At 45.7% G+C, this 115343-nt stretch carries 96 protein-coding genes and 1 riboswitch (2 of these 97 cut by a window edge); of the genes, 50 read left to right on the forward strand and 46 right to left on the reverse strand.

Going from position 1 to position 115343, the window contains the following annotated elements; genetic code table 11:
* Positions 1 to 518: the 5' portion of a hypothetical protein gene (locus KOD92_RS17470; protein ID WP_215234885.1), read on the reverse strand. It extends 55 nt beyond the left edge of the window; the window shows 518 of its 573 coding nt (coding positions 1-518); it begins with the start codon at positions 516 to 518; its stop codon lies beyond the left edge, outside the window.
* A 169-nt stretch (positions 519 to 687) separates the two neighbouring features.
* Between KOD92_RS17470 and KOD92_RS17475 the strand changes: the two genes are divergently transcribed.
* The 5 genes from KOD92_RS17475 to KOD92_RS17495 all read left to right on the forward strand — a co-directional run bounded on the left by KOD92_RS17475 (position 688) and on the right by KOD92_RS17495 (position 4553).
* Positions 688 to 1299: a Crp/Fnr family transcriptional regulator gene (locus tag KOD92_RS17475; protein WP_215234886.1), complete on the forward strand. Its 612-nt coding sequence runs from the start codon at positions 688 to 690 to the stop codon at positions 1297 to 1299.
* Positions 1300 to 1367: 68 nt separating this feature from the next.
* A complete protein-coding gene (locus tag KOD92_RS17480) occupies positions 1368 to 1616 on the forward strand; it encodes an AbrB/MazE/SpoVT family DNA-binding domain-containing protein (RefSeq protein WP_215234887.1) in 249 nt (82 codons plus the stop codon).
* Positions 1610 to 1933 carry a type II toxin-antitoxin system PemK/MazF family toxin gene (locus KOD92_RS17485; RefSeq protein ID WP_215234888.1) on the forward strand — a complete coding sequence of 108 codons (324 nt, stop codon included), beginning with the start codon at positions 1610 to 1612 and terminating at the stop codon, positions 1931 to 1933. Before KOD92_RS17480 ends, KOD92_RS17485 begins: the two co-directional genes overlap by 7 nt.
* Before the next feature lie 315 nt (positions 1934 to 2248).
* Positions 2249 to 3493 carry a hypothetical protein gene (locus KOD92_RS17490; protein WP_215234889.1) on the forward strand — a complete coding sequence of 415 codons (1245 nt, stop codon included), beginning with the start codon at positions 2249 to 2251 and terminating at the stop codon, positions 3491 to 3493.
* Positions 3494 to 3665: 172 nt separating this feature from the next.
* Positions 3666 to 4553: a dienelactone hydrolase family protein gene (locus KOD92_RS17495; RefSeq protein ID WP_215234890.1), complete on the forward strand. Its 888-nt coding sequence runs from the start codon at positions 3666 to 3668 to the stop codon at positions 4551 to 4553.
* Positions 4554 to 4556: 3 nt separating this feature from the next.
* Here the strand turns inward: KOD92_RS17495 and KOD92_RS17500 are convergent, their stop codons facing one another.
* From KOD92_RS17500 to KOD92_RS17510, 3 genes are all read right to left on the reverse strand, one after another.
* Positions 4557 to 6671: an ArnT family glycosyltransferase gene (locus KOD92_RS17500; protein ID WP_229254726.1), complete on the reverse strand. Its 2115-nt coding sequence runs from the start codon at positions 6669 to 6671 to the stop codon at positions 4557 to 4559.
* Between the two features lie 354 nt (positions 6672 to 7025).
* The gene (locus KOD92_RS17505) at positions 7026 to 8735 is read right to left on the reverse strand and encodes a PQQ-dependent sugar dehydrogenase (protein ID WP_215234892.1); all 1710 of its coding nucleotides are present in this window, start codon (positions 8733 to 8735) and stop codon (positions 7026 to 7028) included.
* Positions 8736 to 8886: 151 nt separating this feature from the next.
* On the reverse strand, positions 8887 to 10053 hold the full coding sequence (locus KOD92_RS17510; RefSeq protein WP_215234893.1) for an AIR synthase related protein: 1167 nt from the start codon (positions 10051 to 10053) through the stop codon (positions 8887 to 8889).
* A 254-nt stretch (positions 10054 to 10307) separates the two neighbouring features.
* On the opposite strand from KOD92_RS17510, the gene KOD92_RS17515 reads away from it, so the two are divergent.
* Positions 10308 to 10811, forward strand: coding sequence for a C40 family peptidase (locus KOD92_RS17515; RefSeq protein ID WP_215234894.1), 504 nt, complete (start codon positions 10308 to 10310; stop codon positions 10809 to 10811).
* Between the two features lie 389 nt (positions 10812 to 11200).
* On the opposite strand, the gene tnpA is transcribed toward KOD92_RS17515, so the two are convergent.
* Positions 11201 to 11665, reverse strand: coding sequence for an IS200/IS605 family transposase (gene tnpA / locus KOD92_RS17520; protein WP_229254727.1), 465 nt, complete (start codon positions 11663 to 11665; stop codon positions 11201 to 11203).
* A 181-nt stretch (positions 11666 to 11846) separates the two neighbouring features.
* Here tnpA and argH point away from each other — a divergent pair, with 181 nt between their 5' ends.
* Entirely contained in the window at positions 11847 to 13181 is a 1335-nt protein-coding gene (argH, locus tag KOD92_RS17525; RefSeq protein ID WP_215234895.1) for an argininosuccinate lyase, read from the forward strand.
* Positions 13182 to 13188: 7 nt separating this feature from the next.
* Entirely contained in the window at positions 13189 to 14760 is a 1572-nt protein-coding gene (locus KOD92_RS17530; RefSeq protein ID WP_215234896.1) for an FG-GAP repeat domain-containing protein, read from the forward strand.
* Between the two features lie 85 nt (positions 14761 to 14845).
* On the opposite strand, the gene KOD92_RS17535 is transcribed toward KOD92_RS17530, so the two are convergent.
* From KOD92_RS17535 to argB, 3 genes are all read right to left on the reverse strand, one after another.
* A complete protein-coding gene (locus KOD92_RS17535) occupies positions 14846 to 16450 on the reverse strand; it encodes a SusD/RagB family nutrient-binding outer membrane lipoprotein (RefSeq protein ID WP_310589446.1) in 1605 nt (534 codons plus the stop codon).
* 20 nt (positions 16451 to 16470) lie between these two features.
* Positions 16471 to 19797, reverse strand: a complete 3327-nt coding sequence (locus tag KOD92_RS17540; protein ID WP_215234898.1) for a SusC/RagA family TonB-linked outer membrane protein — start codon at positions 19795 to 19797, stop codon at positions 16471 to 16473.
* 222 nt (positions 19798 to 20019) lie between these two features.
* Positions 20020 to 20805, reverse strand: coding sequence for an acetylglutamate kinase (gene argB / locus KOD92_RS17545; RefSeq protein WP_215234899.1), 786 nt, complete (start codon positions 20803 to 20805; stop codon positions 20020 to 20022).
* 147 nt (positions 20806 to 20952) lie between these two features.
* On the opposite strand from argB, the gene KOD92_RS17550 reads away from it, so the two are divergent.
* Positions 20953 to 23031, forward strand: a complete 2079-nt coding sequence (locus KOD92_RS17550; protein WP_215234900.1) for a protein-disulfide reductase DsbD family protein — start codon at positions 20953 to 20955, stop codon at positions 23029 to 23031.
* A 143-nt stretch (positions 23032 to 23174) separates the two neighbouring features.
* Here KOD92_RS17550 and KOD92_RS17555 read toward each other — a convergent pair whose 3' ends face one another.
* The 7 genes from KOD92_RS17555 to KOD92_RS17585 all read right to left on the reverse strand — a co-directional run bounded on the left by KOD92_RS17555 (position 23175) and on the right by KOD92_RS17585 (position 33132).
* A complete protein-coding gene (locus KOD92_RS17555) occupies positions 23175 to 23918 on the reverse strand; it encodes a hypothetical protein (protein ID WP_215234901.1) in 744 nt (247 codons plus the stop codon).
* Between the two features lie 270 nt (positions 23919 to 24188).
* The gene (locus tag KOD92_RS17560; protein WP_215234902.1) at positions 24189 to 24980 is read right to left on the reverse strand and encodes a hypothetical protein; all 792 of its coding nucleotides are present in this window, start codon (positions 24978 to 24980) and stop codon (positions 24189 to 24191) included.
* Positions 24981 to 25291: 311 nt separating this feature from the next.
* Positions 25292 to 28417 carry an efflux RND transporter permease subunit gene (locus tag KOD92_RS17565; RefSeq protein WP_215234903.1) on the reverse strand — a complete coding sequence of 1042 codons (3126 nt, stop codon included), beginning with the start codon at positions 28415 to 28417 and terminating at the stop codon, positions 25292 to 25294.
* A 25-nt stretch (positions 28418 to 28442) separates the two neighbouring features.
* The gene (locus KOD92_RS17570) at positions 28443 to 29495 is read right to left on the reverse strand and encodes an efflux RND transporter periplasmic adaptor subunit (RefSeq protein WP_215234904.1); all 1053 of its coding nucleotides are present in this window, start codon (positions 29493 to 29495) and stop codon (positions 28443 to 28445) included.
* 134 nt (positions 29496 to 29629) lie between these two features.
* Complete coding sequence (locus KOD92_RS17575; RefSeq protein ID WP_310589447.1) at positions 29630 to 30970, reverse strand: TolC family protein; 1341 nt, start codon at positions 30968 to 30970, stop codon at positions 29630 to 29632.
* Between the two features lie 71 nt (positions 30971 to 31041).
* Entirely contained in the window at positions 31042 to 31509 is a 468-nt protein-coding gene (locus KOD92_RS17580) for a MarR family winged helix-turn-helix transcriptional regulator (RefSeq protein WP_215234905.1), read from the reverse strand.
* A 159-nt stretch (positions 31510 to 31668) separates the two neighbouring features.
* Positions 31669 to 33132 carry a M48 family metalloprotease gene (locus KOD92_RS17585; protein WP_229254728.1) on the reverse strand — a complete coding sequence of 488 codons (1464 nt, stop codon included), beginning with the start codon at positions 33130 to 33132 and terminating at the stop codon, positions 31669 to 31671.
* A gap of 229 nt (positions 33133 to 33361) precedes the next feature.
* Here KOD92_RS17585 and KOD92_RS17590 point away from each other — a divergent pair, with 229 nt between their 5' ends.
* Both KOD92_RS17590 and KOD92_RS17595 read left to right on the forward strand, forming a co-directional pair.
* On the forward strand, positions 33362 to 34177 hold the full coding sequence (locus KOD92_RS17590; RefSeq protein WP_215234907.1) for a lysophospholipid acyltransferase family protein: 816 nt from the start codon (positions 33362 to 33364) through the stop codon (positions 34175 to 34177).
* Between the two features lie 29 nt (positions 34178 to 34206).
* Complete coding sequence (locus KOD92_RS17595; protein ID WP_215234908.1) at positions 34207 to 35115, forward strand: TIGR01777 family oxidoreductase; 909 nt, start codon at positions 34207 to 34209, stop codon at positions 35113 to 35115.
* 10 nt (positions 35116 to 35125) lie between these two features.
* Here KOD92_RS17595 and KOD92_RS17600 read toward each other — a convergent pair whose 3' ends face one another.
* A complete protein-coding gene (locus KOD92_RS17600) occupies positions 35126 to 36607 on the reverse strand; it encodes a M61 family metallopeptidase (RefSeq protein WP_215234909.1) in 1482 nt (493 codons plus the stop codon).
* 108 nt (positions 36608 to 36715) lie between these two features.
* Here KOD92_RS17600 and KOD92_RS17605 point away from each other — a divergent pair, with 108 nt between their 5' ends.
* The 9 genes from KOD92_RS17605 to accC all read left to right on the forward strand — a co-directional run bounded on the left by KOD92_RS17605 (position 36716) and on the right by accC (position 43959).
* Positions 36716 to 37378: a hypothetical protein gene (locus tag KOD92_RS17605; protein WP_215234910.1), complete on the forward strand. Its 663-nt coding sequence runs from the start codon at positions 36716 to 36718 to the stop codon at positions 37376 to 37378.
* A 101-nt stretch (positions 37379 to 37479) separates the two neighbouring features.
* Positions 37480 to 38112, forward strand: coding sequence for a NeuD/PglB/VioB family sugar acetyltransferase (locus KOD92_RS17610; RefSeq protein ID WP_215234911.1), 633 nt, complete (start codon positions 37480 to 37482; stop codon positions 38110 to 38112).
* A 70-nt stretch (positions 38113 to 38182) separates the two neighbouring features.
* Positions 38183 to 38737, forward strand: a complete 555-nt coding sequence (locus tag KOD92_RS17615) for a YceD family protein (protein ID WP_229254729.1) — start codon at positions 38183 to 38185, stop codon at positions 38735 to 38737.
* A gap of 410 nt (positions 38738 to 39147) precedes the next feature.
* Complete coding sequence (rpmF, locus tag KOD92_RS17620; RefSeq protein ID WP_215234912.1) at positions 39148 to 39342, forward strand: 50S ribosomal protein L32; 195 nt, start codon at positions 39148 to 39150, stop codon at positions 39340 to 39342.
* Positions 39343 to 39474: 132 nt separating this feature from the next.
* The gene (plsX, locus tag KOD92_RS17625; protein ID WP_215234913.1) at positions 39475 to 40413 is read left to right on the forward strand and encodes a phosphate acyltransferase PlsX; all 939 of its coding nucleotides are present in this window, start codon (positions 39475 to 39477) and stop codon (positions 40411 to 40413) included.
* 77 nt (positions 40414 to 40490) lie between these two features.
* On the forward strand, positions 40491 to 41489 hold the full coding sequence (locus KOD92_RS17630; RefSeq protein ID WP_215234914.1) for a beta-ketoacyl-ACP synthase III: 999 nt from the start codon (positions 40491 to 40493) through the stop codon (positions 41487 to 41489).
* Positions 41490 to 41527: 38 nt separating this feature from the next.
* Positions 41528 to 42094, forward strand: coding sequence for an elongation factor P (efp, locus tag KOD92_RS17635; protein ID WP_215234915.1), 567 nt, complete (start codon positions 41528 to 41530; stop codon positions 42092 to 42094).
* A 4-nt stretch (positions 42095 to 42098) separates the two neighbouring features.
* Positions 42099 to 42581, forward strand: a complete 483-nt coding sequence (gene accB / locus KOD92_RS17640; protein ID WP_215234916.1) for an acetyl-CoA carboxylase biotin carboxyl carrier protein — start codon at positions 42099 to 42101, stop codon at positions 42579 to 42581.
* 34 nt (positions 42582 to 42615) lie between these two features.
* Positions 42616 to 43959 (forward strand): acetyl-CoA carboxylase biotin carboxylase subunit, encoded by a 1344-nt coding sequence (accC, locus tag KOD92_RS17645; protein ID WP_215234917.1) that lies wholly within the window; start codon positions 42616 to 42618, stop codon positions 43957 to 43959.
* Between the two features lie 76 nt (positions 43960 to 44035).
* On the opposite strand, the gene KOD92_RS17650 is transcribed toward accC, so the two are convergent.
* The 3 genes from KOD92_RS17650 to KOD92_RS17660 form a co-directional block, all read right to left on the reverse strand.
* Complete coding sequence (locus KOD92_RS17650) at positions 44036 to 44482, reverse strand: DUF5618 family protein (protein ID WP_229254730.1); 447 nt, start codon at positions 44480 to 44482, stop codon at positions 44036 to 44038.
* Between the two features lie 40 nt (positions 44483 to 44522).
* Positions 44523 to 45845 carry an Nramp family divalent metal transporter gene (locus KOD92_RS17655; RefSeq protein WP_215234918.1) on the reverse strand — a complete coding sequence of 441 codons (1323 nt, stop codon included), beginning with the start codon at positions 45843 to 45845 and terminating at the stop codon, positions 44523 to 44525.
* 71 nt (positions 45846 to 45916) lie between these two features.
* Positions 45917 to 47377, reverse strand: coding sequence for a TonB-dependent receptor (locus KOD92_RS17660; protein ID WP_215234919.1), 1461 nt, complete (start codon positions 47375 to 47377; stop codon positions 45917 to 45919).
* 158 nt (positions 47378 to 47535) lie between these two features.
* Here KOD92_RS17660 and KOD92_RS17665 point away from each other — a divergent pair, with 158 nt between their 5' ends.
* Entirely contained in the window at positions 47536 to 47919 is a 384-nt protein-coding gene (locus KOD92_RS17665) for a gamma-glutamylcyclotransferase family protein (protein WP_215234920.1), read from the forward strand.
* Here the strand turns inward: KOD92_RS17665 and KOD92_RS17670 are convergent.
* Entirely contained in the window at positions 47916 to 48683 is a 768-nt protein-coding gene (locus tag KOD92_RS17670; RefSeq protein ID WP_215234921.1) for a type III pantothenate kinase, read from the reverse strand. The genes KOD92_RS17665 and KOD92_RS17670 overlap by 4 nt on opposite strands.
* 173 nt (positions 48684 to 48856) lie before the next feature.
* Between KOD92_RS17670 and KOD92_RS17675 the strand changes: the two genes are divergently transcribed.
* On the forward strand, positions 48857 to 52222 hold the full coding sequence (locus tag KOD92_RS17675) for a glycoside hydrolase family 2 TIM barrel-domain containing protein (RefSeq protein ID WP_215234922.1): 3366 nt from the start codon (positions 48857 to 48859) through the stop codon (positions 52220 to 52222).
* On the opposite strand, the gene KOD92_RS17680 is transcribed toward KOD92_RS17675, so the two are convergent.
* The 5 genes from KOD92_RS17680 to KOD92_RS17700 are packed head-to-tail and all read right to left on the reverse strand — an operon-like array spanning position 52223 to position 56247.
* Positions 52223 to 52789: a YceI family protein gene (locus tag KOD92_RS17680; RefSeq protein WP_229254731.1), complete on the reverse strand. Its 567-nt coding sequence runs from the start codon at positions 52787 to 52789 to the stop codon at positions 52223 to 52225.
* Between the two features lie 6 nt (positions 52790 to 52795).
* Positions 52796 to 53689 carry a DUF5777 family beta-barrel protein gene (locus KOD92_RS17685; protein ID WP_215234923.1) on the reverse strand — a complete coding sequence of 298 codons (894 nt, stop codon included), beginning with the start codon at positions 53687 to 53689 and terminating at the stop codon, positions 52796 to 52798.
* Positions 53690 to 53702: 13 nt separating this feature from the next.
* Positions 53703 to 54200, reverse strand: a complete 498-nt coding sequence (locus tag KOD92_RS17690; RefSeq protein WP_215234924.1) for a QcrA and Rieske domain-containing protein — start codon at positions 54198 to 54200, stop codon at positions 53703 to 53705.
* 54 nt (positions 54201 to 54254) lie between these two features.
* Positions 54255 to 55697 carry a hypothetical protein gene (locus tag KOD92_RS17695; RefSeq protein ID WP_215234925.1) on the reverse strand — a complete coding sequence of 481 codons (1443 nt, stop codon included), beginning with the start codon at positions 55695 to 55697 and terminating at the stop codon, positions 54255 to 54257.
* Complete coding sequence (locus KOD92_RS17700) at positions 55678 to 56247, reverse strand: RNA polymerase sigma factor (protein WP_215234926.1); 570 nt, start codon at positions 56245 to 56247, stop codon at positions 55678 to 55680. Before KOD92_RS17700 ends, KOD92_RS17695 begins: the two co-directional genes overlap by 20 nt.
* Positions 56248 to 56420: 173 nt before the next feature.
* Here KOD92_RS17700 and KOD92_RS17705 point away from each other — a divergent pair, with 173 nt between their 5' ends.
* From KOD92_RS17705 to KOD92_RS17740, 8 genes are all read left to right on the forward strand, one after another.
* Entirely contained in the window at positions 56421 to 57506 is a 1086-nt protein-coding gene (locus tag KOD92_RS17705; RefSeq protein WP_215234927.1) for an acyltransferase family protein, read from the forward strand.
* Positions 57507 to 57623: 117 nt separating this feature from the next.
* A complete protein-coding gene (locus KOD92_RS17710) occupies positions 57624 to 59435 on the forward strand; it encodes an ABC transporter ATP-binding protein (RefSeq protein ID WP_215234928.1) in 1812 nt (603 codons plus the stop codon).
* Between the two features lie 14 nt (positions 59436 to 59449).
* Positions 59450 to 61267 (forward strand): MutS-related protein, encoded by a 1818-nt coding sequence (locus KOD92_RS17715; RefSeq protein ID WP_229254732.1) that lies wholly within the window; start codon positions 59450 to 59452, stop codon positions 61265 to 61267.
* A 128-nt stretch (positions 61268 to 61395) separates the two neighbouring features.
* A complete protein-coding gene (gene rseP, locus KOD92_RS17720) occupies positions 61396 to 62712 on the forward strand; it encodes an RIP metalloprotease RseP (protein ID WP_215234929.1) in 1317 nt (438 codons plus the stop codon).
* Between the two features lie 130 nt (positions 62713 to 62842).
* Entirely contained in the window at positions 62843 to 63244 is a 402-nt protein-coding gene (locus tag KOD92_RS17725) for a DUF6702 family protein (protein WP_310589448.1), read from the forward strand.
* A 164-nt stretch (positions 63245 to 63408) separates the two neighbouring features.
* A complete protein-coding gene (gene lon / locus KOD92_RS17730; RefSeq protein WP_215234931.1) occupies positions 63409 to 65886 on the forward strand; it encodes an endopeptidase La in 2478 nt (825 codons plus the stop codon).
* Between the two features lie 106 nt (positions 65887 to 65992).
* Positions 65993 to 67489 carry a tagaturonate reductase gene (locus KOD92_RS17735; RefSeq protein WP_215234932.1) on the forward strand — a complete coding sequence of 499 codons (1497 nt, stop codon included), beginning with the start codon at positions 65993 to 65995 and terminating at the stop codon, positions 67487 to 67489.
* A gap of 60 nt (positions 67490 to 67549) precedes the next feature.
* A complete protein-coding gene (locus KOD92_RS17740) occupies positions 67550 to 68131 on the forward strand; it encodes a Uma2 family endonuclease (RefSeq protein WP_215234933.1) in 582 nt (193 codons plus the stop codon).
* A 7-nt stretch (positions 68132 to 68138) separates the two neighbouring features.
* On the opposite strand, the gene KOD92_RS17745 is transcribed toward KOD92_RS17740, so the two are convergent.
* The 5 genes from KOD92_RS17745 to KOD92_RS17765 form a co-directional block, all read right to left on the reverse strand.
* The gene (locus tag KOD92_RS17745) at positions 68139 to 68804 is read right to left on the reverse strand and encodes a bifunctional 4-hydroxy-2-oxoglutarate aldolase/2-dehydro-3-deoxy-phosphogluconate aldolase (RefSeq protein WP_215234934.1); all 666 of its coding nucleotides are present in this window, start codon (positions 68802 to 68804) and stop codon (positions 68139 to 68141) included.
* Positions 68805 to 68839: 35 nt separating this feature from the next.
* The gene (locus KOD92_RS17750) at positions 68840 to 69835 is read right to left on the reverse strand and encodes a sugar kinase (protein ID WP_215234935.1); all 996 of its coding nucleotides are present in this window, start codon (positions 69833 to 69835) and stop codon (positions 68840 to 68842) included.
* 143 nt (positions 69836 to 69978) lie between these two features.
* Positions 69979 to 71403 carry a glucuronate isomerase gene (uxaC, locus tag KOD92_RS17755; RefSeq protein WP_215234936.1) on the reverse strand — a complete coding sequence of 475 codons (1425 nt, stop codon included), beginning with the start codon at positions 71401 to 71403 and terminating at the stop codon, positions 69979 to 69981.
* A complete protein-coding gene (gene uxuA / locus KOD92_RS17760) occupies positions 71400 to 72611 on the reverse strand; it encodes a mannonate dehydratase (RefSeq protein WP_215234937.1) in 1212 nt (403 codons plus the stop codon). The genes uxaC and uxuA overlap by 4 nt, the downstream gene beginning before the upstream one ends.
* A 166-nt stretch (positions 72612 to 72777) precedes the next feature.
* A complete protein-coding gene (locus tag KOD92_RS17765) occupies positions 72778 to 73389 on the reverse strand; it encodes an RNA polymerase sigma-70 factor (RefSeq protein WP_215234938.1) in 612 nt (203 codons plus the stop codon).
* 290 nt (positions 73390 to 73679) lie between these two features.
* Between KOD92_RS17765 and KOD92_RS17770 the strand changes: the two genes are divergently transcribed.
* Positions 73680 to 74699: a LacI family DNA-binding transcriptional regulator gene (locus tag KOD92_RS17770; RefSeq protein ID WP_215234939.1), complete on the forward strand. Its 1020-nt coding sequence runs from the start codon at positions 73680 to 73682 to the stop codon at positions 74697 to 74699.
* An 18-nt stretch (positions 74700 to 74717) separates the two neighbouring features.
* Here KOD92_RS17770 and KOD92_RS17775 read toward each other — a convergent pair whose 3' ends face one another.
* Positions 74718 to 75998, reverse strand: a complete 1281-nt coding sequence (locus KOD92_RS17775; RefSeq protein ID WP_215234940.1) for a DUF349 domain-containing protein — start codon at positions 75996 to 75998, stop codon at positions 74718 to 74720.
* A 71-nt stretch (positions 75999 to 76069) separates the two neighbouring features.
* Here KOD92_RS17775 and ettA point away from each other — a divergent pair, with 71 nt between their 5' ends.
* The 5 genes from ettA to KOD92_RS17800 all read left to right on the forward strand — a co-directional run bounded on the left by ettA (position 76070) and on the right by KOD92_RS17800 (position 82759).
* On the forward strand, positions 76070 to 77737 hold the full coding sequence (gene ettA / locus KOD92_RS17780; RefSeq protein ID WP_215234941.1) for an energy-dependent translational throttle protein EttA: 1668 nt from the start codon (positions 76070 to 76072) through the stop codon (positions 77735 to 77737).
* A gap of 138 nt (positions 77738 to 77875) precedes the next feature.
* The gene (locus KOD92_RS17785; RefSeq protein WP_215234942.1) at positions 77876 to 79264 is read left to right on the forward strand and encodes a UDP-N-acetylmuramate--L-alanine ligase; all 1389 of its coding nucleotides are present in this window, start codon (positions 77876 to 77878) and stop codon (positions 79262 to 79264) included.
* Positions 79265 to 79288: 24 nt separating this feature from the next.
* Entirely contained in the window at positions 79289 to 79885 is a 597-nt protein-coding gene (locus KOD92_RS17790) for an LOG family protein (RefSeq protein WP_215234943.1), read from the forward strand.
* 17 nt (positions 79886 to 79902) lie between these two features.
* On the forward strand, positions 79903 to 81477 hold the full coding sequence (locus tag KOD92_RS17795) for an OmpA family protein (protein WP_215235208.1): 1575 nt from the start codon (positions 79903 to 79905) through the stop codon (positions 81475 to 81477).
* 67 nt (positions 81478 to 81544) lie between these two features.
* Positions 81545 to 82759 carry a TCR/Tet family MFS transporter gene (locus tag KOD92_RS17800; RefSeq protein ID WP_215234944.1) on the forward strand — a complete coding sequence of 405 codons (1215 nt, stop codon included), beginning with the start codon at positions 81545 to 81547 and terminating at the stop codon, positions 82757 to 82759.
* Here KOD92_RS17800 and KOD92_RS17805 read toward each other — a convergent pair.
* The 3 genes from KOD92_RS17805 to KOD92_RS17815 form a co-directional block, all read right to left on the reverse strand.
* Positions 82756 to 83367, reverse strand: coding sequence for a cytochrome c oxidase subunit 3 (locus KOD92_RS17805; protein WP_215234945.1), 612 nt, complete (start codon positions 83365 to 83367; stop codon positions 82756 to 82758). The genes KOD92_RS17800 and KOD92_RS17805 overlap by 4 nt on opposite strands.
* Before the next feature lie 78 nt (positions 83368 to 83445).
* Complete coding sequence (gene ispE, locus KOD92_RS17810; protein ID WP_215234946.1) at positions 83446 to 84255, reverse strand: 4-(cytidine 5'-diphospho)-2-C-methyl-D-erythritol kinase; 810 nt, start codon at positions 84253 to 84255, stop codon at positions 83446 to 83448.
* 10 nt (positions 84256 to 84265) lie between these two features.
* Entirely contained in the window at positions 84266 to 85729 is a 1464-nt protein-coding gene (locus KOD92_RS17815) for a M28 family peptidase (RefSeq protein WP_215234947.1), read from the reverse strand.
* A 317-nt stretch (positions 85730 to 86046) separates the two neighbouring features.
* Between KOD92_RS17815 and KOD92_RS17820 the strand changes: the two genes are divergently transcribed.
* On the forward strand, positions 86047 to 87531 hold the full coding sequence (locus KOD92_RS17820) for a xylulokinase (protein ID WP_215234948.1): 1485 nt from the start codon (positions 86047 to 86049) through the stop codon (positions 87529 to 87531).
* A 75-nt stretch (positions 87532 to 87606) separates the two neighbouring features.
* Here the strand turns inward: KOD92_RS17820 and KOD92_RS17825 are convergent, their stop codons facing one another.
* Entirely contained in the window at positions 87607 to 87942 is a 336-nt protein-coding gene (locus KOD92_RS17825) for a single-stranded DNA-binding protein (protein ID WP_215234949.1), read from the reverse strand.
* 236 nt (positions 87943 to 88178) lie between these two features.
* Between KOD92_RS17825 and KOD92_RS17830 the strand changes: the two genes are divergently transcribed.
* Together KOD92_RS17830 and KOD92_RS17835 are read left to right on the forward strand one after the other, a co-directional pair.
* On the forward strand, positions 88179 to 88535 hold the full coding sequence (locus KOD92_RS17830) for a hypothetical protein (RefSeq protein ID WP_215234950.1): 357 nt from the start codon (positions 88179 to 88181) through the stop codon (positions 88533 to 88535).
* Positions 88536 to 88567: 32 nt separating this feature from the next.
* Positions 88568 to 89443, forward strand: coding sequence for an aldo/keto reductase (locus tag KOD92_RS17835; RefSeq protein ID WP_215234951.1), 876 nt, complete (start codon positions 88568 to 88570; stop codon positions 89441 to 89443).
* A gap of 10 nt (positions 89444 to 89453) precedes the next feature.
* On the opposite strand, the gene KOD92_RS17840 is transcribed toward KOD92_RS17835, so the two are convergent.
* Both KOD92_RS17840 and KOD92_RS17845 read right to left on the reverse strand, forming a co-directional pair.
* The gene (locus KOD92_RS17840; RefSeq protein ID WP_215234952.1) at positions 89454 to 90368 is read right to left on the reverse strand and encodes an SAM hydrolase/SAM-dependent halogenase family protein; all 915 of its coding nucleotides are present in this window, start codon (positions 90366 to 90368) and stop codon (positions 89454 to 89456) included.
* A 25-nt stretch (positions 90369 to 90393) separates the two neighbouring features.
* Positions 90394 to 90975, reverse strand: a complete 582-nt coding sequence (locus tag KOD92_RS17845) for a hypothetical protein (protein ID WP_215234953.1) — start codon at positions 90973 to 90975, stop codon at positions 90394 to 90396.
* Positions 90976 to 91105: 130 nt separating this feature from the next.
* On the opposite strand from KOD92_RS17845, the gene prfA reads away from it, so the two are divergent.
* A complete protein-coding gene (gene prfA, locus KOD92_RS17850; protein WP_215234954.1) occupies positions 91106 to 92179 on the forward strand; it encodes a peptide chain release factor 1 in 1074 nt (357 codons plus the stop codon).
* A 6-nt stretch (positions 92180 to 92185) separates the two neighbouring features.
* On the opposite strand, the gene KOD92_RS17855 is transcribed toward prfA, so the two are convergent.
* The 4 genes from KOD92_RS17855 to KOD92_RS17870 all read right to left on the reverse strand — a co-directional run bounded on the left by KOD92_RS17855 (position 92186) and on the right by KOD92_RS17870 (position 94446).
* Entirely contained in the window at positions 92186 to 92578 is a 393-nt protein-coding gene (locus KOD92_RS17855; protein WP_215234955.1) for a hypothetical protein, read from the reverse strand.
* Positions 92575 to 92772, reverse strand: coding sequence for a type II toxin-antitoxin system HicA family toxin (locus tag KOD92_RS17860; RefSeq protein WP_215234956.1), 198 nt, complete (start codon positions 92770 to 92772; stop codon positions 92575 to 92577). The genes KOD92_RS17855 and KOD92_RS17860 overlap by 4 nt, the downstream gene beginning before the upstream one ends.
* Positions 92773 to 92865: 93 nt before the next feature.
* Positions 92866 to 93426 (reverse strand): thioredoxin family protein, encoded by a 561-nt coding sequence (locus KOD92_RS17865; RefSeq protein WP_215234957.1) that lies wholly within the window; start codon positions 93424 to 93426, stop codon positions 92866 to 92868.
* An 84-nt stretch (positions 93427 to 93510) separates the two neighbouring features.
* Entirely contained in the window at positions 93511 to 94446 is a 936-nt protein-coding gene (locus KOD92_RS17870; RefSeq protein ID WP_229254733.1) for a DMT family transporter, read from the reverse strand.
* Positions 94447 to 94508: 62 nt separating this feature from the next.
* Positions 94509 to 94709, forward strand: a riboswitch (cobalamin riboswitch).
* A gap of 76 nt (positions 94710 to 94785) precedes the next feature.
* Between KOD92_RS17870 and KOD92_RS17875 the strand changes: the two genes are divergently transcribed.
* Entirely contained in the window at positions 94786 to 96711 is a 1926-nt protein-coding gene (locus KOD92_RS17875; RefSeq protein ID WP_229254734.1) for a TonB-dependent receptor plug domain-containing protein, read from the forward strand.
* A 44-nt stretch (positions 96712 to 96755) separates the two neighbouring features.
* The gene (locus KOD92_RS17880) at positions 96756 to 97835 is read left to right on the forward strand and encodes a DUF5074 domain-containing protein (protein ID WP_229254735.1); all 1080 of its coding nucleotides are present in this window, start codon (positions 96756 to 96758) and stop codon (positions 97833 to 97835) included.
* Positions 97836 to 97928: 93 nt separating this feature from the next.
* Here the strand turns inward: KOD92_RS17880 and KOD92_RS17885 are convergent, their stop codons facing one another.
* From KOD92_RS17885 to KOD92_RS17905, 5 genes are all read right to left on the reverse strand, one after another.
* Positions 97929 to 98669 carry a tetratricopeptide repeat protein gene (locus tag KOD92_RS17885; protein WP_215234958.1) on the reverse strand — a complete coding sequence of 247 codons (741 nt, stop codon included), beginning with the start codon at positions 98667 to 98669 and terminating at the stop codon, positions 97929 to 97931.
* A gap of 69 nt (positions 98670 to 98738) precedes the next feature.
* A complete protein-coding gene (locus KOD92_RS17890; RefSeq protein WP_215234959.1) occupies positions 98739 to 100076 on the reverse strand; it encodes a DEAD/DEAH box helicase in 1338 nt (445 codons plus the stop codon).
* A 37-nt stretch (positions 100077 to 100113) separates the two neighbouring features.
* Complete coding sequence (gene fbp / locus KOD92_RS17895; RefSeq protein WP_215234960.1) at positions 100114 to 101109, reverse strand: class 1 fructose-bisphosphatase; 996 nt, start codon at positions 101107 to 101109, stop codon at positions 100114 to 100116.
* Positions 101110 to 101368: 259 nt separating this feature from the next.
* Positions 101369 to 104011, reverse strand: a complete 2643-nt coding sequence (locus tag KOD92_RS17900) for a valine--tRNA ligase (RefSeq protein ID WP_215234961.1) — start codon at positions 104009 to 104011, stop codon at positions 101369 to 101371.
* Between the two features lie 77 nt (positions 104012 to 104088).
* Entirely contained in the window at positions 104089 to 105888 is a 1800-nt protein-coding gene (locus tag KOD92_RS17905; protein ID WP_215234962.1) for a sensor histidine kinase, read from the reverse strand.
* A 171-nt stretch (positions 105889 to 106059) separates the two neighbouring features.
* Here KOD92_RS17905 and KOD92_RS17910 point away from each other — a divergent pair, with 171 nt between their 5' ends.
* The 8 genes from KOD92_RS17910 to KOD92_RS17945 form a co-directional block, all read left to right on the forward strand.
* On the forward strand, positions 106060 to 106869 hold the full coding sequence (locus KOD92_RS17910; RefSeq protein WP_215234963.1) for a T9SS type A sorting domain-containing protein: 810 nt from the start codon (positions 106060 to 106062) through the stop codon (positions 106867 to 106869).
* Positions 106870 to 107020: 151 nt separating this feature from the next.
* Positions 107021 to 107593 (forward strand): adenylate kinase, encoded by a 573-nt coding sequence (locus KOD92_RS17915; RefSeq protein WP_215234964.1) that lies wholly within the window; start codon positions 107021 to 107023, stop codon positions 107591 to 107593.
* Between the two features lie 22 nt (positions 107594 to 107615).
* Positions 107616 to 108623: a GTPase ObgE gene (gene obgE, locus KOD92_RS17920; RefSeq protein ID WP_215234965.1), complete on the forward strand. Its 1008-nt coding sequence runs from the start codon at positions 107616 to 107618 to the stop codon at positions 108621 to 108623.
* A 76-nt stretch (positions 108624 to 108699) separates the two neighbouring features.
* A complete protein-coding gene (locus KOD92_RS17925) occupies positions 108700 to 111879 on the forward strand; it encodes a T9SS type A sorting domain-containing protein (protein WP_215234966.1) in 3180 nt (1059 codons plus the stop codon).
* A 160-nt stretch (positions 111880 to 112039) separates the two neighbouring features.
* Positions 112040 to 114175, forward strand: a complete 2136-nt coding sequence (locus tag KOD92_RS17930) for a T9SS type A sorting domain-containing protein (protein ID WP_215234967.1) — start codon at positions 112040 to 112042, stop codon at positions 114173 to 114175.
* 196 nt (positions 114176 to 114371) lie between these two features.
* Positions 114372 to 114746, forward strand: coding sequence for an NADH-quinone oxidoreductase subunit A (locus tag KOD92_RS17935; protein WP_215234968.1), 375 nt, complete (start codon positions 114372 to 114374; stop codon positions 114744 to 114746).
* A gap of 26 nt (positions 114747 to 114772) precedes the next feature.
* Positions 114773 to 115315 (forward strand): NADH-quinone oxidoreductase subunit B, encoded by a 543-nt coding sequence (locus KOD92_RS17940; protein ID WP_215234969.1) that lies wholly within the window; start codon positions 114773 to 114775, stop codon positions 115313 to 115315.
* A gap of 5 nt (positions 115316 to 115320) precedes the next feature.
* Positions 115321 to 115343, forward strand: the beginning of a protein-coding gene (locus KOD92_RS17945) for an NADH-quinone oxidoreductase subunit C (RefSeq protein WP_215234970.1). It continues 478 nt past the right edge of the window; only the first 23 of its 501 coding nucleotides appear in the window; the start codon lies at positions 115321 to 115323; its stop codon lies beyond the right edge, outside the window.

The following is a 115343-nucleotide window of genomic DNA, read 5'->3' on the forward strand; positions in this document are numbered from 1 at the left end:
TCCGTAAAGACACCCACTTTTTTCCCAAACCTGACCCCAACCGGAGTTAGCTGTGCAGTCATTCCCTGCGTGACTGTGGATGTATTCTGAGCGTCGAAAGAAGCTTTCATTACATAAAATCCAACTCCTGCCATCGCATAAACCTTGATTCCGGGTTTCCTGACGTAGAACCACGTGACTTCCCCGGCTGTGGTAATCGTCTTCACATCCATTTGCGTATAATCTGTATAGCGGAAGTTGCTTTCGTTTGCAAAAGCATTATAGCCAGTCGCGCCGCCGATAGCAATGCGTTCCGAGATATAGTATTTATAGCTTATAAAAGGCGCTCCTTTTCGAAACGAAAAGCTTCGGGCACCATTGTCGCCGATTCGCGCCATTTGCATCCACAAATTCCCAAGCATATTTTCGGAAGGCAGCATGGCATAACTTGCGGTTATTTCACTGCTTCCCCTATCCTGAGCAAATCCAGGGAGCGTAAACAGCAGCATTGCGATCAGTTGAGATACAGATTTTTTCATATCAGATCCATTGTGTTAGGGTTTGCAAATTCATTTTATCCAATTCAAAGTAACTTGGATGATATTAATTTATAACTTGTCGTAGGACATAGATTCACCTTGTTCTCCGACAAGATGGGCGATTTAAAGAAGAATAAATTGACAAAACGTAACCCTAATCCTGCATTTTATGAAGGTCGCAGATGATATTAAGCCGCTGCAACAGCTATTGGAAGCTTCTAACTTTATTCTTTCTGAACCGGTAAAAGCTCGTTTCCAGGAAAGTCTGAAACGGTTTATGATCCCGAAAGGCCGCGTGCTGGTAGATATAGGGCAGGTTAGTCAGTGTTTGTATTTTATTGAAAAAGGCGCAATGAGAACTTACTATTTGCGTGGCTCTGAGGATATTACTTCACTGCTCGTTTCAGACGGGGATATTGTTTGTATTGCAGAAAGCTTTCTTTTGCAAAAAGCGTCGAGCGACGTACTGGAAACTTTGGAGGATACTTCCGGGTATTCTATCTCCTATGCTACTTATCGAAAACTTGTTGAAGAGGATGTTTATATGGCCGGACTAGCGGTAAAGTTGCTTGAACAACATCTTATCAATTTCACTGACCGGGTGAAAGTCTTCAAATACCTATCGGTCGAGCAGCGGATCGCGCATTATATCAAGCAGCCATCGTCTCTTTTCCGCCGCATCCCCGACCATTACATTGCCACGTACCTGGGTACCACAGCCGCTACATTCAGCAGATGCCTGAAAACGGTCAATATGGAAAAAGGCATTAGTGCCAATTAATAGTTGTACAATTTGTTATAACGTTTTTTATTAAATTTGAGTTGTTAATGTTGAAATGTTATAACATCATGAAAACGAATATTATCAATATAGGCAATAGTCAAGGCGTTATCATCCCCGCCTCCCTCCTGCGGAAACTGAATTTATCAAATAAGTCGAGCATTGATGTGGATGTGGAAAATGGCAGTATTGTGATTAAACCTGCGCCTCGCCAGGGCTGGGAGGAAGCTGCGGTTCAAATGCATGCCGCCGGTGACGATATGCCTTTGCTGGCAGATACGCAGACGGACTTCGATAAGGAAGAATGGACATGGTAATTAAACAGTACGAAGTCTACTGGATTTCGCTGGATCCGACCCAGGGCAGCGAGATCGCAAAGACCAGACCTTGTGTTGTAGTCAGCCCGGACGAACTGAATCGCGCGCTGCGAACGGTCGTTATTATACCCATCACATCGATTGTAAAAACCTATCCTTGGCGCGTAGATTGTGTTGTTCAGTCCAAAAATGGCTCCATTGCCTGTGACCAGATTCGGGTTGTGGACAAAATCAGGTTAAACTCAAAGATTTCGGACTTGTCTTCCAATGAAGTAAAACAATTGAAATCCGTATTGCAAGAAATGTTTATTGACTAAACCAGTCGCTGCCAGCATTTTTTTATTTTTTCCCGCACTGTATGAAATTTCTAAAACTTTCATTTACTTTGAAACACAAAGTACTTTTTATAGTTGCTAGAAAAGCTATCTTGCAAGCATAATCTCTCTGAGCCCGCATAAACAATAGCAATGAAAATCCATATAATAAACTCGGCTGCTATTTTAACTTTGAAATACAAAGTACTTTATATTTTCATACTACACTCACAACCTGAAAAACTATGAAGGCAAAAAAATTGAGAAAATACCCAGGAAACTAAAAGACAAAAACAGACCATGTTAACAACCGACAAAATGAAAGACGAGATTATCAACAACATTCAGAATCCCAGACAATTAGAAGAATTGTACCGGGACAACAAGGCCACTTTCAGGGGCGCATTTAATGCCGTTTATTCGGATATCAGGGAGCATGTTACCGCTCAGATATGGCACGAAAGGCTGAATTTTGAGACCAACGAAATTTCCTGGGGCACCGGCAAAGAGCTGCTATTTGTGATCATTGCTTCGTTTCTGGCGGGATTAGTCGCAAAAATCCCGGATTTCACCGGCATCAATCCTGAATACTTTTATCCCAGAAACATCTCCTTCGTCGTTTTTCCGCTGCTAACCGCTTATTTTCTCTGGAAACAGCAGGTTAATATCCGAAAGGCGCTCATCGCGGCGGTAGCTATCCTGGTTTCCGCCGTTTACATTAACCTCCTTCCCGACAATCCCAAAAGTGACACACTGATGCTGGCTTGTATGCACCTGCCGCTTTTCCTGTGGGCGATCCTGGGGTACGCGTTTGCCGGCGACAGTTTGCATACTTACAAAAGGCGACTCGATTTCCTGAGATATAATGGCGATCTGGTGGTGATGACAACGATTATCCTGATCGCCGGGGGCATATTGTCAGCCGTCACAGTCGGATTATTTTCCCTGATCGGCCTTCGAATAGAGGAAATATACTTTCCGTACGTTGCAATCTGGGGGCTAGCTGCGGCTCCTATTGTGGGCACTTACCTCGTACAAACGAATCCTCAGCTTGTAAGCAAAGTTTCTCCGGTGATCGCAAAAGTGTTTACGCCGCTGGTATTGGTGATGCTTACGATTTATTTGTCAGCCGTGGTGTACACTGGCAAAGACCCGTACAACGACCGTGAATTCCTGTTGATATTTAATGCACTACTGATTGGAGTGATGGCGCTTATCCTCTTTTCGATTGTTGAAACCTCTAAAAATACGGGTAATAAAATTGCGCTATTCATGCTACTCGGACTAGCGGTTCTGACCATTACTGTGAATGGAATCGCGCTGTCGGCGATCATTTTCAGAATTTCCGAGTGGGGCGTTACCCCAAACAGGCTGGCTGTATTGGGCGGTAATGTGTTGATCCTGATAAACCTGTTACTCGTAACTTACCGGCTATTCCATACGATCAAAAATGGAGACGCTATTGCCGGCGTAGAAAATAGCATCGCTTTATTTCTGCCCATTTACGGAATATGGACTTTGGTGGTAACCTTCGTTTTTCCGGTACTTTTTGGGTTTAAATAAATAAAAATCCCGTATCAGTTTTACTTAAATGCGGCGTGGTGCCAGTTCACCGCGTCGCATTTTTGCATTCAATACCGGCTTGCCCGAATAATAGCCGGAAGCGTGTGCGCGAACCTAGTATGACTGTGGAGAAAAGGGCTTTTATCAGAAATAACATTCAACCAAAACAAATATGGACCAGATCAGGAAGGAAGATATCAAACAAGAGGTATTTGATCTTTACGACGACTATGCGCACGACCGGATCGACAGGCGTAATTTTGTCCAGAGCCTGTCGGCTTATGCAGTTGGCGGTATTACAGTTGCTTCATTAATGGGTTTTTTAATGCCTGATTATCAAGGAGGTATTCAGGTAAAAGCGAATGATCCCCGGCTAAAATCCGATTATATTCATTACGATTCTCCCAAAGGCGGGAAGAAAATAAAAGCGTTGCTGTCCAAGCCGGAGAGTGCGACTGGCAAGCTGGGAGGTATCATTGTTGTGCACGAAAACCGAGGCCTGAACCCGCATATTGAAGATGTAGCCAGAAGGGCCGCGCTCGCAGGTTTCGTCTCGCTTGCGCCCGACGCGCTTACACCGCTGGGCGGCTACCCCGGAAACGATGATCAGGGGAGGGAAATGCAGAGCAAACGCGATAGAAATGAAATGTCCGAGGATTTTATTGCTGCTTACGATTACCTCAAAAATCACAAAGATTGTAACGGGAAGGTTGGAGTGGTCGGTTTTTGTTTTGGTGGCGGCATTGCCAATATGATGGCTGTGCGCATTCCCGAACTGTCGGCTTCGGTACCTTTTTATGGCGGCCAGCCCGCGCCTGAGGATGTACCAAAGATCAAGGCGCCGCTGCTACTGCATTACGCCTCGCTGGATACGCGGGTGAATGAAGGCTGGCCGGCTTACGAGGCGGCATTAAAAGAAAATAAAAAGGAATACAAAGCCTATATGTACCCCGATGCAAATCACGGGTTTCACAATGATACTACGCCGCGTTACGACAAAGCAGCTGCCGAACTGGCCTGGAAACGCACGATTGATTTCTTCAAAGAGAAGCTGGCGTAGCGACTAGAAAAGGCTCCGGTCGCAGCTTGTTTTTTTCAGCTTGACCAATTGCAGCAACTGACTGGTGTAAATTGTATCGATGTTTGCTTTTGGTACAAATTGCACCAGCAGTTCCGGGTCATCGGAAAGGATATAATCATAACAAAAATCCTTTTGGGCATTTTTCAAAACCATCAGCTCCTGGTTGTAGCGGATATATTCCATTTTGCCCGGCTTGTCCAGTTTGCTCGCAATAGCAGACCAGTAATGGTAAAATCCGTTATGGCGCCTAAAAAACACACCTACATTTTTATGATCCCCTTGAATGTGTTCCAGTAAGGGTTTAAAGTTGGTATAGTTGTTAGGGTGACTGAGAAAATAGGCTTTGTCGCGTTCCATTCCTATGATATTGGAAGCGCGGTCGAGGTCGTAGTAACCCACTTTCTCAAGCAGCCCAAATACCTTTCTGCGTTCGCCGTAGCCGGGCCACGATTTCAGGGGGTGACAATTATTTGCGCCGGGAAACTCATAGTATGCTCCAAGATACTTTTCATATAAAACCGCCTGCTCACCGCCGGTTTCGCAGATCGCCACGGGAATGTGCCCGATCGCTTTGCGGGTAAGAAAATTAATTGAAACGAGTTCCTTGTTCGGATTCCCGTAGACAAATGGAAGCGAAGAGAGCAAGAGGGGAATTGTTAGAAACGCCTGTTTCCAGCGGAAGTTTGTAAAAATGAATGCAACCAGCAACGCGCCCATTGCGAAAAAAGGCATTTGCGTGCGGGTGCTCCACAGCTGAAATTTCATTAACGTACAAAAAACAACAAAACCTAGCGCAGCGCAAATCCAAAACCATTTGAAATCCCACTTACCCGCAACAAACAACAGCATGACGCTCATCACCAGGATAATCCAGAAATGCAGGGTATTGGGTACCATATCTTCATGCACTGAATATTTGACCGAAAATTCGTCCACGTTCAGATCCTGATCATTGATATCCACGCCCATTTTTTGATGAAGATCCCTGATGCGTGAATCCAGAAAATTATTGAAGCGTGTGTCGGGCAGACCGAGGTTCAAACCTGTATTTTTGACCATTCCCGAGAGGGTATAAACGATCGAATGCTTTTGCGCCGGCAGTACTTCAGAAGCAAATACCGTTGAACGGAGCGGGCTCATTACGTGACCGAACAGGGCATAGTTACGGTAGAAAAATGGGCCGAATACTATTCCAAGACACATGATCGCCAGCAGCAATACCCGAACTGCATATAAGAACCGGTATTGAACCAGAATTTTAATCGCGAAGAAAACAGTGAAAGGCAGGGCGAAAATGAAAATGGTGTATTTTGAAAATCCGCCGAATGCAAGCGACAAAAGAAACGCAGCCAGCGTTAATGCAGATTTTTTTGCCAATAACTGATACCCGAAATAAACGTAGCAAATGAAAAAGAAACACGCGCAGTAATCGACCTGTGTGCTGGTACTTTCAAAAATGCCGATGGGTAATGTTAACAAGAATACGGTAGCCAGCAACTGCCCGCCCTGGCCCATTTTGAATTGCTTCGCAAGTAAACCTATGCCCGCCAGCGACCCCAGAAATGCACCGAACTGGATAATCCCCGCGAACTGATCCGAACCCGATAGCAGAACGGTGTCGAGTACGAGGTATTCTGCAAATACATTCAGGTAGAGCTGCTGCAAATGCATGGTCGGGAAATGGTCCAGATTACCATTATTGATCCAGAAAAGTATCCGGTTCAAATGATACATATGCGAATCGTAATTGTTCGGTGGCGCATATACTGACAGGAAAAACAGCGGCAGAATGTAAAATACGAGTGCAGATAAAATGATCCATTTATAAGCCGGCTTTACGCCTTTCAGCTGAAATACGCCATTTAACAGAGCCAGATCAGAGAGGCGAATGCGACGTGAACGCTGCAAATAAGCAACAGCACCAATTAAAATGGCCACCTCAGCACCCCAGAATAGCTTGGCTGTGAATGCATTGATTGCGTCGAAAACAGAGAATAGCTCATTGTACACAAAAATCACAATCGCATTCGCAAGCAGCGCGTAAATGAACGAAATACGGATATTGGAATAGCTGCTTGTGGCCAGGCGAGTAAGCAAAAAGAGTATGAAGAATAAGGCGACAGAAAGAAGAAGCAAGCAAAAAGCCATTAGTTCTTAAAAAGTCAGTTGGGCGTAAAACAGAGCCAATGCTGATAAATTCGATCTGCATTGAACAGGTCAAAAATAGCCAACTACTGACAACCTGAAAAGCCTTTTAATCATTCTTATTTCCAATGGTTACAAATCGCCGCTAACCGGCAGAGATAAATTATCTAATGGATCATTTCCAATTAAATGGATTATTTCCATATATTTGCAGCTCTCAATCTGACTAAAAATTAAATTGGGTTTAATAGGGTTGTATAATAAAAACACCTTGCTCGCTATGCGGACAAGGTGTTTCCGCTGTGATCAGTCCGTAATCAGTACTTTTTGCTGTACTACTCCGTCCTGATCTGCCAGGCGAACAATGTAGAGGCCGGAAGCAGCTTCATGCAGCGGAATGCTGATCTCGCCACTTTTTCCGGATATTTCCTCCCGCAACACTACCATGCCGCCCGCATTGACCAGCTCTATCGATTGAAATGTCCGGTTGAGATTCAGACTGAGTTTGTTGTCATTGATCACAGTCGGCCGGACGTAAATGCCGGCCGTTTCTTCATCCCCAATTTTGACCAGAATAATTTTCGAATACTCGAAAGTATTATCGAGATCTACCATTTTGAGGCGATAGTAAAGGTTTCCAGTGTTTTTTGTCAAATGAGAAAAACGATATGTCGAACCTGTGACTGCATTTGCTGCAACCACTTTCCCTACATTTTCAAAGCCGCGCGCGTTGCTGCTGAACTCCACTTCAAAGCTGGCGAAAGCTTCTTCCATCGTCGTGTTCCAAGTAAGAGAAATTCCCTCATTTCCTTTTTCTCCCCGGAAATCGGCTAGCCTGACAGGCAGCGGCTCCTCTGCAAAAATCTGGTACACTGCGTCGCCTTTTACAGCGTAAATCTCACCAGCCTCGTCTTCTCCAATATCCACCGTGCCCGCAAGATCGCCCTTCTCATAACTGATGTAAGACTGGCTTCGCAGTATTTTGTGAATATCCCCTGAAAAATAATCGGTACCAATATAGAATCCGTTCATCAACGGGTACGCCGACCCACGGTAAACGACCCCGCCGATTACAGACTTTCCGCGGGCGTCGCTATTGACATAAGTGTAAAGTGGCCCAACATAATTTTCCGCTGGCAGGCACCCGGTGCGGTCAATGTCCGGCGTGGGTATATCGCCTTCAAAACAGCGCCAGCCGAAGTTAGAATTGCTGATCAACGCGGCGGGACGGAAGTCTATTTCCTCCCTCTGTCCTTGTCCAACGTCGCCGATCCACATATCTCCGGTCAGCTTGTCGAAACTCCACCGAAATGGGTTTCTGAGTCCCAATGCATAAACCGGGCTACCAGAAATCGGGTTAGTAGGCGGAATCTGGTAAGGTAATGTTGCCCCTTCCTGTACATTTACATCAATACGCAGAATTTTACCCAGCCAGCTTGAAGGATTCTGTCCATTATTTGCTCCATCATTCACGCCGCCGCCGTCGCCTGTCGACAAATACAGAAAACCGTCCGGCCCGAAATGCATTTCTCCACCATTATGGTTGGTTGCATTGGGATGAGGAATCGTGATAATTTCCTGATAAGTGCCGGAGCTGGCTGCGTTGCCGGAAGCTGTGTATCTGGCTACAATCAGGTTACCGGCGAGGTTTGTGTAATAAACATACATGAAACCATTGGTCTCGAATTGAGGATGAAAAGCAATGCTTAACAGTCCGTCCTCACCATCCGCAGACCTCACGATCGGGGTCGGCAAGTTCATATTCAGGAACGTAATTGCTGTGGAGGGTGCTGCTGGCAAGAAAACTTTGATAGTACCTGCTCTCTCGGCTATGAAAATACGATTAGTACCGTCGCCTGCGTGCTTCAATTGCATCGCATCGGTGAGTCCTTCCATGACCGGATTATCAAGGTCAATCTCTACATTCGGATTTTGCGCCGAAGTTCTGATGAGAGTTGCCAGCACAAGACTTGCGGCCAGGATCAGTGCTTTTTTGGTTTGGTTAAATTTTCTCATAATCAACTGGTTTGATTGAAAAACTCCTTAACACTACTTCTACTTATACCAGAGCTTGTTCTACAATTTCTATGCCTTTGAGATTTATATCGAGCACAAAAAAAGACCTCCTGAACGAGTGTCAGAAGGTCTTACATGCTGATTATTGATTTCAGTAAATGAATGTACCGAATTCGCTCTTGATCGTAAGCTTCTTTTCCGGTGCCTCTTCCACCCTTCCTACCACCTGCGCCGCAATTCCAAACGACTCGGCGGTAGCAATAGCTTGTGCTGCAAACTCCTCAGGAAGGTAAATTTCAAGCCTGTGCCCCATATTGAAAACCTTGTACATTTCCTCCCAGCTGGTGCCGCTTTCTTCCCGTATCATTTTGAAAAGTGGGGGAATGGGGAGCAGATTATCTTTGATAATGTGAAGGTTATCAACGAAATGTAGAATTTTCGTTTGTGCGCCGCCGCTGCAATGTACCATGCCATGAATGTGTGGCCTGATATCATCAAGCAAAGCCTTCGCCAGCGGAGCGTAAGTTCTGGTTGGGGACAATATAAGCTGGCCGACATTCAGAGGAGTACCTTCCACAGCGTCTGTCAGATTTTTGCTGCCACTGTAAATCAGATCTTCGTTTACTTCAGGGTCGAAGCTTTCGGTATATTTTTTGAGGTATTTACCTAAAATATCATGTCTGGCGGACGTAAGTCCATTGCTGCCCATTCCACCATTATACTGCGTTTCATACGTCGCCTGTCCGTAAGAAGCAAACCCAACGATCACATCTCCCGGCTGAATATTCGCATTATCCACCACTTCCGAGCGCTTCATCCGGGCGATTACAGTGCTATTCACAGTGACCGTTCTTACCAGATCGCCTACATCGGCAGTTTCGCCGCCTGTACTGTAAATTTCCACACCGTAACTGCGCAGCATTTCGAGCACCTCTTCGGCACCATTTATGATCTCTGCGATCACCTCCCCTGGAATACGATTTTTGTTCCGGTCGATCGTCGAAGAATACAGCATTGGACCGGTCGCTCCTACGCAAAGCAGGTCGTCGGTGTTCATTACGATAGCATCCTGCGCAATACCTTTCCAAACCGAAATATCGCCGGTTTCCTTCCAGTACAGATAAGCGAGGGAAGTTTTGGTACCGGCGCCGTCAGCGTGCATGATGGTGCAATAGTCGGGATCGCCAGCGAGGGTATCGGGGACAATCTTGCAAAAAGCCTTTGGAAAAATGCCTTTGTCTATCTTTTCAATGGCCTTGTGCACATCTTCTTTCGAAGCCGAGACGCCGCGCTGGAGATATCGGTCGGTAGTATTCATCTGGGTATTCATTAAAATCGGACAGTTCCTAAACAGCCACAAAAGTAGGCAAAAAGGCTTTTAAAGCTTTACTTTAATGAGGCAGCGCTTACTGCATTGGAATCAACATGTTACAGAATATATCTAAAATTTAGTATAAAATAGAATTAGGATACTTAAAAAGTTCGTTTTAGTTTTACGTTATACCGTTTTCAATTTGAAAAACCGTAGAATCTATTGTTTGAGAGTTCAAGAGTGCCAATCTCCTACCCTTCATGACATTTGCCAAGCGTTTTGTTTTTGTAATTGGCGGTTTATTTTTCCTAAATGCAGCCAGTCAGCCAGCCTATTCCAGAGAACTGACTTCCAAAGAAGCAGCTACTGATTCTACCGGTAATATTGAATCTTTGGTAAATTTTGCTGTTAAGCATTTACATATCCCCTACCGCTCCGGCGGCACTTCCAAGAAAGGCTTCGACTGTTCCGGATTTGTCAGATATTGCTTTGATAAGCTGGACATTGCATTGCCGCATTCCAGCGCCGCGCAGGCCAAACACGGTGAAACCATCGAATTGGATAATGCACGTCCGGGCGACCTTATATTCTTTAAAGGAGAAAGCACGAAAAGCAAAAATATCGGGCACGTCGGGATCATCACCGAGGTAGCGCCAGGCTACGTAAAATTTATCCATTCCGCATTCAAAGGCGGCATCCGGTATGACCTGCTGAATGCATCCTACTACGAAAAACGCTTCGTCGCGATTAAAAGGCTATTTTAAATTCATTTTATTATTTTCCTTTTTTTCCTTTTTCCGTTCACTGAAGTGAACGGCTATTGATTTTTGGGGCTGATCGTGATTGATGCCAATCAATGCCTGTCGACCTCAGCCGACGGATCCTTATATTCTTCGGATTTATCTTTCTTGAATAATTTGCAACAGCCGGCTATTCCAATCTTTCCGTTCACTGGAGTGAACGGCTATTGATTCGGGGCTTTCATGACTAATGCCAATCAATACCCGCCGACTTCAGTCGACGGATCGTCATATTTTTCGGATTTATTTAATTTATTTTTTCTTGATTATTCCGCAACAGCCGGCTATTCCAATCTTTTTCCGTTCACTGAAGTGAACGGCTATTGATTTTTGGGCTCTCATGACTAGCGCAATCAATGCGCGTCGACTTCAGTTGATGGATCCTTCCAATTTACTTGCGGCCAATTATTTTTCTTTGCGAAAGCGTTTATCTCTTCCTTGAACGTCTTTGTCGCGTGGTGGGCTTCCTGGTTGATAATATAATGACGGACGCGCTCTACGTGCCGCTCGCTTACGCTTGCAGCCCAGTAATCGTCCTGCCAAACGAACTTGTTCTTTGTCAGCTTATTCTGGTTGATCCAGCACGAAGACTCTCCTTTAATCTGCTGCACAATCTTACTTAATGATTGCTCGCGGCCTAAAGATATCAGACAATGTGCATGGTCTTTATAGCCATTCACGAAGTCCACTTGAATACCTTTTGAAATCGCATTTTGTTTCATGTGGAAGAAAACCTTCAATCGAATAGCGTCATTGAGAAAAGGGTAGCGGTGTTTGGTCGCGAAAACGACGTGAACCCAAATATTTGTCCAGCTCATATAATAAAGGTTAAATCGTTTAGACGATAAACCTTTCCATAAGTAACAGCCAACAGTATTCAAAAGACACTGAAATAAATTTCCGTCAACTTCAGTTGACGGAATAAGGGTTATAAACGTGATTGCGCGTAAATTTGACACTTTGAATGCTTCTTCATTAAATCACTAACAGCCGCACATTTTGAAACTCTGGCAAAAAGAAAATACTGTTACTTCCGAGAAAATCGAACGTTTCACGGTTGGGAAGGACCGCGAAATGGACTTGCACCTGGCCGAATTTGATGTACTGGGTAATATAGCCCACGCTACCATGCTCGCGACAATCGGTCTGCTTACTTCCGATGACCTGAAAGCATTGACAGAAGAACTGAAAAGCATTTATGCACAGGTTCAAAAAGGGGAGTTTGTGATTGAGGATGGCGTGGAAGATGTGCATTCGCAGGTAGAGCTGCTTTTGACCCGAAAACTCGGAGATACCGGCAAAAAGATCCATAGCGGCCGCTCGCGAAACGACCAGGTTCTGGTGGATATGAAGCTCTACACGCGCGCCCGCCTGTTTGATGTGGCGACTGCGACCGAAAAGCTTTTTAATGTATTGGCGTCCAAATCCGAGGAGCATAAAAACGATCTGCTGCCTGGTTATACGCATTTGCAAATTGCAATGCCCTCTTCGTTCGGACTTTGGTTTGGGGCTTATGCAGAGGCTTTAATTGACGACATCATACAGATAAATGCGGCTTACCGGCTCGCAAACCGCAATCCCCTGGGCTCCGGGGCGGGCTACGGATCGTCTTTCCCACTTAACAGGCAATTGACAACTGATTTACTCGCTTTTGAAGGAATGCACCATAATGTAGTATATGCGCAAATGAGCCGCGGACGTACCGAACAGGCGGCTTTGACCGCCATTTCGTCGCTCGCGGCGACGGTATCCCGACTTGCGATGGACGTTTGTCTTTACAACAGCCAGAATTTTAGCTTCATAATTTTACCCGACGACCTTACGACCGGCAGCAGCATTATGCCGCACAAGAAAAACCCGGACGTAGCAGAGTTGCTTCGCGCGAAAACAAACCGCATGAAGGCGCTGCCCATGGAGATAACAATGGTTTTAAGCAACCTGCCTTCCGGTTACCATCGGGACATGCAGTTATTGAAAGAGATTTTAATGCCTGCTTTTGATGAAATACTGGACTGTCTGGATATCGCTGCTTTTATGCTGGAAAACATGAAAGTGAAGCAGGATTTGCTTGAAGACCCTAAATATGATCTGCTGTTTAGTGTGGAGCGCGTGAATGAGCTGGTGATCAACGGGGTGCCTTTCCGCGACGCTTATCGTCAGGCCGGGGCGGAGATCGCGGACGGAACTTATGTTGCACCACGTGATTTAAAACACACCCACGAGGGTAGTATTGGCAATTTGCAAACTGCGGAAATCAGCGCGAGAATGCAGCAAGAACTGGCTGCATTTGGTTACGAAAAAGTACAGCGCGCCCTTGACAAACTGATAAGCTGACAATCAAATGCTCACTCCAAAGAAGGGATTGCTTGTTTCGTTCTTTATCTGGAGTGGCTGTTTGTGGGTAAATATAGCCGGGAACATGCCGGTTGCAGAGCCTGTGCTTTTCACTCAGAAATTGCAAGCCGACTCGGTTGCCGAGGGAAAGTTACTGGCAAAAGACTATTGCCAGCGCTGCCACCTTTTCCCCGAACCTGCATTACTGGACAAGAATACCTGGGTTACGAGCGTGCTGCCCAATATGGGCGAGCGGCTAGGACTGCGTTTTCCTGGGCGGGACCCGCTTGCGGATCTGATCCCCGAGGAAGAAAAAGTGATCCGGCAACTTAATATATACCCGGAAACGGCGCTGATCTCAGAAGCTGACTGGCAAAAGATCGTCGCCTATTACCGCCACGAGGCGCCGGATGTGCCCGTTCCACAAACGGGTACAAGTCCTGTTTCTGACTCACTTCCGCTTTTTTCAGGACAACATTTCAGTGTGGCCGATATTGCTGCACCGAAAACTACACTGCTCAAATTCGACCCGGGCACTTCGCAACTATATGTCGGAGATGATCAGAATGCATTGTTTGTACTTGACAGTGCATTTCAACTGAAAGAAAACTTCTGGATCGACTCCGCGCCTACTGATATTGATTTTCCTAAAAATGCACCGCCGCGGCTTTTGACGATCGGCGTTTTTAAGCCTTCTGATCAGCGAATAGGCAGGTTAATGTCCGTTTCGAAGACAGCCGCCAGCGGGCAGAATATGGTTAACATTCAGAATCTGCCAAGGCCTGTACAGTTTACTGCCGGAGATTTGAATATGGACGGAAAAGCCGACGCGCTGATCTCCGGTTTTGGGAACCATAGTGGCAAACTGTTCTGGCTGGACGATTTTCAATCAGATAAAGAACACATTCTGAAAGAACTGCCCGGCGCCCGCAAAACGGAAATATTTGATTTTAACAAAGATAAAAAACCCGACGTGATTGCCTTGATGGCGCAGGCGAGAGAAGAAATCTCTATTTTCTATAACCTTGGAAACGGGAAGTTTAAAGAAAAGGTATTGCTCCAATTTCCACCCTCTTATGGAATGGCGTATTTCGAACTCGTAGATTTTAACAAAGACGGATTTCAGGATATTTTGTTGACAAACGGGGATAACTGGGACCTTTCGCCGGTTGAGAAAAACTACCACGGCGTCAGGCTTTATCTCAATGACGGAAAGGACAACTTCAAGCTAGCCTGGTTTTATCCGCTTCACGGCGCGAGTAAGGCGATAGCAAGGGATTTTGACCAGGACGGCGATCTGGATATTGCGGCAACTTCATTTTACAGTGACCTGAATAATCCTGCACACGGATTCATATATCTCTCCAACGAGGGTAAAATGACCCTTAAAGCACATTCATCTCCACTGGCAGGCGCGGGTAAGTGGTTGACCATGGAAGCAGCCGATTTTGACAAGGACGGGGATATTGATATTGTACTCGGCTCCTATTTTCATACGATCGGTGAAATGACCGCATTGATGGCCCGCGGCACGATGTCGTTTCCGCAGCTACTGGTTTTAACCAACCGAAAGAAATAATTCGCCCATCAAAAAAAGAGGCAAACCAAACGGTCTGCCTCTTTTTGCATTCTAACTAAATCTATTCTTTTTAATTCAGGTACTACTATTTAACGTCCCAGAAAATCCGCTGAGTCAATTTATCACTGTCTCTCACAGAAGCGTAGTTTTCAGGATTGTAAGTAACCTCATTACCAGGGTAGTTCCATCTTACAGGAGGCGTAGTCTGGTTATTTGCATTGTCAGTCTGGAATTGCAGGGTCGGCATATCCAACCTGCGTACTTCCGCCCAGTTTTCGTAAGCCTGAACCAGGTTGAAATGCAACCATTTCTGAGTTGCGATCAGGCTTAATTTTGCAGCCGGAGTACCCGCAGCTGTCCAGTTTACGCCATTTCCTGCGATGTAAGCAGTGATAGAAGCGTCGGTTGCGGGAGTAGGAATAGTCGCGTTGGTAATACCTTGCGCATTGGTGATAGCCAGGATCGAATTGTAGAACTTCACGGATTGCGAAATTGCTGTTTCATAAGCAGTTTTTGCCATCGCGTCGTTTCCTGCATTCAGATAGTATTCTGCTTTGATCAGATTTACCTGTGCTGCATTGATGATCACACCAGGGAAAAACTGGTTGTGGCTCAATGTGAAACGGTTGTAGATCGCTACAAGTCCAGCTTGATATTGAGCAGTCTGCACCGCATTGGTTGCCTGCGGGTCCATACCTGCATACACACCTTTTGCATTCTGACCTGGCTCAAAAACAATTTTCAAACGTGGATCTGCATTTGCGTTCATGTGGTCGATTATTTTCTTACCAGCTGTGTTACCAAACCAGTCACCACCGCCGGAAGCAATACCATCCTGAAATCCTTTTGAGTTGATATCAGTATTGACATCAAAAACATTGATCTGGATATTCTGATCATTAGTTTCCACGATCGGGAAAGTGGCAGTGTTACCCAGGATCTCTCCCATTTCGGTAGTAGCTCTTGCCTTGAAATCAGGAGCAGCAGAAACACGGCTCAGCATGCGCAGACGAAGTGAGTTGCAATAACGCTTCCACATCGTCAGGTTTCCTTTGTTTACAAAATCAGAAGTCTGGAAAGATTTCTGATATCCTGCATTCAGAGTAACTCCATTCAATTCCGTAGCAAGTGCCTTCAATTCATCCAGCATCAAAGTGTAGATCGACTCAGCTGAATCAAACTTGGCATTTGAAGACGCATAATCTCCATCCTTGGCACTCAGCATACCTGCTTCGGTGAAAGGAATCGCTCCAAAAAGGTCAACAACGCGTTGCGTGTAGTCGTACAGGTAGATCTTTGCGGTCATCATAAAGATCTTTTTGTTAGCCTGCTCTTCTTCCGATTTGCTTGCGTACACTTTTTCAAGTTCGCGGTACTGGGCAAGGGTATTATAGTAATTAAACCAAAGGTCCTGTACACCCGCCGAGCCCGGCACATAGTTTCCTGACTCAAAAGGCCAGCCAACCGCCTGCGTGTAGCGGTTAAGGCTTGTGCGCAACGTTACAAAGTAGTTTCCGTAGCCTGGCAGCACATATTCCCGGCTGGTATACATGATACCGGTATATTGCTTTTCGATGGTTGTTTCGGAAATTTTCGCAGGATCCGGATACCTTTCAGTAAACTCAGATTCGCTGCAGGACGCTGCTACCAGCATAAGTCCCGCCAATATGAATGATGATATTTTGTTCATTGTCATGATCTTTTTAAAAATTAGAAGCTGGCTCTCAGCATGACACCCATTGTACGGAACGAAGGATTGCTACCTGCGTTGCTGATGTTTTCATACCATCTTGTACTGATGTTGGTTTGTTCCGCATCCAGGTCTTTTACAGTTCTGTAAAGGAAGAAAAGGTTACGTCCGAAAACCGACAGCGAGATGTTCTGTGCACCCAGCTTTCTTCCGATATTCGCAGGAAGACGGTAAGCAAGAGAAAGCTCACGCATTTTGAAATAGGTATTTTCCTGGATAAACAACTCGTAACGCGCATTTCCGTACTGAGGACCACCCCAGTTGTAAGTTGCATTGTAGTAAGTTGCCTGTGAAACTACGTTTGTGTTTACTTCGCCGGCAGCAGTTACACCTTCCATCAACATACCATCATTGTAAACAGGCTGACCATTTGGACCGGCAGCTTCCGAAGTCTGAACACCTTTTCCGTTTGCATCCACATAGTATGACAAACCACCGTGTTCTTTATCCATATTGTTAAGACTTTCTTCTGTCAAACCTCTTGAAGTCATCCAGTTGATACCGGTTGGCATAATGTGACCGCCCACTCTGAAATCGACTACCGCATCAAGTGTGAAGTTTTTGAAGCTGAAAGCATTTATAAAACCACCGGTAAGTTTAGGCATTGCATTACCTACTTTGATCCAGTTGTTTCCGTCAAGCTGGTAAAGACCATTCGGACCAACAACACCTCTTCCGTTTGCATCTCTAAGGATACCATGCGAGTAAATATCTCCCATTGGCTGACCAACGATTGATCTTACCTGAGCCGCGTTTCCGTCGTAATCAGCGTGCAGCAATTCAGTAGAGTTGTTAGCAAGCTTTTCCACTTTGTTCACGTTTCTTGCCAGGTTCAAAGTCAGATCCCAGTTGAAATCATTGAAATTAGTCGCTTTAATCGGGCTTACATTGAATGCAACTTCCACACCCTGATTTCTCAAAGTACCGATGTTGGCAAGAATTGTACGTGCACCGGTTGTTGCAGCGATGTTCAAAGGAAGGATCTGATCAACGATCTGTGCATTGTAGTAAGCGATATCAAGACCAATGCGGTTCTGGAACAATTTCGTTTCCAAACCAAATTCGAATTCGCGCTTCTGCTCAGGACGGATTCTGTCGTTACCGCGCTCAGCGCTCATGTTGGTATATAATACCGAAGCACCGCCTCTTTCCTGAATGCTCAGGTTACCTTGTCCGAAGGCTACGTTTGCACGGTAGATTTCAGGATAGTTACCCACAACCCCGAACGAACCTCTCAATTTACCATAGCTAAAGAAAGCTGGCAGAGAAAACGCATCTGTGAACACAAAGCTGGCATTAACAGAAGGATACACGAATGCATTGTTTCCTTTTGCCAAAGTAGAAGTGCGGTCTCTACGGATAGTACCTTCCACAAAAACGAAGTTTTTGTAATCGAAGTTAACAGTACCCATATAAGCATCTCTCAGGTATCTGCTGCGCGTTTGGTTACCATTCGCAACATTCACAGTTGCAGAAACGTCAAAGAAATTTTCAGTGCTCAATCCGCCGTTGGTTGATCTCGACACGAATGTGTTCAGCGTTCTGTTGGCTGTATAACCTCCCAATGCTGAAACAGTCATATCTTCACCGATTTTTTTAGTGTAGGTCAAAAGAATGTCACCGTATACATTATTGTACAGGTTGTTGTTCATTCCAAAATCACCTGAGTAACCGAATGCAAGCGGAACGGCGCTGTAACCGCGGCTTTCCAATCTTTCGTTGGTATAGTCAGTAGCAATACGACCTCTCAGTTTCAGGCTTTCCAGGATATCCCAGTGTTGCGTAATACTTGCGATCACACGGTCGCTGTATTCGTAAGACTTGTTTTTTCTTGTATTCCAAACGTAATCAGCAATATCTCCCTTGAAACCGTTGTAACGAATATTTTCGTCCGGAGTCAAGCTTTGTGTTCCTGCGCCATTTACGAATTTGTAACCCAGGCTAGTCTGATATTTTTCGTTGTACCAGTCAGCAGATTCGAAACGGTCCATCATACCGGTAAAGTTGTTGATCATACGATCCACTTTGAATGGCCTGTTGTACGTGTATTGATTCACGTAGTTAACCATCAGGTCCGTTCTCAGCTTTTTATTCAGGTTGAAGCTCGCGTTCAGGTTGGCGATATTCTTGCTGTTCTTCGCATCGTAGCTGATCATTCCATTGTCCTGGCGGGTGAATGAAAAGCGGATCGTTGCATTGTCAGTCGCTTTTGAGATCGAAAGGTTAATATTAGAGCTGCTCGCATTTTCGAACAAATCGGCATAGCTGTTGTTCGAAGCAGAATAAGGTCTGATTTTTCCATCCCATGACATCACAGGCTGGCCATCGAATTTAGGACCAAAGTTCACAGTTGCTCCAAGCAAGCCTCTTGTTTCTTTCGTACCATCACCGTCGGTATCATAATAGATAAATCCGGCTGCATCCTGGCCACCATTGTTGTAGTTCAAAGGATAACCCGGGCCGCGTACATTCTGATAGCGCGGCAGGTAAGCGATCTTGTCTACATTATAGCTTGCATTGAAATCAACACCAAGTCCTTTTTTGCCTTTACCAGTTTTGGTAGTAACAAGCAAAACGCCGTTTACCGCTTCCGAACCGTACAATGCAGCAGCAGAAGCACCTTTCAATACCGAAATATTCTCAATATCAGCAGGGTTCAAATCCAGAAGACCGTTACCGCGCAAACGTTGGTCACCCCAGTAGTCGCCGTTTCTTGACTCGCCGTTACGAATAGGAATACCATCCAATACAAGCAGAGGCTGCGTGTTACCAGTAATCGAGCTGAAACCGCGGATGTTGATACTTACACCGGAAGTAGCTCCACCCGGCGTTGCGTTGATCGTCACACCCGGTGCTTTTCCGTAAAGTGCCGTTGCAAAGTTGGGAGAAGCTGTTTTGATCAGCGCTTCGTTGTTGACGGTCGAAGTTGCATAACCCAATGCACGTTGTTCTTTTGAAATACCCAATGCAGTCACCACTACTTCACCAAGCTGATTGGCATCTTCCAGTAAAGTAATGTCAAGTACCGTCTGACTTCCAACCGGCGCTTCAATCGTTTTGTAGCCGATGTAAGAAAAAACCAATGTGTTACCAGAAGTCGCTCCAATGGAAAAATTTCCGGAAGCATCCGAAGTAGTACCGTTAGTTGTGCCTTTTACCAAGACCGAAACACCCGGCAAGGTGGAACCGTCTGTTCCTGACTTGATCGTCCCAGTGATAGTCTGGGCGAAAACAGGACTGCTTAACATCACAAGCATGACGAAAAGCCCTAGTAGATTTCTTCGCATAATTAATTAGCGTATTAGTTGAGGACTATAAATTTAACACAATTTTAACATTAAATTTTTTAAGACCTTCTCTCTTTTTAAAAAAAATTATTAACTAAGGTCAAAAAGTGCATTAATTAGAGAAAATGCGCGCTATTTATCGCCATATAACATATTTACATTGGCGAAAATTGTAGATAAGAAAGAAAAATTTGACAATTGGTAAAATTGCCAAAGAAGCTATCAGAGTGTGATCGTAGTGCCCGCGGCTGACTTAGCAGACAAGAGCAGATCGTCTGCATGACAAATGCTTACCCGCTTTACACCATCGTGCAATGCAGCAAAGGCACCGTCGAGTTTGGGGATCATTCCTTTGTATATCACGCCGGTAGATTTATAAGATTCATACGATTCGGGCGTGAGGCTGGAAATTACGGAATCGTCATTCTCAGGGTCAGAAAGTACCCCTTTTTTCTCAAAACAGTAAACGAGTGTGACATCATATTCACGTCCCATCGCCACCGCCGTTGCAGAAGCGATTGTATCTGCATTGGTATTCAAAAGTAACCCTTCATCACTATACGTAAGCGGCGCAATCACGGGAATAAGGTTGCTGCCAAGCAACGCAGCTATTTGTTTTTCATTAACCTCCTCAATATCACCTACAAAACCATAATCGACTGTTTTGACAGGTCGTTTCACAGAACGTATAATCCCGCCGTCGGCGCCGGTCAGTCCGATCGCGTTGCACTTCAAAGCTTGCAACTGCGCAACCAGATTTTTGTTAACCAATCCACCATAAACCATCGTCACCACATCCAGCATCGGTTTGTCCGTGATCCTGCGCCCTTCCACCATCTCTGTTTCGATCTGCAACCTGGCCGCAATCTGTGTCGCTACTTTCCCGCCGCCGTGAACAAGTATCTTCAAACCGTCCAGGCTGGCGAAATCGCTTAAAAAACGGGCACACGCGTCAGGATTGTCGATTACGTTACCTCCTATTTTGACGATATATAAAGACTTTGACATAAGATCAGATTTTACTGTGCAGAATTGGCGGGCACAAAGGTAACAGAAACCGAAGGCGGAGGAAACCGGAATTGTGATTGGTGAATTTTTTTGGCAAAATTACGTTCCATATTAGACCATAAGTCTACCGAATCAATAGATATTAACATGAAACGTATTCCCATCTTTTTGCTCTTCATCTGCTCAATTATTTCAATTTCGGCATTTGCGCAGCTTACATCTCCGAAGGCGAAGTGGACCTATTCTTTTTCCAAGCCTGAAGTAAAAAAGGGTGAGACCGTCGATCTGGTATTTACGGCGGCGATCGAGAAAGATTGGTACATGTATTCCTCCGACTTTGATCCCGACCTCGGACCGATGCTCACAACCGTCTCTTTTGAAAAGAACAATGGATTTGAAGTTGTGGGAAAACTCAAACCGCAGAATCCCAAGACTAAATTTGAGGAGGTTTGGAATGGGAATGTAAAGTATTTTGAGGGAAAAGCGGTTTTCAAGCAAACGATCAAGGTGCTTACTGACAATCCTGTTATAAAAGGCACTTCTGAATATCAGACTTGCAGCAATGTAACTGGTCTTTGTGTTGCGGGCGGTGAGGATTTTGAGTTTAAAGGTTTAAAAGTCACTGCCGGCACCGCTACTGCCGCTGCCGAACAGCCCGTAAATGCTGAAAAAATAAATCCTGATTCTTCCGCTAAAATTGAATCCGCAGCAACTGTACCCGCACCCGCGAACACCGACAGTACATTTTCCAAGCTTTCTGAAAATACTTCCGCTTCTGATATTACGACGGAAGAAAGTGCGGCTGACGGTTCATTGTGGGGATTTGCACTCGCGGCATTCCTTTCCGGACTGGTCGCCTTACTTACCCCCTGCGTGTTCCCGATCATCCCGATGACGGTGAGCTATTTCACCAACCAGCAGGGCGGAAAAGTGAAAGCGTTCGTTTACGGCGCTTCGATCATATTGATCTATACATTAATAGGTACTGTTGTTTCGAGGTTAAATGGACCTGCTTTTGCGAACTTTCTGAGCACGCACTGGCTGCCTAACCTGCTGTTCTTCGCCATTTTCATCGTTTTTGGACTTTCTTTTCTAGGACTGTTTGAGATCGTATTGCCCAGTGGTTTTGTGAATAAAATGGATCAGAAAGCAGACAAAGGCGGTTATGCGGGCGTTTTCTTTATGGCGTTTACATTGGTACTGGTTTCATTTTCCTGCACCGGGCCAATCGTTGGAAGTTTGCTGGTAGCCTCTGCGGGTGGTGAAGTCGTAAAACCTATTATAGGTATGGCGGCGTTTTCGGCCGCATTTGCGATTCCGTTTACCTCATTTGCATTGTTTCCGCAGTGGCTGAAATCGCTCCCAAAATCGGGCGGCTGGCTGAATACGGTGAAGGTTGTGCTAGGTTTTCTTGAATTGGCGCTGGCTTTGAAATTTTTCAGTATTGCCGATCAGGTTTATCACTGGGGCTTGCTGGACAGGGAAATTTACCTTGCATTCTGGATCGTGATCTTTGCTTTGCTTGGTTTCTATCTTTTGGGTAAAATCAGGACCCCGCACGATTCTGTTCTGGAAAAAGTAAGCGTTCCGCGGCTGCTGCTCAGTATTATCACATTTACATTCGTGATCTACATGCTCCCGGGCATGTGGGGAGCACCTTTGAAGGCGCTGGCGGGCTACCTTCCTCCGCAGTCTACGCTGGATTTTGATCTGAATAAAAGAAGTGCGGGCGCCACTGCTGGCGCAAACAGCGCTGAAATTGCCGGAAAGTATTCAGATCTATTCCATTTGCCGCACGAGCTTACTGGTTTTTTCGATTACAAAGAAGGTTTGGAATATGCTAAAAAGGTTAATAAGCCGGTTTTCATCGATTTCACTGGCCACGGTTGTGTGAACTGCCGGGAAATGGAAGCGCGTGTTTGGGTGGATCCCGCGGTAATCCAACGTTTGCGAAACGATTACGTGATCATCGCTTTATATGTAGATGACAAGACGGAACTGCCGGAAAAGGATTGGTACACTTCCGATTACGATAAGAAAGTAAAGAAAACGATCGGCGCACAAAATGCCGATTTGCAGATCGTGAAATATAATAACAACGCACAGCCGCATTACTGCCTGGTAGACCACGACGGGAAATTGCTTGTGAAGCCTAAGAATTACGACTTGAATCCGGCGAATTTCGCAGCGTTTTTGGATAGCGGGAAAGCGGCTTTTAGTAAGTAAATGTTTTTTTTCCGTTGGCTGAAGCCGACGGGTATTGATTGTTGGGTTATGGGAAGATGATTCGAGGATATATATAGCAAAACTGCCGGTTCCAGGTTTCTGGGCCGGCAATTTTGCATTTACTTTATTTTAAAATGAAGTTTTTAATTTACTTCTTTTAATGAGTTATGGTCAATAAATAAATGTGCGTACGCAAAGTCTTGTTCATCGGACGCAAAAGCTGAGAATGTTAGCGTTGCTTCATTCACAATTGCTTTGAACGTAACAGTCTGTTTCACCCATTCAGCCTGTTTGCCTTCCAATTCAACATATGTTACAAAAGAACCTCCGGTGTAGTTAGACGTACTCACGAATGCTCGCTTTGCATAAGCAGGGACAAGTGGTCCTTGCGCGATGTTGCGAACAGTACTTGCTACGTAAAAAGTATAACTGTATTGTTTGCCTGGCTTCAAATTTTTAATAGTCGTCGTCACCCCGGACCATTCTTTGCCCGAATATGCGAAAATTGATCTTGACGTGCTGACAGTAATAATCGACGACATGTTTTGAATCCCAGGGATCGGCGGCAATGGCTTGGCCCATGGCAAAAGATTGCTACCCCACAAATGAGTCAAACTAGATGTTCCAGAAGGAAACGCTTGCAAGTCCGTAGAAAAGCTGGTGGTGCGCCTCTCCCAACCTGTTGGATACACATTAAATCCTGGTGTACCAGTGGTAGACTGAAGGATCGGGACTACGCCTAATGGGCCATTGGTTTTGAGACCTGAATTCTCATTTACCCCACCCACTTGCGCCTCCGGCGAAACAACATTTTCCTTCGAGCAGCTACCTAGCATCATCATGCAAGCCAGCCCTAATCCAAGCGGTAATTTTTTCATTACATCCATTTTTCTAAAATGTTTAAGTTGAACAATTGTTTTTCACTGGCTACAAATGAAATAGAGATGCATTGAATAAGTCGCTGAAAATGAGTGACCGAGCAGTTGGAGCTATTCTGCGGCGTAGGGGCGGTTTTTTATTTAAGAATTGTAATCAATGCATAGCAACTATTGCGTAATGCATTTCGCGATATAACTCGCATTTAAGGTAGTTTCCAAAAACAAGAAAAGCCGCCTCAGAAAATCTGAGACGGCTGATCAGTTCAATAAGTTACGATTTTATAGTACTACCATTTGTGGGGTAACGTGCATTTCTTTAAGTGAATTCCTATCCACGAAAAGATGGATGTAAGAATACCTGTTTCCTAGCTGTGTCAAACCTGAGAAGACAAATTTAGCGGAATTAGCTTTGGCCTTGAATGTAATTGTCTTTTTCAACCACGTAGCTTCTTTTCCGTAAAAGTAGACAGCGTTCGTTGAGCTTCCATTGTCAACATTGAACATCTTGATCTCTGCATATTTTGCGCATATCGATGTTGCTTGGTTACTTCCCAGCCCGGTAACAGTAGTGCTCGCCACATAAAATGTTACCGTATATGTTGTTCCCGGCTTTAAGTTATTTAGCGTTGTGAATACGCCCGATCTTTCTTTCGTCTGCTCAGGGTTTTGAGCATAGCTCGTGACCGTCACCATAGAATTTGCAGTTGGGTTGCCGGGAACCGGTGGAAGAGGCTTTACCCATTTTGGATTTATCAATGCGCTCCAGTTCTCAAGTCCCCAAACTGATGTGCGGGAGGACAAGCCCACAGGTATGGAAGGGTCGGTAAGTGGTCCGTCGAGTTTGGCCCAATCTATTGGCAACTTTTCATAACCTAGATTACCCGAGATTGTATTAGCAAAAGCAGGCAGCGCAGCCAGCTCACCCGCATTCGTCTTCGCGCCAGAATGTTCATTTACACTTCCTGCTTCTGGCTGCGGTGTCATTACATCTTCTTTCGAGCAGCTGCTGAATAGCAAGGCACCAGCCAGGCCGAGTGCCAGTGGGAATCGTTTTGTTACTTTCATTTTCATACAATTTGTAGTTGAACAATTATTTGTCAGCCACAAAAGAAGGTTCAAACAAAAGATATGACCGCGAAAAGTAAGTGCAAGGAGCGGTTCATTTATTCTGCGGAAAGACGCGTTTGGCTATGTGGACTTATGTAGGCGAGCAATTTGCAGGTATTACGAAATCAATACCTAGTTAATTCGCATTCCTAAATGAGAATTGGTTATCATGTGTTTTTATTTCAATTTCTAAGAATTAACGTAGGCTTGAAACGACAAAATCCCCTTTCGGGGATTTGTCTGTAAGAGGAGGATTATAATAATGAATGAGCTTATTACGCTTCCAGAACAAGCTCCCTGCGCTGTTGCTTTTTCTTTTTACGGTTTGCAAAACGCTCTTTTACCTTATCAACTACATAATATACACTAGGTACCAGGAATATCGTCAGCAATAACGAGCTCGTCAAACCACCTATAATTACCCAAGCCATACCGTTTTTCACTTCCGCACCGTCGCCAGAGGCCAGTGCGATCGGGAGCATACCCGCGATCATCGCGATGGTTGTCATCAGGATCGGGCGGAGACGTTCTTTGCCGGCTTCGATCAATGCGTCTTTTAATGCATGACCTTCTTCTTTTAACTGGTTGGTGAAATCGACGATCAGGATCGCATTTTTTGCTACCAGACCGAGGAGCATGATCATACCTACAATTGAGAAGATTGTCAAACTTTCCATTGTTAATGCCAATGCTGTCAATGCGCCGACCAATGCAACCGGGATCGAGAACAATACGACGAATGGGTAAATTGTACTTTCGTAAAGCGCTACCATGATCAGGTAAATAAGCACGATACCAAGAACCAGCGCCAGTCCAAGACTTCCAAATGCATCAGCCTGGTTTTTCAGGTCTCCACGGTATTCGATGAAAACACCTTCAGGAAGTTTGAAATTTGCCATTTTTGCCTGAATATCAGCACCGATCGAACCTGACGGGCGACCTACCACCTGAGAGTTAATACTGATCGAGCCCAAACGGTCGATACGTTGCAACACGCTTTCACCCATTCCTTCTTTCACAGTTGCGAACTGCGACAGTTCGAATGCCTGGCCGGAGCTATTTACAAAACTCAAATGGCGGATATCGTCGGCTGAGGAGCGGTTAAACTGGTCCAGCGTAACCATAATATCATATTCCTTACCATTTTCTTTGAACTTGGAACGGTCGTCGCCCCGGAATGCAGTTTGCAATGCAGCACCTACCTCGGCCGCATTAATGCCCAGTTGTGACATTTTCTCGCGATCCAACTGCACCCCTACTTCCGGTTTCGGATCATCCACAGAGTAATCGACGTTGGCAGTTCCTGGAACAGAAGCAACGATTTCCTTCACCTGCGCCGCCGTTTTACGGATCACCGCCATATCAGTACCTTTCACCGCAACCTGGATAGGTGCCTGGTTTGCATTACCGGTGATGGAGGTCGGAGCTACGGTCACTTTCACGCCAGGGATTTGCAGGATCTCTTTTTGAATTTCACTGCTAAAATCGTCCGCTGAAATAGTACGCTCTTTTTTATCAACCAATTGAACAGTCAAATCGGCAATATTGCTGCTTGAAGTTGTTCCTAATCCGGTGCTGCTGTACCCTACATTGGTAAACACTTTGGTCACTTCTTTTCTTCCCAAAAGCAATTTCTCAACGCGCTGCGCAACCTGATTGGTCTGATAAACGGATGCAGTAGGTGCCAATTCCAGCGAAACATTCAATTCGCCGCGATCACTTTGCTGCATAAATGCCGCTCCGATAAAACCGCCTGGTACCAATGCAATAGAGCCAATGATCAATGCCAGAGAACCAAGGAACACATATCTCTTGTGACCCAATACCCAGGTCAGCAACCGGCCGTATTCCTCTTTAATCCTATCCAGGAAATTCTCAAAACCAATGTTCAGTCTACCCCAAAGTGTGTTTTTATCCAAAACTTCTATTTTACCAAAACGCGAAGCCAGAAGTGGGGTAAGTGTAAATGATACGAACAAACTCATCAATGTCGAGAATACAACTACCAGGGAGAATTCACGCAGAATGTTACCGATCAAACCCGAAGTCATCGCAAGCGGCACGAATACCACGACGTCAACCAAGGTGATCGCAAGCGCTGTAAAGCCAATCTCAGCACGACCATCCAATGCAGCTTTCCATCTGCTCTTGCCCATTTCCATGTGGCGGTTGATGTTTTCCAGGACTACGATCGAGTCATCGACCAGGATACCAACTACCAGCGACAGCGCCATCAAAGTCATCAAATTCAGCGAAAAGCCCAGTAAGCTCATCATAATGAACGTCGGGATCATTGACGAAGGCAATGCAACGAGGATGAACATGGAGCTACGGAAGCTGTGCAGGAACATCAGCATCACGATCGACACGATCAGTACCGCCAGTCCAAGGTCAAATACAACAGCATCGGCCGAAGCAAGCGTATAGATCGATTGGTCGGATGCAATATTGAATTTCAATCCTGCCGACTCATATTGTTTCTCCAAAGTAGTCAAACGCTCCTGCGTCAGCTTACTCACTTCCACTGCATTGGCGTCCGATTGTTTCTGAATTTGCAGCGCCACAGAAGGTTTTCCATTAATGTGGTTTACCGCGGTTGCGTCAGCAGTACCGTCATATACTTCGGCAATATCTTTCAGAAAAACCTGTCCGCCCGATGCATTACGGCCCACAATCACATTCCTCAGGTTTTCAACAGTAGTCAGTTTCGCGTCAAACCGAATCGAAAGCTGATCTTCCTGGGTTTTCACCTGACCTGCCGGAAACGAAGTATTCGCATTGTTGATCGCCGCCGAAACCTGTGCTATTGACAAGCGATACGCTTTTAATTTATCCTGTCTGATATTTACCTGAATCTGGCGCTCGGTACCACCGATAATGGTCACCTGACCAACACCGGTTACATTCGAAAGTTGCGGTTTCAGTTTGTCGTCGATCAGGTCATATAGTGCCGACGGCGACATATTCGCGGTAACCCCCATTCTCAAAACCGGGATTTCGTCAGTTGAGAATTTGTTGATTACAGGGCGGTCGGCGTCATCGGGTAAAAGTGAAATCACCTGCTCCACTTTGCGCTGTGCTTCCTGCTGCGCCAGATCGACGCTTATACCTTGTTTCAACTGAATAACCACAGACGAAACGCCTTCCTGAGAAGTTGAATTGATCTGGTCCAAACCTTCGATCGCCGAAACAGCGTCCTCGATATGTTTGGTTACGTTAGTTTCGACTTCATCCGCAGCCGCGCCGCGATAGGTCGTCATTACACTCACTACATTGGCCTCGAACTTTGGTAACAAGTTGTATGACAATTGTTTATAGCTGATCACACCAAATAGTATCAACACCGTGAATACTACTATGATGAAGAGCGGTCTTTTTACTGCTACTTCGGTGATTGACATTTTCTTATTCTTTTATTGATGAAAACTATTTGGTAACATTAACCGCCGCACCTTCGCTCAGGTTGATCTGGCCAGTTGTGATCACAGTTTCGCCTGATTGTAATCCCGACAAAACCTCGATATTATCCCCCAATTCGCGCCCAACCTGAATTTTGCGACGTTTTGCAATACCATTTTCCACGGCATATACATAAGGATTACGCACACTTTCAACCAATGCACTTCTCGGGATCAGCAATGCATTCTGACTGCTTTTCTGCTTAAATTCTACGGAAACGAATGTTCCGGCGCGCAGCTGATTTGAATTCTTGATCACAATCTCAACCGGATAGTTGTGCGATTCGTCACCTTGCGGAGCGATATAAGAGATCACACCGTCGATCTTTTTATCAGGGAAAATGCTGGTACCTACCGAAACATGCTGTCCTTCTTTCAATTTATAAACATCATTTTCAGAGATCATCACCTGCACTTTCAGGCGTGACATATCCAGAATAGTGCCCAGTGAAGTTCCTACATTCACAAATTCGCCCGGCTCAATGTTCTTCTTGATCACGCGGCCGCTAATCGGTGCTGCTACTACTGCGTCGTTGATCTGCTGTTTGATCTGCTCGGCCTGGTTCAATGCATTCTCGTAATTGTATTTTGTATCTGTAACCTGCACTTCGGTGGCTGCGTTCCCTGCCAAAAGCTTGTTATAGCGTTCCGTATCTTTTTTCAACTTATTGATATTCAACTCAGTTGCTTCCAGTGAAAGCTCTTTCAGTTTGCTATCCACTTTTACAAGCGTTGCGCCTTGCGAAACGTAGCTTCCGAGGTCATATTTAACAGATAACACCTTACCCGCAGAGGTCGCCATAATTTCGGCTTCCTTAAATGGGATCAGGCTACCGGTACGAACCAGCTGCTGATCTGTGCTACCCTCTTTTACAGCCACTGCTGTCACCGGAATCGTTACATTTTTGTTATCCGGCATTACTTTCTTCGCGTCCATTTTGGACTTGTTCGCTACCAGACGGAACCCGATTAAGAGTCCGATTATAAGTATGGAGCTGGCTATTATTATTTTCCTTTTCATGATCAATTTTGAATGACTGAATGATTGAATGAGTGAATCCGCCGTGGAACGGGACTGAATGATTCTGTTTTGAGTTGCTAATGACTTAATGACTACTAATGACAACCAATGACTTTTATGACAACCAATGACTTTTACGGTAATGCTGTATAGAAGTTGTTCAGGCTGCCCTGTGACTGTTCCAGACCTAGTTTGGCTTGGTAGTAACTTAGCATCGAGTTGATGTAGTTGCTTTGCGCTTCTTTATATGAAGTTTCGGCGTTTAGCAGGTCGGATAAGGTCACGGTGCCTTCTTTGTATTGCAATGTGGTTACGTCGTAAACCTCTTTTGCCAAAGTCACATTGGCTTCGTCGTTGCCCAGGTTCAGTTTTGCTTTTTGCAGCTGCGTTGTAGCATTATTATTTTGCAGCTCGTAGTTCTGCACATTCAGTTTGAGTTGTTCATTTTGGGTCAAAAGATTCAGATCAGCCTGCTTGTATTGCGCGTCTCTTCTGAAACTGTCAAAAATCGGGATCGACAATTTCACACCGATTGCGCCAAAACTGAACCAGTTCCCCCAGGATTCACCCAGACTTTGTCCCAGCGACTGCAAACCATATCTTCCGTAAACAGACAATTTCGGAAGGTAACCCGCTTTGATCCGCTCTTTTTCCAGCGATTGCAATTCCATATTGATATTCTGGATCTTGAAATCAGTCAGGTTAGAAGCATCAAACTTTTCGGGTTCTACCAGTTTAAAAGGCTGTTCAAGCGGATTGTCCGTCAGTACAAGCTGCTCGGCAAGCGACATTCCCATTGCAAATTTTAGTTGGTTCTGGGACAAAATCAGATTGCTTTCCGCCAGCGTCAGTTGTGATTTGATATTGTTCAAACTTACCTGCGTGCGGTCGAAATCCACTTTCTTGATCACCCCGTTATCCAGCTGCAATTGCAGGGTACCTAGTATCTGCTGCGTTTTTTCGAGGTTATCTTTCAAAAGGTCGATCTGCGCTTGCGTCACGAAAACCTGATAATATGCGTCGGTAACATTGAAAATGATATTCTCTTTCGTCTTCTGAGAATTGAGTTCCGCATTGGCCAGGTTCGGCTTGTTTGCCTTAATCCCCACCAAAAGCGCCTGGTCAAAAATCACCTGATCGGCCTGAGCTGAAACGTTAGTCGAATACTTGGTACCCAATGCAACGCGGCGATCTTCACCACCGAACAAAGCCCCCGGCAATACAGTAGACTGCAACTTGATGTTATCATCCAAAGCGCCGCTACCCGCTACCTGCGGCAAGTAACCAGCCAGTGCTTCCCTACCCTGCTGCACTGCAATGCTCTCCTTATATTGCGCAATCTTGACATTTCCATTATTCTTGATCCCATACGCAATGCAATCTTTCAGACTCAATTGAGTCTGCGCCGAGGAAGGGAGCGCGGCGGCTATTGCGAGGATTGCGATAATCCATTTACTTCTCATTGTTCTGATCATTATTAGTTGTGCTAATCCCTTTTTAGTTGACCCGTCTACTGGTGACATATCAACTATTAATATAAATTTTTTTATTTCTCGATCACTGCTGCAACTCTGTCCAGGTAACTGATGAAAGTCTTGCGTTCTTCATCCGTAAAATGCCCCATTACCTGATTGTCGAATGCGATTACCAGCGCCTGAATTCTTTCACATACGAATTTCCCACTGGTTGTAAGCGATACCATATTCTTTCTTTTGTCCTCAATGTCACTTTCGATCTTCAAAAACCCGTCTTTGTGCAAAGTCTGCACTGAACGCTGGATTCCTGCTTTATCCTTTTGAAGTACATTCGCAATATCCTGCTGGGTCATTGCGTGTTCCTGGAAATACGCAACCATTAAGATAGGCAGCTGCTCGGCCAATACAGGAATACCTTCCTGTACCAACTGCGCATTCATTTTCTTGAAAACCGTCTTCGTTACAAGCCCTAGTTTAAACTGAAGAGAGTTTTTCATCTCCTCTTTCAAACCGCAAAATCTATCTATTGTAGCATTCATGATGGTGCAAATGTAAATTGTGTTGATATATCAACCAAATTATTTGAGAAATAGTTTTTGAATGGCAAAAAATTTAGGCTGAATGGTTTTTAACATCTCATAAACAAAAAAACCCCGGACTGAAGTCCGGGGCAATTGATTGTTTGATGTCTTAATGCATTACTTCCCTAGTGTTTTGATCAGCATTCCTTTGGTAACCTTGTCCGAAAGGCCCATTCCGTTGATGATCGAAAGTTCGTCCATCTTGTTGTCTGGCTGGCCAATATCTTTCAGTGCATCCTTCAATGAACCGTCGCGCTGCACTGTTTTAATGCGGATACGTTCGGGTTGTCTGTTCAGGATATTGGGGTCGGATACCGATTTAAAACCTTGCGCTACTGACTTGAACTGACTAAGGTTTCCGGCAAAATTCGCTGCCTGCGCCACACCGTGAATCACATAAATATTACCCCCGTACTGAATTACCCAGCTCGCTACCTGAATGGAGTTCTGGGTTGGAGCGGCTTGCTGACCTGATTGTGTTTGAGCTGCCTGCGTTGAAATCATTACAATCGCAGGATTTCCATTAATCGTAGTTTTATTATTTTCCGAAACCTGCAAACCGTAATTTTTAACAACAGTCTGCGCTGCTTCTTCTAGCGACTTACCTTCTGCCATTGCAAAAAGCATCATCGACTTCCCTCCTTTTGGCGCCATTTGAAACTGAGCAGGTGAATTTTCATATTGCCAACCGCTTGGTACCGGAAACTGGAATTTCAATTCGGGATGGTAAAACTGGTTGTTTTCTACAAAACCCTGTTTTGGATCAGTACCATATATGATGCCGTCGATCTTGCGGAGATATGTGTCGCGGTTGACATTGTACTTGCCAGGATGCTCGGTTTGATATTGCGTCGCCAGCTTTTCCACCTTATTCTTCCTGTCGCCCGGATCCGGGTGAGTTGACTGGAATGTCGGAATCGCCTGTCCCGATTTGTCGCTGATCTTTTTAAGGGTACCAAAGAAATCAGCCATTTCCTTCGCATCGTAACCAATCTTGCTGGAATACTCCACACCGATTTTATCAGATTCGGTTTCGTGCTCGCGGCTATAACTCAATAGCAGCATTCCCAAAGCCTGTTGCGTTTGCTCCGCCAATCCGCGAACTGTTTCCGAAAGCACCATTCCCGCCATTAATCCTACCTGACCGAAAATCTGTGAAGTTTGCTGCCGGGCGGAATGTCGTGCCGTAATGTGACCGATCTCGTGGCCCAGTACACCTGCGAATTCTGCCTCATTATTAAAGTGCGCCATAATACCCCTTGTGAAGTATACGTAACCGCCGGGCACTGCGAATGCATTCACTACCGGAGAGTCGACAATGAAGAATTGGTATGGTAAATCGGGGCGGTGGGAGATGTTGGCCATCGCTTTTCCCTTCTCATTAATAAAGGATTGCAGGTTTTTATCATCATAAACACCCATTGTAGCCACAATAGAAGGATGGGATTCCGCTCCGAGCGCGATCTCCTTTTCCTTTGACATAAAAATAATTTCCTTCTTTCCTGTGACGGGGTTTTTAGAACATCCGGTAAATAAGCTCACTGTTGCCAGGCCGGCAAGTAAGGTAATGTGAAATTTCATTTTCATACAATTCGAAAAATGATTGTTATTAAAGGAGTCGGTCAAATGTAATCTGAGCTATTACACTAAATAAAGAATCATGCCAAGTGAACCGGGCCCAAACGTAATGAATGCATTTAAATATATTTCCCTTAACTCGGCATATTCTTTAAATTACGCCGCACTGGTATAATAGTTGTTGCTTTAATGTCCACAAACCCGCTGCGCTGATGTATCTATTTTTTACACTATGAATTTGAAAAAGACAACATTCAGTCTCCTGCCCCGGTGGCTCGTCAAGTTCGACTTCTTTGGCGTTTTCGAAAAAGATCCGTTCGGCAATTATCTGATATTCAAAAGATTACTGGTATTTATATTAGGCTGGTTTACTTTTTACCGATACACTGCTGTCAATAAAATCACGATTATTGGCGGCGACCAGCTCCTCGACCTGCCTGATCACGGCGTGCTTTTCCTGTCCAATCACCAGACCTATTTTGCCGATGTAATTGCTTTGTACCATATTTTTTGCGCAGCCAAATGGGGCTACAAGGATACGATCCGGCCGCCATTCTACCTCTTTTCGCCTCGCGCCAGGTGTTATTATGTTGCGGCTTCGGAAACAATGAAAGAAGGTATTTTGCCCAAACTATTCAGTATGGGCGGCGCTATCACAATTGAAAGATCGTGGCGGGCAAATGGCGAGAGTGTAAAAAGAGAGCTCGACAACTCTGCTCAAGACCGTATCGGAATGGGCTTAAAACACGGTTGGGTGATCAGTTTTCCGCAGGGAACTACGAAACCGTATGCCCCTGTACGTAAGGGAACTGCGCATTTAATCAAGGAACATCAGCCTATTGTAGTTCCTGTCGTGATCAACGGGTTCAGGCGCGCATTTGATAAAAAAGGATTACGGTTTAAGAAAAGAAACACGAAGCTGACCGTTCATTTTAAGCCTCCCATGCATTTCCTGCCTGACGAGTCGGTTGAAAGTATGGTAGCGCGGGTAACCAAAGCGATTGAACAGGAAGTGCCGGGAGAAGGTCTTGCTGCCATTGAAAATTAACCTGGTACACATTTTACTACTTGCTGTTTATGGGAAAAAAAGTATTGATCACAGGCGGTACCGGCCTGATCGGAAAGCGCTTGACACAACTTTTGTTGGAGAGAGGTTATGAAGTGGCCTACCTGAGCCGCAGCAAGAAGTCAGTTCCTTCGGTGACAGTTTTTCAATGGGATATTGATAAAAATTATATTGAAGAAGGCGCGCTGGAAAATACGCATTTCCTGGTTCACCTTGCCGGTACGGGCGTAGCAGAAAAGCGCTGGACCGACGAGCAGAAAAAAAGCATTATTTCCAGCCGGGTAGACACGATTAAGCTGGTTGCAGAAAAATTAAAAGAGAAGAATATTCGTCCCGCTGCATTTATATCGGCCTCCGGGAGCAGCTACTATGGAGAAGACAGTGGCGAAACGCGGAACACGGAAAATTCGCCGCCGGGAAACGATTTTCTTTCTCACGTGACTATCGTTTGGGAAAAAGCGGCCGACGCAGTCGCTGAGCTCGGTGTGCGGACTGTAAAACTAAGAACGGGAATCATACTAAGTGATGAAGGCGGTGCCTTGAAGCAAATCGCTGCGCCTGCGAAGTTGGGCCTAGGAGCGCCGCTGGGTTCGGGAAAGCAGTGGCTGAGCTGGATTCACCTGGACGATATCTGCAATATGTACATTCAGGCAATGGAGAACGAAACCTGGCACGGCGCCTACAACGCGATCACAGGAGCAGTAACCAATGAAGATTTCACAAAACTGATCTGTAAAGTACTCGATAAACCGCAATGGGCCCCGCACGTACCCGCTTTTGCATTAAAGCTCGCATTCGGAGAAATGGCCAATGTGGTACTGGGCAGCAGTTATTTGATCAATAAAAGAATTAAGGAAGAGACTGATTTTAAATATCAATATCCTGATTTAAAGGGTAGTTTGGAGGAAATATTGCGGTGAACTTTTAACTTCATTCCTCCTCTTCTTCCTCCTGAACCGATAAAACCTGAGAAGTGGTCAGCCACTTGTCTCGCTGCAACTTACCACGAAAATCGTCCATTACGTTCAACTGGATATTACCGTTACTGAAAACGGACATTTGTAATCCCACAAATGATAAAGCTTCATTCAGCCGGTTTTCCAGCGGCTCGTTGGTAAAAATGCATTCTTTCCAATACCATTCGAGCGTTTCGCCAGCCACTTCTTCTACAATGCTGATATAATCTTCGATGGTATAACCGATAAACGGTTTACCAAAACGCACCCAAAGCAGCCGCATTACATCGTCCAGCGATTGTTCGTGGTTTGTCCTTTTTCTTAAATAAAGATCCAGGATCATAGCGACCAATGCACCTTTGTGATAAACTGAGACTTTACGGTCGGGAATACCTTTTTCGTAACCGTCGAGCCACAGATCGAAAGAAGATTCGGCGAGCGACTGAGCGGCGTGTGCGCTATTTTCGAAATGACGCTTCATATATACCTGCAATTCTTTCACATAACCTTCATCTGTAAAAACGCCCGCGCGTCTTAGAAAAAGATCTCCGTAATAAGTAGTGCAACCTTCCGCCACGAAGCAGGTACGGAAGTAATTTTCTTTGGTAAAATCATAAGGCAAAAGCTCTTTCGGGCGAATGCGGATGATATTCCAGGTGTGAAAAAGCTCGTGTGAACTTACGCCCAGCAGATCAGAATAGAGTCCCTCGCCCTCGTCATCGGGCCCGAGCACGATCATCGTTGAATTTTGATGTTCTACGCCGTGGTAAAATGCAGTTGGTAATATGAGGTTCAGAAAATGATATTCAGTCTCAGGAAAATCTCCCATCATCGCGATCTGTTCCCTCGAAAACCGACGAAAATCCCTTTCGATCCGCCGCCAGTTGGGTCGCAGGTTACCATGCATCCAGATCTTGAATTGCACTCCTCTAACGTTGTATTCACACTTTTGTAAGGATTGAGACGCCAGCAACGGACTATCAACCAACTGATAAAAATCTTTGGCAACCAATATATTCTCTCCACCGGAAGGTAGCCCACAGGCAATCTGATAACCGGCCGGCAATGCAAGACTTATTTCATAAGGATCGGTAATGCGACCCTCGGTATACATGCAGAAATTGACGAAATTAAGATACCAAAGCTCCTCGTCCACATAGCTGCTTCCCGCGTTTTGAATTACGGCATGATAGGAATAGCGTATCTTCACCTCTTTCTGATCTGCGGTTCCAACCTGCCAGCGGTCTTTCGTTACTTTGTGAATAGGCAGTTTATCGCCGGTTGCAGAGATAGCTTCAACAAATTGAATATTTTTGGCAAAATTTTGAAGTTCATAACGTCCCGGGCGCCAGGCAGGTAGTTGAATCTCAATAAAGTCGGTGGTAATGCCTGGTATGGTGTAGGTAATTAAAAGAAAGTGTGACTGCGGATCGGCTACCGAGATATGATAATGCATAAAATTGTATAATAATATAAGAGGGGCCTGGGCGGGAAAACCTGATAAACCAAAAACTAAGCCTCAGTCGTTACCAGTTAACAATACGATAAAATAAATGATTTTAAGATGAAAAGCAAAATCCTCCTCAGCTGCACACTGCTGTTTACTATTCTAATTAGCCCTGCTCTTTTTGCCCAAAACGACGAATATTACCGCCCTGATTCACTGAGAAGGGAGACGCCGGGCGAGCCAAAGGAATATACTCCCAAAGACACAAACAGGGTTGCCGAGAAAAAGCCGGTAGTTGAATTTAAACAACTGCCGTTTATCGAAAGGCTGCGCGCAGGCGGCGGATTCGGGCTCAGCTTGGGCACTTTTACAAACATCAACCTGTCGCCGATGGTCGGTTACGAGCTGACAGAAAAGCTGGTTGGCGGCGTTGGAATCACTTATATGTTCTTCAAACAGCGGTATTTTGATGCTTACAGTTATTATGGCGGCAAAGGTTTTTTAATGTATAATGTGATCAAGCCGATCAACCTGATCGCCGAAGTGGAGCCTTTAAATGTGGTGGGAAATTACCAGAAAAGGCAATGGATCGTGTCGCCAATGCTTGGGGCAGCCTATTCTGTTCCTACCGGGGGGCGCATTGCAAAGGCTGTTCATTTTACACTATTATACAATTTCAATTATTACAACCAGGTCGATAACTCCGCCGGCCCGGCTGCTGCGATTACGAATCTGTCTCCTTACGGAAGTCCGGTTGTATTCCGCATTACCTTATTATAGGATTACAGGAGTTTATCTCAAAGGGCTTTTGGCCTAAAATTTTTGTCTTCATTTGAACTCTTCGTGCAAATGGAGACTTTTTCTTTCTACTAACTACAACTATGGAAAATCCCGTTTTAATTTTTGGCGCCGGCGATCTTGGAGTCCAGGCCCTCGATATTTTCAGAAGGAATAATGTACTGGTCTACGGCCTGCTCGACGATACCACTGAATTACATGGTAAAGAATTTGGAGATGTAAACGTACTCGGTTCCACAGATGACACCGGTTATTTGAGTATTCTCGGATCCAAATGTGAGGCTTTTGTGGCGATCGGCGATAAGGTAGTCCGGGAGAGGCTGGTAGAAACATTGACTGATGAGTACAAGGCAATGCCCGTGAATGCAGTTCATGATACCGCAGTGATTTCCGGAATGTCTGCGATTGGTCACGGAAATCTTATTGGAGCAAGAGTTATCGTCGGGGCGAAAACAGTTGTTGGTCACCATTGTCTGATACAGACTGCGTCTGTGCTGGATACGTCGGTTCGTGTTGGTGATTTCGTTACCATCGGAACTGGCGCAATCATTAATGATCGCGTTGTTATAAATGATGGTGCCTTTATCGGTTCCGGTGTGATTATTGTTGCCGGCATTGAAATTGGAAAGAATGCAAGAATTGGAGCAGGCTCCGTAGTAGTCGAGAACGTGCCGGCCGGGGCAACCTACTTTGGAAATCCAGCTAAGAAGATTTGACAAAATTCCGTCACATCTTTTTTATTAATATCAAACACATTACCTTTGCACTCCTTTTTGAGAGCATAAAGTGAAAGAGCTAAGTAAATACAACATAGACATTTACGGTTTGGAAGACAAACAGTATGACTATGATATGGAGTCAGGAGATGCTTTTTTTGAAGAATTGGATCAGGATCTGATAGAGCGTGGACACTTCAAAACGCATGTTGTCCTGAATAAATCAGCCACTATGATCCAGCTTCAGTTCCATACTGAAGGAGCGGTTACATTAATTTGCGACCGAAGTCTGGAGCCCTTCGAAGAGCCCATCAATTTGGATGACCGGATTATTTTGAAATTCGGCGATCACGATGAAGAGCTGACGGAGGAGATCGAAATGATCAACAGGAATACGAATAAGATCAACGTTGCGCGCTATTTATTTGATTTCATAGCGCTCTCGCTTCCTACTAAAAAGATCCATCCGGATTTAAGGAGTGATGAAGACGAACTGGATCTGGAAGATGACGAGGAAGAAGTGATACTGGTATATTCATCAGCGGAAACGGAAGAAGAAGAATCAGGTGAAGAAGAAAAAATAGACCCCCGCTGGGAAGCATTGAAAAAGCTGAAAGGCGAGTAAAGAGTGATCCGATACAGGTATTTCAGCAAAAGAAGAGCCGGTACCGTGAGGAGCCGGTACCGTTGGCTGAAGCCAACGGAAATGCAGTAAGCAATCAATTACCGCCGGCTTTAGCCGACGGAGAAAACAAAGAAAGACCCGGTACCGTCGGCTAAAGCCAACGGAAATTTATAAGCAATCAATTACCGCCGGCTTCAGCCGACGGAACACAAAGAAAGACCCAGATACCGTCGGCTAAAGCCAACGGAAATTTATAAGCAGTCAATTACCGCCGGCTTCAGCCGACGGAGAAAAGAAAGACCAGATACCGTCGGCTAAAGCCAACGGAAATTTATAATCAGTCAATTCCCGCCGGCTTCAGCCGACGGACTTTTAAAAAGAAAAAACAAAACAATTAGACATAAAGCATCATGGCACATCCTAAGCGGAGACATTCTACAACACGTCGCGATACACGCAGAGCGCATGACTTCCTTACAGGAAAGCAACTTGGCACTGATTCTTCAACAGGAGAAATCCACCAGCTACACCGTGCCCACGTTCACGAAGGCAACCTGGTTTACAGAGGAAAAGTTGTAGTTGAGAACTACACCAAAACAGTTTAGTATCAGTCTGTGAACATGCCAATTTCGCAACAACCCTATAAAAGTTGTTGCGAAATTCTTTTTTACTACGGCACATCTGCTAAATTTACACCTTCGATTTCTAACTTATTAGTCTAAAATAACAGCGTGTAAATGAAAATTGCGGTAGATGCTATGGGGGGAGATTTAGCTCCACAAGCAATTGTTGAGGGGGTTATTCAAGCCTCTTCTGAGCTACCATCCGAGGCGAGAATCGTTTTAATCGGACGTGAGAGTGTGATCTGGGACTTATTTAACCAGCACAATTTCACCCCTACTAATGTTGACGTCGTTCACGCAGAAGATGTTATTGAGATGGGCGAGCATCCTACAAAAGCGCTATCTCAAAAACCGAACTCCAGTATCGGTGTTGGTTTTAAACTTCTCAAAGAAAAGGAAGTTGACATATTCTGCAGCGCGGGAAACACGGGTGCGATGCACGTAGGAGCTCTTTTCAGCATCAAGGCAATTGAAGGAATATTAAGACCGGCCATCGCTGGATTCGTTCCACAGGTGGATGGCGGCTATTCGATTATGCTCGATATTGGCGCGAATGCAGATTGCAAGCCAGAGGTTCTTGCACAGTTTGGTGAAATCGGATCTATTTTCGCCCAATACACTTTCCAGATCGAACGTCCCCGGGTTGCTTTAATGAATATCGGGGAAGAGGAACAAAAAGGCTCTCTTACCTCGCAGGCCACCTACCCGCTCCTCAAACAAAATAAGCGCATTAACTTTATAGGAAATATAGAAGGGAAAGATCTCTTCACTAATAAAGCCGACGTAATTGTTACCGATGGTTTTACTGGAAATATATTATTCAAGCTGGGAGAATCCTTGTACGAAATCTCTAAAAAAAGAGGTTTTCAGGATGATTTTATCGACCAGACAAATTACGAATCAATCGGAGGCAGTTCTATAATAGGAGTAAACGGAAACGTCATGATAGCACATGGGGTTTCATCGCCTTTGGCTATCAGAAATATGATAGGCTGGGCGTATAAACAGGTTAAGTCCAAAGCATATTTGCATATATTACAAGCACTGAGTTAGTCTGAAACCACCTATGATTAAACAGCAACTGTCTCTTTTACCAAAACCTATTCGGATTTTGAATAGTTAATTTTATCATGACCCATATAAAAGCCTCTATAACAGGAATACAAGGGTATGTGCCTGATTATATTTTGACGAATGCCGAGTTGGAAACAATGGTTGCGACGAATGATGAATGGATTGTGAGTCGCACAGGTATTAAAGAAAGGCGTATTCTGAAAGGTGAAGGTTTAGGAAGCTCACATATGGGTGCTGAGGCAGTGAAAGGTTTGTTAGAAAAAACCAACACGAGCCCCGCAGAAATCGATTTGTTGATTTGTGCAACTACTACTCCCGACTTCATATTCCCTTGTACCGCAAACCTGATCTGTGATATGGTCGGCATTCGAAATATCGGGAGTTTTGATATCCAGGCCGCCTGCTCGGGTTTTCTTTACGCTTTGACACTGGGTACCCAGTTTATTGAAACAGGAAAATATAAGAAGGTAATTATTGTAGGTAGTGATAAAATGTCCGCGATTGTGGACTATACCGACAGGAAGACCTGCATACTTTTCGGAGACGGAGCCGGCGCTGTACTGCTCGAACCTGATACCGAAGGAAATGGCGTAATTGACTCGATCATCAAATCTGATGGAGCAGGTTATCCTTATCTGAACCAAAAAGCCGGAGGAAGCCGCTACCCTCCCACACACGAGACGATTGACAACCGCCAGCATTTTGTATTCCAGGATGGTGCTCAGGTGTTTAAATTTGCAGTTACCAATATGGCTGACGTTTCGGCTGAAATCATGGAACGCAACGGACTGACAGGTGCAGATATCAGCTGGCTGGTACCTCATCAGGCCAATCGTCGGATCATCGAAGCTACTGCCAACAGAATGGGCGTAGGCATGGATAAGGTCATGATGAATATTCAGAAATATGGCAATACCACTGCCGCGACCATCCCACTTTGTTTGTGGGATTACGAATCACAATTAAAAAAAGGAGATAACCTGGTACTCGCGGCTTTCGGCGGCGGATTTACCTGGGGTTCCATTTATTTGAAATGGGCTTACGACCCCAAATAGGCTATCCTTAATACGACATTTATATTAATTTTTGAAAAATGGCAACTACTGCAGATTTGCGTAACGGATTGGTGATCAATTTCAACCATGATCTCTTTCAGGTAATCGAGTTTCAACACGTGAAGCCTGGAAAAGGAAATGCATTTGTCCGGACCAAGCTGAAAAGCCTTACTTCTGGAAAAGTGCTGGATAACACTTTTTCTTCCGGTGCAGGTATTATTCCTGTTCGCGTTGAAAGACATAAATTTCAGTACTTGTATAAAGATGAGGTTGGCTTCAACTTCATGAATGCGGAAACATTCGACCAGGTTTTGATCGACGAAAAATTGGTAACAAACGCGGATCTGATGAAGGAAGGTCAGGAAGTGGAGATTCTTATTAATACAGAGAACGATACAGCCTTACTTTGCGAATTGCCTCCGTTTGTTGAACTGGAAGTAACTTACTCGGAGCCAGGTTTGAAAGGTGATACAGCCAACTCTCCTAAGAAAGCGATTGAAGTGGAGACGGGCGCACGGATTATGGTACCTTTATTTATTGAAGAAGGCCAGAAGATCAAAGTTGATACCCGCACGTACGATTACGTAGAAAGAGTAAAATCATAACTAGATGGAAACCAGAGAAATTCAAAAACTGATTGACTTCATTGCCCAATCGGGACTTGACGAAGTAAATATTGAGACGGCAGATTTAAAAATAAAGGTAAAGCGCTACGGATCTGCGCCTACGGTGAGTTATTCACCAGCGGCCGCAACTCCGGCTTTGGTAACATCGCCACCAGTACCTACCACAGCTGTAACACAATCGGCTCCTTCTGAGCCAGTTGCAGCGAGCGAAACTGCTTCTTCGAATCTGATTACTATTAAATCCCCGATGATCGGTACGTTCTACCGCGCATCAAGCCCGGATACCCCTGCATTTGCCAGTGTAGGCGACGAGATCAAGCCGGGAAAAGTAGTTTGCGTGATTGAAGCCATGAAACTTTTCAATGAGATCGAATCTGAGATTTCAGGAAAAATTGTAAAAGTGTTGGTAGAAAACGCCACTCCTGTTGAATTTGACCAGCCACTATTTATTGTGGAGCCTGCCTGAGGCAATGGACGTTCTGTAAAACTAGCTTCATTTTATGTTTAAAAAGATACTCATTGCCAACCGGGGCGAAATCGCCTTGCGGGTTATCAGAACCTGCCGTGAAATGGGCATTAAAACTGTGGCCGTTTATTCAACTGCTGACAGGGACAGCCTGCACGTAAGGTTTGCCGACGAGGCAGTTTGCATTGGCCCACCACCGAGCAGACAATCTTATCTAAGTATACAAAATATTATTTCAGCGGCAGAAGTAACCGGTGCGGACGCAATTCACCCGGGTTATGGATTCTTGTCTGAAAATGCTGAATTCTCACAGATCTGCGCAGATTACGGTATCAAGTTTATTGGTGCCACTGCTGCTCAGATCAATGGAATGGGAGATAAAGCGACAGCGAAAGCGACGATGATCCAGGCTGGCGTCCCCGTCGTGCCGGGTTCAGAAGGTTTGCTGGAATCTGTTGAACAAGGTAAAAAATTGGCTGAGGGTATTGGCTATCCTGTAATTGTAAAAGCGACTGCCGGTGGCGGTGGCCGCGGAATGCGGATTATCAACAAGCCCGACGAATTTGAAAAAGCCTGGCATGATGCGCGTACCGAATCGGCGGCGGCATTTGGAAATGATGGTTTATATCTTGAAAAATTCGTTGAAGAGCCGCGCCACATTGAAATCCAGATCATCGGAGATCAGTTCGGTAAGGTTTGTCACCTTTCTGAGCGCGACTGCTCTATTCAGCGCCGCCACCAGAAACTGGTAGAAGAAACGCCTTCACCGATCATTACTCCTGAATTACGGGAGAAAATGGGCGAGGCGGCGATCAAAGGTGCACAGTCAATCGGATACGAAGGCGCGGGAACGATTGAGTTCCTTGTCGACAAACATGGGGATTTCTATTTCATGGAAATGAATACCCGTATCCAGGTTGAGCACCCTATCACAGAGGAAGTTACTGATTTTGACTTGATCAAAGAGCAAATTAAAGTAGCTGCGGGTTATCCTATTTCGGGACAGAACTATACTCCGAAGTTGTTTGCAATGGAATGCCGTATCAATGCGGAAGATCCTTCGAACGGATTCCGGCCTGCACCTGGAAAAATCACTAATCTGCATTTTCCTGGTGGCCACGGAGTAAGGATCGACAGCCACGTTTACAGCGGTTACACCATTCCTCCGAATTACGATTCGATGATTGCAAAGCTGATCGTAAGCGGCCAGTCACGCGAGGAAGTATTGACCAGAATGAAGAGAGCATTGCAGGAATTTGTAATAGAAGGCATCAAAACCACAATTCCTTTCCATATTAAACTAATGGATGATCCCGGTTTCAAATCAGGAAATTTCACCACCAAATACCTCGAAACATTTGACTTTTCGTCTCTTTAAATTGAGGTGTAGATAAGAAAAAGCGGTCTGTCAGAAAATTCTGACAGACCGCTTTTTTTATGTGTTTCTTACTAAATCAAGATAACATTGCAAGCATTTTTTGAGCCGCGTCCATTCCTTCTTTGATTGTCCTGACTGAGGGAGTTCCATGATAGTATCCCGCCAAATGAAGTGTATCGTACGCCTCATTTAAATAAGAAAGCAGGGTCTTATTATACTTTCTGAGCCTGTTTCTATATTCTTCGATACTTCTTGGTTTCGTAAACCTAGCGCCTTCTTTCTTTTTGAGGTATTCATCCACGATCATCAGCGTTGCGCTGTAAGCAGTTCCGGCGGCCATTTGGACATACTTGATATCTCTATACTCACTTCCTTCTTTGCGAGCTTTAGAACTTAAGATCTCCTTCGCATTCGTAAGGTATCTGTCAATTTCAGGATAGGTATTCATGTGTGTGTCCGGCTGATTTACGGTTAGTGAATACTTGCTGATAAATATAACGAAAGCCCCTGAACTAATGCTCATGCGCTTTTCAAAAGGAGTCCTTTAAACAATCTTCGGCATACTACAAAATCTGCAAAACCCCGTATGCGCTGACAGTCAGGATTGATGCTATGCTGATCCAAAAAAAGATATCATATAAAAGCGAGGGTTTCAACGATGCCGGCAGCTCGCGGAAGCGGAATACCAGCGAAACATAAACGATCAGAATCAGTAATATAGAAGTTGCGATACCGCCCAGGATTACCATCATTACAGGTGCCTGGAAAAACAGGAACAGCCCGCACCAGATCATCGGTAATACCCAGGAGAAAATTCCAATGGTTTTGCGCTGATTTTCCGGTGTATCGAATTTCATCCAGCCGATTACCCCGAAAGCGTCTCCCCAAACCCTTGCCCAACTGGCAGTAGCAGTAAAAAGGGTTGAATACAGCACGAAAAAGGCACCTACCAGAAACAGGTTTTTCGCCCAGGGACCAAGTGTTTCGGTGAAAATTTTTGACAAAACCTCAATCATTTCATAACCTTCCGGCACCGTGCCACTGCTATGCAGCACAGCCGCCCCCAGCAGATAAAATGCAGCAGTAACCACAGTATACACAACCATCGACAGTACGGCATCCAGGTACATGACATTAAACCAGCCTTTCGCCCGATTCGCCCATTCCTTGCTCCCGTCATTCGGACCCGAATAGGCTGCGTAACCCTTTTCGATGCACCAATAGTTGTAGTACATAATTTCATCCCCTCCTACTCCCGTAATCCCGAAAGCGCCGAATGCAGCAGCGACCATGCCAGCCGGCAGCGAGAATTCGAGGCCGGTTTTGACTTGCGGCCACTGGATTGCATACTTTGTTCCTTGCAGTAAAAACAGCGAAATAAGTATAACAGCAGTAAAAAGCATGATCATGACGAGCGCGCCTTTCTCGACGGGCCCGTAATTTCCTTTATATACCCAAAGTGAAGTGAGCAAAACAGAAATAATCGCCCAGATATTGACAGAAATTCCCGGCCACGCCATTTTCAATACAATCGCGACACCGCCTACAATGCCGCCTACCTGCAATAACTTTAATCCCTGCAATGAAAGCCAGAGCCAGATGCTCCAATGCGCTTTTCCGAGCTTTGGACCCGGGAGCTGATTGAAATTATGCATCACAAAAGTGCCTGTATAGATCGCATTCTTACCGAATTCCAGCTGCAATGCAACTTTTACAAGACAGCTTAGAATAATGATCCAAAACATCACAAAGCCCGCTTTGGCGCCCAGTGCCGTTGTTGCGATCAGTTCACCGGAGCCGACGATGGCAGCGGACAAAATAAAGCCGGGTCCGAGGTAGCGGAGCCGGCCGAAAAATGTAGTAGGAGGAGTCAGGATTTGGGCCATTGATCAAATGGTTTATTCCAAAAGCCTGAGGTTGATTGCGGTTACTCTAAAATATCTTTGGCAAAAAATTATCAAAGATTTCCCACAGCCTGGTGGATCTGCTTCACGGTATCTACATAATTATCCTCACTCGGAAGCCCAAAAAGGGATTTTTCCTTGATCATCTGTGCTACGTTTTCAGGAACCAGTTTCTCCCAGCCCGGCTCACCCCGTTTAATTTTTTCAAGAACACTGTCGGTTGTAATGTCCATGTGTGCCTTGTTATAATTCCTGATATCCTCGATCTTGTCATTGATCGTCAAATATTGGAAAAGTGGCTGCAAATGAGCTGGTACCACAAAATTGGCACAACTGTAAACCGATCCGTCGGGCTGTAATGTGGGGTAAATAAACAGTTTTACTTTTCGGCTGAAAAGGGTCGCAAAAGATTCCAGAATACCACCCGGGAGGAATTCATAATGCTTTTCTTCAAAAATATCCTGCAAACTCGGACTACCCAGCAACAATCCCGCTTTCAATTTGGTAAGGCGCGAAAGGTAGGCGACGAGGCGATAGTATTCGTGGTGATTAGAGATCATTACCATGTGCCCCAGCGAGCACAGGATATCAACCCTGTCTAAAAAGTCTTTTTCATCAATATCCCTGTCACCTGCTTTCAGATTGTGCAATGTGAGCTCTGAGATCAGTACCACCTTCGATTCGTCTACATCCGGTTCGGCCAAAAATTGCTTTTGCCCATTGCTGATCAGGTCGATATGTACATTAGTAATAGGTCGCAGGCGCCCGCGCATCATCAGAATGTGCTTTTTATACAAAGCTTCCGAAGGCTGCAAAACCCCGCCGTCGCTACCGAACAAAGCCGCGTCCGTAAAACCGTTTTTAACCAGTCGCAGACTCATTAACCTGTTATCCACTTTCGCAAAATCAGGACCGCTAAACCGTACCATATCGATCTCGATACGGTCGACCGTAAGATCGTCCATCAGGGACATTAACAGCGTTTCGGGTGATTTATAATAAAAAAAGCAGCCGTACATGAGGTTGACCCCGATAATACCCAATGCCTGCTGTTGCAAAATATTTTCATCGTCGCGCATTCGGACGTGAACTACCACGTAATTTGTCGGCCCCAGCGGCGTCAGCTGGAATTGTAGTCCGATCCAGCCGTGGGATTCGTTGGTTTTCTGAAAATTGAGGGCGACTACGGTATTGGCAAATGCAAAGAACTGACTATCGCTTCCACGCTTCTCGGAGAGACGCTTTTCTACCAGATTATATTCCCGGTTCAGCATTTTCATTAAGCGCGATTCCACCACATACCTTCCTCCCTCTTCCGTACCGTAAATTGCGTCGCTAAATGTCATATCATAAGCTGACATGGTTTTAGCAACTGTCCCCGATGCTCCTCCTGCTTTAAAAAAATAAGCTGCTGTTTCCTGCCCTGCTCCAATCTCCGCAAAAGAGCCATAAATCCGGCGATCAAGGTTGATTCTGAGCGCCTTTTGTTTTGTACCAAGATTCTTTTCGTACATAACTTAAATTGAATTAGATGAACGGCCTTATATGTAAATATAAAAAAAATACACTTATTAAGTAAGTACATTTCGTTCGTATATACAGTCAGAATGGAAAAGTTCTATAAATTATTGTTAAATACAGACGAATTTGAAACCAAAAACCAGCTTCCGTTTTGATTAGCCTGTTTACTTACGGAACATTAAAAAAAGGATTTGATAATCCCTTCGCTGAGAAATTGGCCGCCGTTTCAAACTATGTCGGCGAAGGATATTTTCATGGGAAACTCTACAAAATCGATTGGTACCCGGGTGCTGTTTACGAGCCGCAAAGTGCAGAGAAAGTGTACGGGGAAATTTTCGAAATCCTGGATCCCGGCATTTTGCAGGAATTGGACGAATATGAAGATGTGCTGGAAGATCAAGCAGCCAGTCTGTATATCCGGCGGGAGATCCCCATTTTTACTGAAAACGAATTGCCCGTGAGTTGCTGGACCTACTTATATAACCAGCCGGTGCATGATTTGCAGCTTATCCAATCAGGGATATTTGAAAATTAACCCCTTACCTTCTCCCCGATTACCCGTAGCCCATCTAATGTTAATTTAGGGTCAATTTCTACAAATTCATCGCGGAGCGTATCGATAATAGAGGACAAGCCGCCCGTCGCTACGGCAATGCATTCGCCACCCAATTCCGCTCGAATACGCTGTAAAAGTGATTTGACCAAACCCTCATAACCTAACAAAATACCTGCCTGAATCGCCTCAGTTGTGTTTTTCCCGATTGCAGTTGTGGGAAGTACCAGCGGGACTTCGGGTAGCTGGGCTGTATTGGCAAACAATGCTTTTACCGCAGTGAGCAAGCCCGGCAAAATCGCCACGCCCAGTACTTTATTGTCTTTGGAAACCGTGGTAAATGTGAGCGCAGTACCGAAATCCACTACCACACAATTTTCTTTGTAACGCGACATTACCGCCACTGCATTTGCGATCAGATCCGCGCCGATCTCGTGAGGATGGTCTATTTGTATTTCCAGTTCCGGGTAAATATCCGGCCCGACTACGATGATATCTTCGCCAAAAAGCGCACGCAGCATTTTCAAAATCGTCGGCGTTAGTGCAGGCACAACACTGCTGAGCACGACCGTTTCCACATCCCCAAACCACAATGCGGCTTCCAGGAAATGCAGCCGTAGCTTCGATTCATAATGCGATTCACTTTCCTGAGGAAGCGACCGCATGCGCCACAAATGCTCCCACGAGCCAAATTGGTAAAGTCCGAAGACCGTATCGGTATTGCCGACATCAACCGCCAACAGCATAGCAAATCATTTACGTACGGTGGCAAATAAAAACATTATTCAAATAAAACTTGATCATTCCCGGGTTTAACATCTGTTTCTTTTTGATAATCTATAATTTTATCAAAAAAACAAGTTTGCCCGAACGCACACATTTACCCGGCGAACCACCTATTTCTTAACAGGCACAAAATATGCTCATTAATACCCGTTTCATAAATATACTGCTCTACATTTCACTCATTTTTACAGCATTAACTGCTCATTCACAAGCTATTCCCGAGTGGCAGGATCCGCAGGTGATCAGTATCAATACGGAGCGACCGCACGCAGATTTCATACCTTATCCCAATGAAAAAACGGCGCTGGCGGGCGACCGGAAAGCAGCGCTGATGCAGTCGCTCAACGGTAACTGGAAATTCAAATGGGCGTCGCACCCTTCCAAAGCGCAGCTCGATTTTTACAATCCCAATATCTCCGACGCAGCCTGGGAAACCATCCCGGTACCTTCCAACTGGCAGGTATTCGGGGCGCGGGAGGGACGCAAATACGACCGGCCGATCTTCTCCAATGTCAAACATCCGTTCAAAGCCATGCCGCCGCGCATTACTGCGGATACGAATGCAGTGGGCATGTATAGAACTACCTTTAATATCACCCCGGAAAACAAGGACAAGCAGCTGTTCCTGCATTTCGGCGGCGTTCAATCTGCCTGTTATGTTTGGTTAAATGGCGTCGCGATCGGTTACCACGAAGATGGCATGACGCCTTTCGAGTTTGATGTGACTGATGATATTAAGCCGGGCTTGAATCACCTCGCAGTTGAGGTAATCAACTGGTCAGATGGAAGTTACCTTGAAGACCAGGATTACTGGCGGCTGTCGGGCATTTTCCGCGATGTTAACCTGCTCATTTTGCCAAAGGTAATGCTCACTGATTATTCGGTGCGAACCATTTTAGACCAAAATCATGAGCATGCGACGCTAAAATTAAATGCGTACGTGAAAAATTACAGCCCGCAGACCATTCACGCGCATCAGGTTCTATTCACACTGTATGATGCCAATAAAACAGTGGTAACTACCCCGGTAAGCCAGATGGTGGGTGCATTGGAAACAGGAAAAGAAGGTGCTGTGCGGGTAGATATTCCGATCACCGCCCCCGTCAAATGGAATGCAGAAACGCCATATTTATACACGCTGACCGTCCAGCTGATGAATTCGGACGGAAAAGTGCTGGAAACTGCAAGTCAGAAAGTCGGGTTCCGGGATGTGAAAATAAAAGGCGGACAGCTGCTGGTTAATGGAAAAGCCATCACGATCAAAGGCGTTAACCGGCACGAATTCGATCCGGAAACTGGCCGGGTGATCAGCCGCGAATCAATGATCAGGGATATTACGCTCATGAAGCAGCATAATATTAATGCGGTACGCACCTCGCATTATCCCAATACGTCTGAATGGTACGAGCTGTGCGATCAATATGGTTTGTACGTGATGGACGAAGCCAATATTGAAAGTCACGAACTGTGGCGGCAGAATGTGATTTTAGCTGACAACCCGCAATGGAAAGCCGCATTTATCGCGCGTGGAAATGCGATGGTGGAGCGGGATAAAAACCATCCTTCCGTCATTATATGGTCGCTGGGAAATGAATCAGGAATGGGGCAAAACTTTACGGCGATGGCAGATTTTATCCGTCTCGCCGATCCTTCCCGCCCTATTCATTATGAAGGACGTGAAGATTACAAACCGACCACACTGAGCAATTTTGACATTATTTCGGTCATGTATCCTTCTACGCAGGATATGATCGAGTTGGTAAAAAAAGATAAAACGCGTCCGCTGATCGTCTGTGAATACGCGCACGGAATGGGCAATAGCATTGGAAATTTACAGGAATACTGGAATGTGATCGAGAAATCGCCCACCATGCAGGGCGGTTTCATCTGGGACTGGGTAGATCAGGGATTACAACTAAAAAGGCCCGACGGTACCACTTACTGGGATTATTTCAACTACATCGACGGCGCCAATGCAGGCGACGGGCTCGTGAACCCCGACAGAACCCCGCAGCCGGAGCTGAACGAAGTCAAAAAGGTATATCAATATGTAAAATTTGAAATGCCGGATACGCTGCGCCCTGGACAAAATCAGATCGCTATCTCAAACAGATTTGATTTCCAGTCTCTGAACGGTTTTGACCTGGTTTGGACTTTGCAGGAAAATGGGAAGACGATCGGGAAAGGCGGCACGATTACCAATCTTAGTATTGCAGCCGGCCAGAAACAGCAATTGAATATCCCCTACGAACTTCCGTCAGGCCAGAAACCGAATGCAGAATACTTTTTAAACCTGAGTATCCGGCTGAAAGACGCTACTGCCTGGGCGCCGAAAGGGCATGAAATCGCGTGGCACCAGGTTCCGGTTGTTCGTCCGGCGCAGGCTTTGCCGAATCTGAGCTTATACAATACAAAACCACTCCGGGTTGTGCAGCTGAGTTCCGGTCGCGTGCAGATTAGTGGCGACGATTTTTCAGTAACTTTTGATAAATCGGCAGGCAGGATTATTTCTTTTAAAAACAAAAAAGAAGAAATGATGGACTTAGGCGCGCACCCGAATTTCTGGCGCGTCCCGACTGATAATGACGAAGGCGGAGGAGCAGAAAGTTACGCGTCAAGCTGGCGGGCGGCAGGAATGGACACGCTCGAAATTACTTCTTCCGACATTAAAACGCAGCGACTGACCGCCCAGGCTTACCGAATTACCTTATCTCAAACTTTGAAGAGCCTAAAAGGTGAAATGGCTGTGCAGTCGGTTTACATTGTTTATTCTTCGGGCGATATTCATGTGCAGAACTCATTCACACCTTCTGGCGAGTGGCCTCCGCTGGCGAAAGTGGGCATGCAGTTTCAAATGCCTGCAACTTTTACCAAAACACAATGGTACGGAAACGGCCCGCACGAGACTTACGCCGACCGGAAAACGAGCGGAAAAATCGGAATTTATGCCGGAACTGTCGCTGATCAGCATTTTCCTTACATTACTCCGCAGGAGAATGGAAATAAAACGGACGTTCGCTGGGCTTCGGTTACCAATGCGGAGGGAACTGGCATTTTAGCCGCCAGCGATTCGGCTTTTAACTTTAACGTACACGACTATACGGACAAAGATCTGCTCGCTGCAAAACAGCGCGCGGCAACGCTCGTGCGCGGCGCAACGGTAGTTAATATTGACCTCGCACAAATGGGACTCGGCGGGGACGATAGCTGGTCGCCCAGGGTACACGAGGCTTACCTGCTCCCCGCGAAAACATATGCGTACAGTTTTAGGCTGAAAGCGATCGATAACACTTCCAATATCGAGCAGATACTCAGTTCGCAGCTTCCTTTTGTGAAAAAGACAACGGGCAATACCAATGCGGCTGATACCGAGGACGATATCAGCGCAGATACAGAAGTGGAAGAAGAGGTAGTAGCAGCTCCGCCCGTGAGGAGGCCGGTCGTTAAAAAGGCGCCCGCGAAGAAGAAGAAATCCTCCCGTCGCAGGCGGCGCAGATAGTTACTTTCTGATAGTCAGCACGTAATCCGCCTTCACCTGGATAACCTGCGCAATTTTAACAAAAACCACTTGCGGAACCTCGATATTGTGGTCCGTCAGCGGGACTTCAAAATTGGAGCTGAGTGTAATTTTCTCACCCTCTACTTTTAGTTTTCCTTTTAATGTACGCTCTTTGGTTACGCCGTGGACTGTAAATTTCCCTTTCGCTGAAACGTCGTATTGTCCGTCTTTGGAGAAATCCGGCGCATTATCCATTTTCCCGCTGAATGTAGCCGTGGGATATTTGTCCGACTCGATGTAATTTTCATTGAAATGCTCCTGCATCAATTTGTTTGGGAATACAAACTCCCTCATATTCATCCGGATAGCAATTTCTCCATTCGCACTATTCAATATCACCTGCGACTTTTTGTTCTCCGCATTGATATTTTCCAAAGGCGTTTCCGATGAAAAACGGGTAACGCCGGAAGTCGTCGAAAACTTGTTTCCCTGGGCCAAAACCTGCACAAAAGACAAAGTAGTAGCGAGCATGGTGACGAGCACCAGGCGAACAAAATATAGTTTCATAGTCTGTTATTGTTCTATTGATTTCGGCCTTTTATTCTTTTTATCAAAACTGAAAGTCCGGGAAATATTAAAACCGTAGTGAATATCCCCTTTTCCCCAGGTTCCGGCAGTTTCTCCGATAAATTGCTTTTCGATCATACCCAAAGAATTGGTGAAATGCAGCTGAAAAACGTGCCCGCCGGTTTCAATATCAACACCGAAAGACATGGAATCATAATACGGAGCTGTCGGCGTATTCTTTTCTCTGGCGGTATAAAAGTATTCTCCATTCAGCGAAACGCGTTTCGAGAGCTTGTACCGGCCGCCTATTCCGACTGCAAGGAGCAATTTTTCATCTCCACGCGTTTCCGGTCTGTTTCTGAAAAGGTAAGTCGGCGACAGTTGCAGCGAAAGGCGCTCGCCAAATTTGCGGGCAATCAGCACCTGTGCCGAATAATAGAGCTTATCCTGAAATTCAAGCTCCTTATTGACCGTCGCGACGCCCGTTCCGCCAAAAAGTGTAACAGAAACAGGAATTGACCCTGCGCCACTGCTCTGTTTCAGCACCTTATATTTACCGAAAAAATCATAAACCTTCTGAGAAGTACTTCGCCCCACTCCTACCATCAGATCATCGGTAACACCATATTCAAACCCCATTCGCATCGTAGCCTGGTCGAGGCCGAAAAACTGGTAAGCGCCTGAGTTCAGTCTGCCGAAACGGTGAGAAATCCGAAAATCCAGGTGTTTCTTCTTCATCGTTTCCACCGAATGTCCGTTGACAACACGCGTCGATTTGAAGGTAGCAGTCACCGGAACGCGCCCGGAACTGTCCTGCTGCGAAAGTTCATTCAATAAATCATCCTGCGCATAAAGGTTTGTTGTACAAACCATTAGCGCTGCGAAGCGGAGCCATTTCATAAAAATAGGTTGATTATGCGGTTACTGTCAGCGTATTTCCGTCGGCAGACAAAGCGGTTTTGTAAACTTTCAATGCAGATGTGGCTGGCCCTTGTTCTACTGCGCCGGTGGTTGAAAACTCAGAAAGGTGATTTGGACATTGAAAGTCATTCTGCGCAATGCGGTACCGTACGTTCGTCCCCTCGTGGGTACACCTTCTTGCCAAAGCCACGTGGCTTCCTCCGCTGGTGAGTGCTACGATGGTATCTCCGATAATTTCAAAACCGCCGGCCGTTTTCAAAGTAGCGACTTTGCTAAGGTCCACTGTGAAATTGATGGAGTTACCTGTCACCGTTCCTGAAATCCCGCTTGCATTTTCATTCGGGTCCACCGGCTCGGGCTCGTTGTCGCTGGAACCGCAGGCCGTCATCGTGGTGCCCAGGCAGTAGAATGCCATTAAAGTGGACGTACTTAGTCCCAGGCTTTTCAGGAACTCGCCTCTTTTCATTTTTTCTTGGTTCGTAGTCTCCATGGTGAGTTGTTAAAAATTAGCGGTTATAATTATTCGGTATCGGTAATGCAATACTTATCTGAACGCGGGTGTGTAGCGCAGCGACAGCCAGAAACCCATGGTAACCAGGTTCACTTTTCCGTAGCCAACCCTTTTTAATGGTATCCGCGCGTATGGTTCGCCCAGGAGGGAGAGTTTGTCTGAAATCCGGTATTCGTATCCAGCTGAGGCATTGAGGTGGCTCAGCAGAAACCAGCCTGATGTTCCCTCCCAGCTCGGGTACTTAATCTTCGGGTCGTCGGGATATTTGTAATTGTACTTATACTTTTCATTGAGCATATAGTAGGACGAAATGCCTGACCCTATGAAAAACCTCGATCTCTGACCTGAAACAATATCATATCTAAGATTAAGTGGAATTTCCAGCACTTTACAAATACCGTCAACGCTTTCTGGTTTGGGATCGTAGCCCCATTTTCCAGGTAAAATATAACTTCCTGCTTCGGCGAAGTAATCTTTCCGGCTCCACACTGCGCCGGTTTGGACAAACAGGCGCGGCAATACCGACAGCTCGGCCAGCAATGAAACTGCGGTTCCGGGTTTGGTAAAATTCTTCATTTCTACCGTACTCAGATCAGGCGAATATCCAAATCGCACGGCCCATTTGGCTTGCGGCACTTCTTCTTTTTTAGCCTCAGGTTCAGGTATATTATCAGGTTGTACGGAATCAATTTCCGGTTCTACTCCTTTGTTTTTCCAGCTTAGTGGCCGGTTCGCAAGCATTGCCGCCGGTATAGCTAACCTATCTGGTTCCGGATTAACACTGGTAGTAGCATTCTGCCCCGAGTTCGCCAGTTCATCCGTCGTATTCCGACCGTTATTCGACCCACTTTCAGATAAAATAAGAGCCCCGTCGCCTCCTTCCGTCTTTGAGCGGTTAGGCTCTAAGTACACTCCGCCTGCCTTAGATCGGCTCCGGGGCAATAATGGTCTGCTTTCTACGCCAGCAGTTTTGTATCCTGATTTTGGAAAAGGTTTACTAAAATCCCTTTTGTTTGCTTTTACTAATTTTTTGTTCGCTAGTTTTTCAGTCTGCGATTTAAGAGCGATTTCTCGTTTTTCTGTCGCCGGCAACTGAACTTCAACCTCCGTTTGTGCCTGATCGTTAGCTTTCTGTTTACCTGCCGGACTCGTTTTCTCTGTATCGTCACTGACGGTACCAGCTTCTCCTCTTTCCGCTTTCAATTGTTCCGGCTTTGGACTTAGCTCCCCAACTTTCGCTTCCCCATTTTGTAGAGTGTTGTCACTTTTCCACAAATACGTCGCATAACCAATTGGAATCAGCAATAATAACAATCCCAGCGGCCACCATTTTTTAAACCACGCTGCGCCTTTGCCGTCGTGCTGGTCCAGCTGCTTTTTCAGACTGTTCCAATCTTCCGGATCATATTGGGGATCAAGCTCTTCCGATGACTTTCTGAAGAGCTTGTCCAGTTCGTCATCTGGCAACTCTATCATAATCGTCAATATTGATTTTGGATAACATTTCTCTCAATTTTTCTCTTGCACGCGACAAATTCGATTTTGACGCCCCAACCGAAATATTCAGCTGGTCTGCAATTTCTTCGTGTGTATAGCCGTCAATAACCGATAAACTAAAAACCAGCCGGTAAGAGGGTGTCAATTTTTGGATCAGACTCAGCAATTCTTCGTGAGATAGTTTGCTGATAACTGTTTCATCTACGGACACATTCTCCGCAATTTCCACACTTTCAAATACATCTCGACGGATCTCCTGACGGTAATGGTCGAGGGCTGTATTAATTACGATCCGGCTCAACCACGTCTTAAATGATCGCTCTGTATCAAAACTTTCCAGCTTCGTGAAAACCTTCAAAAACGCGTCGTTAAGTATCTCCTTGGCCTCTTCCCGGCTCCGTGTATAGCGTAAACAAATACTTATGGCATAGCCGTAGAACTGTTTGTACAACAGCTCTTGGCTACGGCGGTTTCTCTTTAAACAGCCGGCGAGTAGTTCATGAAGAACGGCGGAGTCATACCCGGGCATGCTATTTGCTTTTTCTTCCCATTACGGCCATTTCTTTTTCAGGGTTGCTTACGAAGTTGAAAAATTTTTCAATTCTTTGTAACTGATTAATAATCTTACAGTTACAACTTAGGATTATCAGTAAGCCTACAACATACTATTGACGTTAAACCGCCTTTTTGGGGCAAAAAGCTATGTACACCTATCCTATCAGTGAATCTCACGCGGCTCCCGCGCGGCACAAAGAGCTCGATGCCCTCCGGGGCCTGGCCGCGATCAGCATCGTCATCTTTCATTTTACCATCAACAATAGCGGCAAGCTGCTGGGCTGGGAATTTAGCTATGGCGTTACGGCCGTGGATATATTCTTTATGATCAGCGGTTTCGTGATCTTTCAATCCATAGGAAATATAAAGAACTGGCAGGACTTTGTCGTGAAACGTTTCGCCAGACTTTACCCGGCATTCTGGTATTGCATGCTGATCACCGCATTTGTAGCAGTTTTAATGGAACCGCACGCCGTAAATCCGTCGCGAATACTGGCCAATGCGACCATGGCAGCGGCTTATTTTGGCATGGAAGATCTCGATGGTTCCTACTGGACATTGCTGGTTGAGTTGATATTTTATTTGTGGATCCTGGCCATATTTGTTTCGAACCGACTCAATTTCATAGAACAGATCGGTGCCGTTTGCGTTTTGCTGATCGTCGTTTTTCATGCAATGCGACCTTTCTATCCAGAGTTTTATCAATTTTTAATCAGAAAAGTCCAGCTGCTTAACCATTTCCCACTCTTCTTTTCGGGGATTCTTTTTTATCAGATCAAATGCGGCCGGCACATTCTTAGAAACATCATACTGCTGCTCCCGACTTTGCTCGCCTCATTTTACCTGCATGATAAAGGCGGCACTTCGCAATATCATATTTCCTTCATCGGACACTGTATAGCAATCACATTGTTCCACGCCGTTTTTGTCCTTTTTATTTTTGGTAAACTTAAATTTCTGGCGGTTAAGCCCCTTTTAATGCTTGGGAATATCTCCTATTGTCTGTATTTGATCCACCAGTATGTTGGGCTTCAGATCATCACCAAGCTCACTGCCGACTTTGGCGTCAACATTTACCTGGCTATTATTTTTACCATCACACTCTGCATTTGCACAGCTACGCTTATCACGCGCTATATCGAGATTCCCGGTTACCATCTGATCAAAAACTGGTATAGCAGTCTGCGGGGCAACATTTTTCATCAGCCCGATAACGATCTCGCTATTCATTAAGGGCTACCGCAGGTGTATTATCCGGCACCACATCCTTGATTTTTTAGCTATTTTTGCAGCCTGATACCATGTGCGTATCAGGGCAGTTTCGACTGCAATGCACTATTTCGATCCATAATGGCTAAAACTGAGAATGCCGATCCTGCCAAATCTCCATTTGCTATAAGAAAAATTAGCTGGAAAGGTCTGAAAACCACCATAAGTCTCTTCAAATACCTCCGTCCCTATCGCGTTACATTTTTTATAGGGCTTATATTCCTTGCACTTTCCACCGCCACTTCGCTCGCATTTCCCAAGCTGGTAGGCAGTATGATCGAGGTGATCGAGGGAAAATCGAAATACACGATCAACCAGATTACGCTCTTTCTTTTTGTAGTACTAATTGGTCAGGCTGCCCTTTCCTATTTCAGGATATACCTCTTTACCAAGGTGAGTGAAATGGCGATGACGAATATTCGCCTCGACGTTTTCAGCAAGATTATCACATTGCCGATTACATTTCTGGAACAACGCCGCGTAGGCGAGCTGACCAGTCGCATTACGGCCGACGTATCTCAGTTGCAGGGTTTACTTTCATTTACCCTCGCTGAGATATTCCGCCAGCTTGCCACGCTGATTGTCGGTATGTTCATCCTGTTTTATACTTCGTGGAAACTCACATTATTCATGCTCGCCACATTTCCGGTGCTGGTTGTGGCCTCGGTATTCTTCGGGCGGCACATGCGGCGGCTGGCCAGAAAGGCGCAGGATGAACTTGCGGCAGCGAATGTAGTTGTCGAAGAAACGCTGCAATCTATTCAGGTGGTAAAGGCTTTTACGAATGAACCTCTGGAAGTGGGCCGCTATCATACCATCCTCAATCGGGTCGTCGACCTTTCATTGCATGCAGCCACGTTTCGCGGCGGCTTCGCTTCCTTTATCATTTTCGCATTGTTCGGTGGAATTGTGGGGGTAGTCTGGTATGGAGCTGGCTTGGTACAATCCGGCGAGTTCGGCCTGTCAGACCTTTTCACATTTATATTATACACCACATTCATCGGCGCGTCAATCGGCGGTATGGGCGATTTGTACGCGCAGGTGAACAAAACGATCGGAGCTTCTGAAAGGATATTTGAGATATTGGAAGAAGAACCCGAAATATCTGTCGAAGAGGCCAGATCCGCAGCAGCGGGCATTGTTGACGGTCATATTGTTTACGACAATGTACATTTTTCATATCCTTCCCGTCCCGATCTTCCGGTATTGAAAGGTATATCTTTTGAAATCAACGCTGGTGAAAAAATTGCGCTGGTAGGATACAGCGGCGCCGGGAAATCTACTATTATTCAACTGCTAATGCGGTTCTACGATCACAGGTCGGGCGACATTCTGGTTGATGGAAAACCCGTTTCTGAATATGGAATCTCTGAATTGCGAAAAAATATGGCGATCGTTCCGCAGGAGGTAATGCTTTTCGGCGGCACGATCTACGAAAATATTGCCTACGGAAAACCGACTGCTTCCCGCGAACAGATTTACGACGCAGCAAGGAGGGCGCACGCGCTGGATTTCATCGAATCCTTTCCGGAAAAATTCGAGACCGTTGTGGGAGAAAGGGGTATTAAACTGTCGGGCGGCCAGCGGCAGCGCATTGCGATCGCGCGGGCTATTCTGAAAGATCCGAAAATACTGATCCTGGATGAAGCTACCAGCTCGCTGGACGCAGAATCCGAAAAACTGGTACAGATCGCGTTGGACGAACTGATGAAAGGCCGCACCACGATCGTGATCGCGCACAGGCTGGCGACGATCCGGAAAGTAGATATGATATATGTAATTCGCGAAGGCCAGATCGCCGAGTCGGGCAGTCACCAGCAACTGTCACTCCTCGACAACGGTCTTTACGCCAACCTCATCAAATTGCAGTTTGAAACTGCCGAAAGCAATTAATGTAACCCGCCATTTTGAAAACTTCCTCCCAAATTTTCTTTGAAAAAGAGCTGGCAGACGCACAAGTCGCTGAAAAGTCCACGCAGGAAACATCAAATTTCCTCTCCATTGCGCGCCTGGCGACGTTTGTAGTGATCCTGCTGCTGGCCTGGCTCTGGAACCAGAGCGGCCAGGCAGTGTTGGGAATAGCTATCGCGATCTTGCTGGTGACCTTTTTAGTATTAATGCGAAAACATCAGCAGGTAAAGCGCAGACGCAATTTTTTAAAGAATATCCAGGACATTAACGAAGATGAAATCGCACGTCTGCAACTCCGGTTCAAACGGGCGGATACTGGCTTGCATTTTGTTGAAAAAGAGCACGCATATGTATCCGATCTTGATATTTTCGGAGATTATTCCCTTTACAAACTGCTCAACCGAACCCGCACTTCAGAAGGAAGCAGGCGGCTTGCCAACTGGCTGAAAAATCACGCAACTCCGGCGGAAGTACTTGAAAGACAGCAGGCCGCGGCGGATTTCAAGGCATATCCACAATTAATCCAGACCTGGGAAGCAACTGCATTATTGCACGAACACGCCGCTTCACAAATTACCTCGTTCCGCGCGTGGAGCAATGAAACCCTGGATGCGAAGTTGACCAACCTGCTGAAATGGCGCTGGTTTCCCCTGATTACACTGGCAGTGCTTGCGCTGATCATTGCCAAAATTATTCCGGTGTGGGCTATTTTTATCTGTCTGGCTGTTCATGCCGTGATATTGAAAAGTTTTCAGGGAACAATCCAGGGGATCACAAGCAGAACTACTACGCTGGGGCGAACTCTGGTTGCCTACGCCGGGCTGCTGGACAATGCAGAGTCGGCACCGTATGCCGCCAGCTGGTGGGCGCAGCGAAAAGCATTGATTGCAGGTTCTTCAAAATCGCTGCATAAGGCGGGCGGTTTATTTGAAATGCTGGACTACCGGAACAATCCGTTTTTCGCGATTTTTGTGGGTATACCAACGCTCTGGGATATTCACTGCCTGGCCGGACTTGAAAGCTGGAAGGAGATTAATCAATCGAAATTATCGCACTGGCTCGACGTGCTGGCAGACACCGAAGCAATGAACAGCCTCGCCGGACACGCATTCGCTAACCCCGAATATGTGGTCCCTGCGGTCTTGGATCAGCAACAGGTTTTTATTAAAACAACAACAATGGGCCACCCGCTGATCCCGGCTGAAAAACGCGTAAGTAACGATTTTTCACTGGACGGAACGGGCTCGACCATGCTGGTAACCGGCTCTAATATGTCGGGAAAAAGTACTTTTCTGCGCACGATCGGTCTTAACCTTGTTTTGGCGCAAATGGGTTCGGTGGTAAGTGCCGCCAACTTTACCTGCGCGCCCGTGCGGGTATTCAGCAGTATGAGGACTCAGGATTCGCTTGAAGAAAGCACTTCTTCATTTTATGCTGAGCTAAAAAGGCTGAAACTTTTGCTGGAACTGGCTTCTGAAAATGCTTCCACACCCGTTTTTTATCTTTTGGATGAAATATTAAAAGGTACTAACTCGGCCGACCGGCACAGGGGAGCAGAAGCTCTGATCCGACAGCTGCATAACAAGAACGCGTCGGGGCTGGTGTCCACCCACGATCTGGAACTCGGGCAATGGGGAGAAACAGAAAACTACGTTCATAATTTCCATTTCAGGTCGGATGTGGAAGAGGGGCGCCTGCATTTCGATTACCAGTTGCATGAGGGAATTTGCAAGAGCTTCAACGCCTCGGAACTGATGCAGATGATGGGTATTGAAATCGACCTGCCGGAGAAAAATACCGCTGATTTGGACTAAGCGGGCATTTTTATCCTAATCGAAGTATTTACGTAACTTTACTGATTACATTTACGTTTCTAATGCTGGGAAAAGCAGCAGCTTTTCAATTTGTCTATTCGAATTACTAATAACGATTAATCACCTGAATGGAAGTATTAATAATGGCAGGACAGCTCATTTTGGGCTTGTCAATTTTGGTAGGGTTACACGAATGGGGGCACATGGCAGCTGCCAAGATGTTCGGGATGAGGGTTGAAAAATATTTCATCGGATTTCCTCCCAAAATATTCAGCATTCAGCGCGGAGAGACAGAATACGGTATTGGCGCAATCCCACTGGGAGGTTTCGTAAAAATCTCAGGTATGATCGACGAATCGATGGACACCGAGTCGATGAACAAGGAGCCCCAGCCCTGGGAATTTCGCTCAAAACCAGCCTGGCAGCGTTTAATCGTTATGCTGGGAGGTATTATCGTCAATGTGGTCGTCGGTATTTTCATTTTCATCCTCATTGCATACCGCGAGGGCGACCAGTTTCTCTCTATCAATGAAGTTAACAAATACGGTATTGTAGCGGGAGACCTGGCGCAGGAAATCGGTTTGCGAACAGGCGATAAAATCGTCAAGGTGAATGGAAAACCCCTTATCAATTTTAATGAAGTTGTGAGTTCGGAAGTGTTTTTAGGAAGTAACAGCTCCTATACTGTAAACCGTGGCGGCAAAGAGGTTTTGATTGAAATACCTAATAATTTTATTGAAAAACTGTCTGACCCTCAGGAAAAAGGAAACTTTATCCGCGCTCAGGAACCGTTTAAAATAGGCGAAATCAAGGCTGATTCTCCTGCTGAAACAGCTGGTCTGCAAACCGGCGATCAGGTAATATCCCTGAATGGAAAACCGATTCAGTTCTTTCACCAGATGCAGGATGAGCTGGGTAAGCTGAAAGGCAAACAAACTGAGGTTGTCGTGCAGAGAGGAGCGGAACAAAAACCGCTTAAACTGGACGTTTCTGAGGATGGTACTATTGGATTTTATCGCACTACATTATTGAATTACACTGCGGTTGAATACACGCTGGGCCAGGCTATAAAAGTGGGTACGAACGACGCTTTCGCTATCGTATTTGATAATATTAAAGGTTTTGGCAAGATCTTCCGCGGAGAGGTATCTGCTTCAAAGGCACTGAGCGGCCCGATTGGTATTGCCAGGATGTTTGGCGGCGTGTGGGATTGGAGCCGCTTCTGGTATCTGACAGGACTTTTATCGATGGTACTGGCATTCATGAATGCATTACCGATCCCGGCACTTGACGGCGGACACGCTGTAATACTTACTTACGAAATTGTTTCAGGCCGCAAGCCTTCGGACGCTTTCCTTGAAAATGCACAGAAAGTCGGGATGGTCCTGCTGCTTGGCTTAATGGCATTTGCAATCTTCAACGATGTTTGGAAAGCTGTTTTTTAGGGGAGAATGGAGGAAGGGAGGAAGGAGGAAGGGATTTATATTTCCATTCTTCTTCCTCCCTTTCCTCCTTTCCTCCTTCCTCCTTCTATCACTCACCCCGAAACACGAATACCATGTTTCGGTGACGCATATGCAGTACAATCCTGCTGCCAGATCGTTTGAGGTGAGTATCCGGATCTTTACCGACGATCTTGAGAGAGCATTAGCACAAAGCAATAACGGACAGCGATTCATTGTCAGAAATGACGATAAGAACGATCCGTTCGTTGAAAGATACATTCGCAAAGCATTCGTGCTGAGTGATGCACAAAAAAGACCTGCGGAGATACGTTATGTGGGCAAAGAGCAGGAAGAAGACGCTACCTGGATCTATCTGGAAATACCTTTTCAGGGAAAACTGGAAGGATATAAACTCCGGAATGAGGCGTTGATGGAGGTTTTTGATGACCAGGTAAATATGACCAATCTCAAATTTACCTCAGACAAAAAAACCTTCCTTTTTAAAAAGGGACAGTCGGTACACACGCTCTGATGTGCCGCTTTACATAGCCTGACACGAGCTTATTGGCATGGCTATTTTGTTTTATTATACCTTTCTTTTGAAAGTCGTTATTTATATATTGGGAAAACGTTATCTGTCAATTTGGCAGAATGCCTATGAAATTTGAACCTTCTGACTTATATAGTCGGCTACTTATGTCTGAATCCGACATGGACAGCCTAGAAATTGTCCCCCTCGGCGGACCCGATGGATCCGATGAGCCTTTTGAACTCCCTAATGAACTTGCCATATTACCGATCAGACAGACCGTGTTGTTTCCTGGAATGGTTATTCCGGTAACTGTGGTGCGTCAGAAAGCAATTCGCCTGGTCAAGAAAATATATCGTAATTCTGATATCAATCAGCGGATACTGGGTGCAGTTACCCAGGCGATTCCGCACAAGGAAGATCCTACGGCGGAAGACCTGTATAATGTCGGCACAGTAGCGCAGATCCTGAAAATGATCACGCTTCCCGACGGGAACGTAACGATCATCGTGCAGGGAAGGCAGCGTTTCGAGATCAAATCGATCATTCACGAAGAACCTTATCTGACTGCCGAAGTGCGCGCGATCGACGATTCATTCGTGGGTCCTACCAAGAAAGAATCGAAGGCTTTGCTGCAATCGCTGCGTGACGGTGCGCACAAGATCATGCGTTTGAATCCTGAGATCCCTCAGGAAGCGCGCATTGCATTGGATAATATCGAAAGTCCGATCTTCCTGATCCACTTTTTGTCTTCCAATATCAATGTGGAAGTTGCCGATAAACAAAAGCTGCTCGAAGAACGGAACGGTCACAAACAGGCTACGCTCCTGCTGCAATATATGATGCGGGAGATTGAGATGCTGGAATTGAAAAGGGAGATCCAGACCAAAGCCAGCTCGGATATCGATCAACAGCAACGTGATTATTTCCTGCGCCAACAAATCAAAGTGCTTCACGATGAACTGGGAATGGACAGCCCTGAGCGCGATCTGGATGAAATCAGATTGAAGGCCAGTCAGAAAAAATGGTCTGATCAGGTGCGTGCGCATTTTGAGAAAGAACTTACTAAGTTACAGCGCATTAACCCAATGGCACCCGAATACCCGGTAACGATGAATTACCTGGAAACACTCGTGGATTTGCCGTGGGGCCAATATACCAAAGACAATTTTGACCTGGTAAGAGCACAAAAAGTGCTTGATTCCGATCACTTTGGACTTGAAAAGGTAAAAGAGCGGATCATTGAATATCTCGCAGTTTTAAAACTGAAAGGAAACCTGAAAGCGCCGATACTTTGCCTTTACGGACCTCCGGGGGTTGGTAAAACTTCACTTGGTAAGTCTATCGCGAAAGCATTGAACCGGGAATATATCAGAATGGCGCTCGGCGGTGTTCATGACGAAGCCGAGATACGCGGTCACCGGAAAACATATATCGGCGCAATGCCGGGTAAGATCATCCAGAATATCAAAAAAGCAGGATCAGCGAATCCGGTTTTTATATTGGATGAAATAGACAAAGTGAGCTCCGATTACCGGGGAGATCCTTCTTCTGCATTGCTTGAAGTACTCGATCCTGAGCAAAACTCTTCATTTACAGACAATTACCTGGAAGTTGAATACGATCTTTCCAAAGTATTGTTCGTAGCCACTGCGAATGCGCTGGATACCATTCACCCCGCCCTGCGCGACCGGATGGAAATAATCGAAATGACAGGTTATACCATCGAAGAGAAATTACAGATCGCGAAACGGTACCTGGTTCCAAAGCAGAGAAAAGACCACGGACTTAAGGCAACCGATATCAAGATCGACGATTCGGCGCTGCTGCGGATTGCAGAAGGTTACACCAGAGAATCGGGCGTAAGGAACCTGGAACAGAAAGTAGGCACCGTAGTTCGAAAAATCGCCAAAGCGGTGGCAATGGAGCAGGATTACCCGAAAACGCTCAAAGGTGATCAGGTCGAAAAATATCTGGGTGCTGAGATTTTTGATAAAGATCTTTACCAGGATAATGATTTTGCAGGTGTTGTTACCGGCCTTGCGTGGACTTCTGTCGGCGGTGAGATCCTTTTTATAGAAACCAGTCTGAGCCGCGGCAAAGGCAATCTGACTCTTTCCGGCCAGCTCGGAGATGTAATGAAAGAATCGGCCGTAGCTGCATTGTCGTACCTGAAAGCAAATGCCGACAGGATCGGTATCGACTACCGCATTTTCAACCATTATGACCTCCATGTACACGTTCCCGCCGGCGCTGTTCCAAAAGACGGACCTTCGGCCGGTGTAACGATGGTCACTTCAATGGCGTCTATTTTCACGCAGCGCAGGGTTAAGCCTTTCATCGCGATGACGGGAGAAATTACCCTAAGAGGTAAAGTACTGCCTGTTGGCGGTGTCAAGGAAAAGATACTTGCAGCGAGACGGGCGGGTGTGAAGGAGATTGTTTTGTGTGTAAAAAACCGCAAAGACGTGGAAGAAGTACCAGCCAATTACATCAAGGATCTGTCATTCCATTATGTGGATACGGTCGACCAGGTGCTGGCTTATGCTTTGCTGCCGGAACAGGTCGCGGACCCTATGCACTTCGTTTTTCCGGATGAAAAAAAGGAAAAAGAAGAAAGCGGTTATGTGACGGTTGGAGCCTGACATAAGAGATAAAAATAGTTGAAGAGGCGCCTTGTGCGCCTCTTTTTCATTATAGGGGTATTGGCATAAAAATTGCGTCCGTTCTTATGAAACTATCCTGATCAAAATGTCTTTACCGCAACTTTCCCCCGAACTCCTGGACCAGCATCCTGAAATTCTACCAAATCACAGGAGCCTCCTTGCCTTACCTGAAAAGATAATCCAGTTTGGTACTGGTGTATTGTTGCGAGGTCTGCCCGATTATTTTGTTAATAAGGCAAATCAGCAGGGGATTTTCAATGGGAGAATCGTAGTTGTGAAATCGACCAGTAGTGGCGGTACTGACGCTTTTAAGCAGCAGCAGAGTCTGTATTCACACAGTATTAGAGGTATTGCTGATGGAAAGCAGGTAGATGAAACGGTGATCAACTGCGCGATCAGCCGCACGCTTGCAGCCAGCGAAGATTGGGCTGAGATACTTAAATGCGCGCATAATCCCGAGTTGAAGATCGCCATTTCAAACACCACTGAGGTAGGCATTCAACTTACTGACGACGACATTTTTGCTTCGCCTCCTGCTTCTTTTCCAGGTAAATTGACTGCCTACTTGTACGAGCGTTTCAAAGCATTTGGTGGTTCAAGAGAATCTGGCATGGTGATCGTACCCACCGAGCTGATCGTCGGGAATGGTACCAAACTGCGATCCATTGTACTGGAACAAGCGTCGCGGCACCAGCTTGGGGATGCATTCATCAACTGGCTCGAAAATGATAATTTCTTTTGCAATTCGCTGGTAGACAGAATTGTACCAGGTAAGCCGGATGCTGAAAGTGTGGAATTAATCTCTGAGAAACTGGGTTTCCGCGATGATCTGTTGATTATTTCAGAGGTATACAGTTTGTGGGCAATTGAAGGCGACGCTCATATTCGCTCGGTCTTGAGCTTTGCCGAGGCAGATAGCGGCGTAGTGATTGAACCGGATATTGATCTTTACAGAGAACTGAAATTGAGACTGCTCAATGGTACGCACACCTTGTCGTCGGGCCTTTGCTTTTTGCAGGGTTTGGAAACGGTGAAAGAGAGTATGGATACGCCGGAGATCGCGCAATTCATCTCTGATCTGATGCTGAACGAACTCGCGCCTGCGATCCCTTTTAAGGTAGATCCACAGCGCGCACATGAGTTTGGAAACCAGGTACTTGATCGTTTCAGAAATCCCTTTATCAGGCACCAATTAATTGACATTACCGTCCAATACACGGCCAAAATGAAAATGCGCAATATCCCGACGTTATTGCAGCACTACAAAAATACCGATGAGGCTCCTTTGCTTTTTGCAAGAGGGTTTGCTGCTTTCCTGAACTTCATGAAGCCTGTTGTGCACAAAGACGATGCTTACTATGGAGAACATAATGGACAACCCTATTCAATCCGCTGCGATTCGGCTGCCTATTTTGACGAAAAATGGAAAAATGCCGCATCACCAATCGACCTCGCACAGCAGGTTTTGAGTGATACTGACCTGTGGGACACAGATTTAAACCTGCTCCCCGGCTTCGCGGATGCAGTGAAGGAGAATATGGTTGATAAGGTGGAGGTTTTGACGATTATTCCGAAGAATTGATAGAAAACCGAAGTTTTCTTTACACGGCTGGTATGCTTATATTTGAGAAAATGACGCATTATGATTCTTCCATTAAATCTCCCGGTTCACGATTCATTCAGTGATGAAGAGCTTCTGGCATTCAGCCTGGCAAATCCTGAATTGTCAGTTGAAAGAGATGAGCATGGGCAACTCTTCATCAATATGACGCCGACTTTTGCAATCAGTAGCTCCAATAACAGCGAGCTGATTACCGAACTGGGAATTTGGAACAGAAAATACAAAGCAGGTAAAGTTCTTGAATCAAATGGCGGATATTTCCTGCCCGATTCTTCCATGCGTGTTCCCGATGTAGCCTGGATACAGCTGGATCGATGGAATGCGATGAGTATTTCAGAGAAAAAGTCTTTTCCTCACCTTGCCCCTGATTTTATAATTGAGTTGAAATCAGAGACCGACAGCCTGGCGGATCTGCAAGGCAAAATGGAGAAGTGGATTACAAATGGAGTCCGTTTGGGCTGGCTTATTTGCACTGATAAACAGATTACTTACATCTACGAAGCGGGCGCGCCTGTTACAAGTATAAAATTCGAAGAAACGATTTCAGGCGGATCAGTTTTAAATAACTTCTCTGTCCGCCTGAGTGATATTCTTGAATATTAAAAACCTGCTAGCTATTGCTTCTGAACTCTTTGACCAAAGCAATACTCTCAGCAACTTTCTGCTCGATCCAGGCGTAATTACCTTCGGCGACTATATCTTTCGGGAACAAGTTTGAACCCAAACCGACCGCATAAGCGCCTGCTCCAAACCATTCGCTGATACTTTCCCGCGTGGGCTGTACACCTCCTGTTACCATGATCTTCACTTTCGGCATTGGCCCGCGGATCGCTTTTACAAATGCAGACCCTACTACATCTCCGGGAAATAGCTTAACAACCTCCGCACCAGCCTGTTGTGCATTATATATCTCAGTCAAAGTCGCTATACCAGGAATCCAGGGGATATTTGCTTTTAAACAAGCCTCGCCCACTGCCGGGTTAAGGAATGGTGTCACGATAAAGTCGGTTCCTGCATCGATGAATTTCTGCGCGGTTTCGGCATCGTAAATAGTACCAATACCCAGCGAAAGCCCGGGAAGGGTTTCTTTGGTATACGCCAGCAAATCCGAAAATACCGTGAATGCATTATCGCCACGGTTAGTAAACTCGATCGCCCTGGCGCCGCCGCGGTAGCTTGCATTGATAATCTCTTTCGCAACTTCTATATCTGCATGGTAGAACAGCGGCACAATGCCCACTTCGTTCAATAGTACCAGTGTTGTTTCTTTGTCCATATCTACATGCTGTCAATGAATTGCAGCTTTAAATTTTATCTTTTAATTCTTCCCGAAGTCTCCCCCTGACGAATCGCCTCTACTTCTGCAATGGTCGAGATCAGCGCGTCGCCTTCGATCGTGTGCTTTAATGCAGAAGCCGCAACTCCGAATTCCAGCGCTTTTTGCTGGTCGTCGAACGTGATCAGGCCGTGGATCAGTCCCGCTATGAATGCGTCGCCGCCGCCTACCCTGTCGATGATCGGGTTGATTTCAACATCCTCCGTTTCCAGCAGCTCACTTCCATTCCACAAATAAGCCCTTAAAAGGTTATGTGAGGCACTTATCGAAGTCCGCTTCGTGTCTACGACTGTACTTACCTGCGGATATTCCTTCTGTAAATTGACGCAGGATTCGCGGAAATCGTTTCCTCCTATCCCAAAAATCTCCTTTATATTTTCACCATTCGCAATTACAATATCAGTTCCGGCCGTCAGCTCCGGCAACACTTCCGAAGGTTTTTTACCATATTTCCACAAATTAGCGCGGTAGAAAATATCACCTGAAACGGTCAGCCCATACTTTCTGGCGACTTTAATACCGTCCAGCAAAGCATCGGCCGCACCCTGCGACAAAGCCGGCGTAATTCCGGCCCAGTGAAACCATTTGGCATCTTTTAATATACTATCCCAATCGATTTCCTTTGGGTCAATTTCGGCAAGAGACGAATTAGCTCGGTCGTAAACGATCTGGCTACCACGCAATGCAGCACCCGTTTCAAGATAATAAACAGCCATTCTGGGCCCGCCGTAAATGATATGCGAAATATCGACCCCGTGAAATTGCATGTACTGTGCCGCAGCGCGCCCGATCGGAGAATCAGGAAAACGGGTTACGTGGGCTGTATGATGCCCCCAATACGCCAAAGCGGTCGACACATTGGCCTCGCCACCGGCGTAAGTCACATTGAACTGTCGGGCTTGTTCAAAACGGGAAAAACCAGGAGTGGAGAGTCGCATCAGGACTTCACCGAAAGAGACGATTTGAGCCATATTTGGAATGGTACCCTTGCTGTAACGAATTAAAACAAGGGTTTTGAAAGATTAACAATTAGTCAAAAATAGCATTAAACATCAAAATAGCCCATAACAATGCGTTTTGGGCTATTTATTTATATTCTTACAAATTTAGTTTGTCAAAAACCAAAGTATTTGCTCGCGTTGTTGTACGAAATATCCTGCACCATTTTGCCAAGCCAAGGCATATCATTTGGCAACTCCCCATTTTCCACGTCGGTACCGATCAGATTACACAATATCCTTCTGAAATATTCGTGTCTCGGGTAAGATAGAAAACTGCGTGAATCAGTCAGCATTCCTACAAAACGGCTTAGTAAGCCCATATTAGAAAGTGCATTCATCTGGCGCTCCATTCCATCTTTTTGATCCAAAAACCACCAGCCCGAGCCAAACTGCATTTTGCCTGCGATGGTACCGTCATTATAATTGCCGGTCATCGTGGCAAGTACTTCATTGTCTCCGGGATTGAGATTATAAAGGATCGTTTTGGCCAGCTGATCCGTTGAATCAAGCTTATTCAAAAACTTGGAAAGTGCCTGCGCCTGGCTATAATCGCCTATTGAATCCCAGCCTGTATCCGGTCCGAGCTCGCGCAGCATTCGCTCATTATTATTTCTCAATGCTCCTAAATGAAATTGTTGCGTCCAGGATTTCTCATGGTCAATTTTGGCAAGGTCAAATAAAAGCATTGATTTAAATGCAGTTCGCTGCTCCTCACTCGCGACCTGACCATTTTTAGTAATTTCAAAAGCCTGCTTCGCCGCTTCCTCATCAAAAGTCGCATAAATGTGCTCCAAACCATGATCTGACAGCTTCCCGCCCATTGAGGCGAAAAAATCATGGCGGTTCCGCAAAGCATCCAGCAGCTCCTGATAAGAGTTGATATTGGCTCTTCCGGAAGCAGCCGCCAATTTCGAAAGGTATGCATTAAAATCCTTCGGGGAATCGATCAAAAGCATGGACTTATCCGGCCGGAATGTAGGTAATACCTTGATATTAAAGCCAGCCTGCTCAATTGCGCGATGGTATTCGAGCGAATCAATCGGATCGTCCGTTGTGCAGATCACTTTTACATTCATCTTGTTGAGCAGGCTTGTCACCGAAAAATCGGGTTGTTTAAGCTTCGCCGAACATTCGTCGTAAATCTCTCTTGCTGAATCTCTATTGAGGATAATATCGATGTCAAAATAGCGCAGCAACTCCAAATGCGTCCAGTGGTACAAAGGATTTCGCATTGTGTAAGGTACCGTCGCCGCCCACTGTTCAAACTTCTCCCAATCGCTCGCATTACCTGTACAGAACCGCTCATTGATCCCGTTCGCACGCATTGCCCGCCACTTATAGTGATCGCCGTAAAGCCAGGCCTGCGTCAGGTTCTCAAACTGCTTGTCTCCCGCAATCTGGTCGGGCGGTAAGTGACAGTGGTAATCGATAATCGGCATCTCCTTCGCGTAATCGTGGTAAAGGATACGCGCGGCTTCCGAACGAAGGAGAAAATCCTCGGAGATAAATGTTTTCTGTGCAGTAGCGATTGTCGTCATTTTAGTAGGCTATTATTTTTTGTCACCCCCCTTTCAATTCCATATTCCAATCCTCTCAATTCCGCCAATCCTCTTAGCCTCCCAATCGCAGTATAACCCGGGTTGGTCCTTTTGCCAGTCGATAAATCGTCCAGCATTCGGTGTCCATGATCAGGCCGAAAAGGCATTCTAAGATCTGTTCTCCCTTCTTTTTCTCTTCTTTTTTGTTCCAGAACCAACCCCCGCATTACTGAATACATATCAACGTCTCCATCGAGGTGATCGGCTTCGTAAAAGCTTCCGTCGTGCTCCCGTTTTGTCGCACGTAAATGAATAAAATGTATCCTGCTACCTAGCCTGTCCACCATTCCTGCCAGGTCATTATCGGCGCGTACGCCGTAGGATCCTGTACAAAAGCAAATTCCGTTAGACTGGTGATCGTAAGCTTCCAGCACCATCATCGCATCATTTTCAGTACTTACCACTCTTGGCAAGCCTAATATCGGGTACGGCGGATCGTCCGGGTGAATAGCCAGCCGAATGCCCGCTTCCTCAGCCACAGGGCCTATTGCCTGAATAAATTGATATAAATGCGTCCGCAATTCGAGATCGCCTACTTCTTTATAAGTATCGAGTACTTTCCTGAATTCTTCAACCGTAAAACTCTCTTCCGAACCGGGCAAACCCGCGATGATATTGCGCACGAGTTTCTGCACTTCTTCCTCCGAAGCTCCGTCAAGCCATTTCTTAGCTTTCGATTTTTGTTCGTCGGTATACAAATCCTGGGCTTCTGTGCGGTTTAGTATATAAAGATCAAATGCCGCAAACTGCCCCGCGTCAAACCGTAAGCCAGTCGAACCGTCTTTCATCGGCGCGTCCAGATCCGTTCTGGTCCAGTCGAGGATCGGCATGAAGTTGTAGCAAACAGTATCAATCCCGCATTGGCCCAGGTTGCGCAGACTTTGCTGATAATTAAGAATGTATTTTTCAAAATCACCCGTCCGCGTCTTAATCGCCTCATGGACAGGCACACTTTCCACCACCGACCAGGTAAGTCCGGCCGCTTCGATCATTTCTTTTCTTGCAGTAATTTCCGCGACCTCCCAGATCTGACCATTGGGAATATGGTGTAATGCAGTTACTATTCCGGTCGCGCCGGCCTGACGGATATCCTGTAACGTAACAGGATCATTCGGCCCAAACCAGCGCCAAGTTTGTTCTAATGCCATTTTTTTAGCTGTTAGCGATTAGCTGTTGGCTGTTAGCTGTTAGCTTTTTCTGCTACGTGTTAATCGCCTTTATATTAAATGTGTTGTAAAAAGTCAAATTATATTCACCAAATAGATCGCAGCCAACAGCTAACAGCCAATAGCTAACGGCTGAAGGCTAAAAACCTCACGCCACCAACCTGTGCTCCGGTACCCTTTCTCTGAGCACTTTCAAGGCCCGGCTCATTTGAGTTTCCACTGTTTTGACGGATATAGCAAGTTTTTCGGCGATATCCCGGTAGCGCAGGCCCTCTTCGCGGCTTAGTCTGAAAATGAGCTGGCATTGTCTTGGCAGCGCCTGAATGCAATCTTCCACGTGCGAATAAAATTCGTTGAACGAAAGCTCCTCGGCCGGCGAAAAGTGATCCGCGTGCGACATATTCCATTGCACCGATTCCAGCGATTCCCGCTCGTTCTGGCGATGTATCCGTAATTTCAGATAGTCAAGCGCCTGGTTGCGGACAGCCCGGTAAATGTAAGCCTGAAAAGATGTATGCACCTCAATCTGTTCACGGTTTTTCCAAAGCTTTACAAAAACATCCGACACAACTTCCTCCGCAATCTCGCGGGTTACAACTACGCGCATCGCATAATTGCAAAGCGACCGGTAGTGGTGGTTGAATAATTCCCGAAACGCGTGGTAGTCGCCGCTTGTCACCACTTTGCCGAACAGATTCTCCAACATGCTTTTCTGGGATTGGGCAGAGGATGTGGTGCAGGTAAACGATTTTGCTTCCATTGATTCACGTTAAGTTGGTTTATAGAAAATTTCCGGGATAGGTAGTGGTATTAGGTAGCCGACCCTCGTCAACAATGAACCTAGTTTAACCATTGATTCAATGATACACAAAAATAAATCTTGAAAAAAAGCAACAAATCTACGCAACCGTTCCCGGAACCGTTCCCGTCAGCGCAATTATTCCCGGAACTTAGGCAGTAGATTAGTAATTTGTGCAACATTCTCACTTTTGTGCATTCTGGTGCATTTCTTAGGATTAATAGTAAGATTGCATTATTCCCATATCCCTCATGAAAAAGGTTTCCATAACCATTAAAGAAATAGCGCGGCAGCTCGATATCTCCAAATCTACGGTCTCGCGCGCCCTCCGCGACAGCAGTGAGATCAGTGAGGAGACCAAGAAAAAAGTCATCGCGCTGGCAGAAGAACTGAACTATTACCCCAACCCTATTGCGATCAGCTTGCTGAAAAACAGGACGCAGACAATCGGCGTGATCGTGCCGGATATTGCAAACCGGTTCTACTCATCGGCGATCGGCGGCGTGGAGGATATTGCGTACAGCCGCGGCTATCACACGATGATCTACCAAAGTCACGAGCTGCTCGAACGCGAACGTTCCGCTTCCAGGCATATTGCTTCCCGGCGGGTCGACGGGCTGGTAGTTGCTATTTCCAGCCAGTCGGAGAATATCGAACACTTCGTGTCTTTGCAGGAGCAGGGTATTCCCGTGGTGTTTTTTGACCGGGTAAGTGATGCAATGCAAACGCACAAAGTGCGCGTGGACGATTACAAAGGCGCATTTGATGCGACTGAGCACCTTATTAAGCGTGGTTGCAGGCGTATCGCACATATTGCCGGGCCGAAGCCCGTTTCGATTACCCGCTTTCGGCTGGAAGGTTATAAGGATGCGCTGCGCAAATATGATATCAAGTTTCAGGAAGAGTGGGTTTTGCACAGCGAGATCACGCAGGCGGGCGGTACCGAGCGGACTTACCAGCTAATGGCGCTCCGCGAGCGGCCCGATGCTATTTTCGGGGCCAGCGACCGGATCACGATGGGGATACATTCTGCATTGCGGCAGCTTGGCTACCGAATGCCCGACGATGTGGCGGTAGTCGGTTTTTGCGACCTCGCTATGTCCTCGCTCCTCGATCCGCCGGTGAGCTCCATTACGCAGCCTTCATTTGAAATGGGCCAGCAGGCAACTTCATTGCTTCTGGATCTGATTGAAAGCAAAAATACCCCGGCCGAATATGAGACCAGGGTATTGCCTTCTAATTTGGTGATCAACAAGTCATCTATGAAATAGAAACTATGCTTTGTTTTATCAACCCGTTATTGTTTTCAATTTTCTGTCAAACTCCGCGAGAATGCGTTCTTTCATTTGAACTTTGCGTTTTTGAATATTGATACGTCCTGCCGCCTGTTTATCCAGTTCAGGATCGCCGGTTGCTGTTCTGTCAAATTCAAGTATTGCAAATTCGAGGTCGCTTTTCTCACGTTTTGCAAGCCATTCCAGCTCGCGGTATTTTGTTCTGAGCTGTTCTTCCGGACTTTTCAAGTCGAATGCAGGGTACTTTCTGCTGATCACCCTGGCCAGGTAGCTTAGTTCAAATATCTTGTCGCAAACCATTCTGAAACGCTCAGCAAGTTCTTTATCTGCCATTTTGAAAGGTATTTTAATCTCCTTCCATTTGCTCAAAAGCACTTTTGCTTCCTGCGAAGCTTCCACGATATCCTGACTTCTCAGCAATGTTTCAGCTTGCGCCAATAGTTTCTGCTGTTCTACAATTCTCGGGTCGACACGTACTTTTGGCTCTATCCCTTTGGCCAGGTTGTATTTGTCATAAAACAATTTCAAAAAGTGCCTGTAAGCTTTATTAACCTTGAAAAAACGCTTCGGTGGAACTTCCCCGATGGTATTCCATGCATTGCGCACGTCTCTCGCTTTGGCATAAGCATCGTCCAGATCGCGTGAGTAACTCAGCGTTTTTGTGATTTTGATGAGCTTTTCATACTCCTCAATACGATGCTGGTTAATTTTATTCTGTTCGTCAAAATAGTCACGGCGGCGCTGGAAGAAATCGTCCAGGATTTGCTGAAAAGTGCTTTCTACCTCTTCCTGATACTCTTTTTCAACAGGACCTGTGCGGATCCATTTCGCTTTGATCTCCTGAATCTGATCGGTGGCAGCGGCGTAATCTTCAATCGCAGCCGCAACTTTTACGTCTTCGATCAGCGCGCGTTTTATTTCAAGATTTTTAAGTTGATTAACTTCAATCAAACCCTTCAAATACTCTTCTTTCTCTTCCAGTCGGCGCAGCAGAGGGACAAAATCCCCGAGTGCATCAAAACCTTTAAGCTTGCGTTGCAGCTGGATCAGCTTGGTGAGATAAGAACCTTTGTTAAGGGCCTCGTCAATTTCCTGTTCCAATTGCTCCACTTTGTTCAGGACGATATTGAATCGATTTTTGAAATAATCAATCGCTTCCTGCTCCGTCCTTTTCACTTCTCCAATTTGCCGGTCGGGGAATTCCAGGTACCCCTTTAAAAATACTTTGCTGTCTTTAACATAGCCGTATTCATCATTCAATGTGGCATTTTCCATTCTTTCAATTTTTTTATCTGCTAAGTGTAGGGATATATAACGATATTTGTTACGCACAAATTAAACAAAAAATGAGTAACGAAACCATTATTTTCTCAATGTCGGGAGTCAACAAAATCATTCCTCCCAACCGGCATATTATTAAAAATATCTATTTATCCTTTTTTTATGGTGCAAAAATCGGGGTTCTTGGATTAAATGGTTCAGGAAAATCAACATTGCTGCGTGTGATCGCCGGCATCGATAAGGATATTCAGGGCGACGTTGTGTTCTCGCCCGGTTACTCCGTCGGAATGCTGGAACAGGAGCCAAAACTGGACCCTACGAAAACGGTAAGAGAAGTGGTAGAAGAGGGTGTTCAGGAGATTGTCGATTTGCTGAAAGAGTTTGACCAGATCAACGAAGCTTTCGGAGAAGAGGACGCAGATTTTGACAAACTACTTGAAAGACAGGGGGAAGTGCAGGAAAAGCTGGATACCGCCGATGCTTGGAACCTGGACAACCGACTTGAAATCGCGATGGACGCACTTCGCTGCGCACCTTCCGATACTCTGGTCTCGACACTATCGGGAGGTGAAAAGCGTCGCGTCGCATTGTGCCGCCTGCTCCTTCGCCAGCCTGACGTTTTGCTACTCGATGAACCTACCAACCACCTTGATGCCGAATCGGTACTTTGGCTGGAAGAGCATTTAAGACAATATAAAGGAACAGTTATAGCAGTTACCCACGATCGTTATTTCCTTGATAACGTGGCTGGCTGGATCCTGGAACTCGACCGCGGCGAGGGTATTCCCTGGAAAGGAAATTATTCTTCGTGGCTGGAACAGAAGCAGGAACGTTTGAAAAAAGAAGAAAAAACAGAATCCAAGCGTCAGAAAACGTTGCAGCGCGAGCTGGAATGGGTTAGAATGGGCGCAAAGGGTCGCCAGGCGAAATCCAAAGCACGCTTAGGTGCATACGAAAGGCTGCTCGGCGAGGAAGGCAGGGAGAAGGAAGAGAAATTGGAGATCTTCATTCCGGCTGGTCCGCGATTGGGCAACAAGGTCATCGAAGCGCACAACGTTTCAATGGGTTTTGGAGACCGGCTTTTGTATGAAAATCTTAGTTTCGCATTGCCACCAAATGGTATTGTAGGGATTATCGGGCCAAACGGTGCGGGTAAGACCACATTATTTAAACTCATCACCGGACAACTGAAACCACTGACTGGCCACTTTGATGTGGGCGATACCGTCGAGCTCGCTTATGTAGACCAGGAGCACGATAACCTGGATGCTAACAAGACTGTATATCAAAGCATTGCAGATGGAAATGACTGGATTATGATCGGCGGAAAGCAATCGAATGCGCGCGCTTATGTGAGCCGGTTCAATTTCGGCGGCGGCGACCAGGAAAAGAAGGTGGGTAATCTATCCGGTGGAGAAAGAAACCGGGTGCATTTGGCTATGACGTTGAAAGAAGGTGGCAACCTGCTATTACTCGATGAGCCGACCAATGATTTGGATGTCAATACATTGCGTGCATTGGAAGAAGGTCTTGAAAACTTTGCAGGCTGCGCGGTGATTATTTCCCACGACAGGTGGTTCCTCGACCGTGTCGCTACCCACATTCTTGCATTCGAAGGTGATTCTCAGGTATATTGGTTTGAAGGTAACTTCTCCGAATACGAAGAAAACCGCCGCAAGAGACTGGGAACCGATGCTACTCCAAAACGCATCAAATACAAAAAACTAGCTTAGAACGTTAGGTAAGGCGGAGTCAGAACAGCGTTTTGGCTCCGCTTCATTTTTCGGCTGCGCTCAACGTGACAGCGGCACTTGATTGGCTCAAAGATCAATTCTTGCTAACTTTCGCACAAAACCCGTTTTTAATATTCAATGAGTTCAAATCCGTCTTTGTCTAAAATACATTTCATCTCGATAGGCGGCAGCGTCATGCATAACCTTGCGATCGAGCTGCATTTAAAAGGATATATCGTTACAGGATCGGACGATGAAATATACGAACCTTCGGCAAGCCGGCTTGCCAAATATGATCTGCTTCCAGCGGTTACCGGGTGGTTTCCCGAAAAAATCACCAGCGACCTGGAATCGGTAATTCTCGGCATGCACGCCCGGCAGGACAATCCGGAACTCGCGAAAGCGAAGGAACTGGGTATTAAAGTATATTCTTATCCGGAGTATATTTTTGAACAAAGTCAAAGTAAACAGCGCGTTGTGATCGCAGGAAGTCACGGAAAAACCACGACTACTTCGATGATCCTGCACGTTTTGAAATACCATAACCGCGTTTTCAACTACCTCGTCGGTGCCCAGATCGAAGGCTTCGATAATATGGTAAAGCTTTCCGAAAATGCGCCGGTAATTATTATTGAAGGCGACGAATATTTCACCTCCCCGCTGGACCACACTCCCAAATTCATGCATTACCAGCCACATATCGCATTAATCAGCGGTATTGCGTGGGACCATTTCAATGTTTTCCCTACCTGGGAATCTTATGTAAAGCAATTCGAACTTCTCGCGGACTCCCTGCCCAAAGCTGGCGCCATTATTTTTGACGAAACCGACGATATGCTCGACGTGATCGGTCAGAAAGATCGCCCGGACGTTGTGAGTATTCCTTATAACGTGCATCCAAACAAGATCGAGAATGGAAAAACGATTTTGCTGACAGCCGAACAGGGTGAAGTTCCTGTTATGGTTTTTGGAAACCATAATATGAAGAATATCAGCGGCGCACATGCAGTTTGTGAGCGGCTTGGTATTACAGATGAGGAGTTTTACAAAGCTATTCAAACATTTAAGGGTGCTTCGAAAAGGCTCGAATTGCTGGGCAGCTCTGATTCTGTGAGCATTTATCGCGATTTCGCTCACGCACCTTCCAAAGTGGAAGCTACTACTGCTGCATTAAAGCAACAATACCCTGACAGAAAACTTGTTGCCTGCGCAGAACTGCACACTTTCAGCAGTTTGAACAAACTTTTTCTCAAACAATACCGAAGGAAACTGACAGCTGCTGATGTAGCGATCGTATACTACAACCCGCTGACGATCGAGCACAAAAAGCTGGAACCTATTTCCGAGGAAGATATTAAAAACGCATTCAAAAGGGACGATTTGCACATATTCACCAGTTCCGAAGATCTGAATGCATTTCTGAGATCGCTGACCTGGAAAGCCAGTAACCTGCTTTTGATGAGTTCAGGCACATTCGGCGATCTGGATATGAAGTCGCTGGCCGCAGATATTCTTGAAAATCAGTAATATATCAATACAAAAATCTGTTTCATGCAATCGATTGTAGTTTACTGCGGATCTAATATTGGCAAAAAACCGGTCTACGCGGAGACTGCCTATGAATTGGGCAAAGAACTGGCTAACAGGGACATCAAGCTGATTTACGGCGGAGGCAATATGGGCTTAATGGGCCGCGTGGCCGACGGTGCGATGGATCACCAGGGATTTGTGACGGGCATTATTCCCAACTTTCTCGCAAACCTGGAAAAAGCCCACAAGGAGCTTTCCGAACTGCATTTTGTGGATACCATGCACGAGCGTAAGGCCAAAATGGTCGCTATGTCCGACGGCGTGATTGCGATACCGGGGGGTTATGGCACTCTGGACGAACTGTTTGAAATACTTACCTGGGCGCAGCTACGAATTTTCCACGGACCAGTTGGCTTGCTGAATGTAAATGGGTACTACGATTTGTTACTGCTTCAACTCGAAAAAATGGTCGAGGAAGGTTTCTTACATCCGTTAACTCATCAATTACTGGTGGTTGATAATGATCCTGCGGGACTTTTAGAAAAAATGGAGATATTCCGGCAGCAAAATCCGGAAAATAAGCCTTTGGATAGCTCGTTATATGTAGATAACAACTAGTTACCTCCCCTTCCATGATGCGTATTTTAGTACTCCTGCTGTTTACCTCAATTTCATTCTGCTCTTACGGGCAATTGGAAAGTCTTGGAAAAACTGTAAACACCGAATACAACGAAATCAGCCCGATTATTGCGCCCGACGGCAAAACAATCTATTTTTCACGGGTAAGCCACCCTCAGAATACGCACGGGCAAAAGGGCAGCCAGGATATCTGGTTTTCTGAGCTTAAAAATGACAAATGGACGCAGGCAAGAAGACTTCCGCCGCCGCTCAACAAGGAAGATTATAATTCGCTTTACAGCATTACCCCCGACGGCAATACGCTGCTGATCAAGGGTTCTTACAAAAATGGCGTGTACGAAACACGTGGATTTTCGACCAGTAAAAAAACTGCAAGAGGCTGGTCAGCGCCGAATAAAATTGAAATTCCAGGCTATACAAAGTTGAGTAAAGGTCAATTTGACTGCGGCTACCTTTCTACCGACGGGAAGACTTTGGTCATGTCTTTTAGCGAAAAGAAGAGCAGTAAGGTTGATAATCTCTATGTAAGTTTTAAACAAAAGGATGGCAGCTGGACGAAACCGATGGACCTTGGAGCGGAAATCAATACAGATGAATTTACCGAAACCACTCCATTTCTTGCCCCTGACGGCGTAACGCTGTATTTTTCGAGCGACCGGAAAGGCGGCCAGGGGAGCAACGACATTTATTACAGCAAACGCATTGACAAATCCTGGAAACGCTGGAGCCGGCCTGTTAACCTCGGTCCCGCGATTAATTCCGATGGGTACGACGCCTATTATACCATTTCGGCCCTGGGTGATTTCGCATATATGGTCTCATTTAAGGGTACTGAGGGAAAAGGCGATGTAGTACGTTTTGACCTTCGCCCGAAGGTGACGCCCGGGGATACCACCGAAGCGCAGATTGCGAATATACCCGCAGCCGATCCGGTTGTGATGATCAGTGGTAAGGTGATCGATTCGAAAACGGGAAAACCGGTCGAGGCTACTATTATTTATGAAAACCTGGCCGACGGAGAAGAAGTGGGTACGGCGACAACAAATCCAACCACGGGTGAATACAAAATCGTCCTTCCTTATGGTCAGAAATACAGCATGCGGGCCGTGGCACCTAATTTTATTGCTGAGGGAGAAAGCGTTGATCTTACTGACTCGACAGGTGGGGCTGGTAAAAATTTCAGAGAAATCGCTAACAAATCTTTAAAGCTGATCCCGATTGAAGAAGGTCAGATTGTTCGCCTCAACAACATTTTCTTCGCTACCGGGAAAGCTACCCTCAACAAGGAATCCTTTCCTGAGCTGGACAGGATCGTGATATCGATGGTTGAAAACAAAACGCTCGTGATCGAGCTGGGCGGCCACACCGATAATACAGGTAGTGCTGCATTTAACCTCGACCTCTCTCAAAATCGCGCAGATACAGTCCGCGAATACCTGATCGGAAAAGGCATTGAGCCCGACCGCGTGGCCAGCAAAGGTTACGGCGAAACGGTACCGGTAGCCAAAAACGATACCCCGGAAGGCCAGCAACTCAACCGGCGCGTGGAATTTAAGATCCTTAAGAAATAGCCAAAGCAGCGACATTCGCAAAAGGCCCGAAATTTTAAAGGTTCTTTAAAAAACAAACTTTTGCCTTATGTCAACCAACAGGTCCCCTGCGCTTGGATTTATTTTCGTCACGCTTCTCATTGACGTAATCGGATTGGGAATTATTATTCCTGTGATGCCCAAGCTGATCAGCGAACTGACGGGCGACAATATCAGCGCCGCGGCGAAAGATGGTGGCTGGCTTTTGTTCGCTTATGCGGCAATGCAATTCCTTTGTGCACCTATCATCGGCGGCATCAGCGACCAGTTCGGTAGGCGGCCGGTGCTGCTTGCTTCCCTTTTTGGTTTTGGGATTGATTACATATTCCTTGCATTCGCCCCAACGCTTGCTTGGTTGTATGTAGGCCGCATTATTGCCGGAATCATGGGCGCCAGCTTCACGACCGGCGCAGCTTATATTGCCGATATCAGTACGCCTGAAAAAAGAGCGCAGAACTTTGGGCTATTGGGCGCAGCTTTCGGTCTTGGCTTTATTATCGGTCCAGTTGTCGGGGGATTGCTGGGTCAATACGGTACCCGCGTTCCCTTTATGGCGGCTGCCGGTTTCTCTCTCTTAAACTGGCTCTACGGCTACTTCATTTTACCTGAATCACTGAAACCTGAGAACAGACGCAAATTCGAATGGTCGCGCGCAAATCCGATTGGCTCCCTTCAAAACCTGAAACGCTACCCGGTTATTTATGGCCTGATCCTGTCGCTAGGACTGGTTTACATTGCGCTTCATGCAGTTCAAAGCAACTGGTCATTTTATGTAATGGAAAAATTTAAGTGGAACGAGGCGCAAATCGGATATTCCCTCGGTGCGGTGGGTATTCTCAGTGCGTTTGTCCAAGGCTATTTGATCAGGCTGATTTTGCCTAAAATCGGTCAGAAACGCGGCATTTATCTGGGCCTGCTGCTTTATGCTGTGGGTTTTATGCTCTACGCTTTTGCAACGCAGGGTTGGATGATGTATGTTTTCATGGTCCCTTACATATTAGGTAGTATTGCGGGTCCAGCTTTGCAAGGAATCATATCAACACAAGTGGCAGCTAACGAGCAGGGTGAAATTCAGGGCGCTCTAACAAGCCTGCAAAGTCTGACCTCCATTATCGGGCCTCCGCTAATGACAAATCTGTTTTCTGTCTTCACCGGATCAACAGCTCCTATATATCTGCCTGGCGCGCCAATGCTGGCAGCCGCAGTGCTGACACTGGTCAGCACAATTTTAGCAAGAAGGAGTTTGAAGAGAAATTTTGATTAATACAGCATAATCAGCACAACAAAAACCACCAGCCAGAGCGCGCCTGTAAAGTGCCAGTAACGAGTAAAAAGTTTAATTTGAAGTCGGTTCGGCGGATTCACACTGTAAACGAAGGCATCTACATAAGCGCGGTTCTTGACAGCTTTTCTGAAAAGGTAGATCAGGTAAAGTACCCCTCCGAACATATGTAGCATATGCAGGCCGGTTAACAAATAGATAAATCCTTTGGAAGTACTAAGGCTGCTGAAAACTTGCGAATTCACCATTTCCATCCAACCTCCTACCTGCAATGCAATGAACATGAGGCCCAAGAACATGGTGGCACCTAGAAATACACGATAATGCAAAAAGCGCTCATTTGCAAAAGCCAGATTCGCTTCGTGAAGGGTGATACTGCTGAAAAGGATTACTAATGTACTAAGCCAAAACATGTCCGGGAGTGAGTCCAGGTGACTGATGTCCTTGTGAAGGCTTACAAAAAAGATAATAAAGATCGAGGTAAAAACTAGCGAGCTGCCGATCACGCCCAGCCAAAGCATAAACCCGAGTGGCTCGCGTCGCTTCGTGAAAGGACTTTCCCTTAATTTGGTTGTCGGCTTTGCACTCATTGCTTTCTCTTTTATAGTCGTGTAGTGTTTAATATAACGGATTACGGGCGAGGCGGAACATAGTGTTCACAAATTAATTTATTGCAACGCACCCTGCCAAACTTTGTATCTTTCAAACACTTCTACTAAGTCCTTTTCCTGATCAAAAATTCCAAAAATTGTCGAACCTGATCCGCTCATGGATGCATACGCAGCGCCTTGCTTGTACAACTCCGCTTTTATTTCTTCCAAAAGAGGATATTTTTCAAATAGAGTTGCTTCAAAGTCATTCTTAACTATTCCATTCCACTCAGAAACAGGTAGCCTAAGTACTTCTCTCAGATCTGACCCGCTTGGCTTAGGAACTACACCTGCATAAGCTTCAATTGTCGAGATATGAATACCCGGATTTACTAAAACAATCCATTTTCCCGCTAATCCTATATCGATTCGCTCAAATTGATCACCTTTGCCGAAACAGTAGGCTGGCTGGTTAAGAATGAAAAAAGCACAGTCACTACCTAATCTACGTGCGTAAGAAAGTTGTTTTTCAAAAGATATTTCTAATTCAAACAAATCGTTCAGCGCCTTTATGGCGAAAGCTGCATCAGCTGACCCGCCTCCTAAGCCAGCGCCTATGGGTATAGCTTTCAGCAAATGGATCTTAACTGGTGGCAAAGGATACTCCTCTGCAATCAATTTATACGCCCTGACGCATATGTTGTCACTCTGATCTCCCGGAATCGCAATCCCATCAAACTCCACAGAAAACGCCGTGATAGTTGTGATCTCTAACGCATCCTTCCATCCCACGGGATAAAAGCAGGACTCAATATTATGGAATCCATCTGGCCGCTTTTCTACAATATTCAGCCCGATGTTTATTTTCGCATTCGGAAAAACTAGCATGCTATTCAGGTTACTGCTCCCAGCGCCACTCCTGCCCTATTATCAATTCCTCTTTAAGGCCCTGGGAAATAAGGAAATCCCTTGTCTTCTGATCGGACAGTTTTTTAACACTTATTTTATCGGTATTGGAAAGCGCATACAAATACATGGCGGCAATACGCACTGTCGTTTCCAGTTGCTCTTTATTCACAAGACTGAAATCGTCGCAGTCGGCGTGGTAGCATTGCAGAACCTCGGGATTAAGATGTCCAGAAAGCCCCGCGATAGGTACGCCTTCCAGCATAAAAGGTTGGTGATCGCTGTGCAAACCAGCACGGTTGATGATCTCATTCTTATAATTGCCGTCAACCTGGTGGATCGCATTTCCTACATTGGCAAAGAAATCGTTCATTTCATTTCTTCCAAAAGCGTTAATACCCCTCGGATCATTCGTCATGTCCAGGTTCATCATATAGCTTACCTTCTCTATTCCACCCGATTTTTTCAACTCTCCTACAAAATGCTTGGAGCCAAGTAATCCCTGCTCCTCGCCCATGAAGAGAACGAATTGAATCGTTTTTTCAGGTTTCACTTTCAGCGCCTTGAACGTTCTTGCAATATCAAGCACCGCAAAAGATCCGATCCCGTTATCAATTGCACCCGTCGCCAAGTCCCAGGAATCCAGGTGACCGCCAATGATCACCTTTTCATCCGACTTTCCTTTCAAGGTTGCAATTACGTTTCTCGCTCTGATAGCCTTCGAGGTATTATGCATATCAATGTGCGCCAGCAACGGACCTTCCTCTTTCAGCCATTTGCGAACTTCGAATCCACTTTCGTTTGAAATACATACCGCCGGGATAGAAATAATTGCACCCGTTACCGAAGCTGTGCCGGTAAGCAAAATCTGGCCGGGAGCCCCGTTGACCATAATCACACCGGTCGCTCCGTACTTGATTGCAAGAGCGGTTTTTTCTGATCTGTGCAGATTTTTCTTACCAGTTACGCCTACCAGATTTATATTGGCAAGCGCTACTTTTCCTTTAATCTTGTCTTTGACCTGTTCGAAATCTTCTTCAAGCCCGTTACCAACATCCACAATTTCACCCTGCAAATTTGATTCTTCGGGAGAATGGGCGAGGGAAACGACGGGTACATCTCTGAAATTGTCGCTGCTACCAGGAGCGATCGACAGGGTTACTGTATCACGCATCCAAGCTTCTACCTCAAAAGGTTGGTACTTCACATCTGTAAAACCGTAGCTTTTGAGCAGTTTGAAGGCATATTCCTCCGCTTTTTCGCCATTGGCGCTGCCCGTTAGCCTGTGACCGATTGTTTTGGTCGCATTTTCCAGCGTAGTATAGGCCTTGCTATTTTTCCTTACTTCGCTATCTATGCGTGAAAACGGCTTCTCCCATTTTTTGTCGGCCGAAGTCGCACTCAACAGCGACAATAAACTCCCCCCAACCAAACAGATTTGTATAAATTTTCTCATAGTTCCTGATAAAGGATGTCACCGGTTTATTAGAACACAAATATCTGATAGATATTTGAGCTTACGCAAGATAAACACAAATCAAACTACAATTCGGTCTGTCTGGTTTCATTTGCGAACTTCAATATAGAGAATTTTTTCTACAAGCCTGTCTTAGCGAAATCGCTGGCAATTTCAGCTCTCAGATCAGCAATTTTTTTAATTGTAAACTTTACACTTAAAATTGCGGTTTTCTTTTTCGAGTGGATATTTTTGTACTTTTCAGTAGTTATATTTAAAAATTATAGTGTTATCAAAGCATTAAATATTCATAGCTAATGTATTTCCTGGGATTCGATTTAGGTAGTTCTTCTGTTAAAGCATGTCTCATCCAAGCAGATACGGGGGCAGTCGCGGCCTCCGCTTTTTTCCCTGAACGGGAAATGACCATTGATGCACCCAAGCCTGGCTTTGCTGAGCAACAGCCTGAAAACTGGTGGAAAAACGCCTGCCTCGCCTCTCAGGCGGTTGTCAGAAAAGCTGGTATTAAACCAGAGGAGGTAGCAGCGATCGGTATTTCTTATCAAATGCATGGCCTTGTCGTAGTTGATGAACAGCTTAATGTCCTCAGACCGTCTATCATTTGGTGTGACAGCCGCGCCGTGGAAGTAGGTAACAAAGCGATGGAGGAACTGGGTGAAGAATATGTACTTCCTCATCTGCTCAATTCTCCCGGAAATTTCACGGCGGCCAAACTTGGCTGGGTGAAGCAAAACGAACCAGACGTTTACGCCAAAGTCTATAAGTTCATGCTTCCCGGCGACTATCTCGCGATGCGCATGACGAAAGAAGTCGTGACAACGCCGTCAGGCTTGTCGGAAGGTATCTTCTGGGATTTCGTCAACAAACGCCCCGCTGACTTCCTTTTCGATCACTTCGGTTTCGATCCAAATATTCTTCCAACCGTATTACCCACTTTTTCCGACCAGGGCCGCATTACCGCGGAGGCGGCGGAAGCGCTTGGCTTGAAGCAGGGCATTCCAGTTACATACCGGGCGGGTGACCAGCCTAACAATGCATTCTCTCTCAATGTACTCGAACCGGGAGAAGTGGCGGCTACTGCCGGCACTTCCGGAGTTGTGTACGGCGTGAGTGATCAAATCAAGTTTGATGCCAAATCTCGTGTTAACACTTTTCTCCACGTTAATCCTGTTTCGCAGGAAGATCGATATGGGGTTTTGCTATGCGTAAATGGAACCGGCAGTTTGAACGGCTGGCTTCGAAATTCCCTTTTCCAGGGGAATATCAGCTATCCAGAAATGAACCAGCTCGCAGCAGCCGCCCCTATTGGTTCCGACGGACTTTACTGTCTTCCTTTCGGAAATGGGGCCGAGCGGATGTTGGAAAACCAGGACCCGGGCAGCACTTTTAAAGGCTTGCAATTCAGTCGCCATAATCTCAATCACTACACGCGCGCTTCCCAGGAAGGCATCGTGTTCGCATTATATTACGGAATGGAGATCATGGAAACGGTTGGTGTTTCCCTCAAAAACATCCGAGCAGGCGAAGCCAATATGTTCCTCAGCCCGGTATTCCGCGAGACTTTCGCCAACGTATCCGGAGCTACGGTTGAGCTTTACAATACCGACGGGGCTCAGGGTGCAGCCCGCGCAGCAGGATTTGGTCTGGGTTATTACAAAAACCGCGCTGATGCATTTACCGGCCTGACCGCATTGCAGACCATAGAACCGAACACAGAAGCTACTTCTGCTACAAAGGATGCCTACGAAAAGTGGAAAGAAGCCTTAGAAGCAAGTCTATAAGTTGGCGCTGGTCTCATAGTTTCATTATGAGACCAGCAACTTTACAATATGCTTCGTAACAAGTAGAAGCCCTAGTTAAGCACTTACTGCCGCCGCTTTCACATACTCATCAACCTTAAAAGCGACGATTTCCGCGACTTTTACGGTTTGTTCGTCCTTATTCTGGTATTGCCGGTAGTTAATGCGGCCTTCTACGACGATCATCTTGCCCTTTTCTAAAAGCGTCTCACATTTCTGAGCAACCTGTCCCCAGGCTACGATCGCATGCCAGGTCGTGCTTTTTATTTCCTCCTTGTTCTTATTCTGGTAATTCTCGTCTGTGGCCAGCGAAAAGGTCGCAATTTTTCCGCCTTCAAAGTCTCTGACATTGATTTCACGTCCTACGTTTCCAATCAGTTTTACTGAGTTCATCTTGTTAATGTTTAAAATGTAATTTGACAATACCGTTGTCTGAACGACAATGCAAATGTGGGGGCAGAGTAAAAAATGATTCGGTTATTAACCATTTATAACCATATAAAAACATTTGCAGCCGTTTGCAAATGGATATGGGACTTTGTTGGTCTGACGCGAATTTTACTATATTGCGCCAGTAGAGGTATACACACTGTAAAGTCCGGAAGCGGACTTGAATCAAATAGTCAGAAATGAAGAACTGCCTGGAATGCGAAAAACCATTAATGGGTAGAGTAGACAAGAAGTTCTGCTCAGATATGTGCCGGAACAGCTACAATAACCGGCTGAACTCTGACTCTTACAATGTGGTCAGAAACATGAACAATCAGCTGCGAAAAAACCGCAGGATACTTGAAGATCTTTGCCCGGAGGATAAATCAAAGACTACCAAAAGTGCATTGATAGGTAAAGGTTTTGATTTCAATCTGATCACGAGTATCCGGACTACGCTGAAAGGAAGCGTCTATTATTTCGTTTATGACTACGGTTATCTTGAACTTGAAAATGATTTTTATCTGATCGTCAAGGATAAACGATTGGAGAAATAAATATTTTTGCACCGAATCAAATATTCATTGGAATGAAAAAAGTAAGCCTCAGTGACTCAGGACCAAAGGTTTCAGAAGCGATTTATGGTTTTTGGAGATGGACGGATGAAGGGATTGCGACTACTTCGCAGATCGAAAAAACAGTCAATCTCTGTCTTGAACTGGGGATTAATACTTTTGACCATGCCGATATTTATGGAGACGGAAGCATTGAAGAGCATTTTGGCAAGATCATTCACAATAAATCCTTTAAACGCGAGGATATTGTTTTGTTCAGCAAATGCGGCGTAAGGCAAACTCCTAATAAGTATCTGACCTATTTTGATACTTCGCGTGATCATATTGTCAATAGCATCAATAGTTCGCTAAAAAGGTTGAGGACCGATTATCTCGATATTTTCCTTTTGCATCAAAGTGATTTTCTGTCTGACCCGGAAGAAACGGCAATGGCGCTTGCAGAGGTTGTGAAGTCGGGTAAGGCGCGGCATATCGGTGTCGCGAACTTTACTGTTTTCCAGCACCAATTACTGGCCTCCTATCTTCGGATCCCAATCGTGACCAATCATATTGAGCTGAACCTAATGAATACTTCGGCTATCGAGGACGGACGAATTGATTTTATCAAGCAAAGTTTCAGCAAGCCACTTGCCTGGGCGCCGCTCGCAGGAGGTAAAATTTTGAATGGTACTGACGAAAAGGTTGTTCGATTGAGGACTAAACTGGAAGAGGTAGGGCGAAAATACAATGCCAATATCGAACAGACTGCGGTAGCCTGGCTTATGAAATTGGGCACACTTCCTATTATCGGTTCGTTGTCAGAGTCAAGAATAAGAAATGCGGCGAGCGCGTCGGATATCAAATTGAGCCGGGAAGATTGGTATGAGATCTACCACGTTTCCGGAAAATAATCCATCGCAGCTATTTGCTCAATATAATATTCCAGTCATTCCCACTTCCGACACCTTTCTTTTCGGAAAAGCTACCCATATTAATGCCGAGAGAGAATTGGAGTAAGCTATTGAAATAGCCCGCCAGTTCTCCCTCCGGCACATCGCCAAATGTATTTACATAGCGAACTCTTCCCTGAAAAACACTGGAATCCCCTTTTGATATCTTGACGGTAACAGCCTCGCCCATTTGTATGTGCAGGTTTTCGAAGAGCTTTTTATCAATATTGGTCCAAACATTTCCGTACTGAACGTCCAGAATAGGGATACTGCCGAAGATTTTTCCATCCTTGAAAGCGGCTCTTTGATAAGGCAAAGTGTCAACCTTCGCCGGTAGCTTTGGACCTACCTCCTCAAATGAAATTGCCCGCGAAGCAAGTCGCGCGCCGGTAAATGCATATACGTCACGGCCGTGAAAAGTATAAGACTCATTGGAATTCTTTCTCCGATTATTCACTTCATCGATCTCACGCACCTCTTTGATACCCATTTGCTCAGCCACCAAAGTGAGTGTTCCATTATCGGGAGTTACAAAGTAATGTCCGGACTCGGTGAGCAAAACAACAGACTTCCGCTTGGTACCTACGCCGGGATCAACCACTGAGACGAAAACTGTTCCGACAGGCCAGTAGGGAGCGGTTTGCACGAGTCTGTAAGCTGCTTCCCAGATATTATATGCCGGGATTTCGTGGGTTACATCGTATATCCGGATATCTTTTGAAACACCCGAAGCCACGCCTTTCATCGCCGACACTGCTCCATCTTTCAACCCGAAGTCGGACTGAAAAACGAGCGTAGAATTCGGTCTATCGTCGCGGCCACAGCCCAGGCAGCACAGGAAAATGAATAGTGCAGCGAAAGACTGCCTCGACGCTATTTTTTGCATTAGTTCTGATATTTAAAACCAAAAACTACTTTTTCAACTGTTTTGCATCCAGTTTACGGATAATATCCTTTTTATTGAACAATAACCGCCAGACAGAAAATGGCACTTCTGCATTCTGCGTGCACGTTTTACAGATAATACTCTCTACAGGCACCGGTGCATTATATACCAGCATGGAATCGCCGAGCTGCTGCAAATTATCGCCCGCTGCTGTCTTACTTTTCGCACTGAACAAATATGCGTCCAAAAGCTCCTGCTCTTTCGGGGCCAGCCTGCTGCTTTTCAGGTCACCTTCTCCCAATAGTTCTACCTGCACGCCGTATTCTTTTTGCAATGCAGCTATCACCGGAATTTCACTCAATGTATTACAAAATTTCTTTCCGCTCTCCGGATTCTTTTCAATCTCCGCTTTCAATGATTTTTCGGCAATTTGCGATATTTTTTTACCCCATTCGTTGGCCGAATAAACGAGCTGCGTATTGGTTACCCGCTTGATCTGCGACGCCTTAATTTCATTTGTAAGTGCCTTCGTTTGCTCCACGCGCCCGCTGGAATCACATCCGTAGAGCGCCAGTGCCACTATTAGAATACAAAATCCCTTTTTCATATTAATCTGAAACTTTTAAAAACGAAACAATAAAGTACTACGACACCGGGATTCTCCGCTCAACTTTCATTACATCTAAAATGCGTATCTTTGTGCCCCAAATGTAGTTTGCCAAAGATATTCAATAAAGATGATCGATAAGTTAGAAGCCATAAAAGAACGCTTTGATGAGGTTTCCCAACAAATAATTCAGCCGGAAATCGTCTCGGATTCTGCCCGTTATTCCAAAATAAGCAAAGAATATAAAGATCTCGGGAGGATCGTGGAGCATTATGAGCTTTATCTGAAACTGCAAAAGGATATTGCCGGCAACAAAGAGCTGATCGCGACTGAAAAGGACGAAGAGTTGCGCGATATGGCCAAGGAGGAACTTGACGACCTGACTCCTAAACTGGAAGCAGTTGAACAGGCTATCAAGGAGTTACTTATTCCGAAAGATCCGAACGACAGCAGAAATATTATCCTGGAAGTTCGGGGGGGTACCGGCGGTGATGAAGCGGCTATTTTCGCAGGAGACCTGTTCCGGATGTATCAGCGTTTCTTCGAAAAGATGGGCTGGCGCTCGTCTATTATGGATTTTACCGAAGGTTCGAACGGCGGCTACAAAGAGATTATCTGCAAAGTAGAAGGTGAGGATGTGTATGGAAAAATGAAGTTTGAATCGGGTGTGCATCGGGTTCAGCGTGTTCCGCAGACCGAATCGCAGGGACGTATCCATACTTCAGCAGCTTCTGTGGCGGTATTGCCGGAAGCGGAAGAAGTGGATGTGCAGATCAATATGAATGATGTGAGGGTTGATACTTTTCAATCGTCAGGCGCGGGTGGACAATCGGTTAACACTACTTATTCTGCGGTTCGACTTACCCACATTCCATCGGGTTTGGTTGTGAGCTGCCAGGATGAACGTTCGCAGCTCAAAAACAAGGATCGTGCATTGAGCGTTCTGCGTTCAAGATTATACGAAATCAAGCTAAAAGAGCATAATGATGCGATCAGTTCGCAGCGGAAATCAATGGTAGGGAGCGGCGACCGGTCTGACAAGATCCGCACTTATAACTATCCACAAAGCCGCATAACAGACCACCGGATCGGATACACGGTTTACAATCTTCCCGCAGTAATGGAGGGCGACATCGCCGAATTTATCGAAAGACTGCGCATCGCAGAAAATGCAGAACGCATGCAGGAAGGGGAAACGGTTTAGGGTTGATCAGAGTAGAAATTGAATAGCAGACAGCTCTCGACCCACTTGTTGTACACCTTCCAGAATTCGGCGGGTTTGAGTTGAAGAAGGTTTTTTGGTGCCACTGATATACTGCGCTAACAAACTCTGATTCATGTTAATCCTTTTACTCAATGCATTAACATTCAGAACTTTGTAAAACTCAAAGAAACTTTGTAAGTCTGGGCGCAGTATAAGCTCGTCAATAGAATATTCAAATCCGAAGTCCTCGGAAGCCAGATTTGCAGCCTCGACAATATTCTTTTTCAAGTCTTCAAAATCATCTCCCTGTGTAGCGATATATCTTCCTTTCGAAGAGGATATAGCACTATAACCTATCTCTTCTTTAATAATATCAAATGTCAAAACGGGCTTTTTCATCGCTTGTTTGTTTCAATCTCTGCTACTTTCAGAATAAAAACAAGGAGACCTTTCTTAACCTCCTTTGCGCCATGATTCGGAACGACCAACTGGCCGCTCTTGGTCGGATGCTGCATGATAATGTGACTACCGTTTTGCCTGACATGGAACCAGCCGTCCTTTTTGAGCATCCTCAACAATTCACTGCATTTCATACAAAAGTAATAAATTTATTACCTGTACAGTCGATCTGTCAGATAACTAATTGAAAAACTTATTGCAGGAAGCTGAGTGTTGAATCGCAGGCTTTACCTCGCCCGGTATTTCTCTTTATACGTCTTGGCCTTGTAGTTTTCGAAGTCTTCTTTTTTGTAAAAATCCTCCCCGAAAAAAGTGATTACTTCGTGGAATTCTTTGGGTTTCATGTAGCCGGGAAGTGGCTGGATCATATTGAATTGATCGTCGAGAAAGACCGTTGTTGGATAGCTGGGCTGATTATTCGTGAGCGCCAGTGCAATTTGATTAATACCCTTTGCGCCCTGCGGAAGGAATTCGAATTTTTTATCGCCTAAAATGATGGTTTTCTTTTGCTCCGCATCGAGCTTCACCGCGTAGTAATTTGCATTGACATATTCGACAATAGCCTTATTTTTAAAAGTTTCCCTATCCATTACCTTGCACCAGCCGCACCAGTCGGTATACAAATCAATCATCACCTTCTTGGGCTCTTTTTTGATCTTTTCGTAAGCTTCTTCGATCGTAATCCAATTGATCTGATCGGCATTACGCGTTACGGAATCAGACTTAAAGCCAGTCGAAGTCAATATAACAACTACGAAAAGAAGGGTACTTGTGATGAAGTTTTTCATGCTATTTTATTTTGATCTGCTAACAAAAAACAGTTCATTCTAATTGTCCAACTTACTAATAAATTGAAAGTGAGCAAAATAAATTCACTCTTTCACGGCCACCTTTTGTTTTTGCTTCGCGAAAGATATTAAAATACCTCCGCCAACAATTAGCAGCATACCAATCAACATGGAAACGGACGGGAAAGATTCACCCATTAGAAATCCGATCAGAACCGAAAACAATATATTGGAGTAACCAATTGCCGCCACCCTACCCGCTTTATCGTGGGTAAAAGATTGGGTAAGCATTTTCTGACCCATTAATGCAGTCAGGCCCAAAGCCAGAAAACCCAGCCATTGAAATGCATTGTCGGGCCATTTAAAAGTGCCGATCAGAAAGTCCAGATTCTCCATCGGAAAATAAGTACCTACCAGCATGGATATGACTGGCATGACAATTCCGCTCAACATAAAAGACAATATGATCGTCCGTGTATCGTACACAAGTCCAAGCTGGCGGATCGATAAATAGGAAACGGCTGTTAGCAACGCATTACCTAATCCCAAAGCATTGTCGCGGAGTGAAATCGAAAGATCGGGCCGGAATACAAAGAGAATTCCCGCAAAGCCAATAAAAATCGCAAGCCACTCGCGCGGATTCAAAGTTTCGCCAATGAGCAGCCACGAAAACAGCGCCAAAAAGATCGGATAAGTGTATTGGTAAGTCGACGCCCTGCCTAATCCCAGCGTTTGAATCGCATAAAAAAGCATATAAAGCGACAGCGTACCCACCACTCCGCGAAAAATAAGCAGCCCCAGCTTCCCTCCCTCCTGGATCAGCGGTCGTTTCCAGATACTCGCCGCCACGAAGACCACGCCAACGATATTTCTAAAAAATACGAGCTGTACAATATGAAATTCTCGGCCCAGCCACTTCGAAATCGCAGAAGTGAGCGCAAAGAAAAAAGCCGCGCCGAGCATCAGGTAAATGCCTTTGAGGGGAGCGTCAGCAGGGAGAATTTCAGGTTTCGAAGTCAACAAATTAGATTTTGCGCAAAGATAAGCGATAACGCGCCCCATAATTAAATGAATGCGAATAGCTACCTTTGCCAGCGTTTGGTGCCCGCAGCGATTTCAAAATTGCTTTTGTGGCTTAATAGGGAATTTCGTTAAAACCGGAAGCTGTCCCCGCAACTGTAAGTCTGCTATATTGACCTGATCTTCAAAGCCACTGTGTAAAAACGGGAAGGCGCAGGAACAAAAGACGAGCCAGGAGACCTGCCAGAACGATTAGATCTGAATGCTTTCGGAGGAAAAGCAAAAAGGCGGTTAGCTATCGTGAGGAGTATCTAAGTGACTATTTATCAGAAGTTTGTATTGTTTGTTACCTTGACAGCGAGTGCGCTTTTGTCAGGAAATAGCTATGCGCAAACTGACTCTGTTTCGCTGGAACCGGTCAATATCAAAGGTTTTGTTCCCGAAAAATTCATGAGCGGTTTAAAGATACAACAGATCGACTCGGCCACGCTTTACACTTACAAGTTTCAGAATATAAGTGAGCTACTATCCGTTTTTACGCCTATCGCATTCAATAAATATGGGCCCGGACAACTGACGACAGCTTTTTTTCGAGGTACCTCCGCAAATCACACGGCTGTTCTGTGGAACGGTTTGAATATCAATTCCCCGATATTGGGGCAAACTGATTTTTCCACCATCCCTGTCGCAGGATTCGATGCATTGTCGGTCCAGTTTGGTTCGGCTTCGAGTATTGTGGGTACGGATGCGGTTGGCGGGAGTATTCTTTTGAGCAGCATTCCCCAAAATCAGACAAACGAAGCTTCCGTCGCAGGCCAGATCGAAAGTTTTGACAATTACCAGATGCAGCTGGCCGCCAGGTATCATTCGGTATTAAATGAAAAATGGAGTATTTCAGGAAAAACAAGCGGCTATTTCAATCGGATGAACAACCATTTTCCTTACCGGGAAAGAAGGGAATATGCATTGCTGCCGGCGGAAGCCGATCAAAAAGGATTGATACAGGATATATTTCTGACTTCCAAAAATGACCAGGAAATTTCTGCACACGTGTGGCTTACCGGTAATAAACTAGTCACTTCGCCCGCCAATCTGGCCGGGCGCGAGCTCACACTTACCGAAGCTTACCGGACCATGTTGCGTTACCGCATTCGCGATCTTACCTTACGGACTGCCTGGGTCCGCGACGTGATTGATTATGCAAAAGGTGACTTCAAAAATGTTGATCATGCAGTTACAGACAAGTTTTCCACGCGCGCTGAACAGGATTTCACTTGGAATTTGAATAATCTGGGAAGTAATATATATGTAAAGGCCGGCGCCGAATGGACGCATTACCGCACCAGTGTGGCGGGCTATGAAAAACCTCTTATCACCGAAGATCGCGCGGATATTTACCTGCTCACGCGCTGGCAGGCCAACCGGCGGCTCGTGGTTTCTCTTAATCTGAGACAAGCATTGGTTACCGGATACAATCCACCGTTTACTCCGTCGATAGGATCTGAATATCAGTTATTTCAAAGAAATTCTTATCAACTAAAACTGAAAGGCTCTCTGGCCAGAAGCTACCGCGTGCCCACACTGAATGAACGCTACTGGGCAATTTTAGGTAATCCGGATATTAAACCCGAAAGTGGCTGGAATAAGGAAATTGGTTTAGAGCAAAGTTTAAAAAGCACATTTGGGGACGTTTTTACAGCTTCCATCACGGGTTACCATAATCGCGTGAAAGACTGGACTTACTGGAATCCGATGAAAAATTACCGGGTCGAGAATTTGCAGCAGGTACTCGCCCGCGGACTTGAATTGCAACTCAGCTGGCGACGGGATTTCGGCGCTGCAAAGTCCGGCCTGAACTTCAATTATGCATGGAATAAAAGTGTACAGGAAAAAGCTTACGACGCCTATTCGGTGGATGTGATTGGAAAACAATTGCGTTTTGTACCACTTCACAGTGCGGGTTTGAATACTTTTTTTCAATACAAAAATATGAGATTAACTGCTCAGGTTCAGTCTGTTGGGAAACGTTACATTACTTTCGACAATTCTACGTTTCTGAAAGAATATGCATTGGTGCACCTGATCGGGGAGGTAACGATTCCGTTATCTGCGGTATATTTGCGGGTTCAGGGGCAGATTAATAACGTTTCAAATACCTTTTATCTCAATACCCAAAACAACGCAATGCCCGGAAGAAGCTTCGCTATTAATATGGTAGCTGCGTTTCGGAAAGGTCCGAAAAGGCTTCCGATCCTGGAAAATTAAACGAGCGATTTCGCATTATTACTTTTTACATAAATTCAATTAAGATGAAAAAACAATTATCGGGACTTCTATTCTTCGCAGCATTTTCCGTGCTGGTCTCGTCCTGTGATCAAAGTGACCCCGAACCAAAAGGCGATTATACAGCTGGCGTTTTCGTGTTGAACGAAGGCAATTTTTTCCAGAATAATGGCGCAGTATCATTCTTTACACGGGAGCAAACCACAGCTGATCCTGACATATTTTCAAAAGTAAACGGCTCGGCATTAACCGGCGGCGTGCAGGGTTATGCGGCAATCGGCGAGCAAGGCGTGATCCTTGTCGACAATGCAAATGCGGGAATGGACAAAGTTGAATTTGTCAACAGCAATACCTTTCAACGTCAGGGAACAATTGGCGCGCCGGATATCGAAAACCCGCGCGAAGTAGTGGTAGCAGGCAATAAAGCGTATGTTTCCTGCTGGGGAAGCAATGCGGATTACACCTATGCAACCGGTTATATCGCAATTATTGACCTGAATACAAAAAAGGTAACCAACAAAATAAACATCGCCAGCGGCCCTGAAAACATGGTATTTGCAGGCGGAAAACTGTTTGTTGGAACAGTGTCTGATGGTGGCGGAAAAACACTCACCGTTATTGACGCAGCGACCGAAACCATCGCGAAGCCAATCGTGCTCGACGGTTCAGTTACGCCGATCGGTCTGGATGCAAACGGGAAATTGTGGGTAGGTGCGGGATTGAAAGCAGTACGCATTGATCCGGCCAGTTATGCAGTTGAAAATACGCTTACGATTAGTGCTGACAGCAGGAAATTTGCAGGTCATTTTGCATTTACGTCGGATTTGAAATCTGTGGTTTATACCCTATCCTATTACGATGCCAACTTTGTGGCGCACGGAGAAACTTACAAGTTTGGGATTGCAGATACGCAGATCAGTCTGGCGACCCCGTTGATCAAACGCGTATTTACAGGATTGGCGGTTGATCCTTCGCAAGGATTGATCTACGCCGGAGTTACCCCATCTTATGCGCAGGCAGGATACGCAGTACGTTACCGCGCCGACGGTACGCTTGTGGATTCTATCAAAGTAAATGTAGCTCCTACCGGTTTCTTCTTTAAGTAAAAGTTGAGAACAGGAATTAAGTTTCTTAGACGTGAAAAAGCCTTCTCCAATGCGGGGAAGGCTTTTTCATTGTATTTATTCCTAAATAAAAACCTACTTAAAGAAACCCTGCGGATCCGGTAACTTGGCTTTCAATAGCTCCACAAATTCAAAATTCATTTGGGATAAGTCTAAAACGCGCCCTTTGTGCAAATACTCCCAGGCTTTGTCCAGCTCATTCAGATTATAGTGGAGTAGCGACAGGTTATATTGACCCAAAGCATAAGTTGAATCGATCGTCATCGCGTGTTTCAGCAATTCTCCGGCTTCGTCCAGTTCTTCCTTTCGACTTGTGATCGCGTATAATTTCAGATCGACGGTCGATAAGTCAACGAGCAGCGGCACATTGTCGCCCTGCAAACTGATTCCTTTGCTAAGCATTCGCTTTGCATCTACCCAGTTTTCCCTTTGATAGGACACTACGCCCAAACCCCAATAGGCTTCGACATTTTTGTCATTCAAAAGGTGCGCAAGGTTAAAACGGTAGCAGGCAGTGTCCAGCGAACCTTCCTGGAGATATTCCCAGGCACGGGCAGTGAAAAAGCTGCTGGCCTCGGGGCGGCTGGAAAAAGACTTGTCGCATTCACTCAGGAATTTAATCTCTTCGTCGATTTGCTCAGAGGTTTTACTAACTTCTCCGAACAATGGAAGTACGCGTCTTTCCTTTAATTCTAATGGTTTTTTTTGAGCTGCATTCGTATCCGAGCTGTGCGCGGCGCTCGCAAGTTGCGTGTTTTGAGCCAGGCCGAATACAGGTATTAACACCGCAAGCCAAACAAAAACAGATTCTTTCATATGTAACTTAAATAGAGAAACAGGTTTTCTATTGTCCAAGTTAAACGGATTTATTTAGAATGTATTGCATTATTTCCGTTTACTTCGCCCGCCAGAACCTTTGCGTTTTGACACTCCACGGCCAGTCGCTTTCGGACTGTTATGGAAAGTTTTCTTCTTCTCGTGGAATGCGCCAAGAAACGTTGGATCCTCTTTCCGCTTTTGATTATCGATCTCCCGCAGCATATCCTGCCGCTCAGGAGCCGGTGTTGACGCTATTTCAAGTTCCTCCGGCAGCTCTTCCCTCGGGATCTCCATCCGTATGATTTTCTCGATTTTACGAATATGATATTCATCCGCCATCGTCATAAAAGTGATCGCCTCGCCGATCTTGTTGGCCCGGCCTGTCCGGCCGATCCGGTGCACGTAATCCTCGTAGATAAGCGGCACATCGAAATTGATCACGTGGCTCACTTCTGTAATATCAATCCCCCGTGCAACCACGTCTGTCGCTACCAAAACACGCACTGAGCCGGCCCGAAATGCTTCCATCGCATTGATCCGCGTGTTCTGACCTTTATTTGCATGTATTACCTTCAATTCACTTTCGCGGACTACCCTATTGAGCAGATTATCATGAACCAGCCCGGCTACTTCTCTGCTTCTTGTGAATATCAAAACCCGGTTAAAATCCTCGCGGGTTTGCAGGAAATAGGTTAGCAGATTGATTTTTGTACGGAAATTAGGGACTTCATATAAAGTCTGAGAGACCATTTCGGCGGTGGTAGCCTGCGGAGTAACTTCAATTCGCGTAGGAAATTCGAGAAACTCGTGCGACAGCCGCTCTACCTTTTCCGAGAATGTGGCCGAAAAAAGCATATTCTGTCTCTTAGTCGGTATGATTTCAAGGAGCTTCCGGATCTGCGGCATAAAACCCATATCCATCATTTTGTCCGCCTCGTCGAGCACCATAACATTCAAATGCTTCACCACGATCTCTTCCTGAAAATACAGGTCCATAAACCTGCCCGGCGTGGCCACAATAATATCAACGCCCTTGCGCAAATTCTCGATTTGCGTTTTCGGTCCCACTCCGCCATACAATACGACTGTGCGGATATCTGTATACTTGGCCAATTGCGTGATAGCCTCAGAAATCTGCATCGCAAGTTCCCGGGTAGGTGCCATAATCAGGGCACGCGGATGTTCGCCCTGTGCATATTTAATGCGCATTAATAGTGGCAAGGAGTAAGCTGCCGTTTTTCCTGTTCCGGTTTGGGCAATGCCTAATATATCCTGTCCAGCCAAAGCAAGCGGGATCGCCTGCTCCTGAATAGGGGTCGGTTCTGTATAACCTGCTTCTTCAATTGCATTCAGTAATTGACGGTTGAGCTTGAATTGCTCGAAAGTGTTTTGCGTAGTCTGCATCGCGCAAAGTTACGAAAACTAATACAGTAGCGGGCTTTCAGGCTTTTACTACTGCATCAACCATTTCTATGGAACCGATATAAACGGGGGATCTCTGGTGAAATGAAGTGGGTATAATATCGAGAATGCAGCCAAATCCGTCGCTCGCTTTCCCGCCCGATTGTTCTATAATAAATGCGAGGGGATAGCATTCGTAGAGCAGCCGCAGCTTTCCTTTCGGATCTTTTTTGGTGGAGGGATAAAGGTAAATGCCTCCTTTGAGCAGGTTTCTGTGAAAATCTCCCACGAGCGAGCCGATGTAACGCGCACTGAAGTTTTTCACTTTGCACTGACCAATATAGTTCTGGACAAATGCAGGGTAACTATGAAAATGTCCTTCATTAACCGAATAAATACTGCCTTTCGCCGGTGAGCAAATGTTTTTGTGTGATAAAATAAATTCACCTAGCGAGTGATCAAACGTAAATCCATTCACTCCGTCTCCGGTGGAGTAAACGAGCATCGTTGAAGATCCGTACAAAATATAACCTGCGGCAACCTGTTTGCGGCCGCCCTGCAAAAAATCGTCGATCGAAGCCGGTCCGTTAATCGGGGTTACCCTTCTGTAAATCGAGAATATGGTACCGATCGACACATTGACGTCGATATTGGAAGAGCCGTCGAGCGGGTCCATCGCTACCACATATTTCCCGTGGTTATTTCCTGTATGAATAATATCCTCATCTTCCTCCGAGAGGATCGCACAAACCTCCCCTCCATTTTTCAAAGCTCTTATAAAGCGGATATTCGCAACAATATCGAGCTTCTGCTGATTTTCGCCTTGTACATTTTCAGTACCATTCCCGCCCGCAATATCCACCAGACCCGCCCTGTTAATTTCCCGGTTAATGATCTTTCCAGCTAATGCAATATCCCGCAAAAGCTGGGAAAGTTCGCCGGTCGCGTAAGGAAATGCACTTTGACTGTGCATAATGAATCGATCGAGCGTTACACCAACCGGCAATGCAAGTTCCTGGGCAGTTTTGGTATCCATAGTCGCTGGGAGATATTTGAATAATGAAATCTACGTCTTCATTTTCTACAATTCAATGTCTCTTAACTAATAAAATATTTTAATAATTGAATATAATTTTCTCTCAATTAAATAATCGTTTTATCCTAAGGGTGAACGATTTAGATGGTCGTCGCCTTGCACTTTCTTTACAACTGGTATCTTAAAACCAGCAATATATTCTAACAAAAAGGCACAGCGCTTTCGCACTGTGCCTGAACTCCATTCTTATTTCAAAGGACTAACCCAATCTGGCGAGCGCTTCTTTTAAAGTCTCGATTTTCGCTTCTGCGTCTGCTTGCTTCTGCCGCTCTTTTTCAACCACATCCCCCTTTGCATTCTGCACGAAACGTTCGTTTGACAGCTTTTTCAAAACCGAATCCAGAAATCCCTGCGTGTAACCCAGTTCTCTTTCCAGATTTTCCTTTTCAGATTCTACATCCACTTCATCCGCCAGGTTTACAAAAAACTCGTCGGACTTCACCCGGAACGAAGTTCCTTCACCTTCCTCGGTTACGTAGCTGATACCTTCTACATTGGCCAGCTTTACGATCAGACTTTTAAGTGTCTGATAACGTTCCTTCGAATCCGTACGGATCGCCAGCGGAAGTGCCACTTTGGGACTGATCCCTTTTGTATTCCTGATATTACGAACCGACGAAACCAGCTCAAAGAGAATCTCAAAATCATTCAGCAGCGACTGATCAATATCCAGCGCTTTCGGGAAATTGGCAATGCAAACGGAATCGTTCGCTGGCCGCTCGATGATATTCTGCCAGATTTCTTCCGAGATAAATGGCATGAATGGATGTAACAACCGCATTAACCGGTCGAAGAAATCGAGGGTAGAATCGTAGGTATCGACGTCGATCGGCTGCTCGAAACCGGGCTTGATCATTTCGAGGTACTGCGCGCAAAAATCGTCCCAGATCAGTTTGTAAACCGCATTCAATGCATCTGAAATCCGGAATTTGGAAAAATGGTCCTGTACTTCTTCCAGCGTCTGGTTCAGCTTGCTTTCAAACCACCTTACCGCAATCTGCGATCCCTCGGGAGCACCCAGCCCGCTATCGATCGTCCAGCCTTTTACCAGCCTGAATGCATTCCAGATTTTATTTCCAAAATTCCTTCCCTGCTCCACCAACTTATCGTCGTAAGGCAGATCGTTCCCTGCCTGCGAGCTGAAAAGCATCCCTGTGCGGATACTATCGGCACCATATTGATTGATCAGGTCGATTGGATCGGGCGAGTTACCGAGTGACTTGGACATTTTCCGGCCTTGCTTATCCCGCACAATACCAGTGAGATACACATTTTTGAACGGATACTGACCTTTATATTCATAACCCGCAATGATCATTCTCGCCACCCAGAAAAACAGGATTTCGGGCGCAGTAACCAGATCATTTGTAGGGTAATAATAATTTACATCTTCATTATCAGGCTCTTTAATCCCATTAAATACCGAGATCGGCCACAGCCACGATGAGAACCACGTATCAAGCACGTCGGGATCCTGGGTAAGATCTTCTTCCGTCAATGCAAAAAGCTGGTATTCGTGCTGCGCTTTGCGCAATGCTTCCCGTTTCGATTTAGCGATAATTACCGTCCCGTCATTGAGGTAGTAGGCAGGAATGCGGTGGCCCCACCAAAGCTGGCGGCTGATATTCCAGTCGCGCACATTCTCCATCCAGTGCCGGTAAGTATTCTTGAATTTGGCAGGAATCAGCTGAACTGTATCGTTCATTACATTATCCAATGCAGGTTTGCTGATCTTCTCCATTTTCAGAAACCATTGCTCCGAAAGTCTAGGTTCGATCACCGCATTCGTCCGCTCCGAGTGGCCGACATTAGACTTATATTCTTCTGTTTTAACTAAATCTCCCGATTCTTCGAGCAGCTTAATGATCTTTTTGCGCGCTACAAAACGGTCTTCACCTACTAATATCTGTGCTTTTTCGTTCAGCGTTCCGTTTTCATTCAGCACGTCGATGATCGGCAGATTATGTCTTTTACCCAATTCATAATCATTAGTATCATGCGCAGGCGTCACTTTCAAGCAGCCGGTACCGAACTCCATTTCCACATATTCGTCCGCGATAATCGGAATAGCGCGATTGATCAGCGGGATCAGCACTTTCTTTCCTATCAAATGCTGGTAGCGCTCGTCATTGGGGTTCACGCAAATCGCCACATCCGCCATAATCGTCTCCGGCCGCGTAGTAGCAATCACAACCCCTTCCTCCATACTTCCTTCGCCATTCTCGCCTACCAAAGGATATTTAAGATAAACCAATCGCTGATTCACCTCTTTCATAATCACTTCTTCGTCGGAAACGGTCGTCTGCGCCTGCGGGTCCCAGTTCACCATCCGGTGGCCGCGGTATATTTCACCTTTATTATATAGGTCAATAAAAACGTCGATCACCGAATCGTACAAGTCGGGCTCCATTGTGAAACGGGTACGGTCCCAGTCGCAGGAAGCGCCGAGTTTACGCAATTGTTTCAGGATAATGCCGCCGTATTTGTGCGTCCATTCCCAGCAATATTCGAGAAATTCGTCCCGGGTCAGGTCTTTTTTGTTAATGCCTTTTTCTTTCAGCATTGCCACCACTTTGGCTTCGGTTGCGATAGAGGCGTGGTCGGTGCCAGGCACCCAGCACGCTTCCTTCCCTTCCATTCTCGCCTTACGTACCAGAATATCCTGGATCGTATTATTGAGCATGTGCCCCATGTGCAGCACGCCGGTCACATTGGGCGGGGGGATTACAATCGTATAAGGCTCCTTGTCAGGATTCGGCTTGGAGTTGAAAAACTTGTTATCGATCCAATAGGAATACCATTTGTCCTCAATTTCCTGGGGAGCGTATGTTTTGGAAATCATCGTGTAGTCAGAAATGTACCTTAACCGGCAGTTGCTTCAATGTAAAAGCGGCAAGTTAGGATTTGCAGCGGATATTTCTAAGCGATCGCCGCTTTGCTTAGCGGGAGCCAAACCGTGAAAATACTGCCTTCGCCGGGTTTACTTTGCACATTTACAGTACCCTCGTGCGCCTCTACCATTTTCTTAACATAACTTAATCCCAACCCGAAACCTTTCACATCATGTACATTTCCGGTAGGTACCCGGTAGAATGTATCAAAGATCCGGTGCTGCTGGTCGCGCGTCATACCGATCCCTTTATCGGAGATAGAGATTGCAATACCATTGTTTTCGTTCCAGGTTTTTATTGCAAGATGCAGTTTCTCAGGCGAGTACTTAATTGCATTGTCGACCAGATTGTTGAGTATGTTGGAGATATGCACTTCGTCTGCCGACACGATTTCATCGACTGCCTCGAAGTCGAGATCCACTTCCCCGTCTTTCTGCTCGATCTGTACACTTTGTCCGTTCAGTACCTTGCCGATCAGATCGTGAATATTCGCTTCACTAATTTTCAGTTTCACGTGCCCTTTGTCCAGTAGCGCCATTTGCAATACTTTCTCAACGTGGGTACCCAGCCGGCGGTTTTCTTCTTTAATAATACCCAAATACCTGTCGAGCCGCGGACTTCCACCCTGAGGCAAACTCGCTGAATTCTCATGCGCCATTTCCGCAGCCAATGCAATAGTAGAAATCGGCGTTTTGAACTCGTGAGTCATATTATTGATAAAATCATTCTTAATATCCGACAACTTTTTCTGGCGCAAAATCGTAGTGACCGCCATATAAAAACACGCCATCACCACTAATATCAATACGCCTGAACCGCCGAACATCACTCCCATATTGCTCAGGATATATCGCTGCTGGTCAGGGAAATACACGTAGAGCGCGCTTTGGGTATTGAAGGTTTCGTTCGGGAAAAGTGCCGCTTTGTAGGATATCTGCTCCCAGTCGCCCGGGCGCATACTGGCTGTCGAAAATATCAGACTATCATTCGACTGACCGCGCACCGCAAACTCATAGGATAAGCTGATCCCGTTTTGTACTAATTGTTTTTTAAGCAAAGTATCCAGCAAAAACCGGTTTACGCGCTGCTCAATAGGTCTTTTTGTATAAATAAAATCCTTCATTACCTCCTTCAAAAGCTCCGCACGGTCGGGCTCGGTGTTGACAGCAATCTTGTTCTTTTGCGCGTTTTTTCCGTTTCGCGGCAATGCTACTTTCCTGTTGGCCGTATTTCCTGATCCGGAATCACGGGCGGGTTTTCTTAACTCGGAATCGTAGATCCCACGAAATGCATTGCCAAGCCGTTTTTCATCGTCCATTCGTCTCCGCATAAACTCGTCAATACCGACCATTCCATATTGCTGTGCCTGGAAAAACTCTTCCATAATGCGCTGCTGGTGATCGACCATAATCCTGAAATTCGGACTCAAAACATCCGTGGGTACTGCCTCAGTAATAATCTGATAATGAATTTCTTCTCCATTCGGGCCGATCGCAATTTCCATTTTTGGTTGAACGCGTACAACCTGTTCGGGCTGGGTCTCCGCTTTTTTGGTGGTAGTTTTTTTAATAGGCATATCGCGCAGCTGCGCAATGCGATCCAGCTTGCTTTTTTGCTGCTCTGCTTCTATCCTTCTCTGCAGCAAATGCATCATTTCCTGCTTTTCGAGCCGGTGTACCACTTCCTGTACCGACTCTGATACCTTTTGATTAAACTGATCGTGCCGGATCGAAATAGCCTCCCGGATCCAGTACCACTGAAACCCGATCAGCCCGATTAGCGCAATGCACATTAACCCTACTATGATCTGTATTTTCCGCTTACTCATAAATTTTCATTTCTCCGGTGCAACGCCCTCAGCCTTTTCACCGACATTCTTGCCGAAAACAAATTTAAGATATCCGGCTGTGCTGACTGGCGTTTTAACATTATTTAACAACGGTTAAAAAGGGTTTCTTATATTATTGTAAATCATTCATACACATAACAAAACGGATATATGAAAGCTATTTTCTTGTCAAAAGTCACCTTCTCGCTATTGCTGATTTCGGCAGTGACAGTTGGTACCGCCTACGCCCAATCTGACAAAACGACCAAATCAGAAAAGAAAGAGCGAAAGTCGCAAATCCACATTCGTGTAACGGAAGAGGAGGATGGAAAAACGAAGGATATTGAGAAAAGTTACGAAGTAGGTGCAATGACCAGCGAAGAGCGTGACAAGTTTGTAGAAAAAGTGCTGGACTCGCTGGGCGTTGATAAAAAGAAAAAACAGACGATTTCGATCACGATGGACGATGGTGATAACGACGTGCTTATCGCTAAAAAACGCAGGAAGGCCATCATAGATCACCGCGACGACCGCGAACCCCTCGCATTTCACTGGGATAATGATTTTTCCTACGATTTTAATTTTGATACAGAAAAGCTGCGTAACAATATGCGGAGTTTCGAAAGAGAAATGCGCCCGAAAGCGAAAGTGTTTATGCGGGATATGGAGGATTTTGGAAAGAACCTGGGGGAGGTTTGGGAAAAGGAAGTGACGAAACCTGCGAGTGTCCGATCTTTGAATGTTTATGCTAATAATCCTGACAACGGAATGCTCAATTTAAGGTTCAGCGTTCCCGAGAAAGGAGATGTAACCATCACTATTACAGATACTAAGGGGAAAGAAGTCGGTTCGAAATCGATCAAGGATTTTGAAGGGGAATTCGTGGGGCAGATCGAATTGAAGAAAAATACAAAAGGCACGCTTTTCGTCACAGTAGTACAAAACGAAGATGGCACCGTAAAGCGTATTGTGCTACCGTAACAGGCACATTTCAGGTAGTAATCCCCTTAATTAGAAATATTAAGGGGATTTTTTATTTGTAAATTTTGCTTGACAATTAGGCTGACATCTAGTAAGAATTGTAAATTTGCCTAAAATCACCAAAGACTGCGACATCAATTTCCAGAGCAATATGCTGAATCTTATACTGTTTGGCCCTCCGGGTGCGGGGAAAGGTACCCAAAGTGAAAAAATCATCGCGAAGTACAATTTGATCCATCTTTCCACCGGAGATCTGCTTCGTTCAGAAATTCAAGCCGGGTCAGAATTGGGTTTAAAAGCCAAAACTTTAATGGATCAGGGTATTCTGGTGCCGGATGAAGTGGTGATCGGAATGATCGATAACAAGCTGAAAGAGCATCGCGATGCAGCAGGTTTCATTTTTGATGGTTTTCCAAGAACAGTAAAACAATCGGAGGCGCTGGACAATTTGCTGGCTCGCTATAATGAGAGCATTTCCGTGATGGTCGCATTGGTGGTAGATGATAATGAGCTGCTGGCGAGACTGCTGAACAGGGGCAAAACCTCTGGCCGGCCAGACGATCAGAATGAAGAACTGATTACAAAGCGTATTCAGGAATATAATAACAAAACCCGCCCGGTAGCAGATTACTATCAGGAACAGGGTAAGTTTGTAGCAGTTAACGGAATCGGGGATATCGAATTAATTTTCGGTGAAATTACAAAAGCCATTTCGGCGGCGTAATTTAATTTGCACTATACAACACATGGCTTCATCAAACTTCATTGACTACGTAAAAATAAACGCCCGCTCGGGTAATGGCGGCGCAGGTGCACTTCATTTCAGACGTGAAAAACACGTTGAAAAAGGCGGGCCTGACGGCGGCGACGGCGGCCGCGGTGGTCACGTTATATTAAAAGGCAACGCGCAGCTCTGGACATTGCTCCATCTGAAATATACCAAGCACGTCAAAGCTTTTGACGGAAAAGCCGGCGAAGGCGGCAGAAGGTCCGGCCCGATCGGTAAGGATATTATCCTAGAAGTTCCACTAGGTACTATCGCCCGCAATTCGGAAACAGGAGAAGAGCTTTTTGAAATTACCGAAGATGGTCAAGAAGTAATTCTACTGAAAGGCGGCCGCGGCGGAATGGGAAATGACCATTTTAAATCAGCTACAAACCAAACTCCGCAACATGCGCAGCCCGGCGAGCCCGGTCTGGAAGAATGGGTTATCCTTGAATTGAAAGTACTGGCAGACGTAGGTCTGGTCGGTTTTCCAAATGCAGGAAAATCCACATTGCTTTCGGTAGTATCTGCTGCAAAGCCCGAAATTGCCGATTATCCATTCACTACATTAGTCCCGAACCTCGGCGTTGTCTCCTACCGTGATTACAAATCCTTTGTAATGGCGGATATTCCGGGGATCATTGAAGGCGCTTCCCAGGGCAAAGGTCTGGGCCTTCGCTTCCTGCGCCATATTGAAAGAAATTCCATTCTTCTGTTCATGGTTCCTGCTGACAGTGAGGATATTAAAGCAGAATATGAAACCCTCATTCAGGAACTTAAGATTTATAATCCCTCCCTATTAGACAAGAATCGAATCCTCGCCGTTTCTAAAACTGATGTTCTAACCGATCAGGAAAAAGTTAGTTTGCGAGAAAAGCTTCCGGAAAACATCACCACCCTTTTAATTTCTGCAATAACTCAAGAAGGAATTGAACAATTGAAAGACAAGGTATGGGAGCTCATCAATTCACCGTTTCCCGTAAAATAATAATTTCTTGAAACAAGCAACCAAGTGACGCATATTGTGTGTCCGAGGAGTTACGTTACAGAATCTTCAGTCAATTATGAAACACTATCTACCGTATTTTTTTTTGGTAGTATTAAGCTTTTTATCATTAAGCAGCTTAGGACAAGTCACCGTTGAATACCCTACCGACCGGTCTGTTTTTCAGCGCGATAAAAACAATTCAGCGACCATCTATATTTCAGGGACCTACACCAAAGTAGTCGATCGGATCGAGGCAAAGCTTACGCCGATCAATAGCCAGGGTACTGATAAGGAATGGAAAACGATTGCCACGAATCCAAAAGGCGGTTTTTTCTCAGAAAGACTGGACGATGCAAAAGGAGGCTGGTACACACTGGAAGTGCGTGCGTGGAAAGGCGATCAAATGGTGGGCTCTTATACAGTTCCACACGTAGGTGTCGGCGAAGTCTTCCTCATCGCCGGACAATCCAACTCACAAGGTTACAAAGATATGGGCGCTCGCGGCGCTCAGGATGACAGGGTTAACTGTATCCGCTACAATAATACAGACGCACCACGACTTTACGAAGACCTTCCTTATCCGCATTTCGAGCATCTGGATGCTGATTCTGAAATTGCGCCGAGAGGTTATTCATCCTGGGCGTGGGGAAAATTGGGCGACAATCTTGCTGCCAGACTGAATGTTCCTATTCTGTTTTATAATGTAGGCTGGTACGGAACTGCAGTGAGGACTTGGCGTGAAAGTATAAACGGTACCGGTTATTCGGTTTACACGGGAGTACCTATCGAACCAAGCGGAATGCCTTACAAAAATATGCGCGCGGTCATTCAACGCTATACGCCAATTACAGGGCTGAGAGGGGTTTTGTGGCTGCAAGGCGAGGCGGATAATGATGTAAGTACTTCAACGGACAGCTACGCACAGGATCTTAAAACGGTGATCGAAGCTTCGCGGAATGAATCCGGAAAGAATATATCCTGGGTAGTCTCGCTCACTTCTTATAATAACCGAAAAGGAAGCAATCAGCGGGTAATCGAGGGCCAGAGAAAGGTTATCAATACAGTTAATAATGTCTTTGAAGGACCTTCGACCGATAATATACAAATCCCGAGGATAGACCAAGAGGGCGTCCATTTCAAGGACGACGGCCTTGTGCAGTTGGGTGATGCCTGGACGCAGCAATTGAGTGACGATTTCTTTTCAAGATCAGAGCCTTATCAGGCCGTAAGTCCGATGAAGATAAGCTCATCGTGTGCCGGAGACGGAAGCCTTAATCTGAATGCTGACACTGAAAATGGCAGGCTCAATTCCTTTAGCTGGAATAACGGTCAGAATTCAAGCAGTGTCCGGGTTGGTAACGGAAGTTATCGTGCGTTTGCTCGGGACGACAGGGGATTTTATATATTCTCGCCGGAAATAAAAGTATACGAAAGCATTCAGCCAAACCGACCAACCATTTCTCTGGAAGGCAGTAATCCTGTTTGTCTTGGAAATACTGCTACGTTGATTTCAAGTACTTCGGAAAATATCAGATGGAGCACCGGCTCAACAAGCGACAGATTGCCTGTGACTGTTGGCGGCGAGTACTTTGTGACAACTCAGAATATGTACGGCTGCGAAGCGACTTCTGACAAAATAACAATGAAAGTGGTGACTTCTCCTTTGCCGGATAAGCCAAAGATCACCGCTTCCGGGGGCCTCACATTTTGCGATGGGGGGGAAGTAAAGCTTACTTCCGATTCGAAAGTTAAAAATGTGTGGTCGACCGGGGATGAGAATGCGAGCATAACCGTAAAGAATTCAGGCGACTACACGGTAAGGGCATTGGACAATGCGGGCTGCTATTCACCTGCTTCTGATGTGGTTGCTGTAAAAGTGAACCCGCTTCCTGCCAAACCTGAGATCGCCGTGGGCGGTGCCACTACCTTTTGCGCAGGCGAGAATGTCACGCTGACATCCAATTACGACACCGGGAATATCTGGAGCAATGCTGCAACAACGAAAGCGATCGCGATCACCATATCAGGCAACTTCTCCTTAAAGCAGCGCGACGCCAACGGCTGCGAATCGACTTCGGACGTAGTGAATGTAAAAGTAAATCCATTACCTGCCACACCTACTATTACAGCGGTAAGACCGACCACATTTTGCGACAGGGACTTTACAACGTTGCGCAGCAGCGAAGCTTTCTCCTACGTTTGGAGCAATGGAAATAACAACCGCGAGATTGAAATACGAGAGTCAGGTGACTTTACTATTGCCGCAAGAGATGAAAATGGCTGCGTATCTCCGGTATCTCCGGTTACCAAAGTGGTCAAAAATCCGTTGCCTGCCACGCCGGTTATCACAGCCGACGGACCGACCACTTTTTGTGCGGATTTGAGTGTTAACCTGCGATCGACCGCAGCCGCTGGATTTTTGTGGAGCAATGGAGCAGCCACTCAAACGCTTAAAGTTACGACTGCCGGAAATTATTCGGTTCAAACGATCAACGAGTTCAAGTGCTATTCCGACCCCAGCAACAGGATCGAGACAACGACACTGGCTCTGCCTCCCGCGCCTATTGTTAAGGCACTGAGTGCAACCACATTTTGCGACGGAGATACCATAACACTGCAGGCGATAAACGGTGATTTGTTTTTCTGGAACAATGGAGAAGAGGGCGAAAATATCTCGGTATTCGAATCAGGTACTTTTTCCGCGCGTATTAAAGATGATGCAGGTTGTTTCTCACCCTATTCACCGGAAATAGCAATTGACGTGAAGCCGTCGCCGAGCGTTCCGCAGATCAGGCAGATCGGGCCGTTTACTCTGCTGGCTGAAAATAATCTCAGCGCGGGTGACCATGTTTGGAAGTTGAATGAAAATGTGCTTACAGAAAACAGCGGTATACTGAAAGCGGTGCGTTCTGGCAGTTATGTTGTCAATAATACCATTGTTTACAGCCCTACGCTCACTTGTTTTTCGGATTTCTCGGCACCATTTAGTTTTTTCCTTGATACTACCAATCCCGGCTTTGTCGCATTTCCAAATCCAAATTCAACCGGCAAGCTTACTGTTGAAACTTTGACAAATGTTACCAATGCCGAAGTCCAGGTCGTCGACAGCCGTGGTGTAATTCACAAAACCTTCAAAGTGGCGAAATTTGATCGCCAGCACTTCTTCAACCTATCCGGCCTTTCAAGCGGCATTTATATTGTCCGCATTGTGTCAACCACTTTTACCGCAAGTCAAAAACTGATTATCGTACAGTAAAGACCGATAACGCATTCCACTGATCAAAAAATTTGAATGGTTATATTTTAGCCAAAATAATCATTTACATTTGTGTCCGTTTTGCTATTGATTACGTTAGAAAAGTCCAAAAACTCTTATCGTTCGGATATAAAAAATTTTACCCGTATCAGAATTCCCAATGCGTTATAGAATTATTCTTCAGGTAGTGGCAAAGGCACTGCTGTTGATTTGTGTTATTACAACGGCAGCATTTTCTCAGATTAAGATTACATCTCCCTCTTTTCAGGCAGTTTACCAGCGGGACGTTACCGGCCAGCGCGAAATCACTGTAACCGGAACTTTCAGCGTTCCGATGGAAAAAGTGGAGGCCCGTGCAGTACCCGTTGTGCAGGGACAAGGAATAGACACTCCATGGAAGGAAATTGATACTGAGCCGGTTGGTGGGGTATTTTCAGGAAAGATTACACTTTTCCAGGGCTGGTATACATTGGAAGTAAGAGGCGTTTCTGACGGTAAAATCGTTGGTCGCGACGTACTATCGCGCTTTGGAGTAGGAGAAGTTTTTATTATCGCCGGACAATCCAATGCACAAGGCCTTAAGGAATACCCGGGACCCGGGGCGAATGATGACCGCGTTATATATGTCTCGAATTACGAAAATGATGAATTAGGTCAATATAAAGATCTGCTTACCGACCCCGTTCCACCTGAATTCTCAAAGATTACTACCGGCCTTAAAACAATGTCTCCAAGGGGTCAAACTCCGTGGTGTTGGGGGATTTTGGGCGACTTACTTGTCGAAAAACTTAACATGCCTGTGATGTTCATCAATACAGCCTGGGAAGGAACGGCGGTTGAAAACTGGTCTCGAAGTGCACAGGGACTTCCTACCGAGAGTTACTACGGTTATAAATACGCGCCGCAAATGCCTTATGCCAATCTTCGTATTGCAGCTAAAAATTATGGTAACCAATATGGTGTGAGGGCAATTCTCTGGATGCAGGGTGAGACGGACGGTGCATTTGGAACGACTGCTTCGTTTTATCAGTCGAATATGCAAACGATCATCAACAGGCTGAGCAGCGATACTGACAAACGCATTACCTGGGTAATTGCCAGAACAAGCCGCGCTTCCCTTGACAGACGTATTCCTTCGAAAGTTTATCCGCAGATTATCGCGGCTCAGAACGCTGTTCTTGAAACTCAGTTTAATCCAACTTATCCTGGCCCCGAAACTGACCAGCTTGTTCCGAACCGGCCCGACGGTATTCACTTCGTAGGAACCGAGGCGCTCACAATTCTTGCGAATGCGTGGAATGAAACTTTGGGTCCTGACTTCTTTGCAACCGTTACTCCTGCCGGGCCCGCTGAAATACCTGAAGTAACTGCTTCGTGCGTAACAGAAAACAATGCCGTGCGGATCAGTCTTCCAAGCGGATTTTCTTCCTACGAATGGAATAATGGCGAAAAAGGCAGCTCGATTACGGTATCTGCCCCCGGCACTTACCGGGCGACTGTGAGAGACAATTCTGGAAATTCTATCCTTACCTCGGTTGTGGTACTCGACCACGAGGCAAAACCTTCACGGCCGAGTATTTTGCAACAAGGTGATCAACAGGCTTGTGCCGATTCTTCTTTTCAATTTGCAGTGGCCGAGGGTTCAGACACTTACAGCTGGTACAAGCAGGGATCAAATACGCCGCTGGCAGTTGGACCCACCGCCCAGATCGGTGAGAGCGGTCAGTATTATGTAAAAGGCGAGAGCATTTTTGGTTGTGTTTCTGAAAACTCAGCAACTTCTTCCCTAATAGTTCGCCCGGAAATTTCAAAGCCGCTTATCGCAGCTTCGGGTCCATTCAGCATTACGGCGAGTATTGCCGAAACCGGCCTTGATGAACAGTTTTTATGGAGAACACCCGATACCGAGACAGAAACAGCTGCTGATATTGTTAAAATACTAAAAACAGGGGTTTATTCAACCAGAGCACGGGTTACTTACACAATCGGAGATAATAACCGGCTAGTTTGCTATTCCGACACTTCTTCTCAGGAATTCAAAACCAATGAAGAGAACGATGTGGTAATTTACCCAAATCCAAGTCAGGGCAACTTCGTTTATATCGAGTCCCGGGACAATATCGCAGATGCGGTCATTACCATATTTGACATTTATGGAAGGGTGGTTAAAACTACAAGTCCCCGCCTGCTGGACAGTCGCTTGCAGATTAACCTGGGTTACCTTTCTACGGGCAAATATATTCTGAGGGTAACAGGCCAGGGGCAAAGTCTGACGAAGCAGATCATCATCCGATAATCCTTACAGTATTAATAATTTTACAAATAAGCCCCGCCATAAACGGGGCTTATTTAGTATGATCCTAATTAAACAAAAGAAAAACTCAGGAATTTGATTGATAAAGTTGCAAAGGCTAATTTTGAGATAATAGAAAGATTGTAATGAATCCGTCTATTTGAACAAGGTTTAGCAGAAACAGCATAGCGATATTGTAATGAATAACACTTATCTCCCGTCAGATTACCTTCCCATTTTAGTTCAATTTTTCCTGGCCGCAGCTTTCATAGGCGGAACGATGATTGTAACGCACATGATCGGGCCAAGCCGGAAAAGCAAGCTTAAAGACGATCCGTTTGAATGCGGAATTGAATCCGTAGGAGATGCAAGAACGCCTATCTCGGTGAAGTACTTTCTGGTGGCGATCCTTTTTGTTTTGTTCGATGTAGAGGTAATATTTATGTATCCCTGGGCGGTTAATTTCAAAGAACTTGGAATGTTTGGCTTCCTGGAAATGTTACTGTTTATGGCTTTGCTCCTTTCCGGTTTTTACTACGTGATCCGCAAGGGTGTACTCAACTGGGAGGAATAAGCTTCAAACATTTGATCTAAGAAATTATGAAAGAAGTAACGATTGTGGAGGCTCCGAAAGGACATAGCGGTTCTGGATTTTTTGCAACTTCATTTGACGAAGCTATTGGATTGGCCCGCAGCTACTCGCTGTGGCCTTTGCCGTTTGCGACCTCTTGCTGCGGAATCGAATTCATGGCGACGATGGGTGCGCATTATGATATTTCGCGCTTCGGATCAGAGCGCCCAAGTTTTTCTCCGCGCCAGGCCGATTTGTTGATGGTGATGGGAACAATTGCCAAGAAAATGGCGCCGGTAGTAAAGCAGGTGTATTTACAAATGGCTGAACCACGCTGGGTTATGGCGGTAGGTGCCTGTGCTTCAAGTGGTGGTATTTTTGATACTTACAGTGTATTGCAGGGTATTGACCGGATCATACCGGTGGATGTTTACGTGCCGGGCTGCCCGCCAAGACCGGAACAGATTATCGATGGCCTGATGCAAATACAGCATCTGGCCCAGAATGAAAAACTGCGTCGCCGGAATACCGATGAATACCAGGAATTATTAGCTTCTTATAACATTCAGTAACCCTTATGTTAACTAACCAGGAAGTCGC

The sequence above is a fragment of the Dyadobacter linearis genome, assembly GCF_907165045.1.
GTDB lineage: Bacteria > Bacteroidota > Bacteroidia > Cytophagales > Spirosomataceae > Dyadobacter > Dyadobacter linearis.

Bases quoted from the DNA above. Each gene is read 5' to 3' on its own strand.
- KOD92_RS17475 (WP_215234886.1), top strand. From the start codon at position 688: ATGAAGGTCGCAGATGATATTAAGCCGCTGCAACAGCTATTGGAAGCT.
- KOD92_RS17480 (WP_215234887.1), top strand. From the start codon at position 1,368: ATGAAAACGAATATTATCAATATAGGCAATAGTCAAGGCGTTATCATC.
- KOD92_RS17485 (WP_215234888.1), top strand. From the start codon at position 1,610: ATGGTAATTAAACAGTACGAAGTCTACTGGATTTCGCTGGATCCGACC.
- KOD92_RS17490 (WP_215234889.1), top strand. From the start codon at position 2,249: ATGAAAGACGAGATTATCAACAACATTCAGAATCCCAGACAATTAGAA.
- KOD92_RS17495 (WP_215234890.1), top strand. From the start codon at position 3,666: ATGGACCAGATCAGGAAGGAAGATATCAAACAAGAGGTATTTGATCTT.
- KOD92_RS17505 (WP_215234892.1), bottom strand. From the start codon at position 8,735: ATGAGAAAATTTAACCAAACCAAAAAAGCACTGATCCTGGCCGCAAGT.
- KOD92_RS17510 (WP_215234893.1), bottom strand. From the start codon at position 10,053: ATGAATACTACCGACCGATATCTCCAGCGCGGCGTCTCGGCTTCGAAA.
- KOD92_RS17515 (WP_215234894.1), top strand. From the start codon at position 10,308: ATGACATTTGCCAAGCGTTTTGTTTTTGTAATTGGCGGTTTATTTTTC.
- tnpA (WP_229254727.1), bottom strand. From the start codon at position 11,665: ATGAGCTGGACAAATATTTGGGTTCACGTCGTTTTCGCGACCAAACAC.
- KOD92_RS17530 (WP_215234896.1), top strand. From the start codon at position 13,189: ATGCTCACTCCAAAGAAGGGATTGCTTGTTTCGTTCTTTATCTGGAGT.
- KOD92_RS17535 (WP_310589446.1), bottom strand. From the start codon at position 16,450: ATGAACAAAATATCATCATTCATATTGGCGGGACTTATGCTGGTAGCA.
- KOD92_RS17540 (WP_215234898.1), bottom strand. From the start codon at position 19,797: ATGCGAAGAAATCTACTAGGGCTTTTCGTCATGCTTGTGATGTTAAGC.
- argB (WP_215234899.1), bottom strand. From the start codon at position 20,805: ATGTCAAAGTCTTTATATATCGTCAAAATAGGAGGTAACGTAATCGAC.
- KOD92_RS17550 (WP_215234900.1), top strand. From the start codon at position 20,953: ATGAAACGTATTCCCATCTTTTTGCTCTTCATCTGCTCAATTATTTCA.
- KOD92_RS17555 (WP_215234901.1), bottom strand. From the start codon at position 23,918: ATGGATGTAATGAAAAAATTACCGCTTGGATTAGGGCTGGCTTGCATG.
- KOD92_RS17560 (WP_215234902.1), bottom strand. From the start codon at position 24,980: ATGAAAATGAAAGTAACAAAACGATTCCCACTGGCACTCGGCCTGGCT.
- KOD92_RS17565 (WP_215234903.1), bottom strand. From the start codon at position 28,417: ATGTCAATCACCGAAGTAGCAGTAAAAAGACCGCTCTTCATCATAGTA.
- KOD92_RS17570 (WP_215234904.1), bottom strand. From the start codon at position 29,495: ATGAAAAGGAAAATAATAATAGCCAGCTCCATACTTATAATCGGACTC.
- KOD92_RS17575 (WP_310589447.1), bottom strand. From the start codon at position 30,970: ATGATCAGAACAATGAGAAGTAAATGGATTATCGCAATCCTCGCAATA.
- KOD92_RS17580 (WP_215234905.1), bottom strand. From the start codon at position 31,509: ATGAATGCTACAATAGATAGATTTTGCGGTTTGAAAGAGGAGATGAAA.
- KOD92_RS17585 (WP_229254728.1), bottom strand. From the start codon at position 33,132: ATGAAATTTCACATTACCTTACTTGCCGGCCTGGCAACAGTGAGCTTA.
- KOD92_RS17590 (WP_215234907.1), top strand. From the start codon at position 33,362: ATGAATTTGAAAAAGACAACATTCAGTCTCCTGCCCCGGTGGCTCGTC.
- KOD92_RS17595 (WP_215234908.1), top strand. From the start codon at position 34,207: ATGGGAAAAAAAGTATTGATCACAGGCGGTACCGGCCTGATCGGAAAG.
- KOD92_RS17600 (WP_215234909.1), bottom strand. From the start codon at position 36,607: ATGCATTATCATATCTCGGTAGCCGATCCGCAGTCACACTTTCTTTTA.
- KOD92_RS17605 (WP_215234910.1), top strand. From the start codon at position 36,716: ATGAAAAGCAAAATCCTCCTCAGCTGCACACTGCTGTTTACTATTCTA.
- KOD92_RS17610 (WP_215234911.1), top strand. From the start codon at position 37,480: ATGGAAAATCCCGTTTTAATTTTTGGCGCCGGCGATCTTGGAGTCCAG.
- rpmF (WP_215234912.1), top strand. From the start codon at position 39,148: ATGGCACATCCTAAGCGGAGACATTCTACAACACGTCGCGATACACGC.
- plsX (WP_215234913.1), top strand. From the start codon at position 39,475: ATGAAAATTGCGGTAGATGCTATGGGGGGAGATTTAGCTCCACAAGCA.
- KOD92_RS17630 (WP_215234914.1), top strand. From the start codon at position 40,491: ATGACCCATATAAAAGCCTCTATAACAGGAATACAAGGGTATGTGCCT.
- efp (WP_215234915.1), top strand. From the start codon at position 41,528: ATGGCAACTACTGCAGATTTGCGTAACGGATTGGTGATCAATTTCAAC.
- accB (WP_215234916.1), top strand. From the start codon at position 42,099: ATGGAAACCAGAGAAATTCAAAAACTGATTGACTTCATTGCCCAATCG.
- accC (WP_215234917.1), top strand. From the start codon at position 42,616: ATGTTTAAAAAGATACTCATTGCCAACCGGGGCGAAATCGCCTTGCGG.
- KOD92_RS17650 (WP_229254730.1), bottom strand. From the start codon at position 44,482: ATGAGCATTAGTTCAGGGGCTTTCGTTATATTTATCAGCAAGTATTCA.
- KOD92_RS17655 (WP_215234918.1), bottom strand. From the start codon at position 45,845: ATGGCCCAAATCCTGACTCCTCCTACTACATTTTTCGGCCGGCTCCGC.
- KOD92_RS17660 (WP_215234919.1), bottom strand. From the start codon at position 47,377: ATGTACGAAAAGAATCTTGGTACAAAACAAAAGGCGCTCAGAATCAAC.
- KOD92_RS17670 (WP_215234921.1), bottom strand. From the start codon at position 48,683: ATGCTGTTGGCGGTTGATGTCGGCAATACCGATACGGTCTTCGGACTT.
- KOD92_RS17675 (WP_215234922.1), top strand. From the start codon at position 48,857: ATGCTCATTAATACCCGTTTCATAAATATACTGCTCTACATTTCACTC.
- KOD92_RS17680 (WP_229254731.1), bottom strand. From the start codon at position 52,789: ATGAAACTATATTTTGTTCGCCTGGTGCTCGTCACCATGCTCGCTACT.
- KOD92_RS17685 (WP_215234923.1), bottom strand. From the start codon at position 53,689: ATGAAATGGCTCCGCTTCGCAGCGCTAATGGTTTGTACAACAAACCTT.
- KOD92_RS17690 (WP_215234924.1), bottom strand. From the start codon at position 54,200: ATGGAGACTACGAACCAAGAAAAAATGAAAAGAGGCGAGTTCCTGAAA.
- KOD92_RS17695 (WP_215234925.1), bottom strand. From the start codon at position 55,697: ATGATAGAGTTGCCAGATGACGAACTGGACAAGCTCTTCAGAAAGTCA.
- KOD92_RS17700 (WP_215234926.1), bottom strand. From the start codon at position 56,247: ATGCCCGGGTATGACTCCGCCGTTCTTCATGAACTACTCGCCGGCTGT.
- KOD92_RS17705 (WP_215234927.1), top strand. From the start codon at position 56,421: ATGTACACCTATCCTATCAGTGAATCTCACGCGGCTCCCGCGCGGCAC.
- KOD92_RS17710 (WP_215234928.1), top strand. From the start codon at position 57,624: ATGGCTAAAACTGAGAATGCCGATCCTGCCAAATCTCCATTTGCTATA.
- rseP (WP_215234929.1), top strand. From the start codon at position 61,396: ATGGAAGTATTAATAATGGCAGGACAGCTCATTTTGGGCTTGTCAATT.
- KOD92_RS17725 (WP_310589448.1), top strand. From the start codon at position 62,843: ATGCAGTACAATCCTGCTGCCAGATCGTTTGAGGTGAGTATCCGGATC.
- lon (WP_215234931.1), top strand. From the start codon at position 63,409: ATGTCTGAATCCGACATGGACAGCCTAGAAATTGTCCCCCTCGGCGGA.
- KOD92_RS17735 (WP_215234932.1), top strand. From the start codon at position 65,993: ATGTCTTTACCGCAACTTTCCCCCGAACTCCTGGACCAGCATCCTGAA.
- KOD92_RS17740 (WP_215234933.1), top strand. From the start codon at position 67,550: ATGATTCTTCCATTAAATCTCCCGGTTCACGATTCATTCAGTGATGAA.
- KOD92_RS17745 (WP_215234934.1), bottom strand. From the start codon at position 68,804: ATGGACAAAGAAACAACACTGGTACTATTGAACGAAGTGGGCATTGTG.
- KOD92_RS17750 (WP_215234935.1), bottom strand. From the start codon at position 69,835: ATGGCTCAAATCGTCTCTTTCGGTGAAGTCCTGATGCGACTCTCCACT.
- uxaC (WP_215234936.1), bottom strand. From the start codon at position 71,403: ATGACGACAATCGCTACTGCACAGAAAACATTTATCTCCGAGGATTTT.
- uxuA (WP_215234937.1), bottom strand. From the start codon at position 72,611: ATGGCATTAGAACAAACTTGGCGCTGGTTTGGGCCGAATGATCCTGTT.
- KOD92_RS17765 (WP_215234938.1), bottom strand. From the start codon at position 73,389: ATGGAAGCAAAATCGTTTACCTGCACCACATCCTCTGCCCAATCCCAG.
- KOD92_RS17770 (WP_215234939.1), top strand. From the start codon at position 73,680: ATGAAAAAGGTTTCCATAACCATTAAAGAAATAGCGCGGCAGCTCGAT.
- KOD92_RS17775 (WP_215234940.1), bottom strand. From the start codon at position 75,998: ATGGAAAATGCCACATTGAATGATGAATACGGCTATGTTAAAGACAGC.
- ettA (WP_215234941.1), top strand. From the start codon at position 76,070: ATGAGTAACGAAACCATTATTTTCTCAATGTCGGGAGTCAACAAAATC.
- KOD92_RS17785 (WP_215234942.1), top strand. From the start codon at position 77,876: ATGAGTTCAAATCCGTCTTTGTCTAAAATACATTTCATCTCGATAGGC.
- KOD92_RS17790 (WP_215234943.1), top strand. From the start codon at position 79,289: ATGCAATCGATTGTAGTTTACTGCGGATCTAATATTGGCAAAAAACCG.
- KOD92_RS17795 (WP_215235208.1), top strand. From the start codon at position 79,903: ATGCGTATTTTAGTACTCCTGCTGTTTACCTCAATTTCATTCTGCTCT.
- KOD92_RS17800 (WP_215234944.1), top strand. From the start codon at position 81,545: ATGTCAACCAACAGGTCCCCTGCGCTTGGATTTATTTTCGTCACGCTT.
- KOD92_RS17805 (WP_215234945.1), bottom strand. From the start codon at position 83,367: ATGAGTGCAAAGCCGACAACCAAATTAAGGGAAAGTCCTTTCACGAAG.
- ispE (WP_215234946.1), bottom strand. From the start codon at position 84,255: ATGCTAGTTTTTCCGAATGCGAAAATAAACATCGGGCTGAATATTGTA.
- KOD92_RS17815 (WP_215234947.1), bottom strand. From the start codon at position 85,729: ATGAGAAAATTTATACAAATCTGTTTGGTTGGGGGGAGTTTATTGTCG.
- KOD92_RS17820 (WP_215234948.1), top strand. From the start codon at position 86,047: ATGTATTTCCTGGGATTCGATTTAGGTAGTTCTTCTGTTAAAGCATGT.
- KOD92_RS17825 (WP_215234949.1), bottom strand. From the start codon at position 87,942: ATGAACTCAGTAAAACTGATTGGAAACGTAGGACGTGAAATCAATGTC.
- KOD92_RS17830 (WP_215234950.1), top strand. From the start codon at position 88,179: ATGAAGAACTGCCTGGAATGCGAAAAACCATTAATGGGTAGAGTAGAC.
- KOD92_RS17835 (WP_215234951.1), top strand. From the start codon at position 88,568: ATGAAAAAAGTAAGCCTCAGTGACTCAGGACCAAAGGTTTCAGAAGCG.
- KOD92_RS17840 (WP_215234952.1), bottom strand. From the start codon at position 90,368: ATGCAAAAAATAGCGTCGAGGCAGTCTTTCGCTGCACTATTCATTTTC.
- KOD92_RS17845 (WP_215234953.1), bottom strand. From the start codon at position 90,975: ATGAAAAAGGGATTTTGTATTCTAATAGTGGCACTGGCGCTCTACGGA.
- prfA (WP_215234954.1), top strand. From the start codon at position 91,106: ATGATCGATAAGTTAGAAGCCATAAAAGAACGCTTTGATGAGGTTTCC.
- KOD92_RS17855 (WP_215234955.1), bottom strand. From the start codon at position 92,578: ATGAAAAAGCCCGTTTTGACATTTGATATTATTAAAGAAGAGATAGGT.
- KOD92_RS17860 (WP_215234956.1), bottom strand. From the start codon at position 92,772: ATGAAATGCAGTGAATTGTTGAGGATGCTCAAAAAGGACGGCTGGTTC.
- KOD92_RS17865 (WP_215234957.1), bottom strand. From the start codon at position 93,426: ATGAAAAACTTCATCACAAGTACCCTTCTTTTCGTAGTTGTTATATTG.
- KOD92_RS17880 (WP_229254735.1), top strand. From the start codon at position 96,756: ATGAAAAAACAATTATCGGGACTTCTATTCTTCGCAGCATTTTCCGTG.
- KOD92_RS17885 (WP_215234958.1), bottom strand. From the start codon at position 98,669: ATGAAAGAATCTGTTTTTGTTTGGCTTGCGGTGTTAATACCTGTATTC.
- KOD92_RS17890 (WP_215234959.1), bottom strand. From the start codon at position 100,076: ATGCAGACTACGCAAAACACTTTCGAGCAATTCAAGCTCAACCGTCAA.
- fbp (WP_215234960.1), bottom strand. From the start codon at position 101,109: ATGGATACCAAAACTGCCCAGGAACTTGCATTGCCGGTTGGTGTAACG.
- KOD92_RS17900 (WP_215234961.1), bottom strand. From the start codon at position 104,011: ATGATTTCCAAAACATACGCTCCCCAGGAAATTGAGGACAAATGGTAT.
- KOD92_RS17905 (WP_215234962.1), bottom strand. From the start codon at position 105,888: ATGAGTAAGCGGAAAATACAGATCATAGTAGGGTTAATGTGCATTGCG.
- KOD92_RS17910 (WP_215234963.1), top strand. From the start codon at position 106,060: ATGAAAGCTATTTTCTTGTCAAAAGTCACCTTCTCGCTATTGCTGATT.
- KOD92_RS17915 (WP_215234964.1), top strand. From the start codon at position 107,021: ATGCTGAATCTTATACTGTTTGGCCCTCCGGGTGCGGGGAAAGGTACC.
- obgE (WP_215234965.1), top strand. From the start codon at position 107,616: ATGGCTTCATCAAACTTCATTGACTACGTAAAAATAAACGCCCGCTCG.
- KOD92_RS17925 (WP_215234966.1), top strand. From the start codon at position 108,700: ATGAAACACTATCTACCGTATTTTTTTTTGGTAGTATTAAGCTTTTTA.
- KOD92_RS17930 (WP_215234967.1), top strand. From the start codon at position 112,040: ATGCGTTATAGAATTATTCTTCAGGTAGTGGCAAAGGCACTGCTGTTG.
- KOD92_RS17935 (WP_215234968.1), top strand. From the start codon at position 114,372: ATGAATAACACTTATCTCCCGTCAGATTACCTTCCCATTTTAGTTCAA.
- KOD92_RS17940 (WP_215234969.1), top strand. From the start codon at position 114,773: ATGAAAGAAGTAACGATTGTGGAGGCTCCGAAAGGACATAGCGGTTCT.